At 70.4% G+C, this 91,599-nt stretch carries 100 protein-coding genes, 3 pseudogenes and 1 riboswitch (1 of these 104 only partly in view); of the genes and pseudogenes, 53 read left to right on the forward strand and 50 right to left on the reverse strand.

Annotated features, from left to right (window positions below; translation table 11 throughout):
* Together F6W97_RS15395 and F6W97_RS15400 are read left to right on the forward strand one after the other, a co-directional pair.
* A protein-coding gene (locus tag F6W97_RS15395; RefSeq protein WP_230686697.1) for an SPW repeat protein crosses the window boundary here: on the forward strand, nucleotides 1-591 show its 3' portion. It extends 102 nt beyond the left edge of the window; 591 of the gene's 693 nt are visible here — the last part of the coding sequence; its start codon lies beyond the left edge, outside the window; its stop codon occupies nucleotides 589-591.
* Nucleotides 592-906: 315 nt separating this feature from the next.
* Nucleotides 907-1,398 carry a DUF3253 domain-containing protein gene (locus tag F6W97_RS15400; protein WP_155371015.1) on the forward strand — a complete coding sequence of 164 codons (492 nt, stop codon included), beginning with the start codon at nucleotides 907-909 and terminating at the stop codon, nucleotides 1,396-1,398.
* Nucleotides 1,399-1,578: 180 nt separating this feature from the next.
* On the opposite strand, the gene F6W97_RS15405 is transcribed toward F6W97_RS15400, so the two are convergent.
* Nucleotides 1,579-2,214 (reverse strand): carbonic anhydrase, encoded by a 636-nt coding sequence (locus F6W97_RS15405; RefSeq protein ID WP_196279163.1) that lies wholly within the window; start codon nucleotides 2,212-2,214, stop codon nucleotides 1,579-1,581.
* Between the two features lie 98 nt (nucleotides 2,215-2,312).
* Here F6W97_RS15405 and F6W97_RS15410 point away from each other — a divergent pair, with 98 nt between their 5' ends.
* The 7 genes from F6W97_RS15410 to F6W97_RS15440 all read left to right on the forward strand — a co-directional run bounded on the left by F6W97_RS15410 (nucleotide 2,313) and on the right by F6W97_RS15440 (nucleotide 8,498).
* Entirely contained in the window at nucleotides 2,313-2,594 is a 282-nt protein-coding gene (locus F6W97_RS15410) for a hypothetical protein (protein ID WP_155371017.1), read from the forward strand.
* 240 nt (nucleotides 2,595-2,834) lie between these two features.
* Nucleotides 2,835-3,977: a GAF and ANTAR domain-containing protein gene (locus tag F6W97_RS40720; RefSeq protein WP_230686698.1), complete on the forward strand. Its 1,143-nt coding sequence runs from the start codon at nucleotides 2,835-2,837 to the stop codon at nucleotides 3,975-3,977.
* A gap of 298 nt (nucleotides 3,978-4,275) precedes the next feature.
* Nucleotides 4,276-4,938, forward strand: a complete 663-nt coding sequence (trhA, locus tag F6W97_RS15420) for a PAQR family membrane homeostasis protein TrhA (RefSeq protein ID WP_230686699.1) — start codon at nucleotides 4,276-4,278, stop codon at nucleotides 4,936-4,938.
* Nucleotides 4,939-5,400: 462 nt separating this feature from the next.
* Nucleotides 5,401-5,628 carry a DUF6458 family protein gene (locus tag F6W97_RS15425; RefSeq protein WP_155371018.1) on the forward strand — a complete coding sequence of 76 codons (228 nt, stop codon included), beginning with the start codon at nucleotides 5,401-5,403 and terminating at the stop codon, nucleotides 5,626-5,628.
* A gap of 70 nt (nucleotides 5,629-5,698) precedes the next feature.
* Complete coding sequence (locus F6W97_RS15430) at nucleotides 5,699-5,953, forward strand: hypothetical protein (protein WP_155371019.1); 255 nt, start codon at nucleotides 5,699-5,701, stop codon at nucleotides 5,951-5,953.
* Nucleotides 5,954-6,003: 50 nt separating this feature from the next.
* Nucleotides 6,004-6,336: a hypothetical protein gene (locus tag F6W97_RS15435; RefSeq protein WP_155371020.1), complete on the forward strand. Its 333-nt coding sequence runs from the start codon at nucleotides 6,004-6,006 to the stop codon at nucleotides 6,334-6,336.
* Nucleotides 6,333-8,498: a bifunctional polysaccharide deacetylase/glycosyltransferase family 2 protein gene (locus F6W97_RS15440; RefSeq protein ID WP_155371021.1), complete on the forward strand. Its 2,166-nt coding sequence runs from the start codon at nucleotides 6,333-6,335 to the stop codon at nucleotides 8,496-8,498. The genes F6W97_RS15435 and F6W97_RS15440 overlap by 4 nt, the downstream gene beginning before the upstream one ends.
* Before the next feature lie 80 nt (nucleotides 8,499-8,578).
* Here the strand turns inward: F6W97_RS15440 and F6W97_RS15445 are convergent, their stop codons facing one another.
* Both F6W97_RS15445 and F6W97_RS15450 read right to left on the reverse strand, forming a co-directional pair.
* Complete coding sequence (locus F6W97_RS15445) at nucleotides 8,579-8,998, reverse strand: YihY/virulence factor BrkB family protein (protein WP_407924578.1); 420 nt, start codon at nucleotides 8,996-8,998, stop codon at nucleotides 8,579-8,581.
* A gap of 283 nt (nucleotides 8,999-9,281) precedes the next feature.
* Nucleotides 9,282-9,752 carry an SRPBCC family protein gene (locus tag F6W97_RS15450; RefSeq protein ID WP_155371023.1) on the reverse strand — a complete coding sequence of 157 codons (471 nt, stop codon included), beginning with the start codon at nucleotides 9,750-9,752 and terminating at the stop codon, nucleotides 9,282-9,284.
* A 90-nt stretch (nucleotides 9,753-9,842) separates the two neighbouring features.
* On the opposite strand from F6W97_RS15450, the gene F6W97_RS41400 reads away from it, so the two are divergent.
* Both F6W97_RS41400 and F6W97_RS15460 read left to right on the forward strand, forming a co-directional pair.
* On the forward strand, nucleotides 9,843-10,379 hold the full coding sequence (locus F6W97_RS41400) for a DUF6766 family protein (protein WP_330164974.1): 537 nt from the start codon (nucleotides 9,843-9,845) through the stop codon (nucleotides 10,377-10,379).
* 131 nt (nucleotides 10,380-10,510) lie between these two features.
* The gene (locus F6W97_RS15460; RefSeq protein ID WP_196279174.1) at nucleotides 10,511-11,302 is read left to right on the forward strand and encodes a glucose 1-dehydrogenase; all 792 of its coding nucleotides are present in this window, start codon (nucleotides 10,511-10,513) and stop codon (nucleotides 11,300-11,302) included.
* A 106-nt stretch (nucleotides 11,303-11,408) separates the two neighbouring features.
* On the opposite strand, the gene F6W97_RS15465 is transcribed toward F6W97_RS15460, so the two are convergent.
* Complete coding sequence (locus tag F6W97_RS15465) at nucleotides 11,409-12,632, reverse strand: PP2C family protein-serine/threonine phosphatase (RefSeq protein WP_155371026.1); 1,224 nt, start codon at nucleotides 12,630-12,632, stop codon at nucleotides 11,409-11,411.
* A 17-nt stretch (nucleotides 12,633-12,649) separates the two neighbouring features.
* Entirely contained in the window at nucleotides 12,650-13,453 is an 804-nt protein-coding gene (locus F6W97_RS15470; protein WP_155371027.1) for an alpha/beta fold hydrolase, read from the reverse strand.
* Between the two features lie 419 nt (nucleotides 13,454-13,872).
* Here F6W97_RS15470 and F6W97_RS15475 point away from each other — a divergent pair, with 419 nt between their 5' ends.
* Both F6W97_RS15475 and F6W97_RS15480 read left to right on the forward strand, forming a co-directional pair.
* Nucleotides 13,873-14,142, forward strand: coding sequence for a GlsB/YeaQ/YmgE family stress response membrane protein (locus F6W97_RS15475; RefSeq protein WP_155371028.1), 270 nt, complete (start codon nucleotides 13,873-13,875; stop codon nucleotides 14,140-14,142).
* A gap of 360 nt (nucleotides 14,143-14,502) precedes the next feature.
* The gene (locus F6W97_RS15480) at nucleotides 14,503-14,910 is read left to right on the forward strand and encodes an ATP-binding protein (protein ID WP_155371029.1); all 408 of its coding nucleotides are present in this window, start codon (nucleotides 14,503-14,505) and stop codon (nucleotides 14,908-14,910) included.
* Between the two features lie 121 nt (nucleotides 14,911-15,031).
* Here the strand turns inward: F6W97_RS15480 and F6W97_RS15485 are convergent, their stop codons facing one another.
* Nucleotides 15,032-15,217, reverse strand: coding sequence for a hypothetical protein (locus F6W97_RS15485; protein ID WP_155371030.1), 186 nt, complete (start codon nucleotides 15,215-15,217; stop codon nucleotides 15,032-15,034).
* A gap of 423 nt (nucleotides 15,218-15,640) precedes the next feature.
* On the opposite strand from F6W97_RS15485, the gene F6W97_RS41530 reads away from it, so the two are divergent.
* The 5 genes from F6W97_RS41530 to F6W97_RS15510 all read left to right on the forward strand — a co-directional run bounded on the left by F6W97_RS41530 (nucleotide 15,641) and on the right by F6W97_RS15510 (nucleotide 17,926).
* A complete protein-coding gene (locus F6W97_RS41530) occupies nucleotides 15,641-15,745 on the forward strand; it encodes a DUF4235 domain-containing protein (protein ID WP_407924579.1) in 105 nt (34 codons plus the stop codon).
* Between the two features lie 121 nt (nucleotides 15,746-15,866).
* Nucleotides 15,867-16,271: a hypothetical protein gene (locus F6W97_RS15495; RefSeq protein WP_155371031.1), complete on the forward strand. Its 405-nt coding sequence runs from the start codon at nucleotides 15,867-15,869 to the stop codon at nucleotides 16,269-16,271.
* A gap of 257 nt (nucleotides 16,272-16,528) precedes the next feature.
* On the forward strand, nucleotides 16,529-16,855 hold the full coding sequence (locus F6W97_RS15500) for an STAS domain-containing protein (protein WP_230686700.1): 327 nt from the start codon (nucleotides 16,529-16,531) through the stop codon (nucleotides 16,853-16,855).
* A 158-nt stretch (nucleotides 16,856-17,013) separates the two neighbouring features.
* A complete protein-coding gene (locus F6W97_RS15505; RefSeq protein WP_230686701.1) occupies nucleotides 17,014-17,415 on the forward strand; it encodes a response regulator in 402 nt (133 codons plus the stop codon).
* A gap of 142 nt (nucleotides 17,416-17,557) precedes the next feature.
* Nucleotides 17,558-17,926, forward strand: a complete 369-nt coding sequence (locus F6W97_RS15510) for a DUF3040 domain-containing protein (RefSeq protein ID WP_196279164.1) — start codon at nucleotides 17,558-17,560, stop codon at nucleotides 17,924-17,926.
* Nucleotides 17,927-17,967: 41 nt separating this feature from the next.
* Here F6W97_RS15510 and F6W97_RS15515 read toward each other — a convergent pair whose 3' ends face one another.
* Nucleotides 17,968-19,428, reverse strand: a complete 1,461-nt coding sequence (locus F6W97_RS15515; RefSeq protein ID WP_230686702.1) for a cryptochrome/photolyase family protein — start codon at nucleotides 19,426-19,428, stop codon at nucleotides 17,968-17,970.
* A gap of 189 nt (nucleotides 19,429-19,617) precedes the next feature.
* Nucleotides 19,618-19,839: a DUF2188 domain-containing protein gene (locus tag F6W97_RS15520; protein ID WP_155371035.1), complete on the reverse strand. Its 222-nt coding sequence runs from the start codon at nucleotides 19,837-19,839 to the stop codon at nucleotides 19,618-19,620.
* A 201-nt stretch (nucleotides 19,840-20,040) separates the two neighbouring features.
* Between F6W97_RS15520 and F6W97_RS15525 the strand changes: the two genes are divergently transcribed.
* Both F6W97_RS15525 and F6W97_RS15530 read left to right on the forward strand, forming a co-directional pair.
* A complete protein-coding gene (locus tag F6W97_RS15525) occupies nucleotides 20,041-20,928 on the forward strand; it encodes a mechanosensitive ion channel family protein (RefSeq protein ID WP_155371036.1) in 888 nt (295 codons plus the stop codon).
* Nucleotides 20,929-21,006: 78 nt separating this feature from the next.
* The gene (locus tag F6W97_RS15530; RefSeq protein ID WP_155371037.1) at nucleotides 21,007-21,360 is read left to right on the forward strand and encodes a hypothetical protein; all 354 of its coding nucleotides are present in this window, start codon (nucleotides 21,007-21,009) and stop codon (nucleotides 21,358-21,360) included.
* 560 nt (nucleotides 21,361-21,920) lie between these two features.
* On the opposite strand, the gene F6W97_RS15535 is transcribed toward F6W97_RS15530, so the two are convergent.
* Nucleotides 21,921-22,259 carry a hypothetical protein gene (locus F6W97_RS15535; protein ID WP_155371038.1) on the reverse strand — a complete coding sequence of 113 codons (339 nt, stop codon included), beginning with the start codon at nucleotides 22,257-22,259 and terminating at the stop codon, nucleotides 21,921-21,923.
* A gap of 128 nt (nucleotides 22,260-22,387) precedes the next feature.
* On the opposite strand from F6W97_RS15535, the gene F6W97_RS15540 reads away from it, so the two are divergent.
* From F6W97_RS15540 to F6W97_RS15550, 3 genes are all read left to right on the forward strand, one after another.
* Nucleotides 22,388-23,434 carry an SDR family oxidoreductase gene (locus F6W97_RS15540; RefSeq protein ID WP_155371039.1) on the forward strand — a complete coding sequence of 349 codons (1,047 nt, stop codon included), beginning with the start codon at nucleotides 22,388-22,390 and terminating at the stop codon, nucleotides 23,432-23,434.
* Between the two features lie 82 nt (nucleotides 23,435-23,516).
* Nucleotides 23,517-23,954, forward strand: a complete 438-nt coding sequence (locus F6W97_RS15545) for an SRPBCC family protein (protein WP_155371040.1) — start codon at nucleotides 23,517-23,519, stop codon at nucleotides 23,952-23,954.
* Nucleotides 23,951-25,552: a phytoene desaturase family protein gene (locus tag F6W97_RS15550; RefSeq protein WP_155371041.1), complete on the forward strand. Its 1,602-nt coding sequence runs from the start codon at nucleotides 23,951-23,953 to the stop codon at nucleotides 25,550-25,552. Before F6W97_RS15545 ends, F6W97_RS15550 begins: the two co-directional genes overlap by 4 nt.
* Nucleotides 25,553-25,567: 15 nt before the next feature.
* On the opposite strand, the gene F6W97_RS15555 is transcribed toward F6W97_RS15550, so the two are convergent.
* Nucleotides 25,568-25,981, reverse strand: coding sequence for an ATP-binding protein (locus tag F6W97_RS15555; RefSeq protein ID WP_196279165.1), 414 nt, complete (start codon nucleotides 25,979-25,981; stop codon nucleotides 25,568-25,570).
* A gap of 252 nt (nucleotides 25,982-26,233) precedes the next feature.
* Here F6W97_RS15555 and F6W97_RS15560 point away from each other — a divergent pair, with 252 nt between their 5' ends.
* A complete protein-coding gene (locus tag F6W97_RS15560) occupies nucleotides 26,234-27,415 on the forward strand; it encodes a zinc-dependent alcohol dehydrogenase (RefSeq protein ID WP_155371043.1) in 1,182 nt (393 codons plus the stop codon).
* Nucleotides 27,416-27,634: 219 nt separating this feature from the next.
* Nucleotides 27,635-28,006: a TraR/DksA family transcriptional regulator gene (locus tag F6W97_RS15565; protein WP_155371044.1), complete on the forward strand. Its 372-nt coding sequence runs from the start codon at nucleotides 27,635-27,637 to the stop codon at nucleotides 28,004-28,006.
* 49 nt (nucleotides 28,007-28,055) lie between these two features.
* Here F6W97_RS15565 and F6W97_RS15570 read toward each other — a convergent pair whose 3' ends face one another.
* Nucleotides 28,056-29,207, reverse strand: a complete 1,152-nt coding sequence (locus tag F6W97_RS15570; RefSeq protein WP_230686703.1) for a glycosyltransferase family 4 protein — start codon at nucleotides 29,205-29,207, stop codon at nucleotides 28,056-28,058.
* Between the two features lie 136 nt (nucleotides 29,208-29,343).
* On the opposite strand from F6W97_RS15570, the gene F6W97_RS15575 reads away from it, so the two are divergent.
* Nucleotides 29,344-29,709, forward strand: coding sequence for a low affinity iron permease family protein (locus tag F6W97_RS15575; protein ID WP_155371045.1), 366 nt, complete (start codon nucleotides 29,344-29,346; stop codon nucleotides 29,707-29,709).
* Nucleotides 29,710-29,780: 71 nt separating this feature from the next.
* On the opposite strand, the gene F6W97_RS15580 is transcribed toward F6W97_RS15575, so the two are convergent.
* Together F6W97_RS15580 and F6W97_RS15585 are read right to left on the reverse strand one after the other, a co-directional pair.
* Nucleotides 29,781-30,677, reverse strand: coding sequence for an STM3941 family protein (locus F6W97_RS15580; RefSeq protein WP_155371046.1), 897 nt, complete (start codon nucleotides 30,675-30,677; stop codon nucleotides 29,781-29,783).
* Between the two features lie 122 nt (nucleotides 30,678-30,799).
* Nucleotides 30,800-31,795: pseudogene (locus tag F6W97_RS15585) on the reverse strand (MFS transporter); the annotation flags it as partial.
* A 183-nt stretch (nucleotides 31,796-31,978) separates the two neighbouring features.
* Between F6W97_RS15585 and F6W97_RS15590 the strand changes: the two are divergent.
* Nucleotides 31,979-33,595 carry a serine/threonine-protein kinase gene (locus F6W97_RS15590; protein WP_155371047.1) on the forward strand — a complete coding sequence of 539 codons (1,617 nt, stop codon included), beginning with the start codon at nucleotides 31,979-31,981 and terminating at the stop codon, nucleotides 33,593-33,595.
* Between the two features lie 657 nt (nucleotides 33,596-34,252).
* Nucleotides 34,253-35,491: a GGDEF domain-containing protein gene (locus F6W97_RS15595; protein WP_196279166.1), complete on the forward strand. Its 1,239-nt coding sequence runs from the start codon at nucleotides 34,253-34,255 to the stop codon at nucleotides 35,489-35,491.
* Between the two features lie 61 nt (nucleotides 35,492-35,552).
* On the opposite strand, the gene F6W97_RS15600 is transcribed toward F6W97_RS15595, so the two are convergent.
* Together F6W97_RS15600 and F6W97_RS15605 are read right to left on the reverse strand one after the other, a co-directional pair.
* Nucleotides 35,553-36,422: a hypothetical protein gene (locus tag F6W97_RS15600; protein WP_155371049.1), complete on the reverse strand. Its 870-nt coding sequence runs from the start codon at nucleotides 36,420-36,422 to the stop codon at nucleotides 35,553-35,555.
* A gap of 65 nt (nucleotides 36,423-36,487) precedes the next feature.
* On the reverse strand, nucleotides 36,488-37,240 hold the full coding sequence (locus F6W97_RS15605) for a GntR family transcriptional regulator (protein WP_155371050.1): 753 nt from the start codon (nucleotides 37,238-37,240) through the stop codon (nucleotides 36,488-36,490).
* Between the two features lie 398 nt (nucleotides 37,241-37,638).
* On the opposite strand from F6W97_RS15605, the gene F6W97_RS15610 reads away from it, so the two are divergent.
* Nucleotides 37,639-37,854: a hypothetical protein gene (locus F6W97_RS15610; protein ID WP_155371051.1), complete on the forward strand. Its 216-nt coding sequence runs from the start codon at nucleotides 37,639-37,641 to the stop codon at nucleotides 37,852-37,854.
* A 23-nt stretch (nucleotides 37,855-37,877) separates the two neighbouring features.
* On the opposite strand, the gene F6W97_RS15615 is transcribed toward F6W97_RS15610, so the two are convergent.
* From F6W97_RS15615 to F6W97_RS15640, 6 genes are all read right to left on the reverse strand, one after another.
* Nucleotides 37,878-38,300, reverse strand: coding sequence for a hypothetical protein (locus tag F6W97_RS15615; RefSeq protein ID WP_155371052.1), 423 nt, complete (start codon nucleotides 38,298-38,300; stop codon nucleotides 37,878-37,880).
* A gap of 10 nt (nucleotides 38,301-38,310) precedes the next feature.
* Nucleotides 38,311-38,898: a hypothetical protein gene (locus F6W97_RS15620; protein ID WP_155371053.1), complete on the reverse strand. Its 588-nt coding sequence runs from the start codon at nucleotides 38,896-38,898 to the stop codon at nucleotides 38,311-38,313.
* Nucleotides 38,898-39,242: a PEP-utilizing enzyme gene (locus F6W97_RS15625; RefSeq protein WP_155371054.1), complete on the reverse strand. Its 345-nt coding sequence runs from the start codon at nucleotides 39,240-39,242 to the stop codon at nucleotides 38,898-38,900. Before F6W97_RS15625 ends, F6W97_RS15620 begins: the two co-directional genes overlap by 1 nt.
* On the reverse strand, nucleotides 39,239-39,625 hold the full coding sequence (locus F6W97_RS15630; protein WP_155371055.1) for a hypothetical protein: 387 nt from the start codon (nucleotides 39,623-39,625) through the stop codon (nucleotides 39,239-39,241). Before F6W97_RS15630 ends, F6W97_RS15625 begins: the two co-directional genes overlap by 4 nt.
* Nucleotides 39,626-39,674: 49 nt before the next feature.
* Nucleotides 39,675-41,198: a catalase gene (locus tag F6W97_RS15635; RefSeq protein ID WP_155371056.1), complete on the reverse strand. Its 1,524-nt coding sequence runs from the start codon at nucleotides 41,196-41,198 to the stop codon at nucleotides 39,675-39,677.
* Nucleotides 41,199-41,347: 149 nt separating this feature from the next.
* A complete protein-coding gene (locus F6W97_RS15640; protein WP_155371057.1) occupies nucleotides 41,348-41,944 on the reverse strand; it encodes a LysE/ArgO family amino acid transporter in 597 nt (198 codons plus the stop codon).
* 77 nt (nucleotides 41,945-42,021) lie between these two features.
* Here F6W97_RS15640 and F6W97_RS15645 point away from each other — a divergent pair, with 77 nt between their 5' ends.
* Together F6W97_RS15645 and F6W97_RS15650 are read left to right on the forward strand one after the other, a co-directional pair.
* Entirely contained in the window at nucleotides 42,022-42,903 is an 882-nt protein-coding gene (locus F6W97_RS15645; RefSeq protein ID WP_155371115.1) for a LysR family transcriptional regulator ArgP, read from the forward strand.
* 34 nt (nucleotides 42,904-42,937) lie between these two features.
* Entirely contained in the window at nucleotides 42,938-43,123 is a 186-nt protein-coding gene (locus F6W97_RS15650; RefSeq protein WP_155371058.1) for an SIMPL domain-containing protein, read from the forward strand.
* An 18-nt stretch (nucleotides 43,124-43,141) separates the two neighbouring features.
* On the opposite strand, the gene F6W97_RS15655 is transcribed toward F6W97_RS15650, so the two are convergent.
* Complete coding sequence (locus F6W97_RS15655) at nucleotides 43,142-43,432, reverse strand: hypothetical protein (protein WP_155371059.1); 291 nt, start codon at nucleotides 43,430-43,432, stop codon at nucleotides 43,142-43,144.
* Between the two features lie 21 nt (nucleotides 43,433-43,453).
* A complete protein-coding gene (locus tag F6W97_RS15660; protein WP_155371060.1) occupies nucleotides 43,454-44,488 on the reverse strand; it encodes an LLM class flavin-dependent oxidoreductase in 1,035 nt (344 codons plus the stop codon).
* Nucleotides 44,489-44,700: 212 nt separating this feature from the next.
* On the opposite strand from F6W97_RS15660, the gene F6W97_RS15665 reads away from it, so the two are divergent.
* Nucleotides 44,701-45,249, forward strand: a complete 549-nt coding sequence (locus F6W97_RS15665; RefSeq protein ID WP_155371061.1) for a dihydrofolate reductase family protein — start codon at nucleotides 44,701-44,703, stop codon at nucleotides 45,247-45,249.
* 94 nt (nucleotides 45,250-45,343) lie between these two features.
* Here F6W97_RS15665 and F6W97_RS15670 read toward each other — a convergent pair whose 3' ends face one another.
* Entirely contained in the window at nucleotides 45,344-46,414 is a 1,071-nt protein-coding gene (locus tag F6W97_RS15670) for a glycoside hydrolase family 19 protein (protein ID WP_155371062.1), read from the reverse strand.
* Between the two features lie 268 nt (nucleotides 46,415-46,682).
* Here F6W97_RS15670 and F6W97_RS41535 point away from each other — a divergent pair.
* Nucleotides 46,683-47,039, forward strand: a pseudogene (locus tag F6W97_RS41535) (AfsR/SARP family transcriptional regulator); the annotation flags it as partial.
* A gap of 63 nt (nucleotides 47,040-47,102) precedes the next feature.
* On the opposite strand, the gene F6W97_RS40120 reads toward F6W97_RS41535, so the two are convergent.
* The 4 genes from F6W97_RS40120 to F6W97_RS15690 all read right to left on the reverse strand — a co-directional run bounded on the left by F6W97_RS40120 (nucleotide 47,103) and on the right by F6W97_RS15690 (nucleotide 51,355).
* A complete protein-coding gene (locus F6W97_RS40120; protein WP_196279177.1) occupies nucleotides 47,103-47,450 on the reverse strand; it encodes an SH3 domain-containing protein in 348 nt (115 codons plus the stop codon).
* Nucleotides 47,451-47,633: 183 nt separating this feature from the next.
* Nucleotides 47,634-48,866: an ROK family transcriptional regulator gene (locus F6W97_RS15680; protein WP_155371064.1), complete on the reverse strand. Its 1,233-nt coding sequence runs from the start codon at nucleotides 48,864-48,866 to the stop codon at nucleotides 47,634-47,636.
* Between the two features lie 91 nt (nucleotides 48,867-48,957).
* Nucleotides 48,958-49,554, reverse strand: a complete 597-nt coding sequence (locus F6W97_RS15685) for a TetR/AcrR family transcriptional regulator (protein WP_155371065.1) — start codon at nucleotides 49,552-49,554, stop codon at nucleotides 48,958-48,960.
* The gene (locus F6W97_RS15690; RefSeq protein WP_155371066.1) at nucleotides 49,541-51,355 is read right to left on the reverse strand and encodes an acyl-CoA dehydrogenase; all 1,815 of its coding nucleotides are present in this window, start codon (nucleotides 51,353-51,355) and stop codon (nucleotides 49,541-49,543) included. The genes F6W97_RS15685 and F6W97_RS15690 overlap by 14 nt, the downstream gene beginning before the upstream one ends.
* A 196-nt stretch (nucleotides 51,356-51,551) precedes the next feature.
* On the opposite strand from F6W97_RS15690, the gene F6W97_RS15695 reads away from it, so the two are divergent.
* From F6W97_RS15695 to F6W97_RS15705, 3 genes are all read left to right on the forward strand, one after another.
* A complete protein-coding gene (locus F6W97_RS15695) occupies nucleotides 51,552-52,322 on the forward strand; it encodes an SDR family oxidoreductase (protein ID WP_155371067.1) in 771 nt (256 codons plus the stop codon).
* Nucleotides 52,323-52,446: 124 nt separating this feature from the next.
* Nucleotides 52,447-53,010 (forward strand): MBL fold metallo-hydrolase, encoded by a 564-nt coding sequence (locus tag F6W97_RS15700; protein ID WP_155371068.1) that lies wholly within the window; start codon nucleotides 52,447-52,449, stop codon nucleotides 53,008-53,010.
* Nucleotides 53,011-53,164: 154 nt separating this feature from the next.
* Entirely contained in the window at nucleotides 53,165-54,391 is a 1,227-nt protein-coding gene (locus F6W97_RS15705) for an MFS transporter (protein ID WP_155371069.1), read from the forward strand.
* 7 nt (nucleotides 54,392-54,398) lie between these two features.
* On the opposite strand, the gene F6W97_RS15710 is transcribed toward F6W97_RS15705, so the two are convergent.
* From F6W97_RS15710 to sthA, 7 genes are all read right to left on the reverse strand, one after another.
* On the reverse strand, nucleotides 54,399-55,172 hold the full coding sequence (locus F6W97_RS15710; RefSeq protein ID WP_196279167.1) for an inositol monophosphatase family protein: 774 nt from the start codon (nucleotides 55,170-55,172) through the stop codon (nucleotides 54,399-54,401).
* A 29-nt stretch (nucleotides 55,173-55,201) separates the two neighbouring features.
* Nucleotides 55,202-55,513, reverse strand: a complete 312-nt coding sequence (locus F6W97_RS40125; RefSeq protein WP_196279168.1) for a hypothetical protein — start codon at nucleotides 55,511-55,513, stop codon at nucleotides 55,202-55,204.
* Nucleotides 55,514-55,515: 2 nt separating this feature from the next.
* A complete protein-coding gene (locus tag F6W97_RS15715) occupies nucleotides 55,516-57,102 on the reverse strand; it encodes a glycosyltransferase 87 family protein (RefSeq protein ID WP_155371071.1) in 1,587 nt (528 codons plus the stop codon).
* Between the two features lie 132 nt (nucleotides 57,103-57,234).
* Nucleotides 57,235-58,524, reverse strand: coding sequence for a hemolysin family protein (locus F6W97_RS15720; RefSeq protein ID WP_155371072.1), 1,290 nt, complete (start codon nucleotides 58,522-58,524; stop codon nucleotides 57,235-57,237).
* A 138-nt stretch (nucleotides 58,525-58,662) separates the two neighbouring features.
* Nucleotides 58,663-60,090, reverse strand: coding sequence for an NADP-dependent phosphogluconate dehydrogenase (gene gndA, locus F6W97_RS15725; protein ID WP_155371073.1), 1,428 nt, complete (start codon nucleotides 60,088-60,090; stop codon nucleotides 58,663-58,665).
* Between the two features lie 210 nt (nucleotides 60,091-60,300).
* Nucleotides 60,301-61,311 carry an endonuclease/exonuclease/phosphatase family protein gene (locus F6W97_RS15730; RefSeq protein WP_230686705.1) on the reverse strand — a complete coding sequence of 337 codons (1,011 nt, stop codon included), beginning with the start codon at nucleotides 61,309-61,311 and terminating at the stop codon, nucleotides 60,301-60,303.
* Nucleotides 61,312-61,316: 5 nt separating this feature from the next.
* Nucleotides 61,317-62,720, reverse strand: a complete 1,404-nt coding sequence (sthA, locus tag F6W97_RS15735; RefSeq protein WP_155371074.1) for a Si-specific NAD(P)(+) transhydrogenase — start codon at nucleotides 62,718-62,720, stop codon at nucleotides 61,317-61,319.
* A 120-nt stretch (nucleotides 62,721-62,840) separates the two neighbouring features.
* Between sthA and F6W97_RS15740 the strand changes: the two genes are divergently transcribed.
* The 5 genes from F6W97_RS15740 to F6W97_RS15760 all read left to right on the forward strand — a co-directional run bounded on the left by F6W97_RS15740 (nucleotide 62,841) and on the right by F6W97_RS15760 (nucleotide 67,653).
* Nucleotides 62,841-64,196 (forward strand): TrkH family potassium uptake protein, encoded by a 1,356-nt coding sequence (locus tag F6W97_RS15740; RefSeq protein WP_230686706.1) that lies wholly within the window; start codon nucleotides 62,841-62,843, stop codon nucleotides 64,194-64,196.
* The gene (locus F6W97_RS15745; RefSeq protein ID WP_230686707.1) at nucleotides 64,186-64,851 is read left to right on the forward strand and encodes a potassium channel family protein; all 666 of its coding nucleotides are present in this window, start codon (nucleotides 64,186-64,188) and stop codon (nucleotides 64,849-64,851) included. Before F6W97_RS15740 ends, F6W97_RS15745 begins: the two co-directional genes overlap by 11 nt.
* A 93-nt stretch (nucleotides 64,852-64,944) precedes the next feature.
* The gene (locus F6W97_RS15750; RefSeq protein WP_155371075.1) at nucleotides 64,945-66,339 is read left to right on the forward strand and encodes an APC family permease; all 1,395 of its coding nucleotides are present in this window, start codon (nucleotides 64,945-64,947) and stop codon (nucleotides 66,337-66,339) included.
* A gap of 126 nt (nucleotides 66,340-66,465) precedes the next feature.
* The gene (locus tag F6W97_RS15755) at nucleotides 66,466-67,125 is read left to right on the forward strand and encodes a hypothetical protein (RefSeq protein WP_155371076.1); all 660 of its coding nucleotides are present in this window, start codon (nucleotides 66,466-66,468) and stop codon (nucleotides 67,123-67,125) included.
* 75 nt (nucleotides 67,126-67,200) lie between these two features.
* Nucleotides 67,201-67,653 carry a hypothetical protein gene (locus tag F6W97_RS15760; protein WP_155371077.1) on the forward strand — a complete coding sequence of 151 codons (453 nt, stop codon included), beginning with the start codon at nucleotides 67,201-67,203 and terminating at the stop codon, nucleotides 67,651-67,653.
* Between the two features lie 40 nt (nucleotides 67,654-67,693).
* Here F6W97_RS15760 and F6W97_RS15765 read toward each other — a convergent pair whose 3' ends face one another.
* On the reverse strand, nucleotides 67,694-68,251 hold the full coding sequence (locus F6W97_RS15765; RefSeq protein WP_155371078.1) for a phosphotransferase family protein: 558 nt from the start codon (nucleotides 68,249-68,251) through the stop codon (nucleotides 67,694-67,696).
* Between the two features lie 98 nt (nucleotides 68,252-68,349).
* On the opposite strand from F6W97_RS15765, the gene F6W97_RS15770 reads away from it, so the two are divergent.
* From F6W97_RS15770 to F6W97_RS15795, 6 genes are all read left to right on the forward strand, one after another.
* Complete coding sequence (locus F6W97_RS15770; RefSeq protein WP_155371079.1) at nucleotides 68,350-68,979, forward strand: VOC family protein; 630 nt, start codon at nucleotides 68,350-68,352, stop codon at nucleotides 68,977-68,979.
* Between the two features lie 115 nt (nucleotides 68,980-69,094).
* Nucleotides 69,095-69,979 carry an aminoglycoside phosphotransferase family protein gene (locus F6W97_RS15775; RefSeq protein WP_196279169.1) on the forward strand — a complete coding sequence of 295 codons (885 nt, stop codon included), beginning with the start codon at nucleotides 69,095-69,097 and terminating at the stop codon, nucleotides 69,977-69,979.
* Between the two features lie 203 nt (nucleotides 69,980-70,182).
* The gene (locus tag F6W97_RS15780) at nucleotides 70,183-70,515 is read left to right on the forward strand and encodes a YciI family protein (protein WP_155371081.1); all 333 of its coding nucleotides are present in this window, start codon (nucleotides 70,183-70,185) and stop codon (nucleotides 70,513-70,515) included.
* Nucleotides 70,512-71,732, forward strand: a complete 1,221-nt coding sequence (locus F6W97_RS15785; RefSeq protein WP_155371082.1) for an RNA polymerase sigma factor — start codon at nucleotides 70,512-70,514, stop codon at nucleotides 71,730-71,732. The genes F6W97_RS15780 and F6W97_RS15785 overlap by 4 nt, the downstream gene beginning before the upstream one ends.
* An 81-nt stretch (nucleotides 71,733-71,813) precedes the next feature.
* Nucleotides 71,814-72,188, forward strand: a complete 375-nt coding sequence (locus tag F6W97_RS15790; protein WP_155371083.1) for a hypothetical protein — start codon at nucleotides 71,814-71,816, stop codon at nucleotides 72,186-72,188.
* Between the two features lie 35 nt (nucleotides 72,189-72,223).
* The gene (locus tag F6W97_RS15795) at nucleotides 72,224-73,177 is read left to right on the forward strand and encodes a TAXI family TRAP transporter solute-binding subunit (protein ID WP_155371084.1); all 954 of its coding nucleotides are present in this window, start codon (nucleotides 72,224-72,226) and stop codon (nucleotides 73,175-73,177) included.
* A gap of 20 nt (nucleotides 73,178-73,197) precedes the next feature.
* Here F6W97_RS15795 and F6W97_RS15800 read toward each other — a convergent pair whose 3' ends face one another.
* Nucleotides 73,198-74,580 carry a sensor histidine kinase gene (locus tag F6W97_RS15800; protein WP_155371085.1) on the reverse strand — a complete coding sequence of 461 codons (1,383 nt, stop codon included), beginning with the start codon at nucleotides 74,578-74,580 and terminating at the stop codon, nucleotides 73,198-73,200.
* A 5-nt stretch (nucleotides 74,581-74,585) separates the two neighbouring features.
* Nucleotides 74,586-75,242: a response regulator transcription factor gene (locus F6W97_RS15805; protein ID WP_155371086.1), complete on the reverse strand. Its 657-nt coding sequence runs from the start codon at nucleotides 75,240-75,242 to the stop codon at nucleotides 74,586-74,588.
* 423 nt (nucleotides 75,243-75,665) lie between these two features.
* On the opposite strand from F6W97_RS15805, the gene F6W97_RS15810 reads away from it, so the two are divergent.
* Nucleotides 75,666-76,745 (forward strand): Gfo/Idh/MocA family protein, encoded by a 1,080-nt coding sequence (locus tag F6W97_RS15810; protein ID WP_155371087.1) that lies wholly within the window; start codon nucleotides 75,666-75,668, stop codon nucleotides 76,743-76,745.
* Nucleotides 76,746-76,847: 102 nt separating this feature from the next.
* Here F6W97_RS15810 and F6W97_RS15815 read toward each other — a convergent pair whose 3' ends face one another.
* On the reverse strand, nucleotides 76,848-77,618 hold the full coding sequence (locus F6W97_RS15815; protein WP_155371088.1) for an SDR family NAD(P)-dependent oxidoreductase: 771 nt from the start codon (nucleotides 77,616-77,618) through the stop codon (nucleotides 76,848-76,850).
* A 242-nt stretch (nucleotides 77,619-77,860) separates the two neighbouring features.
* Here F6W97_RS15815 and F6W97_RS15820 point away from each other — a divergent pair, with 242 nt between their 5' ends.
* Nucleotides 77,861-78,514, forward strand: coding sequence for an FMN-dependent NADH-azoreductase (locus F6W97_RS15820; RefSeq protein WP_155371089.1), 654 nt, complete (start codon nucleotides 77,861-77,863; stop codon nucleotides 78,512-78,514).
* 157 nt (nucleotides 78,515-78,671) lie between these two features.
* Here the strand turns inward: F6W97_RS15820 and F6W97_RS15825 are convergent, their stop codons facing one another.
* Both F6W97_RS15825 and F6W97_RS15830 read right to left on the reverse strand, forming a co-directional pair.
* On the reverse strand, nucleotides 78,672-79,880 hold the full coding sequence (locus F6W97_RS15825; protein WP_155371090.1) for a GNAT family N-acetyltransferase: 1,209 nt from the start codon (nucleotides 79,878-79,880) through the stop codon (nucleotides 78,672-78,674).
* Between the two features lie 156 nt (nucleotides 79,881-80,036).
* Nucleotides 80,037-81,770, reverse strand: a complete 1,734-nt coding sequence (locus tag F6W97_RS15830) for a glycoside hydrolase domain-containing protein (protein WP_155371091.1) — start codon at nucleotides 81,768-81,770, stop codon at nucleotides 80,037-80,039.
* A gap of 147 nt (nucleotides 81,771-81,917) precedes the next feature.
* Nucleotides 81,918-81,991, forward strand: a riboswitch (ZMP/ZTP riboswitch).
* A gap of 22 nt (nucleotides 81,992-82,013) precedes the next feature.
* On the opposite strand from F6W97_RS15830, the gene F6W97_RS15835 reads away from it, so the two are divergent.
* Together F6W97_RS15835 and F6W97_RS15840 are read left to right on the forward strand one after the other, a co-directional pair.
* Nucleotides 82,014-82,874, forward strand: coding sequence for a metallophosphoesterase (locus F6W97_RS15835; protein ID WP_155371092.1), 861 nt, complete (start codon nucleotides 82,014-82,016; stop codon nucleotides 82,872-82,874).
* Nucleotides 82,875-82,966: 92 nt separating this feature from the next.
* Nucleotides 82,967-83,755, forward strand: coding sequence for an ArsR/SmtB family transcription factor (locus F6W97_RS15840; RefSeq protein WP_155371093.1), 789 nt, complete (start codon nucleotides 82,967-82,969; stop codon nucleotides 83,753-83,755).
* On the opposite strand, the gene F6W97_RS15845 is transcribed toward F6W97_RS15840, so the two are convergent.
* Entirely contained in the window at nucleotides 83,752-84,675 is a 924-nt protein-coding gene (locus F6W97_RS15845; protein ID WP_155371094.1) for an alpha/beta hydrolase, read from the reverse strand. The genes F6W97_RS15840 and F6W97_RS15845 overlap by 4 nt on opposite strands.
* Before the next feature lie 257 nt (nucleotides 84,676-84,932).
* Between F6W97_RS15845 and F6W97_RS15850 the strand changes: the two genes are divergently transcribed.
* Nucleotides 84,933-85,742: a hypothetical protein gene (locus tag F6W97_RS15850; RefSeq protein ID WP_155371095.1), complete on the forward strand. Its 810-nt coding sequence runs from the start codon at nucleotides 84,933-84,935 to the stop codon at nucleotides 85,740-85,742.
* Between the two features lie 16 nt (nucleotides 85,743-85,758).
* Here the strand turns inward: F6W97_RS15850 and F6W97_RS15855 are convergent, their stop codons facing one another.
* The 3 genes from F6W97_RS15855 to F6W97_RS15865 all read right to left on the reverse strand — a co-directional run bounded on the left by F6W97_RS15855 (nucleotide 85,759) and on the right by F6W97_RS15865 (nucleotide 87,442).
* Entirely contained in the window at nucleotides 85,759-86,148 is a 390-nt protein-coding gene (locus F6W97_RS15855) for a barstar family protein (protein WP_155371096.1), read from the reverse strand.
* A gap of 20 nt (nucleotides 86,149-86,168) precedes the next feature.
* Complete coding sequence (locus tag F6W97_RS15860) at nucleotides 86,169-86,525, reverse strand: ribonuclease domain-containing protein (RefSeq protein WP_155371118.1); 357 nt, start codon at nucleotides 86,523-86,525, stop codon at nucleotides 86,169-86,171.
* A 161-nt stretch (nucleotides 86,526-86,686) separates the two neighbouring features.
* A complete protein-coding gene (locus F6W97_RS15865; protein ID WP_155371097.1) occupies nucleotides 86,687-87,442 on the reverse strand; it encodes an SGNH/GDSL hydrolase family protein in 756 nt (251 codons plus the stop codon).
* Nucleotides 87,443-87,609: 167 nt separating this feature from the next.
* Between F6W97_RS15865 and F6W97_RS15870 the strand changes: the two genes are divergently transcribed.
* Nucleotides 87,610-88,620: a fibronectin type III domain-containing protein gene (locus F6W97_RS15870; RefSeq protein ID WP_196279170.1), complete on the forward strand. Its 1,011-nt coding sequence runs from the start codon at nucleotides 87,610-87,612 to the stop codon at nucleotides 88,618-88,620.
* 22 nt (nucleotides 88,621-88,642) lie between these two features.
* On the opposite strand, the gene F6W97_RS40725 is transcribed toward F6W97_RS15870, so the two are convergent.
* From F6W97_RS40725 to F6W97_RS15890, 5 genes and pseudogenes are all read right to left on the reverse strand, one after another.
* Entirely contained in the window at nucleotides 88,643-88,819 is a 177-nt protein-coding gene (locus F6W97_RS40725; RefSeq protein WP_230686708.1) for a hypothetical protein, read from the reverse strand.
* Nucleotides 88,820-88,899: 80 nt separating this feature from the next.
* Nucleotides 88,900-89,073: pseudogene (locus F6W97_RS41540) on the reverse strand (winged helix-turn-helix transcriptional regulator); the annotation flags it as partial.
* A 16-nt stretch (nucleotides 89,074-89,089) separates the two neighbouring features.
* On the reverse strand, nucleotides 89,090-89,686 hold the full coding sequence (locus F6W97_RS15880) for a hypothetical protein (protein ID WP_155371099.1): 597 nt from the start codon (nucleotides 89,684-89,686) through the stop codon (nucleotides 89,090-89,092).
* Nucleotides 89,687-89,698: 12 nt separating this feature from the next.
* Nucleotides 89,699-90,343, reverse strand: a complete 645-nt coding sequence (locus F6W97_RS15885; RefSeq protein ID WP_155371100.1) for a class I SAM-dependent DNA methyltransferase — start codon at nucleotides 90,341-90,343, stop codon at nucleotides 89,699-89,701.
* 181 nt (nucleotides 90,344-90,524) lie between these two features.
* On the reverse strand, nucleotides 90,525-91,599 hold a 1,075-nt coding region (locus F6W97_RS15890; RefSeq protein WP_155371101.1), incomplete at its 5' end, for a CBM96 family carbohydrate-binding protein.

A 91,599-nucleotide genomic window follows, 5' to 3' on the forward strand; every position in this document is an offset into this window, starting at 1 on the left:
GACGGCGGGCACGTGTCGAAGCAAGCTGGCGGCGCTCGTAATGGGCGTAAAATCAACCCGAACGGGGCTGAAGAACGCCTGTTTGATGCCCCTGATCGGAGGGTGGCTACCATGACTGTTCGAACTCCTCCCATCGAAGATCATCCAGACCTTGCCGAGCTTCGGCTGCGGTACGAGGAAGCCGCCGAAACGCCGACAGCGCAAGTCGTCGAGGGCCTGACCTTCCTCGCGGGTCTCTACCTGGCGATCTCACCCTGGGTGGTGGGCTTCACCGGTCAGTCCAGCCTGACGGTGAGCAACGTATTCTGTGGTGTCGCACTGGCGGTGCTGGCCCTGTGCTACGCGACCATGTACGGGCGTTCGCACCGGATCGCCTGGGTCGCCCCAATCATCAGCGCATGGGTGATCGTCGCTCCCTGGCTTGTCAGCGGACCCGTACCGAACGTGGGCGCCATCGTCAGCAACGTCATCGTCGGCCTGGTCGGCCTGGTGTGCACCATCGCGATGATGTCCGTAGGCAGGCGAAAGGCCAGCGGTCTGACGAGCATCCGGACGCCGGCGGAACCTCTCCGTGAAGGGCGGCGACCGTAGAACGCGCCTCAGCGCGGGAACGCAGCCGTCGCTGCCGGCCGGTCCCATCGACACACATCACCACTCGGTGTAGCGACGATGTAGATGCGGCCCGGTAGGGGACGGGGAGCTCGCCAACGCGGGGCCACACCGAGGTTTAGCCGAGTCGGTCGGTGCCGCGCTCCCGGGGGTGTCATCGTCGGCAGATACAGGGGTCGAAGGACGGGTCGCCCGTCTTCCGACCCCTTCTTGCGTGGGTCGGGTCGCGGTCGTGCCCACTTTGCTTCCACCCGGTGGGAGGCGGCACCAGCGGGGCCTTGCAGGAACAATGGACCCATGGACCCAGCCGAGGACGGCACGACGACGGCGGACGGCCGGTACCTGATCGTGTCCGGTCGGCGATGGCGGACCACCGACCCGGCCATCCCCGAGACACTGCGCCAGGAATTGGTGGACGAGCTGATGACAGCTCGCCGGCTCGTCCGCAGCGACCCGCAATCGGCTCGTCCGCGGGTGCAGGACGCCAAAGTGGCATTGGGTGAACGAGGCGACCCGTGGTGGGAGCCTACGCCCGATGGCCGGCGTGAGCGGCTGGCTGCGACCATACGTGCCCTGTTGAGGCATCGTCGCCCGGATGCCACCGTCTGTCCCAGCGAGGCGGCCCGAGCGGCCGGCGGCGAGGCGTGGCGTGGCCTGATGGACATGGCACGTGAGGTGGCCGGTGAACTGTCGCGGCAGGGGGTCGTCGCCATTCGCCAGCACGGCGCCGACGTCGATGTGGCTGCCGCGTCGGGGCCCATTCGCCTTGCTCGCGGCCCTCGGTGGTGACACGGTCGAGGCCGGATGTCGACGGCGCCGCGGCCGCGTCCTCAAACAGACGTGACGCCGAGTTCGTCAGCCGAACGGCGAGCGTCGCGATCGAGTCGCCCGCCGCGCTGCTGCGGGGGTAGTTATGGTGGCGAAGAAAGGCCGTCAGCCGAGATCGGGCCGATTTCTGTCAGCTACGGCTCATCGCACAGCGGTCGTGACGTCGAGGCCCTTTGCTTTCACCACCTGTGCGCTGCCGTCGGCCAGCCGGTAACACAGCCCCACAACTGCGGTCCGGCCCGCTTCTACCCGCTCTGCCAGTACGCGAGAGCGGTCCAGAAGCAGATCGACCGTGTGCCTGACGTGTTCGGTCAGGATCTCGTCCGGTTCGACCAGCCCGGCCGCCCGTGCTGCGAGCACGCTGGGCGTCACCCGCTCGACGACATCGCGAACGTATCCGGCCGGAGGCATCCCACTCTCCAGCGCAGCGCACGCTGCGGCCACCGCGCCGCACGAGTCATGGCCGAGAACCAGCACCAGCGGGCAGTCGAGCACGTCTGCCCCATACTCGATGCTGCCCAGCACCTCAGAGCCCATCACGTGTCCTGCTGTGCGCACCACGAACATGTCGCCCAGGCCACGATCGAAGATGATCTCCGCTGCGAGCCGGGAGTCGGAGCAGCCGAACACCACGGCGAACGGGCGCTGGCCGGGTGCGATCTCAGCACGGCGGGCGGCGTCCTGATTGGGATGCTCCGGCGTGCCGGCAATGAAGCGTTGGTTGCCTGCCAGCAGCAGCTGGAAGGCTTGCTCGGGAGTCGGGGGCTGAAGAACCATGATCGCAGCCTAGTACGGCCGCCTCAGGATGCTCCGGCGATCCGAGCTTTACTCGGGTCAACGTTACTGCGGTACCAGGCGGATGCGGGTGCAGTCACGTGGGGCGATCCGCCAACCACGGGGGCGGCGCCCTGCTGGTCCGCACCCGGCTCCGAGTATCCGCTGGGGCGGAGACTCGGGCCGGTGCGGCGGGCCGGTGCGACGCCTCCCATGAGCTGCGCACGCCGCTGGCGCTGCAGCACACCTTGGCGGAGGTTGCCCTGGCCGATCCGCGGGCCGATGCCGAGGCGATGCGGGGAGTGCTGCAGCGGATGCTCGCCGAACACCATGCCCGTGAGCTGCGCTGGCTGCATTCGCTCAGCGCGGACCTGGGGCGGTGATCACCTGCTCGAACAGCGGCGGGCGATCAACACAAGTTGATGTGAGATGCGAAGCCCTCTGAGCGCCTTTCATCGCGGTTTTAATGTGGGTACGCAGGGTACGTCGAGGCAAGGACGGGCGAAGCAGCCGGTCCGGCTACCCCAGTCCCCGGTGGCACGCAGTGCTTGCGAGAGGAAGCCATGCCCGCCACCGGACGCCCCATCGTGCGCCGCTTGTCGCAGTGCCGACACGGAGCCCTCGTGACGGCCGGCCCGGGCCGGTTCAGGCAGGTGGAAACGCTCGTCGCAGGCGAACCCCGCGTCGGCGACCGCAGCGCTGACGCGGCCGACGGGCTGCGACACCGGTGCGGTGCCGCCTCTCGTGTGCCGTCCGCATGCGGGGTTGGTCTGACCGACGTCGCGGCAGACGGCGTACGGACGGTGTTCGCGTTCCCATCGTGGATCGGCGCCGCCCGCCCGGGCCTGCTCGCCGTGTTCCGCCCCGCCGTCGGCAAGCTCACCCCCGACGAGGTCACCCGCGCACTCACCACCGCCCAGGTGACCGTCACGACAGTGCCCGACCGGCAACACGGCCGCCGACCGCGCCACCACCTGGCTGGACAACCCGCTGGTCTCACGCTCAACGCCTATAGAGGGACGAAGGCTGCCATGACCACTACCACCGTCTCCCCCCAGCGGCTCGCACGGGTGTTCGTCGAGGTCGCCGACACCCTTGTCGCCGACTTCGATCTCATCGAATTCCTGCAACTGCTCGCCAGCCGCACCGCCGACCTCCTCGACGCCTCGCCAGTCGGCTTGCTCCTGGCCGACCCGACCGGGCGGCTGGAATTCATGGCCGCCTCCGACGAGACCGTCAAACACCTCGAACTGTTCCAGGTCCAAAACCAGGAAGGCCCGTGCCTGGACGCGTTCCGCACCGGCGCCGCCGTCGTCAATGCCGACCTGCAGGACGCCGCCGATCGCTGGCCGCTGTTCGCTCCCCGCGCCGTCGCCGCCGGCCTGCTGTCGGTGCACGCCTTCCCGCTGCGGTTGCGCAGCGACTGCATCGGCGTGATGAACGTTTTCAGCAGCCACGTGGGTGGACACCTCCCCGACACCGACGTCCATATCGTCCAAGCCCTCGCCGACGTCGCCTCCATCGCTCTGCTCCAGGAACGCGCCATCAAACGCGGCGAACGGCTCACCGAACAACTCCGAGGCACCCTCAACAGCCGGATTGCCATCGAACAGGCCAAAGGCGCTCTCGCCCACATCCACGGCATCACCGTCGACGAAGCGTTCATCCGCATCCGCGCACATGCCCGCCGCACCAACCAGCGACTCGGCGATGTCGCCCAAGCCGTCCTCGCCGACCCCCGTGCAGTGGTCGAGTTGTTCATATGAGCCGGCCATCTGCAGGCCGGGAACCAGCCGAGCCGGCGGTGGGCGGCGGACAGGCCGCGCGACTGGGCAACGCGCGCCGACCGGCGGCACCTGCCAGCAGTTCGTCTTGGTTCAGGGCGAACCGTTCCGTGGCCAGGACGGTATGACCAGCATCGCCTCTTCCGACGGCCGGGGGCCTGCCCAGGCCGGTCACGGATCCGCCCGGTCAGAGCCCTACGCATCCGCGCAGCCGCACCGCACGCGTGGACCGCTCGCCGCCGGGGATGCGACCGGGACGACCGCCATCATCGCCGTCACGGTGAGACGGCCCGCCCTCGCCGACTTCGGCCATCCACGGCTACGCGGACAACTACACGCCTATGCCTCGATCGTCGCGGTGGTCTGCGGCATCGTCCTGGTCAGCGTGGCCGCCACCCGGCCCGGGGTCGCCCCTGTGACCAGCGCGGCCGTGTACAGCGTGACGGTGTGCGCGCTGTTCGCGGTCAGCGCCCTGTTCCACCGGACTGTGTGGAGCGTCCGCGGCTACCGGATCATGCGCCAGCTCGACCACGCGATGATCTTCGTGTTCATCGCCGGCACCTACACACCCATCTGCGCGCTGCTTCTCCACCCGGCAAAAGCCGCCATCATCCTGACCATCGTGTGGGCCGGCGCCGCCGTCGGAGTCGCGACCTCGGTCATCTGGCCACGCGCACCACGCTGGGTCAGCGCGTCGCTCTATCTCGGCCTCGGCTGGATCGCCGTGATCGTCCTGCCGGACATCCTGCGCACCGGAGGGCTGATCGACCTGATCATGCTCGCTGCCGGTGGCCTCATCTACAGCGCGGGCGCGGTCCTGTACGCGCTACGCAAACCCAACCCATGGCCCCGGACCTTCGGCCACCACGAGTTCTTCCACGCCTGCACCCTGGTGGCAGCCGCCTGCCACCACATCATGATCTACCTCGCCCTGTTCGCCTGAGCACACCGTCAGCGGGCGCAGTCCCCACGGCGCCGGCCAGCGTTCGCTGGGGCCAGCGGCGGCTCGCGTTCGCGGCCGTCGCGCACGGAACCGGCTCACCACCTCCCAGATTTCAAGAGGTGTGTGAAGCCGTTTCCTGTCCTGGAGAAGATGATCACGCTGGCTCAAGTTTTCCAGGCGTTGGGGTGCGAATTGCGTGGATATGCACGTCCAGCGCATCCAGCCAGTGAGCCGTTGTGGTGCCTGTGCATCGGCGCGGCGAACCAGCCGAATCGGCAATAGCGTCGTAGGGCTGCAGAGTGTCACTGCTTTGTGACAAGCCCAACTCACCCGAGCCCATCGTCCACTGTTTTCCCTGTTCACGGCCTTGCTGTCAGATCCACGCCGGTTTCTTGGCCGGCTCGGGGGGTACCCGTCGCGCTGTAGCCGCAACGTCAGCGGCAGCCTTGAAGGAGACGACCCATGGGTATCGGCGCAAGCATCTTCATGATCGTGCTCGGTGCGATCCTCACGTTCGCACTCGACTTCGACGTCGCGGGTATCGACATCGACGTGATCGGCTGGATCTTCATGATCGGCGGTGTGATCGGCCTGCTGTTCACCGCGCTCATCTGGGGTCCGCGCAACCGGGCCAGGATCGTCAGCGAGCCGGCCGAGTACCGCCGGGTCGACGAGCGCACCGAGATCTGACAGGCCGCACGGTTCCCCGCCGGGCCGCTCATCCCGGCGGGGAACCCTCTGCGGCACAGGAGGTGTGATCGTGCGACGTTTCGAGGTGGTCGCCAACCACGACGTGTGGGACGTGCTCGACGGCGACAGGGTGGTCGGCATACATCAGCGCAAGCCTGACGCCGTATGGCAGGCAGCCGCCGCAGCTCTGGCAAACGCCCCCAGCCGCCTGGCCGTGATCGCCGCCGACGGGCGCGTGGAGAACACGACCGACTTCAACCTCAACGGCACCGCTGTGCCTTCGGCCGACAGCGACGGCGTCACATCTGGGGGCACCGCCGCCTGATCGGTCACCGGACAACCCCGCGTCCACACCCCTTTCGGAGAGTCGCTGCCATGGAAGTCAGCAAGCCTGTCGGACGAGCAAGAGTTCTGAGGCACATCGGCCGCGCCCGCCCCGCCGCACCCGACACGTTCGCCCCAACCGGCGCGGCCGTGCTCGACGACGCCACCCGGCGTATGCCCGGTCCGGCATCCGCAGTACCGGTGTTCGTAGACGACACCGGCCGCCGGCGAGGCCGTATCCGCATCCTGATCTTCGCTGCGGCAGCGCTGCTGGCTATGGCGGCTGCCGCGGTGTGGCTGAGCGTTTCGCTCGCGCCCGTGCGTCCAGACCCGGCCCCGAGCGACATCTGCCCGAGCGCGGCGGCAAAGGGATGTGTGCGATGACCGTCGACACCGCCGCCGGCGGTCAGCATGTGCATGACCAACTCGCGGTGACCAGCCGCCTGAGTGGCCGCCGACCGGTGGGAAGATGGCTACGCAGGCTGACCGCGCTGACCCTGGCCGCGGTGTTCGTTACGCTGCTGCTGGTCCAGGCCTACACCAATGCCTCGTTCGCGCCCGACAGCACAGCGCCATCAGGCCGTGCCGACACAGCCGTGCCGGTCCAGGTACGCGACGGCGGTCCGGCCATCACCATCGGCGCGCAACGGCCACGTACAGCCCAACCCGCCCGTGACCGCATCGCGTTGACATTCGACGACGGCCCCGACCCCACCTGGACGCCCAGGATCCTGGACCTGCTGGCCCGCCACCGCGTGCAGGCCACGTTCTTCGTCGTCGGATCGCAGGCCGCTCGTCATCCCGACCTGGTCCGGCGGATCGTGGCCGAGGGCCACGAGATCGGCGTGCACACATTCACCCACCCCGACCTGACCGCGATCGGGTCATGGCGTCGCGACCTGGAGTACTCGCTGACCCAGCTCGCGATCGCCCACGCGACCGGGGTGAAGACGACATTGTTCCGGCCGCCGTACTCGTCCTCACCGGACGCGGTGCACGACGCCGACTGGCGGGTCCTGCAGGACGCCGGCCGGCAGGGCTACCTGACGGTGCTGGAGAACGCCGACAGCCGCGACTGGGCCAGGCCCGGCGAGGCGGTGATCGCCGCCAACTCCACCCCGCGTAGCGGCGGCGCGATCGTGCTGCTGCACGACGCCGGCGGCGACCGCGCCCAGACACTTTCGGCGCTGCAGCGCTACATCCCCGCAATGCGTGAGCGCGGCTACCGGTTCACCACCGTGTCCCAGTCGCTGGCCACCCCTCCCGCCGCTGCGGCCCATCAGCGGGCCGGGGTCGCCGACCGGTGGCGTGGCCACGTCCTGGTCTGGACCATCGCCGCATCCGACGCGATGATGAGCGGCCTGTGGTGGATCCTCATCGTCATCGGGGTGCTGACCCTGGCCCGTACGCTGTTGATGTTCGCCGTTGCCGCCCGGGCCGGCCGCAGGCCGTCGTGGAAGCCAGGCCCGCCGGTCACCGACCCGGTGTCGATCATCGTGCCGGCCTACAACGAGTGCGACACCATCGCCGCGACCATAGCCACCCTGGCCAAGTCCGCCTATCCGCAGCTGGAGATCATCGTCGTTGACGACGGGTCCACCGATGCCACGGCAGCGGTGGTGCAGGCCATGGAGATGGACAACGTCCGGCTCGTGCGGGTGCCCAACGCGGGCAAGGCCCTGGCACTCAACACGGGTCTGGCGATGGCGCGCTACGACCTGATCGTCATGGTCGACGCCGACACCATCGTCGAACCCGACGCGATAGCACGGGTGGTCGAGCCGTTCGCCGATCCCGCTGTGGGCGCTGTCGCGGGCAACGTCAAGGTAGGCAATCGCCGCCGGCTGCTCCCGCGTTGGCAGCACATCGAGTACGTCATCGGGTTCAACCTCGACCGGCGGCTCTACGACGCCCTGGGCTGCATCCCCACCATCCCCGGAGCGCTGGGCGCGTTCCGGCGTTCCGCGCTGGCCGACGCCGGTGGGCTGTCGGTCGACACGCTGGCTGAGGACACCGATCTGACCATGGCGATCCTGCGCCAGGGCTGGCGGGTGGTGTACCAGCGCCACGCCCGCTGCCATACCGAAGCACCCACCACACTGCGGCAGCTGTTGATGCAGCGCTACCGGTGGAGCTACGGCACCATGCAGTCGATGTGGAAGCACCGCCGCAGCCTTGCCGAGCGCGGCGCGTCCGGCCGGTTCGGCCGCCGCGGCCTGCCCCTGATCGCCGCGTTCAGCGTCGTCCTGCCGCTGTTCGGGCCGATCCTGGACCTGCTGACCGTCTACGGCTGGTTCTTCCTCGACCGCACCAGCACCGTCATCGGCTGGCTCGCGATCCTCGCCGTCCAGATCGCTACCGCGATCCTGGCGTTCCGCCTCGACAAGGAGCCGCTGCGGCCCCTGTGGGCATTACCTCTGCAGCAACTGGTCTACCGGCAGCTGATGTACGCGGTCCTGCTGCGCTCGGCCACCACCGCAATCGCCGGACGGCGCCTGCGCTGGCAGAAGCTGCACCGCACCGCAGAAGTCGCCGCCCGCGCTTGATCCCGGCCCAACCAGGAGGAGAACGTCATGAGCAGCCCGGCTGCGACACCGTGGCAGGCGGGCACTCTGCTCGACGAGCGCTATCGCCTGACAGAACCAGCCGGGCGCGGCGGCAGCGCCACCGTCTGGCACGCACGCGACGAACGGGGGTTGCTCAGCCACAGCCAGATCAGGAACACCACCACGCCGCCGAGGACACCGTAGGTGGCCGTGTAGGAACCGAAGTTGGCAGCGTAGAAACCAAACGCCACGGACACGATGATCCACAAGACGACGGCGAGCAGGCCGCCGGGACTGACCCAGCGGAAGCCGCCCTGTCGGGCGTTGGGAGACGCCCAGTACAGGACTGCGAACAGCAGAGCGATCAGTACGACCAGCACCGGCCACTTGGCGATACTCCACACGCCGACCGCTTGATCGGGGACGCCGAGGGCGTTGCCTAGGGCTTCGGCGAGTCTGCCGCTGAGCACTACGATCAGCGTGCTGGCCACCAAAAGCATTCCGGTGAGCATCCGGCGGCGGGGCGCCACTCGTGTCCGGGGTCTTGTTGTCGGCCATGGCTGCTGCGTACCGCTGTCAAATCCAGCGCAAACCCGCTCACGCGCGAGGTCGCGGCGTGTGCCGCAGGCGGGGTAGACCGGTGAGGCGGTTCGCGGACAGCTCAGTCGCACCACGGCCCAGCGGTGGTGCGACTGTTCATCGTCGCGCCGGGACGCACGTGGCACCGCGCGGGCTACCCACCGCCGGCTGCGGCACCATGGTTCACCTCCACGGCGCTGTTACTCACGCACGCTTTTCCGGGATGTCGACTTCTCCACGCCACTCGCCGGTTTCGGTGCCGCGCTCTTCGATGAACTCCTTGAACCGCTGCGCATCGGCCTTGACCTGGCGACTGTCTGCGCCGATCGCGCTGCCGACGTTCTCCACGAACCCTTCCGGTTCCCAGTCCAGCTGCACCGTTACCCGTGTGTCGGATTCGCCGAGGCGGTGGAAAGTGACCACACCGGCGTGTTCGGTCTCACCGCTCGTGCTCTTCCAGGCGATCCGCTCATCCGGGTGCTGCTCGGTGATCTCCGTGTCGAACTCCCGCTTGGCCCCGGCCACGTCGACGACCCAATGACTGTGAATGTCATCGATCTGGCGGACCGATTCCACGCCCTTCATGAAGTGCGGGAAAGACTCGAACTGGGTCCACTGGTTGTATGCCGTGCGAACCGGTACGTGGACATCTACTGACTCAGTCACCGTGCTCATCGAACTCCTCCTCGAAAACTTCGATCAAGATCGCGACATGGGCCGTCTTGGCTTACCCGATTCGTCCAGGTTCAAACCAGCGGGCCTGGGCTGACCAGCGGTAGGCGAGCTCGGACAACGGGAACCGGTCGCGCATCCAGGTGCTCAGCTCAGCGAACCGTTGCTCGACACGACCCTCGCCGGGCTCATAGACCTCGGTCGGCGGAGTCGAAGAAGCCCGACGAGATAGACCGGCCCGAGGACTATCCAGAAAACGCCGGACCGGACGCACCGTCACCCTCGCGACGCAACGGCCTGGTGCAGCTGCTATACCGCAACAGCCTGGCCGTCGTGCTGCTCGGATTCTTCCTGCTGTCGTTCGTCAGCCATGTGCTCGGCGGGACGGCGGACTACAACGAGCAGCAAGCCCTGAGCGGACAGCCGTCGCTCAGCGCCGGTAAGGGGCGAGAGGTCGTGGGTTTGGCCCTTCGCGTCGTTGAACGGTCAACCGGAAACCTCGTTGCCACAACGCGCCCTGGCAGCAAGCGTCAACTGCTCCTGTCGTATGAGGCACCACACCCCGCCTTAGCCGGCCCAAGCGTCGTGCAGATCGCGGGCGTTTGCGCTCGACCGTTTAGGGAATTTTGACACCAGTCAGCGCCGCGCCGGGCCACGATGGTCTGGGCAGTCCGCGCAGCGCGGCACGACATGTCGGTGTTCGAAGAGGAGACGGAACTGTGTCCGAGCCACAGCAGCAGCCGCCAGGGACCCTGGCGGCCATGCGCCGCAAACCCGACCACGGCGAGGACTCATACCGCGGTTCAGGCCGGCTGGCTGGCAAGAAGGCCGTGATCACCGGCGGTGACAGCGGCATCGGCCGCGCGGTGGCCATCGCGTTCGCCCGCGAGGGCGCCGACGTGCTCATCTCCTACCTCAGTGAGCACGAAGACGCCGAAGACACCGCCAAGCTGGTCGAGGAAGCCGGCCGCAAGGCCGTGCTGGTCGCCGGTGATCTTGCCGTCCGGGCGCATTGCCAGGCGGTCGTCGACAAGGCCGTCGAGGAGTTCGAAACCATCGACATCCTGGTCAACAACGCCGCATATCAGATGACCCACGAAACAGTCGAAGAGATCAGCGATGACGAGTGGCTGCACACCTTCGATGTGAACATCACCGCGATGTTCCGTCTTGTCCAGGCCGCCCTTCCGCACCTGGGCGACAAGGCGTCGATCATCAACACCAGTTCCATCAACGCAGACAAGCCCCGCCCGACGCTGCTGCCTTACGCCACGACCAAGGGCGCGATCGCGAACTTCACGGCCGGACTGGCCCAACTACTCGGCGAACGGGGCATCCGCGTCAACGCCGTCGCTCCCGGCCCGATCTGGACCCCGCTGATTCCCTCCACGATGCCACCTGAGCAGGTCGAAAAGTTCGGCAAGGACACCCCGTTGGGACGAGCCGGCGAGCCCAGAGAAGTCGCGCCCGCGTATGTGCTGCTCGCCTCCGACGAGGCCAGCTACATCTCCGGCGCGCTCATCCCGGTAACCGGTGGCAAACCCATCCTGTGACGCGCCGCGACCGGCCAAGGACAGCGTCAAGAAGCGTCCGCTGATTGCCGTCGCAGCGAACGCGGGCTCGTGCTCTTCGTTGACCGACCTGCACGAGGGCCGGCAGTCAGGGCTGCTGCACGCCGGATACGCCGAGTGCCATCAGAGCGACGTCGTCGTCGACACTGTCGCCGAGGTCAGCCAGAACGCTGATGAGGGCAGCGATGACGCCGGGCGCGTTCGCGGTGGCGGCGGTGCTGACGGCTTCCCGTAGCGCGTCCTGGCCGAACATGGTTTCGGGTCCGCCGCTTCGGGCTTCGATTATCCCGTCGGAGTACAGCAGCAGGGTATCGCCCGGATGCAGAGTCAGCGAGGTGGCGGTGAAGGCGGCTGCTGGAAGGATCCCGACGATGGGCCCGGTGGTGGTGTCCTGGTAGCTGGTGCCGCCGTCGGAGCGTGTCAGCAGCGCGGCAGGGTGGCCACCGCCGGCGATGTGGGCCGTGCGGGTGCCGTCGGCCGCGGGGCTGGAAAGAACCCCGAACACGACGGTGCAGTAGCGGTGGCCGCTCGTGCGGTACTCCTGGTAGAGCACCGTGTTGAGGTTGCTGATCACAGCAACTGGGTCTGCGTCGTATACGGAGGCGGCCCGCAGCGTGTACCGGGCCAGGGCGGTGACGGCGGCGGCCTCGACGCCCTTGCCGCAGACGTCGCCGAGGAAGAATCCCCACCGGTCGCCGTCGAGCGGGTAAAGGTCGTAGAAGTCGCCGCCGACCTGGTCCGGCGAGGCCATATGGTAATGCGCCGCGGTGGTCATCGCTGGCGGCGTGGGCAGGGAGTGCGGGAGCAGGCTGGCCTGCAGGGCGGAGACCAGGTTCTGTAGACGTTCGCGGTCCTGCTCGGCGGCCTGGCGGGCGCGCAGCAGCTCCAGCTCGTAAGCGCGCCGGTCACGGGCGTCGAAGACCACGGTGCGGATCAGCTGCGGCTCGCCGTCGCCGCCGGTTTTGACGGTGGAGGAGACCAGCACCGGTAGCCGGCTTCCGTCTTTGGCCCGTAGCTCCAGGGCGATCCCGGCGATCTCGCCTTGGAGTGCCAGCAATGGTGCGTAGTGCGTTTCGTGGTAGAGCTTGCCGCCGACGGTGAGCAGGTCGGCGAAGCGGCGAATCCCGACGACTTCGTCGCGGGTGTAGCCGAGCCACTGCAGCAGGGTCGCATTGATTTTCGCGACGGTGCCGTCGAGCAGGGTGGACAGGTTCCCGCACGGCGCGTTGTCGTAGAGGTCGTCGATGTTGTCCTCCAGTATCGCCGCAAACGGGGTGTCGGCCGTCTGCTGTCGGACTGGTTTGCTGTTCATTCGGACTGGTTTGCTGTTCATGTGGACCGGGCGAGAAATCGGCCGATTGCCGAAGCGGTGGCTTCAGGCGCGCTGAGTTGTGGGCAGTGCCCGGTCGCGGGCAGGGTGACCAGCTGGCTGTCCCGGATGCGCTCGTGGACGTAGGCGCCCACTTCCGGTGGTGCGATGGCGTCGTGGGTGCACTGCAAAATGAGTGTCGGCACCGAGACTTCTGCCAGATCCGCGCGGTTGTCGGACAGAAATGTGGCTCGGGCGAATATCGCGGCCATGGCGGGGTCGGTGCGGCAGAAGCTGTTGGTCAGCTCGTCGCCCAACTCGGGCCGGTCGGCATTACCCATGATCACTGGTGCCATGGTGGCTGACCAGCCAAGGTAGTTGCTGTCCAGCGAGGCCAGGAGTTCGTCGATATCATCGCGGGTGAACCCGCCGTGGTACATGCCGTTGTCGAGGTAACACGGCGAAGGTGTCACCAGCACCAGCGCGGAGAACAGGCTCGGGTTCCTGTTGGCGGCCAGAACTCCGATCATCGCGCTGACCGAGTGGCCGACGAACGTCACCGCCTGCAGGTTCAAGCCATCGAGGAGTTGCAGTACGTCGTCGGCATAGCCGTCCAGGGAGGCGTACCGCGATTCGTCCCACGCGGCAGGGTCGGATCGGCCGGAGCCGACGTGGTCGAACAGCACTATGCGGTTAGTGCGCGACAGCTCCGGCACGATGTGCCGCCACATGTTCTGGTCGCAGCCGAACCCGTGTGACAACACGACCATGGGCGCGTCCTGCGGCCCGCTGAAGGTGACGTGGTTTCGCGTACGGACATTCACTTGGCGATTGTCTCACCCGTCCTGCCTGATCGAAAACTTATGCGCACCCCGCCTGAGCTGCACTGACTGACATATACACGAATATGATCTTCGTTGTCCGGCCCCATGCGAGCGTGACGCATGGTATGTGGGCGACTCGCATCTCGGATACAGCGCGGCCACTGCGGGCGAAGCCGGTGACGGGACGCGGCCCCACCGGCGAAGATCACGCGCTGATCAATTCCTGCCGGCGGGCCTACCGCACGTTGAGCAAGTGCGTCGAATGACTGCACTGGTCAACGTGGACGATGACCGGCTGCTTCGCAAGGTGAACGCGGGGCGATGTCGTGCGTGCGGCGGGTTCGGTTGCCAGATGCGTTTGCCGCGGCGATGCAGGGGCAGATGGACGGCATAAGAACTTCACGGGTAAGGAGAAGGTCATGACTGTCGCCGGAATCATCTCGGCCCTCATCGTCGGTCTGGTCATCGGCGCGCTCGGCCGGCTCGTGCTGCCCGGCCGCCAGAGCCTGCCGATCTGGCTGACCATCGTCGTGGGCATCGTCGCCGCGCTGATCGGCACCGCGATCGCGCAGGCTGTGGGCGTGGCCGTCACCGACGGCATCGACTGGATCGAACTCGTCTTCCAGGTCGGCCTCGCCGCGCTCGGCGTCGCGCTGCTGTCCGGTTTCCGCGGACGCAGCACCGTCTGAGCGACGCCATGAATGGTGCGGGGCCCGAACTCGAGTTCGGGCCCCGCACCATTCGTTTCTGCGTGATCGACCCGGATCGGTTCGCCGGTGTGATGCACCCGCAGGATCGCCGAATATGAGTCATAGTCGACGAACTGCCACAGGTTGAGCAGGTAAGACGCAGGCTATCGACAAGCCGCAGTTACGCAGTGAGTGGCGCGCCGAGTTTGCAGGTCATCCGTTCGGGTAGGTGACTGATAGGACCTTCCGGTCGTTTTCGGAAAGCGCCGTGTCATGGTCTATCGCCGACGGCGCTGTGCCTGAGCCGGGTGGGTAAGAACTTCGTGCTACGGCGATGATGTCTCGGAGGGCGGAGGAGCCATGCATCTGACCGCAACTCCCATGGGCTCGCCGCCTCCGGTAGCGGCCATGGATTTTCACTCTGTCGAAGACCTGGCCGCGGTCAGAGAGTTCGTGTGCTCCCAAGCTCAGCAGGTAGGCCTGTCCGATGACCGGATCCCGGCGCTTCGGCTGGCCGTCTGCGAGGTCGCGACCAACACCCTGCAGCACACCTCGTCGGGGGGTATCGCACGCGTGTGGTCCGAGGACTGCAAAGTGATCACCGAGGTGACCGACTTCGGCAGCCTGCCCAGCCGGAAAACACGCCGGACGGATCAAACCGAGGTACCCGGTGGCTGGGGCCTGCGCATAGCCACCGAGATCTGCGATGCCTTCCACTGCTTCAGCCAACCGGGACAAACCGTCTGGCGTCTTGTGCTCAACAGATGACGCCGAGCGGGCAGATCGCCGATGCGGCCACTCCGGCGGTGCCAGAGGGCCATGACCAACCTCGTCGGCATAGCCCCCAAGCAGCCGAGGCGACATGTGCTGCAAGCTGAGTTCGCAGCCGTCAATGGGTAAGCTGAACCCGTACCCTGTCCACGGCTCTGTCCGTCAAAGTGGTCTTGCCGGGCTCGCTGCTAGGCTGAGCGATCACGGCGGGCTCCCCGTCCTGGGTCACCAGCTGGGCAACATATGCCTGCACGTCGTCGGCGGTGACGTCCAACTCGCGTGCCAGTTCATCGATCGTCTGCATCGGGGCCTCCCATTGTCGATGATCCTTCTATGCCCTGATCTGCGGAGGCCAAATCCAGCCGGGCTGGGAAGCAGTCCACGGTCCCTGCCTGCACGCTGCTCAACTGCCGCGGTCGGCGGCCACGAACCGCCGGCGCGACGGGCGTGCTGACGCGGGAGGATCCGGGGTCATCGGCTGCGGGAGCCTGTCCATCGGCTGCCAGAAATCCCTTGCCGCTGGCTGGTGGGAATGAATTACCAGGTCACGGGTAGCTCCTTGCCATGATTACGCAGAAAATCGTCTACAAGCCGATCGGGATGGCCGGCGGCGTGCTAGCCGGCGCGGTCGCCGGCGCGGCGTTCAAGCAGATATGGCGACTCGCCTCGGGGGGCGCGTCAAGCGCCGCACGCTACCGATCCGGCCAAGGGATGGCCCGAGATCCTCATGGCGGCGGCGATTCAGGGAGCAGTCTTCGGCCTGGTCAAGGCAACCGTCGATCGTGGGGGCGCGCACGCGGTCAAGTCGTTGACGGGTCGCTGGCCGGACTGAACGCCCATCGATAACGACCTACCCGGCCTGGTCGTGAGAGGGCTTGACGTCGGCCGGGTCGGATTAGCGCAGGAAAAGCCGGGTACCGGAGTCCTACGCCCGACCCGGAAGGACCTGGCTGATGCCTACGAAGAACGACGTCGTTTCGACCACCGTCGACCTGGCAACGAGCAGCACTACGACGGCAGGGCAGTTGTTCACCGACCGTGCCGAAGAGGCCGGGCATGCCCTTGCCCACGCCGGCCGAGTGGCAACGGACAAGGCGGCGGACGTCGCCCAGGACGCCGGCGCTCAGGCCGGCGCAGCCAAGGACACGGCGCTGGAGGCAGCTGCTGCGATCAAGGATCGTGCCGCCGCCACCTTCAACGCCGTGGCCGAGCAGATGCCGCAGACGCCGCAGCAGTGGCGTGCCGCCGGTCAGCAGCTCACCGACCGTGTGCGCAGCAACCCCCGGCCTTGGCTGATCGGCACTGGTGCGGTACTGCTCGTATGGTGGCTGGGACGGCGCTCCGCCCGATCAAAGTAAAGCCTGCGTAGTGGTTGCCCGGCGATTCGCCGAGCAACCACTACGTACCGGCCAATCGTCGACCGCCGCGACACCCAGTCAGAACGGCAAGACATCAGGCTCGTCTGACGCGCCCCGGACGACATCCGGTGAACCTGGTGCCCAGCTCGTGGCCGGGGCGGTCGCGGCAGTCGAACAGAGGACGGCGCAGCGTCATCAGATGGAGCGTCGGGTGGATACAGCACGGTGCGTCCCCGGAGAACAGGCAGTTGACAAGGATGATGAACACCGAAGGCTCTGCATTCAGCATCGAGCGGCAGCTCGACGCGACGCGGCTCAGCGTGGTGGTCCACGGCGATCTCGATCTTGCAACGGCTGACCTGCTGCGAGCTGAACTGTGCGATGCGGTCAAGCAGTCGCCCGAGGTCGCCGTCGATTTCAGCCGCGTGACGTTCCTCGACTCGACTGGCATCCGCGCACTGGTCGAGGGATTTGCAGCCGCGAAGGAACTCGGCCACGTGATCTACGTGGAGGGGGCTACGGGCTGGGTCGATCGTGTCATGGAGGTGACCGGGATGCGGACCCTGCTCGCCAGGCCGGCCTGACTGATATGTCGCGGTCGGCGAGGCCGCCCGCTAGTCACGCAGTAAGCTCGCGCCTGCTACCACCTGGTTGATAAGGTTCGGCGACGACTTGCCCCTACCGAGTCGCTACGGCTTGGAGGCAACCGTTGTCACAGCGCTCCCCATTGCTGATCTTGCTGGTGGAAGATGACGCCGGCGACGCCCTGCTGGTCGCCGACGCACTCGAAACCGCCGGCATGACCCAGGCGGTCCTCCACGTTGGGGACGGCGACCAGGCGCTCACGTTTCTGCAGGACCCCGCCTCGCCTCGCCCCGACCTGGTGCTGCTCGATCTGAACATGCCCCGCGTCAGCGGGCACGAGGTCCTGTCCGTGGTGAAGAACGATCTGCACCTGGCGACCATCCCCGTCGTCGTGTTCAGCACCTCCCGCAACCCCGACGACGTGCAGGCCAGCTACGGTTCGCACGCCAACGCCTACGTGATCAAACCGCAGGACATCGACGGGTACGACCAGGTCGTCGGGGCGATCTATCGCTTCTTCGACGAGATCGCCGTACGCAGCCCGGCACTGGCCGCCTGAGCACCGACCCTGATCCGTACCACCGATTGCGCTGCGGGCTGCCCGCCGCCGGGCCGGTCACGGCGCGGGGCTCCAGCAAGCAGGCGCGGAAGGTCCGGGGCTGAATCGCTCGTGGCGGTGTCCATACTTCCCGCCATCCCGGGTGAAAGAGCACGTCTGCTGCGGGGAGCTGCTGGAAACGATCCAGTCCGTGCTTGATCAATGCGGTATTTCAGCAGGTGGGGTGAGGAAGGCGGTCGTGGCACTGACTCCCCAGGAGCGCCGGCGGCTGCGCGAGATCGAACAGCAGCTGACGCGCGACGATCCAGAGTTCGTGGCGTCGATGGGCGACCACGACCACCCGCGTGCCTCGGGACCGAGCCCTCGGTCTTCGTTCTGGTGGGTGCTGGCCGCGGTGGCGATCTCGGTGGCCGTGGCCTTGCCGGCGGGAATCTCCTACGCGGCGATCCTGATGCTGTTCATGATCGCCGCGAGCGCGTTTATGAAGGTGGGCTCGCGGGGCCGGTGGTGATGGAGGGACCGCTCGATCGGCGACCCAACCGCCGGGCGGTCTCACGGGGCGCGGGAGCCCCGGTGACGCTCCTGCTCGACGACAGCGTCCAGGTCGGCCAGCCGGTCGAGCTGGCGCAGCGGCTGCGTGAGCCGGATGTTGCCGTGCAGCCGCTGCCGGTTGCGGTGCAGAAAGGCCCAGTAGCCCGCGGTGTAGGGGCAGGCGTCGTCGCCCAGGCGGTGGCGCGGATCGTACGGGCAGCCGCCGCAGTAGTCGCTCATCCGGTTGAGGTAGGCGCCACCGGCCGCGTAGGGCTTGGTGGTGATGACACCCGCGTCGGCGTACTGGCTCATACCGACGACGTTGGCGGTCATCACCCACTCGTAACCGTCGACGAAGTTGCGGTGGAACCAGTCTGCGAGCTGCGCAGGCTGCCAGCCGCGCTGCAGGGCGTAGTTGCCCAGCACCATCAGCCGCGGGATGTGGTGGACCCAGCCGCGGTCACGTACCCCGGCGAGTACGTCGGACAGGCAGCGGGCTTGGACGGCGTCGGCGTCGAGGTCGGCGAACCAGCGGGGCAGGGCCCGGCGGGCGGCGAGCTTGTTGCTGGCGGGGTAGTGCTCGCCGAGGTGCCAGTACAGGTGCCAGATGTAGTCGCGCCAGCCGATGATCTGCCGGATGAACCCTTCGGCGCTGGCCAGCGGGGCCCGGCCGGCCCGGTAGGCGGCCTCGGCCCGGTGGACGGCGTCGATCGGGTCGAGCAGGCCGAGGTTGAGCGGTGCCGACAGCATGCTGTGGGCCAGCCATGGGTCGCCGGCGAGCATGGCGTCCTCGTACGGGCCGAACACGGGCAGTCGGTGGGTGACGAAATGCCGCAGCCGAGCGGCGGCCTCAGCGTGGGTGACGGGGAACAGCCGTGGCCCGTCGCGTCCGGTGAAGGTGATGCCTTCGTCCTGCCACCGGTCGAGGTCGGCGCGGACCTGGGCGTCGATGTCGTCCTCGACGGGTATCGGCGGCTCGGCGACGTCGAGGCGGCCGGCGGCCGGTGGCGGCTCGCGGTTGTCGGTGTCGAGGTTCCATCGGCCGCCCGCGGGTTCGTCGCCGTCCATGAGCACGTCGTGCAGTACGCGGCAGTGGCGGTAGAAGTCCTCCAGGCGGAGCCTTCGCCTGCCGTCGGCCCAGGCGGTGAACTGGGTCGGGGTGGTGACGAAGCCGCGAGGGTCGTGCACGGTGACGTCCGTGGTGCTCAGCAGCCGCCGGGCGGCACGCGACGTGGGGTGGCAGGCGTCGAGTGGCTCGCGCACCTGGGTCAGCGCTTCGCGGTAGGTCTCGGTGCGCAGATGCAGCGCCTGGTCACCCAGTTCGGCGGCGCGGTGGCGAAGCGCGGACAGGACCAGGTGCGCTTTCTGGCGGTGGAAGGCACGGCGGCGGAACACCGCCTTGGACTCCACGAGCAGCACCGGCTGGTCGGTGGAGTCGAGAAAATGCGGTCCCAGTTGATCGGCGAAAAGCCAGCGGCGCACATCGCCATTGTCGGGCAGGTCGAGGCCGTGATCAGGGATTCACACGATCATTTTCTGGGTGGCGTGCAATGTCCGCCACCGGCGGTTTGGGCAGCTGTTGCATGTCTTGCGCGCCTGCCCGCGCACCGGCCGGCGGATGTCACCCCCGGCCGGTGCCTTCGTCGGACCGTGACCGACGAGCGCGAGCGCTCAGCCGGCAGGCGGGAACGGGTCGTCCTGGTAGGTCGACTCGTCCTCGATCCGCCCCTCACCGTCGTGGATCACCAACTGGCTCGGCCGGTGGTCACGAGCGGTCTGGCGCGCGGTGTGGACGAGGTCCTCCTTGCGGTCGTGGGAGGCGACCACCTGGTCGCCCTCGTGCAACTCCCACTTCTGCCCGGCGGGTATCACCCGATACGTGGTGCGCTGCATGACAGCCTCCTTCTCTCGGTTACCGCTACGCCCTACGGATCACCGCTGGCCGCGTCCGCAAACCAGTAACACGAATCGGATGTCATAAGTCCTGGTCATGGCGCTGAAACGGAATCTGCCGGAGGCTGCGGCCCAGCTGGTTCGTTTTCGAGGGGTGGCGATGGGCATCGGGGTTGTGACTGACACTGCGAAGGAGTTCCCATGGATCTCGAAAGCGTGCTGACCGACACCGCTCGGTCGATCGCGCTGTTCCTGCCCAAAGCACTGGCCTTCATCGCCATCCTGGTGGTTGCCTGGCTGGCGGCCGGGGCGCTGAGGACGCTCACTGACAAGATCCTTGAACGGGTCGGGTTCGACCGGCTCGCCGAGCGCGGCGGCGTCGCCGCCTGGCTGGCCCGCGGCCGCTACGACGCCTCGGACCTGGTCGCACGGCTGGTCTACTACGCGGTGCTGCTGTTCGGTCTGCAGCTGGCGTTCGGGATCTGGGGACCCAACCCGGTCTCCGACCTGATCAACGCGGTTGTGGCATGGCTGCCGCAGGCGTTCGTCGCGATCCTGATCATCGTCGTCGCCACCGCCATCGCGTCCTGGGTGAAGGACATCGTCACCGCCGCACTGGGCGGACTGTCGTACGGCCGTACGCTGGGCCGTGTCGCCTCGGTGTTCATCATCGGCCTGGGCGTCATCGCGGCGCTCAACCAGATCGGCGTGGCCACGACCGTCACCACCCCGATCCTGATCGCCGCGCTGGCGACCGTCGCCGGCATCCTCATCGTCGGTGTCGGCGGCGGCCTGATCCGGCCCATGCAGTCCCGCTGGGACTCGTGGCTCGACCGTGCGGGCAGCGAGTACGTCCGCGTCGCCGACCACGCCCGCGCCTACGCAGCCGGACAGGCCGACGCCACGCAGATCGTCGGCGAACGCACCTCCACGGTGTATCAGTCGGCCGAGGCGCCCGCGGCGCAGCAGGCTGCGATCGTCGCCCCGACCCCGCCTGCGGGCCAGCGTGACGACCGCGACGTGCCGGCCGAGGACGACATGACGCAGGTCCTGCCCGGTCCGCGACCGGCGGCCGGGCGCGACGCCTGACCCTGTGGCGGGTGCGGCAATGGGTGCCGCACCCGCCATGTCCGAGCGTTGATGACACGACATGTGGAGGTGGACAGCATGCACCTGCGATGCCGCAGCAGTATCGCGTTGACGTCCGACGTGTACGACTTCCTCGCCGCCCTGCCGGACGGGCAGTACCAACTGCCCCGGCACGTGGGCTGCGACCTGCAGGACGAACACGACCGCGACCACACCGGCTTCCTGCAGAGCGTAGGCGAGGCGGAGGAGACGGCGTGGTGGCTGGCATGGGACGACGTCGCCGGAACCCACGCGCTCGTCCAGGTGCCGTACTGCTGCGACGACTGTGTGTCCGTCGACGCCTGCCTGCTGCCTGAGGGCCACCCGGGCCGCCACAGCTCGGAGTTGACCACCGTGCTCACGCTGCCTGCGGATCGCGTCCTGGTCGGTTAGAGGCCGCGCCCCGGTCCCACGAGCAACGTGCGCTTCGGTCACCCGATGGGCTTACCGGCCTCGGGAAAGCTGTCCGACTGCTCGCCATCGGCGAGCGGTTGTCAGGGCAGCCCGACTGGCAGCACCGGCTCGGGTACGGCGTCGAGGCGGCGGCCGGTCACGCTGGGTAGTTCTGCGAGGTGTCGATATCGCGGGGCCGAGCCGGCGAGTTCATCCCAGCACCTCCATCGCCACCTGCTCCGCACGCTCGGGCCACCGCCTCGCCGCCGACCCGCACGGCGGTGCGGTCCAGCAGCCGGGTGGCCCGGCGAGCACGCGTCGCCGGGACAGGCCGCGTTCCTTCAGGTTTCTCACCGGCGTCGCAGGCACCGCCACCGGCTGCAACCTGACGACCCAGTGCACTTTCGCCCTCATCCAGACCCGGCTCGCGGACGGCGGAGTTCCGGCGACCATCTACACGGCGGCAGTCGGCAAGGGACGCCACTCCATGTGGCCCGGCCACGCACACTTGTGCCATCGTCTCGCCGGCAAGAGCGCCGCGCCGTAAGACCGCGGCCGGGCTAGGGGCCGGTGGTCGCCCGCAGCACGACCTCGTCGATCGTCGACACCGGCGGGCGCGCACGCGAAGAGTCGTTGTTCGGTGCGGCGTCGCAGATCTGGCGTGCCATGGCCGACACCGACAGGACCCGGACGACGGCGTGCCCGTCGCCGTCCAAGCCGCAGCCCAGGTGGACGAGCCGTCCGTCGGCCAGCGCCACCAGTGAGTCGTGGATCTGTTCGCGGCTCATTCCGAGCGCGGCGGCATAGGCAGCCACGTCGACCTGGCCGACCTCGCATTGCGCGTCTGCGACCAGGTGCACCAGTACCTTGCGGTGCTGGGTCTCCCACTTCGTCTGCATGAGGATAACAACGCATTTGTGGTGTTTTAGATGCTGAAGGGGTGGTTCATTCTCCTGCTTGGCTCTACTACTGGTCAATAACGCCCAGTTCCGGCGTAGACGCTGCTCAGCGCGGGTACTGACCTCGGATGGCATTGACGAGATCGCTGAACGAGTCCACTGTCGTGATCACCGGTGCGTCCAGCGGGATCGGAGCCGCGACCGCACTGACCCTGGCAGGCCGGGGAACCCGGCTCGTGCTGGCCGCGCGAAGCGAGCGCGGGCTGGCCGAGATAGCCGAGCAGTGCCGTCGGCTGGGCGCGACGGTGCTGGAGGCGCCGACCGACACCGCCGATCAGGAGGCCGTCGAGCGGCTGGCTGCCGCCGCCGAGGAGAAGTTCGGCCGCATCGACGCGTGGGTGAACAATGCCGGCGTCGCCGTCTACGGCAGGTTGCTCGACCTGCCGATGGAGCAGGTGCGCCGCACCGTCGAGGTGGACGTATTCGGCTACCTGTACGGCGTGCGGGCGGCGGTGCCGCGCCTGCGTGCTGCCGGGGGAGGGGTGCTGATCATGGTCGGGTCGGTGCTGTCGGAGACGTCGATTCCGTACCTGGGCGCGTACAGCATGGCCAAGCACGCGGTGCAGGGCATGGCCGATGCGCTGCGCCAGGAACTTCAAGCCGACGGGGTGGACGAGGTGTCGGTCTGCACCGTTCTGCCGGCGTCGGTGGACACGCCGCTGTTCGCCTGGGCGGCAAACTACATGGGGCGTGAGGTGATCCCGCCGCGGCCCATGAGCTCGCCGCAGCGGGTGGCCGACCGGATCGTGCGGCTGCTGGAGCATCCGCGGCGGCAGAGCCTGGTCGGAACCGCCGGGGCGAGTGTGGTGTGGTCGTGGCGGCTGGCGCCCGCGCTGGCCGAGCGGCTGATGGTCTGGTATGGCCAGACCGCCCAGTTCGGCCGGGTGGTGCAGTCGTCGGAGGGCAATCTGTTCACGCCGGTGGAGCAGCCCCGCCGGGTCGACGGCGGGCGGCGCCTGCCCGTGGTCGCGCTGGCGGGTATTCCGGTGGCGGTGCTGGCACAGGTCGGCCGACGCCTGCTCCGCGCGTGGCCGTCGACCGGGCACGGTCCGGACCGCACGGCGCCCCGGAGCACGAGCCGTGCGGTGGGCGAGCGGGTGCCCTCGACCAGGTGAACGCCATGCCGGAGGTGGTGCTGTCCTAGTTCTTTCATCCTTGCCCGGCGCCGATTCGGGCCCGCCCGAGATGAGGCTGACCATGTCAAGAACCGAACTCACCGTCAACGCGCCGCTGGAAAAGGTGTTCGACGTGCTCTCCGACGGCTGGAGCTACGCCAACTGGGTCGTGGGCACCGCCCACATCCGCGACGTCGATCGCGAGTGGCCTGCGGCCGGCAGCAAGCTCCACCACACGGTCGGCATCTGGCCACTGACCCGTGACCACGAAACCGAGGTCCTGGACTGCCAACCGCCGGTGCGGCTGGCCATGAAACCGAAGCTGTGGCCCTTCGGTGAGCTCACGGCCGTGTTCACCCTCGCCGAGCAGTCGTCGTCGGCGACCCGGGTGGTGCTGGTCGAGGAGTTCAGCGACGGGCCCGCCCTCGCCCTCCGCAACAAGATCAATGACGTGCTGATGCACGCGCGCAACCGCGAGGCGCTGCGGCGCCTGGCCGACCTGGCCGAGCACCGCCCGTGAGCACCCCGGTCGCCGACGCCGTGGTTATCGGCGCCGGGCCCAACGGGCTGGTCGCCGCCAACCTGCTCGCCGACGCGGGCTGGGACGTCGTGCTCCTGGAGGCCGCGACCACGCCGGGCGGCGCGGTACGCAGTGCCGACATCGCCGCACCGGGCTTTCGCGCCGACCTGTGCAGCGCGTTCTACCCGTTCGCAGCCGCCTCACCCGTGATCTCCGGGCTGCAGCTGACCGACTACGGCCTGCGCTGGCTGCGCGCCGACGCGGTGCTCGCGCACGCGCTGCCCGACGGACGGGCCGCACTAATGTGGGGCGACCCCGAGCGCACCGCCGAGTCGGTCGCCTCGTTCCACTCCCGCGACGGCAGACGTTGGCTGGCCGCATACCGAAGCTGGCTTGCCGCCGAGAAGGACCTCGTAGCGGCCATGTTCACTCCGTTCCCGCCGGTGCGGGCCGCCACCCGGCTGCTGGGCCGCAGCGGTGTCGGGGGCAGCCTGCGGGCCGCCAGACAGGCCGGGTTGTCGATCCGGGACCTGGCCGAGGAGTCCTTCGCCGGCGAGGGCGCGCGGCTGCTGCTGTACGGCTGCGCCCTGCACGCCGATGTCGGCCCGGAAAGCGCGGGCTCCGGCGCGTACGGCTGGCTGCTGGCAATGCTCGGCCAGCACCACGGCTTCCCCGCCGCCGAAGGCGGAGCACAGTCGCTGACCGACGCCATGGTGCGGCGGCTGACCGCCCGCGGAGGAGTGCTGTGCTGCCAGGCCAACGCCGACCGGATCATCGTCGGCGGAGGGCGCGCGCTCGGCGTCGTCTGCGCCGACGGGCGTGCCTGGCGCGCCCGACGCGCCGTGCTCGCCGACGTCGACGCCCCCTACCTCTACCGTCACCTGGTCGGCCCGGGTCACCTGCCCGGCCAGCTGCTGACCGACCTGCGCCGCTTCCGCTACGACCGGCCCACCGTGAAGGTGGACTGGGCGCTACGCGAGCCGGTGCCCTGGACCAACCCCGACGTACGGCTCGCCGGAACGGTGCACCTGGGCGGCGACACCGCCCAGCTGTCGCGGACCGCGGCGGCCGTAGCGGGCGGCGACGACCCGCCCGTGCCTTTCGTGCTGATGGGGCAGATGAGCCGCGCCGACCCCACGAGATCACCGGCCGGGACGGAGACCGCGTGGGCATACACCCACCTGCCCTACCGCTACGCCAGCCGCGGGAGCGACGACGCCGGAATCCGGGCGTACGTGGACCGCATCGAAGAGATGATCGACAAATTGGCGCCCGGGTTCGGGGAACTGGTGGTCGGCCGCCGCGTGCAAGGCCCGCAAGACCTGGTCAACGAGAACGCCAACATGAGCGGCGGCGCGCTGGGCGGCGGCACGGCGGCGATCACCCAGCAACTGGTGCTGCGGCCGACCCCGGGACTCGGCCGCGCCGACACCGTGATCGACCGGCTCTTCCTGGCCAGCGCCTCAGCTCACCCCGGCCCGGGTGTGCACGGGGGACCTGGCGCCAACGCCGCTCGCGCCGCGCTGCATCGCGACCGGGCCGTCACCGGCGCAATGTACCGGGCGGCAGTCGCGGCCGCGTACCGGCTGATCTATTGAGAACCAGGTCGGTGGTCAACCGACGTTCAAGCTGATCACCAGCCGCCACACGGTCCTGCCTGGACAGCTGTAGAGATCGAACCGGTCGCAGACCTCGTCCGCGATCCGCAGGCCCCACCCGCCCGCCGAGCCCGGTTCCGCCGGACAGTCGCTGCTGTCGAAGGTTCCGCTGTCGGTGAGCTCGCTGATCACCGTGTCCAGGTCCGCCCACACCCGCACGGTGCCGCCTGAACAGGTATGGCGCAACGTGTTCGTGGCGACCTCGCTGATCGCCACGCTCAGCCCTGCCAGACGATCGGCGGGCAGGCCCACGGCTCGCGCGCACTCACACACGAACTCGCGCACCGCCGCCAGGTCGGTCGGACTGTCGAAGGACAGAACCGGCACGCCACGAGGACACGGTTCGAAGGGTGCGGTCAGCTGACGCACGGCCCGCCTCCCTCCCGCGCCCAGAGGGAGCCTGAGTCGGCAGTAGATGTCAGTCGTACCCCTGTGGGGGTCGGTGAAACCTGCACGCCTGCTGCCCGTGCCGGATGTGGACGCGCAGCACATGTCGACGCCCTGCCTGGGCCGCCGTGTCTGCACGTTTGCCGAGGCAGGAACAGGGAACAGACAAATATGACAAAATGCTGCTCGCAGGGTGGCGGCAGCTCGACCGGTGAGCAGAAGGGCGGCGCCCTCATGAAGGCAGTGGTGTGGCACGGCAAGCGCGACGTACGCGTGGACACGGTCGCTGATCCCGTGATCCAGGAACCCACCGACGCGGTCATCAAGGTGACCTCTACCGGCATCTGCGGCTCCGACCTGCATCTATACGAGGTCCTGGCGCCGTTCATGACCGCCGGTGACATCATCGGTCACGAGCCGATGGGCATCGTGGAAGAAGTCGGCTCCGCGGTGACCCGGCTCAAGCCCGGCGACCGGGTGGTGGTTCCGTTCCAGATCGCCTGCGGCTCCTGCTTCATGTGCGACCAGAACCTGCAGACCCAGTGCGAGACGACCCAGGTGCGCTCCGAAGGGATGGGCGCTGCCCTGTTCGGCTACACACGCCTGTACGGGCAGGTCCCCGGCGGGCAGGCAGAGTACCTGCGGGTGCCGCAGGCCCAGTACGGCCCGATCACTGTGCCGGCCGGGCCGCCCGACGACCGGTTCGTGTACCTGTCCGACGTGCTGCCCACCTCGTGGCAGGCCGTCGAGTACGCGGCGGTGCCACCGGGCGGCACGCTGCTGGTACTGGGCCTCGGCCCGATCGGCGACATGTCGTGCCGGATCGCGCTGCACCACGGCGCAGGCAGGGTTATCGGCGTCGACCCGGTCGCCGAGCGGCGCGACCGGGCCATGGCCCGCGGTGTGGAGGTCCTCGACCTGGATGACCAGGACGCACTGGTCGCCCGGATCCGGGACATGACCGGCGGCCGCGGACCCGACTCGGTCATCGACGCGGTCGGCATGGAGGCGCACGGCTCGCCGATCGCCAAGGCGATGCAGCAGATGACCGGCGTCCTGCCGGACGCCTGGGCCGCCAAGCTCATGGAGACCGCCGGCATCGACCGCCTCGCCGCGCTGAACCTCGCCATCGAGGCCGTCCGCCGCGGCGGCACCATCTCGATCATCGGCGTGTACGGCGGCATGACCGACCCGCTGCCCATGATGACCCTGTTCGACAAGCAGATCCAGATCCGGATGGGTCAGGCCAACGTACGCCGCTGGGTCGACGACATCCTGCCCCTGCTCACCGACGCCGACCCGCTCGGCGTGGCCGGCTTCGCCAGCCACCGGCTGCCACTGGCCGACGCGCCCGCGGCATACCAGCAGTTCCAGGAGAAGAAGGACGGCTTCATCAAGGTACTGCTGCAACCGTGACACCACTGCGGGACTTCACGCACGACACGCTCCGGGCAGTACGAGATCCCCGTAGCAGTGCAGCGCCATGGATCATGGCAGGAGCACTCACCATGAGCGCGGTAGCCTTCCTGGTCCGCCAACCGTGAGCCTGACGGGCCGGCTTCCGGACGACGTCGGGTTTAGACGACCGCGCTGCGGGAAGAAGGGGCGCGACGGTGACTGCGTAGGAGGAACACCATGACCGCTGTAGCGGAGAGTGTAGACACGGCTTCGATCGGCCGGCTGCTTCAGCAGCGTCACGACGAGGCCGCCGAGCAGGTGCGACGCCTGCAGGACCAGACCGAATCGATGCGTGGTTCCCACGACGCCGGCGCGGGTGACGCCGCAGACGTCGGCACGCTCGCGCTGGAAGCGGCCGAGCAGGCGATGGTGACCATGGCGCTGCAGGAGCAGATGACCCGCCTGCAGGCCGCGCTGAAGCGGCTCGACGACGGCACCCTCGGCGTGTGCCAGCGCTGCAGTACGCAGATCCCGGTGACCCGGCTGCAGGTGATGCCGTGGGCCACGCACTGCGTGCCCTGCCAGAGCATCGTGGACCGCTACCGCTGAACAGCTGCGAAACCGGGGGCGGACGTGTCGTCCGCCCCCGGTTTCGTGTCTACCGCGCGAGATAGGCCGGCAGACTGAACGATGCCAACGCGCGGCGGTAGGCACGCGCGTAACCGAGAGCCATGGCCGTGGCGCTGAAGTTGCGCACCACGTGGGAGCGACAGTCACGCGGGTCGAGTTGGGTCACGTCCTTCAGCGCCTGCGGCAGCTCGCCGGGATCGTCGCAGATCAGCCCGGTGACGCCGTGCCGCAGCACCTCCGGCACCGCCCCGGCGCGCAGCGCCACGACAGGGGTGCCGCAGACCATCGACTCGATCATCACCATCCCGAACGGCTCCTCCCACTGCACCGGGAACAGCAGGCAGCGCGCGTTGCTGAACAGTCGGCGCTTCAGCGTCGCGTCGGCCGGCCCGATCATCTTGTCGTGCGGTCCGAGCAGCGGCTCGACCTGTTCGGCGAAGTAGCGCCGCTCCGGCGGCTCGTTGCACTTGCCGGCCAGGATCAGCGGCAGGCCGGCCTCGCGTGCGGCGAGCACCGCCGTGTGCGCTCCCTTGTCCGGGCTGAACCTGCCCAGGAACAGCGCGTAGTCGCCCTTGGTCGGCTGGAAGGGCCAGTCGGCCGGGTCCAGGCCGTTGTGCACGGTGTCGATCCAGTTCAGTTCCGGAGCCAGTGCGCGCTGCCTGCCGCTGATCGCGATGAGCGGCAGGTCGGCGCCCATGGCGCGGTAGTACTCCCGCAGCTCGCTGTCTGCCGGCCCGTGGACCGTGGCCACGGTGGGCAGGTCCAGCCGCGCGTAGGCAGGGGCGTTGAGGGGGCCGGCGAAGGTGTGGTCGTGGACGATGTCGACCTGGCCTTCGGCGGCGAGCTGCTCGACCACGCGTCGTGCCTGCACGGCATAGATGATCTCGGGCCCCGGTTCGCCCAGCCGCTCCGGGACGGACCTGTCCCACACGGCGCGGAAGCCGGCTCGGGTGCCGTTGCGTCCAGCCGCGACGAGGGTCACCTGATGCCCGGCGCTGACCAGGGCGTTGCTGAGGTCGGCCAGGACGGCTTCGATGCCGCCGTAGCCTGCCGGGGGAATGTCGAAATATGGCGGCGCGACCATCGCGATCTTGAGCTGTCTGGGGTCGCCCGTGGATTCCTCGGGAATGCCCGGTGAGGCGATGGCCGGCCCGGTGCCGCGTATGGCGGTGGTTGTCATGGCGCCCGTATACCCCGTTCGGCTGAACGTTCACTTGCACGCCGCCCGGAGCGTGCGGCGCCGACGTGGGTTCGTGCGCGGCCTGGCGGGGTAGTGGCGTGCAGATACGGGCACCGGCCCGGGTGGAGGAGCGTCAGTGAAACCGAGGACTGGACATACCCGCAACGCGATCTCGAATGCGGCGCGGCAGGTCGTGGACTGGGCCGGTTCGGCGTGGGCGGCCGCGGCGGCGGTCGTGCTGGCGCTGCTGTGGGTGGCCGGCGGCCTGTTCGGCGGCTTCACCGAGCACTGGATCTACGTGCTGCACGCGGTGACCAGCGTGTTCACCTTCATCATGGTGTTCTTCGTGCAGCACACCACGGGTCGGGAGTCGCGGGCGATCCTGCTCAAGCTCGACGAGCTGGTGCGGGCCACCAGCGGCGCGCGTGACGAGCTCATCGCCGCCGAGCAGCGGCCGCTGCACGAGCAGGAACAGATCGAGAGCCAGGTGTCACGGCGGTGACGCGTGCCGGGGGGCGACGGCCCGCCCGGCACGCCTGTCGCAGTGGACGCCGACGCGCAACGGTCGGGCGGCTAGGGGATCGGCTCGAAACACCAGGCCACTCCCTTGTCGCCGGCCTTGCCGTACCAGAACTGGACCTCGGTGGTGGGGTGGGCGGTGCAGGGATCCTGGGCCTGGGCGCCAGCTTGGGTCAGATGGGTGAACTGAGCGATGATCTGGTATTTGGCGTCCGTCGCGTCGCAGCCGACGACCTTGACAGAGTCGCCGTCGTCGCCGGTCATGGTCACGCACGTGCCGACCTCCGCGGTGCTGAGATCACCGGTCGCGCGCAACCAGAGCTGGATGCCCACGACAAGGACGACGACGACGCCGGTCCAGACGGCCACCCGCTTGAGCAGACGCTTCACTCTGCTCGGTCCCGTCGTGGCGTCCGGCAAAGACGTGATCTCCAGCGCCGGGTGGTGGGCACGCATCGCGGTCAGGATCTCGGCGAGCGGATGCTTCCGGCCGAGCGGGGCGATGTTGAGCGGGCTGAACCCCAGGGCCATGTTGGCGCGGGCGGCCAAGGCCGTCGATCGGTTCATGCGGGTGGCGACGGCGACCGATCCGCTGGTGCCGGCGACATAGTCGTCCGGGTCGTGCAGCACCACCTCGATCAGTTCCTTGCGCGTCCCGTGGCTTTCGACGGTGCGGATGCCGACACTGCGAACGTCCGCCCATCGGACCGGCGGCGCGCCGGCCACCTGCAGACCGTCATGGCTGATGATCAGCTCGGGCTCACCCCGAAGCAGACGCTGTACCGTCACCGCGGCGCAAAAGCCGAAGAACAGCACCGACAGCGCACCACCGATGACCTGCTCGACCGTGCCGTGCTCGTAGACCATCACCGCGCCGACGGCGACGAACGCCAGCGAACCCAGCAGGATACTCAGCCAGCGGGTCTTCGCGAACGGGATGACGGTCGGCACGATGGTGCTCCTTGTTTCTGCTGCTCGGCGCGTCGGCGGCAGAAACTAGCAGCGGCCCGGCGACCTGTGCAACCGGCCGTGAGCACCGATCAGGCACAGGCAGGCTGCTCCATCGGGATGGCCTAACCGCGGTCGCGTGGCCGTTCGCGTAGCGCCAGTGCGCACAGCACGCCGACGGCGAGCACGGCCGGCATGATCCAGAGCGCGTGGCGGTAGTCGGTGAGGGTGGGCTGGTCGGGCAGCCAGCGGCTGGGCAGGGCTTGCAGCACGCCGCCGATGATGAAGCAGATCCCGTTGACGACGGCGGAGGCGGTGCCGATGAGGGCGGCGGGCACGGTCTTGCCGGCGATGGTGAAGCCGAGCATGTGGGTGCCGGCGAACAGGCCCACGGCGAGCATGACGACGATGCTGACGCCCGGGGTCTTGGCGGGGCCGTAGATGAACAGGGCGACGGCGACCGTCTGCAGGACGAGGCCGTAGACGGCGGGCCATTTGCGGCTGTGCCAGCGGTTGGACACGACGTTGACCAGCGTTGCTCCCGCTGCTAGGCCGAGCCAGGCCATGGCGGACAGGACGGCAGCGTAGCGGGCGCTGGCCCCGCGGGCCTCCTGCACGCGCGGGCCCCACAGCACGCCGACAGCGAGCATGGTGCCGAACGACGCGCCGGCCAGCAGGGCGGCCAGGACGACCTGGCGGTTGCGGAAGCAGCGGCCCAGGTCGGACAGGATCTCGCCGATGACGTTCCCTCGGTGGGCGGCGGCGGCTTCGGCCTGCTCCTGCGGGGTGCTGACAGGGTTGCGCACGATGAACGCGAACGCGACGGTGAGCAGTACGCCGAAGGCCCCGAAGCCGGCCAGCAGCCGCTTCCAGCTCATGATCGAAAGCATGGCGGAGATGGCGGGCTGGCCGACGGCGGAGCCCAGCGAGGCGAACATCTGCACCAGGCCGAACATGAGCCCGTACTTGGCGGCCTCGAACCATTTGCCGCCGACGTAGCCCGCGCCGACGAACCCGAACGAGGACCCGACGGCGAGCACGATCTGGGCCAGGGCGAGGGTGGCGAAGTTGGTGGTGGCGGAGTAGAGGAAGGCCCCGACGGTGACGAGGGCGACGGCGACGGCGACGGCGACGGCGACGGCGACGGCCCAGCATTGGCCGGGTGCCGAAGCTCGCCTGAGCGCAGGTCACGGCCGCTTTCGGCCACAGCTCGCCGTAGCGCCGACCTGCCCGTGCCGGTTGCGCCACACGCGCGACCTGCACGTACGGGGTTGTGACCGCACCCGGGTGGGTAGGCGTCGATTATGCGCACCCCCGCTGAAGGTTCCTGGCGTTCGGGCACCCTGATCGACGACCGCTACCTGCTGACGACGCCGGTCGGCAGCGGCGGCACGGCGACGGTCTGGCACGCCCGCGACGAACGGCTCGGCCGGATGGTCGCGGTGAAGCTGCTCAGCCCCGCCATGCTCACCGACGACCTGGCAGTGCAGCGCCTGGGGGTGGAGGCGCAGGCGCTGGCCCGGCTGCGGCACCGCCACATCGCCGAGGTGTACGACTACGGCGTGAACCGCCAGGACGGCCAGACCGTGGCGGCATACCTGGTCATGGAGCTGATCGACGGAGCGGCGGTGCGTCAGGCCGTGGCCGAGGGTGGTCGGCTCCCATGGCCGCAGGCCGTCCGGATCGCCGCTCAGACCGCCGACGGGCTCGCTGCCGCGCACGCGCGCGGCATCGTCCACCGCGACATCGCACCGGGCAACGTGCTGCTCACCGCCGACGGCGTGAAGATCATCGACTTCGGGTTGTGCGCCTCGGCCGGCAGCGAAGAGCTCGACGCCGACGGCAACCTGATCGGCACCCCGGCCTACCTCGCCCCCGAGCGCGTCGACAACCAGCCCGTGCAGCCGCCTGCCGACGTGTACGCCGTCGGCGTGCTGCTGTACCGCATGCTCAGCGGCGGGCTGCCCTGGCAGGCCGACACCCCGGTCGGCCTGCTCACCGCGCCGCACCTGCGCCCGCCTGAGCCGCTGCCCGACATCGCCGGCCTGCCCGCGACCGTCGCCGACATCGTCATCGCCTGCCTGGACCTGGATCCCGCCGTGCGGCCGACCGCCGCGCAACTGGCCGACGTACTGGCCGCCGCAGCCGCCGCAGCCGAGGGGGCCGACAGCCCGGCACTGTCTGCCCTGCCGTACCCGGACGCCGGCACCGTGACCCACATCCTGCCCTGGCGGCAACCGCCCGCACCGGCCCGCGCCCGCCGCCCTGCCCCTTCGGTCATCGCGGCAGCGGTGATCGTCGGCGGCGTCGCCGTCAGCGCAGGGTTGTGGGCCTTCGGCGGCGACCCGCAGTCGCCACCGGCTGCCGCCGGACCGGCCGGCAGCATGCAGCCGGCGTGCGCGGCGGTGTTCCAGTTGCAGTCCGACACCGGCGCCCGCTTCGCGGCCACCATCACCGTCACCAACTCCACCACGGACACCCGCAGCCCGGCCCAGGTCTCGTTCGACCTGCCCGGGGATCAGCGGATCGTCACCGGGGCGCACTGGCGGCAGACCGCGCGCACGGTGACCGACACCGGCACCCGGACTCTGGACCCCGGCGCCCGGCTGAGCCTGCCCGTCGCGGGGACCTACCGGGACACCAATCCGCTGCCCACCGCCTTCCGGCTCGACGGTCTGGCATGCGCGGCCACCCTGCTCGGGCCCTCCGGAGCCACCATCTCCCCGCCGCCGGGCACGCCCACGGCATCGGTCGCCGCGACAGGACCGGGCGACCTCACCCCCGGGCCGCAGCAGAGCCCGCCGACCGGTCCCGATCCCGACCCGCCCAGCCCGGACACCAGTCCGAGCAGCGAGCCGAGCCCGCCGCCTGCGGCCTCACCTTCGCCGGCAGCAGCCGACGAGCGACCCGAAGGCGAGTGACCTGGAGACAGGTCCCTCCCACGTCAGGCGGAACAGGTCCGGACCGGCCCGTGTCGCGGCCGGTCCGGATGTCGCCGCCCGTGGGTGCTCACAGTGCGGCCGGCGGTCGCTCACCCCCGTTAGCGACCGCCGGCCTTCACTGTCCGGGTGGACGCCGTCCCCCAACGGCATCTGTCCACCCATCCCCCTGTGCACTTCGCTCGGCGCCGTCAGCCGGAAAACGAGTTCTCCGGCCGGGCCGGCCCGCTGTGACCCCTGGGGCCTTCATCGAGCGTCGCGCCACTTGCCGAAACGCTACGTCGCCTGACCTGCGGCGTCCAGGGTTAGACCAGGATTTTTTCACTCCAAGTAGTCAGGCCTTCTACAAAGAGTGGCAAGAACGGGGCTGGAGTGACCACTGATGCCTGAGCGCAACACCGCCATCCGCCGGCGGGGCAAGCCGACCTCCCCTTGCGGTTAGAGTTGGCGGTGTGCGCCCATGGCGCGCGTCCGGCGCAGGCGCCCGCCGCGCCGGTATCCGGGAGAAAGGTCTGCCGGGTCGCTCGTCGACGCCCGGCGATGATGGGTTTCCGACGCCGTCCCAGCAACGTCCAGCCACCGCAACCGCAGCCGGAGGCCGATCGGGGCCGCCTTGCCCGGGTCGGCACCCGCCTCGCGGTGGCCTTCATCCTGGTCGCGGCACTGCTGCCGCTGATCGGGCTGCTGGCGGAGCGGCACCAGCGGACGGCCGTCGCCCGCGATGCCGACATCCAGGCCCGACGCCTGGCCGGGGTGATCGCACACGAGGTCGGCGCCGAGGTCGAGCAAGGCCGCGCCCTGGACCACGAGCAGCTGCAGCGCCGACTCGATGAGCTGCGCCGCCACATCGGCGGGGACGTGGAGATCCTCGACCTGCGCCGGGACATCGTGGCGAATACCATGCCCGCCGCGTTGGCGCGCCGGGTCGTGACCGATCCGGAAGGCCGGATCGCGGCGACGCTTCGCGACGGAGAGATCCGCACCGTCAATGTCAGCGCGGACGCGGCGGGCGAAGCCATGAGACTGGCCGTGGTGCCCATCCGTACCCCGGAGGGCATCGTCGGGGCACTCCTGCTGGATTACACCGACCTGCACGCGCAGCTGCTCAACTCCAGCGCCCCCATCCGGCGATCCACCCTGGGCGCCGCGATGGCCGGCATGGCGGTGTCACTGGCCCTGGCCTACCTGCTGTCACGCGGCCTCATCCGCGACATCCGGCACCTGACCTTCACCGCCGAACAGCTTGCCGGTGGCGACTACGCCGCTCGGGCCACGGTGACCTCCCGCGGCGAACTGCGGCAGCTGGCCACGGCGTTCAACCAGATGGCTGACCGCATCGCCGAGCGCAGGGCGGAGCTGACGGACCTGGCCGTCACGGATGCGCTGACCGAGCTGCCGAACCGGCGCCACATGCGGTCCAGTCTGACCCGCGAACTGCAACGCGCTCGCCGTGAGGGCCGCCCGCTGGGCCTGGTCATTCTGGATCTCGACCACTTCAAGGCCGTCAACGACGAGTACGGCCACCTCGCCGGCGACGCCGTGCTGCGCCGCGTCGGTGAGGTGCTGAAACGGGAGCTGAGATCGTCGGACGTGGCCGGGCGGCCGGGCGGTGAGGAGTTCGCCGTGCTGCTGCCCGACACGGGACGTGACGCGGCGATGGCCATCGCCGAGCGGCTGCGGGCGGCGCTGGCCAAGGAGACGGTCAGGCACCGGGACCGTACGGTCACGTTCACGGCGAGTTTCGGTGTCGTCAGCTTCCCCGACGACGGCCAGGACGCGGAGGCGCTGGTGCAGCGCGCCGACGACGCCCTCTACGCCGCCAAACGCGCCGGGCGCGACCAGGTGCAGGCCCCGCCGGTCGATCGGCCCGGACTCTGAGCCGGGCCACGGGCGGTCCGGGTGCGGCCGTCGCACACACCCGGACCGTTCCGGCATCGGCTCAGGCCGCGCGGGCCAGCAGCACCTGTGCGGTGGAGTCGGCGGGGGAGTTGTAGTGCTTGACGGTCAGCCAGAACTCGCGCTCGGTGCTGCCGTTGGTGTTGATGCGCTGGAGGTACCACTTGCGCTCGATGCTGAAGTAGCGGCCGTCCTGGTTCGGGTTGAGCGTGACCGTGTGGACGGCGGTGAGCGGGTTGGCGTTGTTCCAGCGCCAGGTCTTGGTGGTCATCGGCGTCATGGTGCCGGTGGACCAGGAGGAGCTGGACGCGACCGGGGCGACCCGCACGGTGACCGAGCAGGTGATGGCTCCGACGTTGGTGACGGTGATCCCGTGGCGGCGCTCGCCCGAGGAGACGACGACCTGCATGTGCTCTATCTCGTACTGGCACGGGTCGGCCGACGTGCCGCCGCTGGGGATGAGCGCGACCGTGATGGCGGTGCTCGCCGGCGCCGGGTCGTAGTAGTACCAGGTGCCGGCGGTTTTGCCGGGTGCCGCGGACAGGGCCGGCATGGCGCCGCTCGTGCTGTTCCAGGCCAGCGTCACGTCGGCGGTGCAGGTGATCGCGCCGACGTTCTTGACGGTGAACCAGAACTCGATCTCGCTGGCCGAGCCGTTGAGGCGCTGGGCGTACCAGTCGCGGACGACCTCGAATTCGCACGTCGAGGCGGCGGTCGCGCCCCGCGGCGACAGGCCGACCTCGTAGGCGTTGCCGGTGCCGGCGTTGTTCCAGCCCCAGGTCTGGGAGCTGCCCGCGGCCATGGAGCCGGTGTTGAACGTGTACTGGCCGGTCGCCGCGTGGGCCGGGCTGGGCAGCATGAGCACGGAGCCCAGCAGGCATAGCGCGGCCAGGCCGCGAAGGAATCGACGCATGGACCTGAGTTAAATAGTAAACATACCTAACTGGCAATGGGCCGAGTGGCCTGTCGCGCCCGGCGCTACTCCACCGGCCAGCGGTACACGAGCTGGTAGCGATCGGCGGCCAGCACGATGTCGGCCGTCTCCACGGCTGTGCCGGCCGCCAGATAGGTGCGCTCGACGACCATCATGAGCGCGCCGCCGGCGGGCAGGCGCAGCAGTGCGATCTCCTCCGGGTGTGCGGCGCGGGCGATGACCGCCTCGACGCACTCGTCGATGTGCACGCCGATGGCGTCCATGCGGGCCACGACCCCGACCGCGGAGCCGTCCTCGGGCAGTTCCACCGGCGTGCCGCGGGTGACCGACAGTGGCTCGTAGCTGGTCGCGAGCTGAACGGGCACCCCGTCGGCCAGGTAGCGGTAGCGGGTGCGCATCACGGCCGCGCCGGGCTCGACGCCCAGCCGTGCGGCGATCGTCTCGGGGCATGCGATTTCGCCGGAGTCGTGCTCCCAGGAGGCCTGCTGCCCGGAGGAGGCGACGTCGCGGGCGAACGGCGATGTCGATCCGGGCTGGGTCCGCTGCCCGCGGCCCTGGGAGTCGCGCACCACCCGGCGCACCTGCCGCACGTACACCCCGGAACCGTGGCGGCCCTCGACGAGTCCCTCGGCCTTGAGCACCGCGACGGCCCGCTTTGTGACCGTATTGGACACACCGAACTGTGCCATCAATCGGCTCTCGCTGGGCAGCTTCGCGCCGGGCGCGAGTTCACCGGAGACGATGCGGCCACGCAGGTCCGCGGCGATCTGCAGGTAGGCGGGGGGCTCGGCGGGCATGGGGGTGCCGTCCTTCCGATGAGTGCGCTACCAGTAGATCACTCATCAGGTTAGGGCACTAGGTTCTTGCGCCCGGAAAGTTGGTGCCCTAACTTGGAGTCGTGGTTGGACGGTCAATGTCGATCGACACGGGAAGGGGATCGCCGACCATGCGAGCCGGCTCGCGGGCGACAGTCCGCAAGTGCCGCGAAGCCCGGCGCCGCAGCGGTGGCGAACCCGTCATGCCAGGCCGCCTGGGGAGGGCGCTGTGCACGGACATGGGGAACGGAGAGCGACCGAGGCGCACGACGAGGTGACCCGCGTGATGCGGCGGGTCCGGGAACTGAACAGGAAGCACCGGTGGGTATGCCCGCCCGAGGTGCTGCGCGTCATCGCCGACCGGCTGCGCGGAGACGGCGATGAAAAGTAGGCCGACCAGCTGGGTCACCGCCGGTGGCGAGGAGGTGTTCGCCGGCGACCACGTCGCGCTGGCCCGCAACCGCGACGCCGTGGGCCGGATCGTCGGCGCGGCCGACGCCGACGAACTGCTGTGCGTCGAGCTGGTGGAAGGCCCCGAGCGGGGCAGGACCGTGCTGGTGGATCCCGCCGAAATGCTGATCAAGGTGTGGCGTTGAACCCGCGCTCGGCGTCGGCGGTGTCACCGCGACTGAACGGACACCCGATAGTTGATCTCGACCAGGTCGTGGGAGTAGACCGCCGTCCGGAAGGTGAGCCGCAGCCAGCGGTGCTCGCCTCCGCGCGGGTCGTCGGCCACCTCGACACGCTCGTCGCAGGCGCCGATGTGCACCGCCCCGGGGTTGCCGGTGCTGCGGAACCGCCGCACGCTCAGCTCCACCGACAGCGCCAGCGGCGGCTGGGGGTACGGCAGGCTGTCGGGCAGGAAGACCGTGATCTCCTGCAGGTCGTCCAGGCGCACCGCGCCCCGGAAGCCCGCCCGGCGCGCCAGGCAGAGGTATCCGCTGTAGACGGTCGAGCGCACCTGCTCGCCGGTGGCCGGATCGACACCGGCGTGGTAGGCGCGCGGGCCGGGCACGACGGCGCGCAGCTCCAGGAAGTCCACGCCCGGAACACTAGCGGGCGACGCCCAGCGACGCGACGAGGTCCTCGTGCAGCTCGAACCAGACGCGGTGGCAGGAGTCGACCTCCACGCCGGTGATCCACGCCGGATCGTCGGCGGCGCGGTCGAGTGCCGCCGCGAAGCGCCGATGGTAGCCGCCGAACCGGGACAGGTGAGCGGTCAGCCGGTGTTCGAGCGGGCGTAGTCGTTGCGCGAGCTGCCTGAGGATGTCTCCGGTCGCCGCAGGGGCGCCGGAGTCGAGCGTCCGGAGCTGCCAGGACGTGAACGACTGGGTCGCCTGGGCGTTGAGCGGCAGGAAGTCGTCGTGGACGGCGGTGACGGCGTCGCGGGCGGCGACGCCGTCGAGCTCGTCGCGCAGTTGGGATTCGTTGTGGCGGCGGCCGGCTTCGGTCAGCGACCAGCCGGTCAGCCCGGCGAAGGCGACCCGGGTGACCCGGCCGTACGCCTCGGCGTCGAGCAGGTCCTCGTGGGTCTGCTCGGGGTCGAGGCCGAAGCGGGCGGCGACGGCGCCGGTCCCGGCGAATCCCGTCAACCGGACGGCGTGTAGCACCAGGAGCTCGGCGGGGGACCGGTGGGCCATCAGCGGCCCGCGTCCGCCGCCGCGGTGACGGTGCCGAGGGCGCCGTCGACGGTGACCGGTGCCCCGTCGTCCAGCCGCGACATCGCGTCGGCCGCGCCGACGACGGCGGGGATCCGGTACTCCCGGGCGACGATCGCCGCGTGGCAGAGCAGCCCGCCGGTCTCGGTGACCACCGCGGCGGCGAGCCGGAACAAGGGTGTCCAGGCAGGATCGGTGGTCCGGCACACGAGCACGTCGCCGGGCCGCATGCGGCCGAAGTCGTCGACGGAGCGCACCACCCTCGCGGGGCCGTATGCCCGGCCGGGGCTGCTCGGCACCCCGGTGACGACGGTGGGCCCGGTCATGCGTCCTCGCCGAGTCGTGCCGTCACCCGGTCGTGGCGCTGCTGTGCCGCCTGGGCGCTGCGCAGGCCCAGCGCGTCGGCGATCTGCGCCCAGGTCAGGCCCTCGGCGCGGGCGGCGAACAGCACGCCCGCTTCGAGCTGGTCCAGCTCGCTGCGCGCCGCGGACAGCAGCGTGACGGTGGCGAGCAGATCGTCGGTCAGCTCCGGCGAGCGCCGTTCGGTGTTGGCCCGCCACAGGGCCTGCCGGACCAGGGTGACCGCGTCGTGCGGCTGGCCGGCGGCCAGCCACGGCAGCCGAGGCAGCTCACCGCCGCGTGCGGTGAGCCGGGCACGTGCCCGGCTCTCGGCCTCGGCTGCCGCGTGGTCGTCCGACGATCCGGTCATGCTGGGAGCATGGCTTTTCAACAAACTGTTTGTCAACAGACTGTTGAAGTCACGCCTTCTGCTGCATGCTCGTCCGGGCGGGATTGGCCTGCTGGGCGGCCTTGGGATCCTTCTCGCCCTGCTTGGCCCGCACACCGGCCTCGATCCGGTCGCCCAGTGACTTGTCGACGTTGTGCCAGTACTGGAACGCCCGCTCCAGCACCGGCTCGCTCACCCCGTTGAGCAGGTGGCCGACGATGTTGTCGACCAGGCGCTGCCGCGCGTCGTCGTCCAGCACCTCACGGACCATCGTGCCGGCCTGTCCCCAGTCGTCGTCGTCGGGACGCAGCGTGTACGCCGCGCGGACCATCTCGCCGTCGGAGTACCACAGGCCGCCGTCGTCGGTCAGCTCCGGACGGGCCTGCGGGCCGCCGTAGGAGTTCGGCGCGTACACCGGGTCGCTGACATTGACGACGCGCATCGCGCCGTCCTTGGAGTAGCTGTGCACCGGCGCCTTGGGCGCGTTGACCGGGATCTGCCTGTAGTTCACCCCGAGCCTGGCCCGGTGCGCGTCGGAGTAGCTGAACCCGCGGGCCAGCAGCATCTTGTCCGGCGACAGCCCGGTCCCGGCGACCAGGTTGTTCGGCTCGAACGCGGCCTGCTCGATCTCGGTGTGGTAGTCGGTGACGTTGCGGTTCAGGGTCATCCGGCCCACCTCGTGCAGCGGGTAGTCGCCGTGCGGCCACACCTTGGTCAGGTCGAACGGGTTGAACCGGTAGGTCTTGGCGTCCTCGAACGGCATGATCTGCACGTGCAGGGTCCAGCTCGGGAACTGCCCGGCCGCGATGTGCTCGTAGAGGTCGCGCTGGTGGTAGTCGGTGTCCGCGGACGCCATCTGGTCGCCCTCGTCCTGGGTGAAGAACTCGATGCCCTGGTCGGTCTTGAAGTGGTACTTGACCCAGCACCGCTCACCCTGCGCGTTGATCCACATGTAGGTGTGGCTGCCGTACCCGTTCATGTGCCGCCAGCTGCGCGGGATGCCCCGGTCGCCCATCAGCCAGGTGACCTGGTGGGCCGACTCCGGCGACAGCGTCCAGAAGTCCCACTGCATGTCGTGGTCGCGCAGGTTGTTGTCCGCCCGGCGCTTCTGCGAGCGGATGAAGTGCTGGAACTTGAGCGGGTCCCGGATGAAGAACACGGGCGTGTTGTTGCCGACGATGTCCAGGTTGCCTTCACCGGTGTAGAACTTGACCGCGAACCCGCGCGGATCACGCCACGTGTCGGGGCTGCCGCGCTCACCGGCCACGGTGGAGAACCGGATCAGCACATCGGTCTTCGCGCCCGGCTGGAACACCGCCGCCCGGGTATGGGCGCTGTGGTCCGCGGTCACCTCGAACGTGCCGAACGCACCGCCGCCCTTGGCGTGCGGCTGGCGCTCCGGGATGCGCTCGCGGTTGAAGTTGGCCATCTGCTCCAGCAGGTAGTGGTCCTGCAGGAGCAGGGGACCGTCCGGGCCGACGGTCAGCGAGTGCTCGTCGCTGGCAACGGGGATACCGGCATCCGTCGTCGTGGGACGGCGGTCCTGTGCAGTCATCGAGAGTTTTCCTTTCCTCGCGGACGCTCGCGTCACCACCTGGGCGCGCAGCTGCTCCGGGGATCTTCCCGACCCTCGTTTACCCATTTTGCCCTAGATGATGCGTCTCCGAAGTCGCACGACGGAGATCGCCGGGCCGGTGCGGCGGATCACCCGATGAGCAGGCCGGCCGCGATCAGCGCCATCGTCACCGCGATCACACCGTCGAGCACCCGCCAGGTCACCGGGCGGGCCAGCACCGGCGCCAGCCGTCGCGCGCCCGCGCCGAGCGCGGTGAACCAGACCACGCTGGCCAGCGCCGCGCCCGCCGCGAACAGCCACCGGCTGGGGTCGCGCACCGCCAGCCCGCCGAGCAGCAGCACCGTGTCGAGGTACACGTGCGGGTTGAGGAACGTGAACGCCAGGCAGGTCAGCAGCGTGGCCCGCAGCGGCGTGGCCACCCCGTCACGCGCGTCGAGGCGACCCGGTCGCAGCGCGCGCCGCGCCGCCAGCACGGCGTATCCGAGCAGGAACGCCGCCCCGCCCCACCGGATCGCCGCCAGCAGGCCGGGCCGGTCGGCCACGAGCGAGCCGAGCCCGCCGACCCCCGCCGCGATCAGCAGCGCATCTGCGGTCGCGCACGTCACCACGACCGGCAGCACGTGCTCGCGGCGCAGCCCCTGGCGCAGCACGAACGCGTTCTGGCTGCCGATGGCGACGATCAGGGCCAGCGACGAGGTGAAACCGGCGAGAACCGAAGTGATCATGTCTGCGACGCTACGGGCGGCGGTGCCGCCACTCCAGCTAATGTTTCTTACCGACCATTAGCATCGCTTACGTGAGCCTGGACTCGGCACAGCTGGAGACGTTCGCCGCCGTCGTCCGCGAGGGCAGCTTCGACGCCGCCGCTCGCGTGCTCAACCTGACCCCGTCCGCGGTCAGCCAGCGCATCAAAGCCCTCGAACAGGCCGCCGGGCAGGTCCTGGTCCGCCGGGCCAAACCGTGCCAGGCCACCGAGGCGGGCGAACCGCTGCTGCGCCTGGCCGCGCAGATCGCACTGCTCGAACGCGAAGCCCTCGACGCCGCCCGCGGCTCCCGCGCCGGAACCTGGACCAGGGCCGCGGTAGTCGTCAACGCCGACTCCCTGGCCACCTGGTTCCTGCCCGCGCTGGCCGCCGTGCCGGCGCGGCTGCGGCTGCTGTTCGACGTGTACACCGACGACCAGGACCACACCGCCGAACTGCTGCGCAGCGGCACCGTGATGGCCGCGGTCACCGCACAGAACGTGCCCGTGCAGGGCTGCCGCGTACAGCGGCTGGGCGCGATGGGCTACCGGGCCGTCGCCGCACCCGCCATGTACGACACCTGGTTCGCCGGCGGCGTCACCCCGCAGGCGCTCGCGGACACGCCGATGCTGGTCCTGAACCGTAAGGACCGGCTGCAGCACCGCTTCCTGCGTACCCTGACCCGCCGGGACCTGCACCCGCCGACGCACTACGTGCCGTCGGTGACCGCGTTCGACGAGGCCATCCGCCTCGGGCTCGGCTGGGGCATGGTGCCTGACCTGGTCGCCGACGCCGACCTGGCCGCGGGTCGCTACCGGGAGCTCGCGCCGGGCACCGGGCTGAGCGTCCCGCTGTACTGGCAGCACTGGCGGCTGGAGGCGCAGGCCCTGACCGCGCTCACCGAAGCGGTGCGGACGGCCGCGGCCGGCGCCCTGCGCTGACCGGGTAGGCGGATGAGGCAAGACGACCTATGCGGTGACATCGGCGAACCTCGACTCGGTGCAGGCGCTGCTCATCGACCTGGTCGGCGCCGGGGCGTCGGAGAACGACGCGGTGGAGTTCGACGTGACCGGCAAGAAGGAACTGCGCGACGAGGCCAGGGAGCGGGCCGTCGAAGCGGAACAGGTTGAGCCGGCCTGGCCTGCCCGACTCCTGCGATGACTGCCAGACGGTGTCAGATCAGCTGTCTCCGGCGCAGGCGGCGTCGAAACGGTCGGCCAGCGCGAGGAACTGTTCACCCCAGCCGCTGGACAGTGCGACCTCCTGGATCGGGCCGGTAGCGGCGAACAGCACCCCCAGTGCGAACGGCGCCCGGCCCTCGGCCCGCACCCGCGCCGTCAGCTCGTCGATCTCGGCCAGCGCCGCGTCGGCATCGAGGAACGACGACCAGGAGTAGTCGCTGTCGGGCCGCGCGAGCAGCTCCCGGACCTCACCCAGCACCGTCACGAGCGCACCCACGTCGACATCCACCCACCGAGTGTGTCCGGCCCGTCAAGCAGCGAGCAGCTCGCGGACGCGGGGGACGACCTGCCCGCCGTACAGGCCGATCGAGGTCATCAGGTGGTCGTGGGGCAGCGTGCCGGCGCTGTACTTCAGTTCGAAGCGGTGCACACCCAGCGTGCGTACCGTGGCGGCGATCTTCTGCGCGACGGTCTCGGGTGAGCCGACGTAGAGCGAGCCCTCGTCGGCCTCGGCCTCGAACCGCTCCCGATTGGTGGGCGGCCAGCCGCGCTCGCGGCCGATCCGGTCGATCATCTTGCGGTAGTGCGGCCACAGCTGCTCGCGGGCGACCGCGTCGGTCTCGGCCAGGTGGCCGGGGGAGTGCACGCCGACGGGCAGCCGCGCCACCTCCATCTGCGCGAGCGCGCGGTGGTACAGGTCGACATAGGGCGCGAAGCGCTCCGGCCGGCCGCCGATGATCGCGAGCATGAGCGGCATCTGGTACGCGGCGGCGCGCACCACCGACTCCGGGCTGCCCCCGACACCGATCCAGGTGCGGATGCGCCCCGACTCGGTCTTCGGATACACGTGCTGGTCGGTCAGCCCGGCCCGCAGGTTGCCCTGCCAGGTCACCGGCCCCTCGCCGAGCAGGTGCGCCAGCAGGTCCAGCTTCTCCTCGAACAGCTCGTTGTACTGCGCCAGGTCGAAGCCGAACAGCGGGAACGACTCGGTGAACGAGCCCCGCCCCAGAATGATCTCGGCCCGCCCGCGGGAGACCGCGTCGAGGGTGGCGAACCGCTCGAACACCCGCACCGGGTCGTCGGAGCTGAGCACGGTCACCGCGGTGCCGAGCCGGATCCGCTCGGTGCGCGACGCGATCGCCGCCAGCACGATCTCCGGCGCGGTGACGGCGAAGTCCTCGCGGTGGTGCTCGCCGATGCCGAACGCGTCCACGCCGAGGCTGTCGGCCAGCACGGCCTGCTCGACCACGTTGCGGATGACCTGCGCGTACGGCACGGTGCCGCCGGTGTCGTCGACGGTGACGTCGCCGAACGTGTCGAGCGCGAACTCCAGCGGTGCGGACATCCCGGCCTCTCCCACTCCACAGGCACCGTCAAGCGTAGTCAGCCATGGTCATCCATGACGGGTCCGGGGTGCCTTGCCACCGGACCCGGCGGCCGAACGGGGGACAGCGTAAGCATGATCGCGTACCCATGATGGCGCGATGACACGAAGGTCACCTTCCGGCGCGACGATGCGCTGGTTGCCGTCCAGCACCGCATGGTGCCTACTCGTCGCTGGCGGGTGTTCACCGCCGCCGGGATCGGCGCCAACATCGGCGCCGGTCTGACTGGCACCTGGTCGACGACGAGGTGCACCACCACTTCAACGCGCTGCTCGCCCCGATGGGCGCGTTCCTGGACGGGCGCGTCACCTACGAGATGATGGCCGACTACTGGCCGACCGCCGACGAGGATCCGGCGAACGCCGGGCCGATGGCGGAGTTCGCCCGCATCTGGCGGGACATGCCGAAGTACGTCTTCTCCCGCACGCTCGACCGTGCGGACTGGAACACCACGGTGCTGCGTGAGGTGGTGCCCGACGACATCCGCAACCTCGTCGAACTGCACGGCGGCGACGTCGCCGTCGGCGGGGCGGAGCTGGCGGCGTCGTTTCTCGAACACGACCTGATCGACGAGATCCGCCTGTACGTGCACCCGGTGGTCCTGGGCCGCGGCCGTCCGCTGTTCCGGCCGTCCGACCGCCGCCACGACCTGCGCCTGGCCCGCACCCGCACGTTCGGCAACGGCGTCGCGCTGCTCCACTACGTGCGCCCGACCCGGTGACGGCGGCGGGCGGCGCCTCGGTCCGCGAGGCGCCGCCCGCCGGCGGTGGTGCGGCGTCGTGCCGGGCATGCCGCCGCCGCGCCACCGGGTCCGGTCAGCAGTACAGGTTGGCGCCGGGCGTGGTGCCCAGGATCGCGACGAACTGCTGGTAGGAGTTGACCCGGCTCTGGACCTGCGCCGGGTTGCCGCCGTTGCACTCGATGGATCCGTTGATGCTGCGGATCGTCTGCCCGAAGCCCGCCCCGTTGACCATGGCGTTGTGCGCGGTCATCGTGCCCGGGCCGTTCTGGGTCATCCAGTACCACAGGCCCGTGCGCCAGGCGACCGACGCGTCGTTCTGCACCAGCCATGGGTTGGTCAGCAGCGGCAGCCCGAGGGCGTCGCCGGCGGCCTTGTAGTTGAAGTTCCAGCTCAGCTGGATCGGACCGCGGCCGTAGTAGGCGGCCTGCCCGGCCGGGCACCCGTAGGGCTGGCCCGCGTCGCAGTAGTGCGGGTAGTTGGCGGTGTTCTGCTCCACGATGTGCACCAGGCCGCCGGTCTCGTGGTTGACGTTGGCCAGGAACGCCGCGGCCTCCTGGCGGCGGACGGTGTCGCTGCCGGTGGTGGCGAACGACGGGTAGGCGGACAGCGCCGCGATCAGGCCCTGGTACGTGTAGAACGAGTTGCGGCCCGGGAACATCTGGTTGAAGGCCGCCTCGGAGACGACGAAGCCGCCCGGGTTGGTCGGCGGGGTCGAGGGGGGCGTGCCGCTGCAGGTGTACGGGTCCCAGTACCAGGTGCTGATCGTCGGGTCGTAGCCCGGGTTGTCGTGCTCGGCGATGTAGTACAGGCCGTTGGTGTAGCGCACGATGGTCCCGGTGGTGTACCAGGTGCCCGCGGCCCAGTTGGGGTGGTTGCAGGTGCCGCCGGGCGGGGGCGTGGTGCCGCCGCAGGTGCCCTGGTCGGTCCAGACCTCGTTGGTGCCGGGCGCCTGGTTCTGGGTCCACCAGCGGGCCAGCCAGTTGTGGCCGTTGTAGGAGGCGGTCATGCCTCCGGTGTAGACGGATGACGACTGCCACGCGGCGACGCAGTTCGCGGCGTTCGCGGAGGCCGAGGGCAGGATGACGGCGAGCGCGGCGACGATCGCCAGCACTGCGGTCAACGCCAGGGAACGTTGTCGGGTCATGGGGACTCCTCTCCGCGGCGCGACGCCCGCGGATCGTCGATGACGGATGAGAGAGCGCTCACTCACGGAGAAGACTATCAATAAATAAAGCTTCCTAACAGTAGGTGTCCTGATTCGGCCCGGTACCATGGGTTTCCGAGGCGTGAGTCGTGAAAGGACGGATGTGGCGCAGCTGCACATCGCCGCACTGGGACCGCTCGGGGTGGCCCTGGCGGGGCGGCCGGTGCGGCTGGGCCCACGGCTGGTGAGGCTGCTGTCCGCGCTCGTCATGCAGGCTGGGCAGCACGTCCCGGCAGGTCGGCTCATCGAGATGCTGTGGGGCGTCGACGCGCCCGACAGCGCCGCCACGACCCTGCGCAGCCACGTGGCGCACCTCCGGCGAGCCCTGTCGGCCGGGACCTCCCATTCCGGCCAGGCCATCGTGACCGTCGGCAGCGCCACCGGCGTCGGCTACCGCCTCGACCTCGACACCGGCCAGCTCGACGTGACGACGTTCGAACAGCTGTCTGCCGAGGGGGCCGGACTGCTGGCCGACAGCCTCGGCCATGCCGAGCAGGCTGCCCGGACCCTGGCCGCCGGCCTTGCGCTGTGGCGCGGACCCGCCTACGCCGACGTGGCCGAGCACGCCTTCGCGCTGCCGCACATCAGCCGCCTCAACGCGCTGCGCTGGTCTGCCCGGCGGCAGGACTCAGCCGTTGCTGCAGTGGATCTGCGATCCGCCGTCGCTGAGGTACCCGTCCCACACCCAGCCGTACTTGGTGGTGGCGGTGCGCAGGTAGGTCCAGGTCTCCCAGTTCGCGTCGTAGACGAAACAGTGGTAGTCCACGGAGTTGTTGATCGTCGCCGTGTCGGTGACGTCGCACTGCCAATCGGGACCATTGCGCAGGCTCACGCTCCGGGTGAACTTCTTGCCGTACGCCGACTGGTCGACGTCCGGGCCGCTGACGCCGCACGGCAGCGCGGCTGCCGGCGAAGACTGGCCGACCACGGCCAGCGTGGCCGCAGCGGTCGTCAGCACCATGCCTCGTGCGATCATTCCTCGCTTCATGTTCGTTCCCTTCCGCAGACTTCCGGCACGTTCGAGGGCGTGGCGCCACGGTCGTGGCTGCGGATCGGCTCGGGGATCGCCGCCGTCCGGCCCCTGGTGCGCAACACTTCCAGCGGAGCGTGGAAACCCCGTGGAAGATCGCCGGCGCCGGGAACGGCGCGGGATGCGGCGTCAGGCCGCCGTGCCCGGCAGGGCGGTCGCCCCGAGCGGGTTGGCCAGCAGGTCGGCGAAGGCCAGCTCGGCCGCGCCGAGCAGGGTCGTGTCGTCGTCGAAGGCCGACACGGACAGCCGCACCCGCTCCCGTGACACGGGCAGCACGTGGTCGGCGATGCGCTTGCGGATCTGCGGCTCCGCGCCCGCGTACACGTCGCGCATCATGCCGCCGAACACCAGCATGCCGGGGTTGAACAGGTTGATCAGGTTCGCGACGCCGATGCCGAGCCAGTCGCCGATCCGCGCGAGGGCCCGCTGCGCGGCGGGGTCGCCGCGCCCGGCGTCGGCGACGACGGCACGCACCGCGTCGCGCCCGAACAACCCGTCCGGGCGGCCCGCCTCGGCCAGCAGCGCCCGCTCGCCTACCTCCGCCTCCAGGCAGCCACGGGCCCCGCACGAGCAGGGCCGCCCACCATGCGGGTTGACCAGCATGTGCCCGACCTCGCAGCCGTAGCCTGCCTCCCCGTCGAGCACCTCGCCGCCGACGATGATGCCGCCGCCCACCCCGACATCGCCGTGCAGGTAGATGAGGTTCTGCACGCCGACGCCCGCGCCGCGGCCGTGTTCGGCCAGCGCGCCCAGGTGGGCCTCGTTGCCGACGGGCACCGGCAGCCCCAGACCGAGCTGCTCGCCGAGTTCGGCCCCGAACGCCTGGTCCACCCAGCCCAGGTACGGGCCGTAGCGGACCATGCCGTCGCCAGGGCGGATCATGCCGCAGTAGGACGCGCCGGCGCCCGCGCAGACCGCACCCGGCGGCGCGTTGCGGTGCAGGTCCCGGCCGAACCCAGCCAGCACGGCGACGACGGCGTCCAGGTCGGGGCCCGAACGTGAGCGCTTCGCAACCCGGCGTTCGAGGATCTCGCCGCCCAGCGCCACGCGGGCGGCGACCAGCCGGTCCACGGCGACGTCGAACGCGAGCACGTACACCCGGTCCGCGGCCGGGGTGACCACCAGCGAGGGCCGCCCGGACCGGCCCGCGGCGGCGGGCTGCCGCTCGCGTACCAGGCCGGCGGCACTGAGCCGGGTGGTCAGCGCCATGATCGTGCTGCGGTTGAGGTTCATCCGCTCGGCCAGCTCGGCGCGCGACAGCGGGCCGGACAGGTGGACGTGCCGCAGCAGCGCGCCGAGGTTCTGCCGCGGGCCTTCGTCCGGTGCGTACTCGGCCCCGGGCGCGGACGAGCTGGTCAGCATGGGCAGAGACCTTGTGGGCTGGGTACGGTTGAGACTTCAACCATACGTGAAACGGTAGGCCCCGCCGCGCTGCGGCCCGGGGCGGGTCCGATCAGGACGCCTTCAAGCCGGCCAGCACGAAGTCGGCGAGTTCGCGGGCGATCGTCTCGGCGGGCTTGGGGCCGTCCGGGCGGAACCAGGTGTGCAGGGAGTTGGTCACCCCGAAGATCGACCAGGAGACCACCTCCGGCGAGGCGACCGGGCTGAACACCCCGTCGCGCTGCGCCTGCCGGATCAGCGCCCGCACCGCCTCCTGGTAGCGCCGCCAGTCGGCCTGCAGCCGCTGGGTGCGCCCGCTGTCCATGGTGGCCAGCTCCCGCGACACGGCCGCCGACTCCTGCCGCATCGCGGCCGTGCCGACCACGATGTCGTCGATGATCGCCCGCAGCGTCCACTCCGGATCGCGGCCCTGGGCCAGGATCGCGTCCAGGGCCGTGAGCCGCTCGCTGAAGATCGCCCGGTACATCTCGACGAGCAGGTCCTCCTTGGCCCCGAAGTAGTGGTACAGGCCGCCCTTGGTGACCCCGGCGCGGTCGACGACCTGCTGCACCGACGTGGCGTCATAGCCCTGCTCGGCGAACAGCCCGGTCGCCGCGGCCAGGATGCGCTCGCGCACCCCGGCCCCGCCGTCGGCTTTAGAACGCCCCATCCGGGATCTCCATCAGCGCGTTGTCGGTGGTCTCCAGCACCCGGCGGCGCGCGGTCAGCTCCGGCAGCACGGTACGCGCGAAGAACCGCGCCACCGCCAGCTTGCCCTGGTAGAAGCCCACGTCGTCGCCGGACGCGCCGTCCAGGGCGGCCAGCGCGACCGCGGCCTGGCGGATCAGCAGCCAGCCGATCAGCAGGTCGCCGACGCTCATCAGCAGCCGGGTGGTGTTCTGGCCGACCTTGTACACCTCGGTGACGTCGTCACCGGCGGCCTTCTGCCAGCCGAACATGGTCGCCACCATGCCGCGCACGTCGGCGATCGCCTCGCGCAGCGACTCGCACTCCAGCTTCAGCCCGTCGGTGGACTCGTTGGCGTCGCAGAACTCCTCCATCTCGCCGACGAGCAGGTCCAGCGCCACCGACCGGTCCCGGACGATCTTGCGGAAGAAGAAGTCCTGGCCCTGGATCGCGGTGGTGCCCTCGTACAGGGTGTCGATCTTCGTGTCCCGGATGTACTGCTCCATCGGGTAGTCCTGCAGGTAACCCGACCCGCCCAGGGTCTGCAGCGACAGGGCCAGCATCTCGTAGGAGCGCTCCGAGCCGACGCCCTTCACGATCGGCAGCAGCAGGTCGTTGACGTTCGCGCCCTGCGGGTGGTCGCGGTCCAGCCAGCCGGCCGTGTACAGGTAGGTGGCGCGCAGGCCCTCGGCGTACGCCTTCTGCAGCATCAGGATGCGCCGCACGTCGGGGTGCCGGTCGATGGTGACCCGCGGCGCGGTCTTGTCCGCCGCCCGGGTCAGGTCCGGGCCCTGCACGCGCTGGCGGGCGTAGTCGAGGGCGTTGAGGTAGCCGGTCGACAGCGTCGCGATCGCCTTCACGCCGACCTGCATCCGCGCCGACTCGATCACCTTGAACATCTGCGCGATGCCGTCGTGCACCTCGCCGACCAGCCAGCCCTTCGCCGGGACACCGTGCTGGCCGAACGTCAGCTCGCAGGTGCTGGACACCTTCAGGCCCATCTTCTTCTCGACGTTGGTGGCGTACACGCCGTTGCGCTCGCCGAGCTGCCCGGACTCGTGGTCGAAGTGGAACTTCGGCACCAGGAACATCGACAGGCCCTTGGTGCCCGGCCCGCCCGCGCCGGGCGTGTCCACCGGCCGGGCCAGCACGAAGTGCATGATGTTCTCGCTCAGGTCGTGCTCGCCCGAGGTGATGAAACGCTTGACGCCCTCCAGATGCCACGAGCCGTCGGCCTGCGGCACCGCCCGGGTGCGGCCCGCGCCGACGTCGGAGCCCGCGTCGGGCTCGGTGAGCACCATGGTCGCGCCCCACTGGCGGTCGATCATGATCTCGGCGATGCGCTGCTGCGGCTCGGTGCCCATGCGGTGCAGCAGGCCGCCGAAGCCGGGGCCGCCACCGTACATGTACACCGGCGCCTGCGCGCCCTGGACCAGCTCGATCAGCGCCCACCACAGCGCCCGCGGGGCGACCACGCCGCCGGCCTCGGCGGGCATGTCCAGCCGCCACCACTCGGCGTCCATCCACGCCTGGTACGACCGTCGGAAGCTCTCGGGCATGGTCACCGAGTGGGTCTGCGGGTCGTAGACGGGCGGGTGACGGTCCACGTCGGCGTACGACGCCGCGATCGGCCCGACCGACAGCCGCTCCACCTCTGCGAGCATGTGCTCGACGGTGTCGGTGTCCAGCTCGGCGAAGCGTCCCGTGCCCAGCTTGTCGCCGAGGCCGAACACCTCGAACAGATTGAACCGCAGGTCACGCAGGTTGCTCCGGTAGTGGCTCATGCCCAGCCTTCCCCCATGGCGCTCCAGCCGAGCGCCGACGTGTCGAGGTGCCCATGACAGCGCGGCGGCGGCCCCGCTGTCAATACCGACCGGTTGGTATGTTGCTTGGCGCCGGGGCCTACCGACCGGTCGGTCTGCTCGCTAAGGTATCCGCACATCGACTGCAACAACAAACGACTGACAAGGGGCGAAAGCTGTGCGCACAGGTCTGGAAGGTCGTACCGCGCTGGTCACCGGCGCGTCCCGCGGCATCGGCAAGGCCACCGCGGCCGCCCTGGCCGCCGAGGGCTGCAACGTCGTGCTGACCTCCCGGCGCCAGGACGCGCTGGACGCGGTCGCCGCGGAGTTCCGCGAGGCGTACCCGAAGGTCGGCTTCCTCGCCAAGGCCGCGCACGTGGGGGAGAAGGACCAGGCCGACGCCTGCGTCGCCGCCGCGGTGGCCGAGTTCGGCTCCGTCGACGTGCTCGTCAACAACGCCGGCACCAACCCGTACTTCGGCCCCATGGTCGACCTCGACGTGTCCCGCGCGGAGAAGACCGTGCAGGTCAACCAGCTGTCCATCGTGCTGTGGACGCAGGCCGCCTGGCACGCCTCGATGGCGGCCAACGGCGGCGCCATCGTCAACATCGCCTCCGTCGGCGGCCTGGCCACCGAGCTGGGCATCGGCTACTACAACGCCACCAAGGCCGCCGTCATCCACCTGACCCGGCAGTTCGCCGCCGAACTGGCCCCGAAGGTGCGGGTCAACGGCATCGCGCCCGGCATCGTACGCACCAAGCTCGCCCAGGCCCTGTGGGAGAACAACGAAGAGGCGATCAACCAGCACACCCCGCTGGGCCGCATCGGCGAACCCGAGGACATCGCCAACGCCGTCGTCTTCCTCGCCGGCCAGACCTCCTCCTGGATGACCGGCCAGACCCTCGTCGTCGACGGCGGCTCCCTCATCCGCCATTCCTTCGCCGCCTGACCCGCGCCCGCCTTGTGCGGCGTCAGTTTCGGGGAAACTGCAGGAATCGCGCTTCCGATTCGCGCAGTTTCCCCGAAAGCGCAGCAGGGCTCCCGCGACGCCTCGCGGTCGGTAGCGTGGGGGCATGGCGGCAGAGTTGTGGGTGCTCAATGCGGGGTATGTCGGTGAGCGGGTAGCGAGCACCGTCGCGCTGCTGCGGGACGGGGACACCACCGTGGTCGTCGACCCGGGGATGGTCGCCGACCGGCAGCAGATCCTCGGGCCGATGGCCGACCTCGGCGTCGACCCGGAGTCCGTCACGGATGTGATCTTCAGTCACCATCACCCCGACCACACGATCAACGCGGCACTGTTCCGCAACGCCCGCTACCACGACCACTGGGCGTACTACGTCGACGACCAGTGGGTCAGCCGCGACGCCGAGGGCTTCGCGCTCTCCGACGCGATCCGGCTGATCCGCACGCCGGGGCACACGGCCGAGGACATCACGACCCTGGTCGACACCGCCGCCGGGCTCGTCGCCCTCACCCACGTCTGGTGGCACGCCGAAGGGCCGCCGAAGGACCCGTTCGCCACCGATGCCGTCGCACTGGCAGCGTCCCGTGCCCGGGTGCTCGCGCTGAACCCGGTCCAGATCGTGCCAGGCCATGGCCCCGCTTTCACGCCGGACCCGACGACCCCTCGCTGACGGTTCGACGTACGCGGCGACGCTGTGGGTAGGCGAAGTGGACCGTCCGCACCCGCTCGGGGCTGCGCACGGACGGCCGGTCCGGGATCATCGGCTGTTGTGATCACCCGTCGGCACGACCGGACGGCGCACCGACGATGGGACGGACCCGCAGATGGCAAGTGAGCGCCGGCGCTGGCAGATGCTGATCGTCGGCACGCTGGCGATGACCGCGGGCAGCACGTTCCAGTACGGGCTGGCCTACCTGATCCCGGCGTTCCGGGACGAGGGCCTGACCCTGGAACAGGCCGGCGCGCTGGTCGCCTGCCCCACCATCGGCGTGGTGCTCACCCTCATCGCCTGGGGCGCCGCGGCCGACCGGTGGGGCGAGCGCGTGGTGCTGTCCACCGGTCTCGGGCTGCAGGGCCTCATCCTGATCGCCGCACAGTGGGCGTCCGGCACCGCGGGCCTCGCCGTGTGCCTGGTGCTGGCCGGTGCGGCAGGCGGCTCGGTGCTGGCCGGCGGCCGGCTCATCCTCGGCTGGTTCGCGCGGCACGAGCGCGCTCTGGCGATGGGCATCAGGCAGAGCGCCGCGCCGCTGGGCCTCGCCCTGGCCGCCCTCACGCTGCCCTCCCTCGCCGACCGCGGCACGGGCGGGCCGCTGCTGTTCCTCGCGGTGCTGTTCCTGGCCGTGGCGACAGCGGCATTCGTGTTCGTACGCGACCCGGCCCCGCAGCCGTCCGACACGAACCGGGAGGCACCGCAACAGAAGCCGACGTCGCCGTACCGCACCTCCGGCTTGTGGCGTATCCACGCCGCCAGCGCGCTGCTGGTCATCCCGCAGTTCACGGTCACCACGTTCGCGCTGGTCTTCCTCGTCGAGGTCCATGGCTGGACGGCGGTCGGCGCCGGGCAGCTGCTGGCCGGAGGGCAGGTGTGCGGCGCCCTGGCCCGTCTCGGAGCGGGCTACTGGTCCGACCGCACGGGCAGCCGGCTCAAGCCCATGCGGATCATCGCGATCTCGACCGGCTTGGGAATGCTGGCGCTGGCCGCGCTCGCCGGAACGAGGCTGGCGGTGCCCGTGCTGCTGTTCATGGCGGTGGTCGCGGTGACCAGCAACGTGCTGTCGTTCACCGCCGTCGCCGAATACGCGGGTTCGGCGTGGGCGGGCCGTGCCCTCGGCATCCAGACCACCGGCCAGAACGCGCTGGCGGCTGCCACACCGCCGGTGATGGCCATGGCGATCGGAGCGGCGGACTTCGCACCGAGTTTCGCCGTGGTGGCCGCGTTTCCGCTGATCGCCGCCGTTATCGTGCCGGTCGCTGCAGAGCGGGCCGCCATCGCCGCCCAGGCAGACCAGACGGTCCCGCCGGTCGCGGCAGCTCAGCGCATCCGTTCCTAGACCGGGCTCACCGCGAGCGGGGCCGCGCCGGGTATTGGAGCACGGTCAGCAGCCGGCTGTGCAGGTCGGCGTTCGAGTACAGGCCACCGCCTCGATCGCCGGCGTTACCTCCGGTCCGGTCGGTGAAACAGCCGCCCGCCTCCTCGACGAGCAGGATCCATGGCGCGTGATCCCAGACGTGGTAGCCCTCGACCAGGAAAGCGTCGGTTTCGCCGCGGACCAGCTCGACGAGCGGGAGCGCGCCGGCCGGTGTGCGGGCCACGCTCGGTGGCAGGCGGGCTCTGGACGCGTCGTCCAGCGCATCGAGCTGAGCCTCGGCCAGCGTCGAAGTGGTGCTGACGGCGAGGCGCCGCGACTCGCCCTGTCCGCGTGGCCAGGACGACTCGAAGGAACCGCCGCCTCGGGTCGCCCACCAGCAGCGTCGCAGCGCGGGCGCGGTGACGACCGCGAGCTCGGTGCGCCCGGCGACCTCCAGCGCGAGGTGGACTCGCCAGTTCGGGTCACCGCGGCTGAAGAACGACGTGCCGTCGATCGGGTCGATGATCCAGACCCGATCGGACTCACCGACCCGGCCAAGTTCCTCGCCGAGGAGCGCATCCTGCGGCCTCGCCGTCGACAGCGTCTCGCGAATCGACCGTTCGACCGCCCGGTCGGCTTCGGTGACCGGTGTGCCGTCCGCCTTCAGCGTCGCCGCAACGCCGGACTCGAAGTAAGCGAGGGCGAGGTCTGCTGCCAGATCCGACGTGTCGAACGCGAGACGCAGGTCATCAGCGCTGTCCACGACCGACGACGCTATCAGCCGACGATCCCTCAGAGACCGAAGGCCTGGTACACCTCGTCGATGCTCTCCCAGTCGGCCTGGCTCGACCGGCGCAGGTCCGCGGGGACCGGCTGCGGGAACACCAGCAGCGAACCCTGTGCCCGGCCGTCGGCGCCGATGTGCAGGTCGGTGGCGGGGGAGAACCACGCCTCTCCGTCGCCCATGGTGCTCCAGTAATCGATTCTGAACACCCGGCCCTGTGCGAGGGCCTCCCGCAGCTCGTCAGTGCTCAACGAATGGCCCGCGACGGGCTGCCCGCCCTCGGCGAGCAGCCCGTCGACCAGGTCCTGGCTCCAGATCACGGTCAGGCCGGGTTCAGGGAGTCGGTGAAGACGGCGAGCACCTCGCCGCCGGGCCCGTACGCGACGAGCCGCCCGGCGGCGATGTTGGCCAGCCGGAACGAGAACGTCCGCTGCCCGGGGAACATCTCCACCAGCGGGATCTCCCGTGGCGGCCCGCCTGGCGCGCTGGTGAACTCCAGCCGCGCGACGCTGCCGTCGACCACGCCGTTGACGCGCACCTTGGTCGGCTCCCGGAACGTGCCGAAGTGGACCGGCCCGCCGGCGGCCGCGTCGGCGCAGCTCTGCGCGGTGCGGCAGTAGAAGAAGTAGCGCGGGTTGACGGTGTCGGCGAGGTCGTACGCCTTGAACGTCGGATCGGCGCCGGCGGGCAGCGGCAGGATCGCGATGCAGGCCAGTGCGGCCGAGGCCGTGGTGGCGGTGCGCAGCCAGACCCGGGCCGAGCCGGGTCGTGCCGAGCGCGCCGTCGCCACGGCCAGTCCGCCGACCCCGGCGAGGCAGACCGCCACGACCCCGAGCGAGCGCGCATTCTCGAACACGAACTGCACGCCGGGCCGCATCGACACTGCGCCGAGCAGGCTGCCCAGCGACAGCACCATGACCACCAGCAGGACTCCGCCGGCGACGCGGCGCGCCACGCCGTTGGCGGCGATCATCAGCATCGCGGCCAGCACGGTCCACAGCTGGTGGTGGGTCCAGGAGACCGGGGAGGCGGCGACGGTGGCGCAGCCGACGAGCACCGCCGCGCGAACCGGCTCGCCGTCCAGCGCGATGCGCCGCGCCCGCAGCAGGGCGACCCCGCAGATCAGCGCGACCAGGGCCGCCCACAGCAGCGGCAGCGTCTCCGGCGACATCCCGGCTCGCATGAGCATGCCGTGCAGCGACTGGTTGCCCAGCGAGGCCAGATTGCCGATGCGGGAGGTCTGCAGCATGGTGCCGGTCCAGTAGGTCCAGCTGTCGGCGGGCAGGAACGCCGCCCCGGCGAGGGCGCAGGCGGCGAAGGTCGCCACGGCGCGGGCCGCGTCCCGGGGGCGTTTGGCGACCAGCAGGAACACCACGAACAGCAGCGGTGTCAACTTGATCGCCGCGGCCAGGCCGATCAGGACGCCGCGGTGGCGGGCCGGGGTCAGCCCGATCGCGTCGACCAGTGCCAGCAGCACGATGAACACGCTGACCTGGCCGAAGCGCAGGTTGCTCTGCGCCGGTGCGGACAGCAGCAGCGCGCACGCGGCCACCGCCACCAGCAGCGGCCGCCGGTCGGTGACGGTGGTGAACGCGCCCCCGGCCGCCGCCGCGATCGCCGCGATCGCGGCGACGGTCAGCGCGAGCCACAGCAGCCGCAGCGTCGGCTCGGCCAGCAGCGTCATAGGCTGCATCAGCAGCGCGGCGAACGGCGGGTACGTGAACGGGCCGCCGTTCTCGGCGACGTAGCCGTACAGCGGCTGCCCGTGCTGGACGGTCTCGATCGCGCCGTAGTAGATGTGCAGGTCGGACAGCCGGTCGTCCGGGGGCCGCCGCAGCACCAGCACCGAGGAGACCAGGGCGACCGCCCCGAACACCGACCACACCGCACCGACCCGGCGATCAACCATCGACACAGGTTAGCGCCCGCCGCGCGGTGCGGCCGTCCACCCGTCCAAGATTCGTCGACCTGCCCGGCACCTGGGCGTATACGGGTTCAAGATACGCACAGGCGCCGGGCGAGTCCGACGATCACGGAGCGGTCAGGAGGAGTGGCTGCGGTCGTGGTTGCGGACCAGGCGCAGGCGGAGCTGGGTGATGCTGCGGCCGTCGATCTCGGTGACCTCGGCGGTGAAGCCGGGGGCCTTGACCGTCTCACCGGTCTTGGTGGGGATGTGGCCGAGCTTGTCCAGCACCAGGCCGGCGACCGTGGTGTAGTCCATCTCGCCCAGCCGGTTCAGGTCGATGCCCAGGTCCGGCAGGTCGTGCAGCGGGAACGAGCCCGGCACCAGGAACACGTCGTCGGCCTCGCGGACCACCGAGACCACGTCCCGGTCGGTCTCGTCGTAGATCTCGCCGACGACCTCCTCGACGAGGTCCTCCATCGTGATGATGCCGTCGATGGAGCCGTGCTCGTCGACCACCAGGGCGAACTGCTCGCGCTGGTTGCGCAGCTGGCGCATGGCGTCCGACACCGACAGCGTCTCCGGCAGGAAGATCGCGGTGCGGGCGCGCTCGCCGACCGGGCCGCCCGCGCCGAGCAGGTCGCGCAGGTGCACCACGCCGACCACGGAGTCAAGGTCGCCGTCGCCGACGACAGGGGCCCGGCTGTGGCCGGTCTCGGCCAGCATGGCCAGCCCTTCCTCCGCGGACATGTCCGCGGGCAGGGTGACGACCTCGCGGCGGGGGATGAGGATGTCGCGGATGTCGCGCTCGCTGATCTCGAACGCCCCGGAGATGATCTCGCGCTGCTCGGCGGTGAAGCTGCGCTGCGCGACGACCAGGTCGCGGATCTCCTCGGCGGAGATCTCCTCGCGGCCCGCGCGGGGGTCCACCCCGGCGATCCGGACGATCATGTCGGTGGACTTGCCGAGCAGCCACACGAACGGTCGCGACGCGGTGGCCATCCAGTCCAGCGGCCGTGCGGCGACAAGCGCCCAGCCCTCCGCGCGCTGCATGGCGATGCGCTTGGGGGCCAGCTCGCCGACCACCAGCGTGAGGAAGGTCAGCACCAGGGTGACGATGATGATGGCGGCGGGCTCGGCCGCCGAGCCCAGGAAGGCCAGCGCCGGCACCAGCGGCTTGGCCAGCGACGTCGCCGCGAAGGCCGAGGCCAGGAAGCCGGCCAGGGTGATGCCGATCTGGATGGTGGCGAGGAACCGGTTGGGGTCCCGGGACAGGCGGGCCAGCACCCTGCCGCCGGAGGAGGAGCGCTCGAGCCGCTGGATCTGCGACTCGCGCAGCGAGATGAGAGCCATCTCGCTGCCCGACAGCGCTCCGTTGATCAACATCAGGACAAGCACCAGCAGAACCTGGGTGCCGTAGCCGCCCACGGGCGTTCACTCCTCGACATGTTCAAGACAGAACCCACACCGTAGCGGGTCCGCCTGAAGATCCTGCACAGGGCGGCACGGACAAAGCTCCGTTCATGCACCACAGCGGCATGAACGGAGCTTTGTTCGCGAAATGCGTCAGTCCTGCTTGACCTCGGTCTTGTCGCCCGACCACAGCGTGTGGAAGGTGCCGTCGGCGTCCACCCGCTTGTAGGTGTGCGCGCCGAACAGGTCCCGCAGGCCCTGGGTGAGCGCGGCGGGCAGCCGCTCGCGGCGCAGGCCGTCGTAGTACGCCAGGGACGACGAGAACACCGGGGCGGGGATGCCCAGCTGTGCGGCGGTGGCCACCACGCGGCGCCAGGCCGGCACGGCCGCCCCGATCGCCTCGGTGAACGCGGGTGCGAACAGCAGGTTCGCCGGGGGCTCCGAGCCCTGGTACGCGGCGGTGATGTCGCGCAGCAGCGAAGCCCGGATGATGCAGCCCGCCCGCCACAGCGATGCGATCGCCGCCAGGTCCAGGTCCCAGCCGTACTCCTTGGACGCCGACACCAGCATGTCCAGGCCCTGCGCGTAGCTGACCAGCTTGGACGCGTACAGCGCCTGGCGCACGTCCTCGACGAACGTGTCGGGCAGGTCCACCTTGACCTCGTGACCGCCCAGCAGCCCCTGCGCGACCGGGCGCTGCGCCGCCTGCGACGACAGCGCGCGGGCGAACACCGACTCGCCGATGCCGGTGACCGGCGAACCCAGCTCCAGGGCCGCCATCACGGTCCAGCCGCCGGTGCCCTTCATGCCCGCGGCGTCGACGACGACGTCGACGAACGGCTTGCCGGTCTTCGCGTCGACGTGGCCGAGCACCTCGGCGGTGATCTCGATGAGGAACGACGACAGGTCGCCCTTGTTCCACTCGGCGAAGATCTTCGACTGCTCGGCCGGCTCCAGGCCCGCGCCGGAGCGCAGCAGGTCGTACGCCTCGCCGATGACCTGCATGTCGGCGTACTCGATGCCGTTGTGGACCATCTTCACGAAGTGGCCGGCACCGTCGGTGCCGATCCAGGAGCAGCACGGCTCGCCGTCCACGTGCGCGGAGATCTTCTCCAGCATGGGCCCGAGCGACTCGTACGACTTCTTCGACCCGCCCGGCATGATCGACGGGCCCTTGAGCGCGCCCTCCTCGCCGCCGGACACGCCCACGCCCACGAAGTGCAGGCCCTTCTCGGCCAGCGCGGCCTCGCGGCGGCGGGTGTCGGTGAAGTGGGAGTTGCCCGCGTCGATGATGATGTCGTCGGCGTCGAGCAGCGGCACCAGCTCGGCGATCACGTCGTCGACCGGCTTGCCGGCCTTGACCATGATCAGTACGCGGCGCGGCTTCTCCAGCGCGCCGACCAGCTCGGCCATCGTCTCGGTCGCGACGAAGTCGCCGTCGCCACCGTGCTCGGCGATCAGCGCGTCGGTGCGGGCGCGGCTGCGGTTGTGCACCGCCACGGTGTAGCCGTTGCGGGCCAGGTTGCGGGCGAGGTTGGCGCCCATCACCGCCAGCCCGGTGACACCGATCTGTGCTGCCATGGTGTGACTCCTGGTCGTGAAAGCTCGATGTTTGCGGCCGCCCCGGTGCGTCCCTTCCACCTCATACCCCACCACGCCGGGCACGGGTGCGCACGCCCGGGGCGGCGCTGTCCTAGTGATCGAGAAGCTACGTCGGATTCGTGGTCGACTCCAGGTTCCGCGGCCTCCATCCTGCCCCAAGACGCGGCATGGCGAGAGCGCTTCGCAGGGTCAGAACCGGATGCGGGCCGCCACCGGCAGGTGGTCGCTGCCGGTGCGGGGCAGCGACCAGACGCGGGTGACCGTGGCCGCGCGGGCCAGCACGTGGTCGATGCGGGCCAGCGGCGCCTGCGCGGGCCAGCTGAACGCGAAGTCGGACCGGTCCGAGCCCAGCCGCGAGGTGACCGGGTCCAGCCCGCGGTCGTCCAGGGTGCCGTTGAGGTCGCCCAGCAGCAGCACCCGCTGCTGCGGTTCGGCGGCCAGCGCCGCGCCCAGCTTCTCGGCGCTGCCGTCGCGCCGGGTGGAGCCGAAGCCGTCGGTCCAGCCCAGACGCAGCGACGGCAGGTGGGCCACGTACACCGCGACGTCGCCCTGCGGCAGCGCCACGGTGGCGCGCATGCCGCGGCTCCAGTCGTCCACGATGGCGCGCGGCCGGATCTCGACCACCCGCACGTCGGTGACCGGGTATTTGGACCACAGCCCGACCGTGCCCTGCACCGCCGCGTGCGGGTAGAGCGGCGCGAGCGCGGCCGCGTACTCGGCCATGGCCTGCTCGGTGACCTCTTCCAGCGCGACGAGGTCGGGCGACACGGCCAGCAGCGCCCCGATCGTGCCCGCCGGGTCGGGGTTCTCGTCGCTGACGTTGTGCTGCACGACGGTGAGGTCGAACGGCTCGTCGGCGTGCGGGGCCAGCACCCCGGCGAACAGGCCGAACCAGGCGGCCACGGGAAGCGGCAGGGCGATCAGGGCGAGCTTCGAGCGGCGCAGCAGCGCGAGACCGAGCAGCGGCGGGACGCCCAGGCCCAGCCAGGGCAGGAACGACTCCAGCAGGCTGCCCAGGTGCCCGAGCGTGTTCGGCACCGCGGCGTGCAGCACCAGCAGGCCCGCGACGAGCACCGACAGCGCCGCCGTCACCAGCCCCGGCGTCCGCCCGACGGGCACGCGGCCGCCGTCGCTCCGCCGGGGGAACGGCAGCCGTCGCTCGCTCGTGGCGCCCGTAGCCGGCGCCGTCAAGGTGTCCACCAGGTTCAGTCTCGCAGGTTGGCGATGTGCCTCATCTTGTTGGTCGCGTCCAGCGCCGCGACCTTGTACGACTCGGCCAGCGTGGGGTAGTTGAACACCGCCTCGACCAGGTAGTCGACCGTGCCGCCGCAGCCCATCACGGACTGCCCGATGTGGAGCAGCTCGGTCGCGCCGGTGCCGAACACGTGCACGCCGAGCAGCTTGCGGTCCTCCGGCGACACCAGGATCTTCAGCATGCCGTGCGAGTCGCCGATGATCTGGCCGCGGGCCAGCTCGCGGTAGCGGGACACGCCGACCTCGAACGGCACCCGCTGGTCGGTCAGCTCGTCCTCGGTGCGGCCCACGTAGCTGATCTCGGGGATGGTGTAGATCCCGATCGGCTGCAGCGCCGAGATCGGGCCCAGCGGCTGCCCGCAGGCATGGTGGGCGGCCAGCCGGCCCTGCTCCATCGAGGTGGCGGCCAGCGCCGGGAAGCCGATGATGTCGCCGACGGCGTAGATGTGCGGCACGGCGGTGCGGAAGTTCTCGTCCACGGTGATGCGCCCGCGTTCGTCGGCGGCCAGCCCGGCGGCCTCCAGGGCCAGGGCGTCGCCCATGCCCTGCCGCCCGGCCGAGTACATGACCGTGTCAGCGGCGATGGTCTTGCCGCTCTCCAGCACCGCGATGGCGCCCCTGGGGTGCTTCTCGACGGCGGCGACGGCCTCGCTCAACCGGAATGTCACGGCCAGTTCACGCAGGTGGTACTTCAGCGCCTCGACGACCTCCAGGTCGCAGAAGTCCAGCATGCGGCTGCGCCGTTCCACGACGGTGACCTTGGTGCCCAGGGCGGCGAACATCGAGGCGTACTCGATGCCGATCACGCCCGCGCCGACCACCACCATCGAACGCGGCACCCGGTCGAGCTTGAGGATGCCGTCGGAGTCGATGATGGTCAGGTCGTCGAACTCGACGGTGGCCGGTCGCGCCGGACGGCTGCCCGCCGCGATGACGATGTTGTCGGCGGTGATCGAGAAGTCGCGCCCGCGCTCGCCGGTCACGTGCACGGTGTGCGGGTCGGAGAACCGGGCCGTGCCGGCGTGCAGCCGGACCCCGTTGCGGGCGAGCTGCCCGCGTACCACGTCGACCTCGCGGCTGATCACGTGTTCGGTGCGGGCGGTCAGGTCCGCGACGGTGATGTCCTCCTTGAGCCGGTAGCTCTGGCCGTAGAGCTCGCGCTGGCTCAGGCCGGTGAGGTAGACGACGGCTTCGCGCAGGGTCTTCGACGGGATGGTGCCGGTGTTGACGCTGACCCCGCCGATCATGTCGCCGCGTTCCACCATGGCCACCCGGCGGCCCAGCTTGGCGGCCGCGATGGCGGCCTTCTGGCCGCCGGGCCCGGATCCGATGACGAGGACGTCCACATCACGCATGTCGCATACCTTGGCACGGCAACGTTAACGGCGGGCACCCGCCGAACGGCGGTCATCGCGCGCCACCGGCGGCTACGGCAGCGGGCCACCCGAAGATCGGGAGATTGGTATGGTCGCGGCGTGCGCAGGAGCGTGTCGGCGGTCGTGCTCGATCAGTTCCACCACCCGACGCAGGTGATCGTCGGGGGGTTCGCGGCAGCTGCTCTCGTCGGCACGGGGCTGCTGTCGCTGCCGATCGCCACCGAGTCCGGCGAGCCCGCCCGGTTCCTCGACGCGCTGTTCACGGCGACCTCGGCGGTCTGCCTGACCGGCCTGATCCTGGTCGACAGCGAGACCCACTGGTCCGTGGCCGGTGAGCTCATCATCATGGCGCTGATCCAGGCCGGCGGGCTGGGCATCATGACCATGGCGACCCTGTTCGCGGTCGCGCTGTCGGGCCGGATGGGCCTGCGGGCCCGGATGCTCGTGCAGGCCGAGACCAGAGCGCTGCAGATGACCGACCTGCGCCGGGTGGTCCGCAACGTGGTGCTGCTCAGCCTGGGCGTGGAGGCGATCCTCGCGGTGCTGCTCGCGGGCCGGTTCATGCTGGCCTACGGGGAGTCGTTCGGGCGGTCGGTTTACCTGGGCGTGTTCCATTCGATCTCGGCGTTCAACAACGCGGGGTTCGCACTGTGGCCCGACAGCGTGGTCCGGTTCAACACCGACCCGTGGATCTGCCTGACGCTCGCCGTGGGCGTCATCGTCGGCGGGCTGGGCTTCCCGGTGCTGTTCGAGCTGCGCCACTCCTGGCGCCGGCCGAGCCGCTGGTCGGTGCTGACCCGGCTCACCCTCACCCTCAGCGCGGTGCTGCTGGTCGGGGGCACGGTCCTGCTGCTGGCCACCGAAGGCCGCAACCCGAGCACGCTGGGCGACATGTCGGGTGCGGACCAGCTGCTCAACGCGTTCTTCGGCGCGGTGATGCCGCGCAGCGGCGGATTCAACTCGATCGACATCGCGGCGATGTACCCGTCGAGCTGGCTCGCGTACGACGTGCTCATGTTCATCGGCGGCGGCAGCGCGGGCACCGCCGGCGGCATCAAGGTCACCACGTTCGGGCTGCTGGCCTACGTGATCTGGGCGGAGCTGCGCGGGGAGCCGTCGGTCAACGTCGGCCGCCGCCGGATCCCCGAGCAGCTGCACCGGCAGGCGCTCACCATCGCGCTGGTCGGCGTCGGCATCGTGGCGGGCTCGACGTACCTGCTGCTGGTGCTCAACCCGCACCCCTTGGACCAGGTGCTGTTCGAGGTCATCTCGGCGTTCGCGACCGTCGGGGTGTCCACCGGCATCACCGCCGAGCTCGACGCGGCCAGCCACGGCCTGCTCGCGATCCTGATGTTCGTGGGCCGGGTCGGGCCGCTGACCCTGGGCACCGCGCTGGCGCTGCGCGCCAGGACCCGCCACTACGAGCTTCCCGAGGAGCGTCCCCTTGTCGGCTGAGAACGGCAACGACCCGGTCGTCGTCATCGGACTGGGCAGGTTCGGCAGCTCGCTGGCCCTGGAGCTGATGCGTCGCGGCACCGAGGTGCTGGCCATCGACCACCGGCCCAAGGTCGTGCAGAGCCTGGCGGGGGAGCTCACCCACGTGGTGACCGCCGACGCCACCGACCTGGAGGCGCTGCGCCAGCTCGGCGTCGCCGAGTTCGGCCGGGCGGTGGTGGCCATCGGCTCCGACCTGGAGGCCAGCATCCTGGCCACGTCGCTGCTGGTGGAACTGGAGGTCGCCGACATCTGGGCGAAGGCGGTCAGCCGCCAGCACGGCCGCATCCTGGAGCGCATCGGGGCGGGCCACATCGTGCTGCCCGAGCACGACATGGGCGAGCGGGTGGCGCACCTGGTGTCGGGCCGGATGCTCGACTACATGGAGATCGACTCGAACTTCGCGCTGGTCAAGACCCGGCCCCCGCACGAGTACGTGGGCGTGCCGCTGGGCGAGACCCGGCTGCGGCGCAAGCACGGCGTCACCATCGTCTGCGTGAAGACGCCCGGCAACGAGTTCACCTACGCCGACGCGACGACCGTGCTGCAGTACGGCGACATCATCGTGGTCGCCGGGCCGGTGGACCGGGTGGAGCGCTTCGCCGAACTGCCCTGAGCGCCGCACCGCGTTTTGATCATTCGGGGACCGGGAACGGAGGAGGATGAAGAAAGCGGGCGCCGGTGCCCGCTCGGTCCCGGGAGGCAGCCCATGACCGCCGACGTCTCGGCCCCAGCACCGCAGCCGCAGCGCGACGACCCGCACGAGCTGCGCCGGGTGATCACCCGGCCGATGCTGATCTTCTTCATCCTGGGCGACATCCTCGGGGCCGGCATCTACTCGCTGACCGGTCAAGTCGGCGCGGAGGTAGGCGGGGCGATCTGGGCGTCGTTCCTGGTCGCGTTCGTGCTCGCGTTCCTGACCGCGTTCGCGTACATGGAGCTGGTCACGAAATACCCGCAGGCCGCCGGCGGCGCGCTGTACTGCGACCGGGCGTACCAGATCAAGTTCTTGAGCTTCCTGGTCACCTTCGCGATCATGGCGTCCGGCGTGACCTCGGCGAGCTTCGCCGCCACCCGGGTCGGCGGGCGCTACTTCAGCGGCCTGACCGGGGTGGAAAACCCGCCCACGATTCTCATCGGCACGCTGGCGATCCTGCTGGTCGCGGCGGTGAACTTCTGGGGCGTGTCCGAGTCCATCAAGGTCAACATTGTGATCACCTGCATCGAGCTGGCCGGGCTGCTGTTCGTCATCGGCGTCGGGGCCAGCGTGCTGGCCAAGGGCTCCGGCGACCCGGCCGCCGCCTTCACCTTCTCCGGGCAGGGCTTCGGCGTCGTCACCGGCATCATGGCCGGTGCCGCCACCGCCTTCTACGCCTTCCTGGGCTTCGAGGACTCGGTGAACCTCGCTGAGGAGACGAAGGAGCCGTCACGCGACTTCCCGCCCGCCATGATCACCGGACTGCTCGGCGCCGTCGTCGTCTACCTGCTCGTCGCCTTCACCGCGGCCATGGTGGTGCCGCTGGACGTGCTCACCACCTCCAGCGGGCCGCTGCTGGAAGTAGTCAAGATCGGCGCGCCCGACCTGCCCGTCTCGGAGATCTTCTCCGCCGTGTCGATGGTCGCCGTCTCCAACACCATGCTGATCAACATGCTGATGGCGTCCCGCCTGCTCTACGGCATGGCCCGGCGCGACGTGCTGCCGCGACCCTTCGCGGTGCTGTCGGTCAAACGCACCCCGTGGATCGCAATCGCGTTCACCACCGCGCTGTCGATCCTGCTCATGGCTACCGTCAACGACCTGACCGACCTGTCCGACACCACCGTGCTGCTGCTGACCGCCGTGTTCCTGCTGGTCAACATCGCCGCCCTGGTGCTGCGCCGCGACCAGGTCCAGCACCGGCACTTCCGCGCCCCCACCGTCATCCCCGTCCTCGGCGCGATCGTGTCCGCGGTGTTCCTGCTGCCCTTCGTCCGCGAGGCCGGCATCTACCTGCTCGCGTTCTGGCTGCTGCTCGGCGGCGTCGCCCTGTGGGCGGTGAACCGCCTGGTCACCCGGCGCATGCCGCCCCGCGACGGCTCAGCCGCCGCCCCGCCGTCGAGGTGACCCTCCGCCAACCGACGGTTGCGCAAGTTTTCCTCAAGGCTGCCGCAGGGATGTTCCGCGCGGGCGCGTGCGCCCGTCACTGTGGGTACACCATCCGCACCACGACGTCGACGACGGGAGCTCACCATGCGGTCCACCCTCGAGCTGCTGCCCGCCGCCGCGGTGGGCGAGCCGGTCGCCCGGCTCGACCGCTCCCGGCTGACGGACGCGTTCGAGCTGGCCTGTCTGGTGCGGGCGACGTCGCTGACGCCCGACGGGGGAGTGCGGGTGGGTCATCCCCGCCGCCCGGCCACACCGGCCGGGACGGTCGAGTTCAGCGCCGAGCACGCCGCCCGCCGGATGGGGCAGCTGATGCGGGCACTGGAGCTGCCGTACACGCACCAGACCGCCGAGGCGGGTCTGCGCCGCCGCTACCTGCTGCACCGGGTCAGCGTGCCCGGCGAGCACCACGCCGCATACCTGGAGATCAGCGACGGAGCCTGGCGGCAGGGCCGGGCGGCCGTGCTGAGCACGGCGTTCGTCGGCGGTTCGGCTCCCGCGCACGCCGACCGGCTGCGGCTGGCCGGTTCCGCCTGGCGCGGCGTGCTCCTGGCCGCCGGCCGCCACATGCGCAAACACATCCTGGGCGTACGCGTCACCGACCAGGACCTCGCCGCGATCCTGGTCCGGGGCGCACACCTGCTCGGGGCACAGGCCACCCTCGCCCGCCAGGCCGGCAGCCTGCTCGTCAGCGTCCCCGCCGGCACCGCGCACCGCGTCCTGCACGGTGCAGGGATCCCGCACTGACGGTGGTCGCGCTTTCGTGAACGGCGCAACTGGGCGGGCTGGCCTCTGCGGCACCTATGGCTCAGACTGCTGCCTGTGGAGATCATCCCTGGCGTCGGCGTCGAACCTGCCAAGATCGGTGACCGCCGGGAGGCGGTCGAGCAACGGCTCGGCCCGCCGGTTCATCAGGACCTGAGCCGCCATGCCGTCTACGCGTCGGACCCGATGCTATCCGTCACCTACGACCTCGACGGCATCGTGGAACTCGTCGACGCCGCCTACAGCGGTCACCACGGCGGCGAGGAGCTGTTCCTTCGCGGCGTGCAACTGACCTATCGGTTCATGGACGACGTGGTCGCCGACCTTGCGGCGATGGGGCTGATCGGCGTCCCGTACGACATCGGGGTCGACTACGAGGCGGACGGCTTCGCCGTCTACTCCAACTCGTCGCTGTCGGCACAAGAACTGGACCCCGACGCCGATGTCAATGATGAGCGCCGGATCGTCGAGGGCGTGTCGATCGCACCCCGCGCCAACCTGGAGCGGTGACCACCGGGCCGCGCATCGTGCGGATCGACGACCGGTGCGATCAGCACGGACCGACACCCAGTGTGCCGAGCCGTGCGGTCAGGTCGTCGGTCCACTCAGCGGGCATACGGCCGTCCGGCAGCGGGACACCTGCCGCACACCGCCATAGCGCGTCGCTCAGCACGCTGCGCACGTGCCACGCCATCACCCGCGCGAGGTCGACCTCGCGGCCCGACTCGCGCTCGTAGTGCGCAGCGGTCGCGCGCAGCAGCTCGACGCCCGAGCCGATGCCCGGTAGCAGCCGCAGGTCGTACTCGGGCTGGGCCCACCCGGCGGTCTCGAAGTCGACCACCAGTCGTAGGTCACCGCCGGACCACACCTGATTGTCACCGTGCAGGTCGCTGTGGCAGAGCACCGGCACCACCCGCCGAGCGGCCGGCTCGGACCACGCGAACTTCACGACGTACGCGTCGCCCAGCAACGCGCTCGACGCCTGCCACAGCGGCTCGTCCCGGCCATCGACCTCGCGGAGCGACAACGGCAGGCCGTGGGTGTCGAGGCCGGCCGCGCGCACCGCTTCACGCACCGCGGCCGGCGAAGGTTCGGGCAACCAGCGCATGACGGCCATCAGACCACACCGACCACTGGATGCCGTCAGGGTCGCCGGGCAGGCCCGGTCGTTCATCAGCTCGTGCGGGCGGTGTTAGCTTCGCCGGCATGACTGAGCAGATCACGGCCGGGCAGTTCCACGCGGGCGCCGATGTCGAGGACTGGCGCTGCCTGTACCACCTGGTCTCGGCCCATTTCCGGACCGGCTCGCTGGCTGAGGGCATCGCGCTCGTCGACGAGATCGGCCGGCTCGCCGACGGCGCCGAGCAGCAGTACCTCAACGTCGACCTGCGTCACACCGGCGTGACGGTGAGCCTGAAGGTAAGAGACGTCGCCCTGGCCCGGCGGATCTCGGCAGCCGCCAGGCGACTGGGCATCCCGGCCGACCCGACCGCCGTGCAGCTCGTCAACGTCACCCTCGACGCGCTCGTCGACGCGGACGTGCTGCCGTTCTGGCGCGCGCTGCTCGGTTACCGCCAGATCGGTGACGACTACCTGTCCGACCCGGCCGGCCGCGGCCCCGGCTTCGGGCTGCAGCAGCTGAATGCCCCACGCCCCCAGCGCAACCGCATGCACCTCGATGTCGCCGTTCCCCATGATCAGGCCGAGGCCCGCATCGCCGCCGCCCTGGCTGCGGGCGGACGCCTGGTGTCGGACGCGCACGCCCCGAAGTGGTGGGTCCTGGCCGACGCCGAGGGCAATGAGGCATGCGTCGCCACCTGGGTCGGCCGCGAATAGGGTCCGCGGGTCGGGTCATCCATCACTTGCTCGCGGCGGCGGCCACCACCGGCGACCCTCCGGCGTGGTCCGAATTCGATTGACGGGATCGTCGAGCGGGTTCTACGGTCGCGCGATGCGTCCCGGAGAGATCATCGTTGCTGTTGAGCAGGTGCGCGACCTGATCGACGAGCAGTTCCCCGAGTGGGCGGACCTGCCGATCGTCGCGCAGTTGCTGAACGGCACCGACAACGCGCTGTTCCGGCTGGGCGATTCCCTGACGGCGCGGCTGCCGCGGGCGCAGTGGGCGGTCGACCAGGTGGCGACCGACGCGACCTGGCTGCCGCGGCTGGCACCGCACCTGCCGGTGCCGGTGCCGGTGCCGATCGCGGTCGGCCGGCCGGGCGGGGACTATCCGTGGCCGTGGACGGTCGTCCCGTGGCTGGACGGGCGTAATCCGGAGGCCGGGCAGGATCTCGTCGACCTCGCCGTCGACGTCGCCGGTTTCGTGCGGGCGATGATCGCGATCGACCCGATGGACGGGCCCGTCAAGGAGGGCATCCAGCGCGGCGTGCCTCTGGTGCAGCGGGACGAACTGACCCGCCGGTCGATCGCGGAGCTGGGCGACCGGATCGACGGGCGGGCGGTGACCGCGGCGTGGGACGAGGCGATGGCGGTCGACGAGTGGCCCGGACCGCCGGTTTGGCTGCACGGTGACCTCCTGGAAGGCAACCTGCTGGTCGACCGGGGCAGGCTCACCGGGGTGATCGATTTCGGCGGTCTGGGCCGCGGCGATCCGGCGGTCGAGGTGCGGCCGGGCTGGAGCCTGTTCGACGCCCGCGCACGGGCCGCCTACCAGGAGGCCCTCGGGTTCGACGAGGCGACCTGGGTACGCGGGTGGGCCTGGCAGCTGTCGGGCTCGCTCTACTGGCTGGCGGACCTGTGGGACTCGATCGGCGAGGCGGACCGCGATGACACGATCCGCTACCTCGACTACATCGTGCGTCATCGCCACGACTGACCATTAGGCAGGTGGGCCGCCAGAACCTGTCCTCCTCTTCGGCTGTGCCCGTGTCCGCGCGTCCGAGCCCCGGCTGCTGCCGTGGCGTAGGAAACTCGTCGCAGAAATCTCGGCGGACCGTGTCGGTCCGTGGCGGCGGCGTTCGTAGCAGGGGTGATAGGCGGCTCCAGGGAGCAGCCACACGACGACAGGAGATGACCCCGATGGCGCAGTACCTGATTTCGGTGCTCCACGACTCGACCGAACTGGCCACCGACGAGGAGATGGCCGCGATCGATGTCTTCAACGAACGGCTCCAGGCGCAGGGCCACTGGGTCTTCGCCGGGGGCCTGGCCTCGCCCGAATCGGCCACCGTCGTCGACGGCAGGCACGGCGAGCCGATCTTCACCGACGGTCCCTATCTGGAGTCGAAGGAGTACATCGTCGGTTTCTGGATCATCGAGGCCGCCGACCTCGATGTGGCGCTCAGGCTCGCCGCGGACGGTTCGAAGCACTGCAACCGCAGGGTCGAGCTGAAGCCGTTCCTGAGCGAATGATCGACGTCGGCGACGTGATCGCCCGGGTCCACCGCGCGGAGTGGGCCCGGGTGGTCGCCGCCCTGGCCAGGCGCTTCGGCGACCTCGACGTCGCCGAGGAGATGGCCGCCGAGGCGTTCGCGGCCGCCGTCGAGCGCTGGCCGGTCGACGGCGTGCCACCCAATCCCGGCGGGTGGATCACCACGACCGCCTACCGCAGAGCCGTCGACCGGCTCAGGCGTGAGGTCAGGCGCGAGGAGAAGCACAGGGAGGCGCTGATGCTGGCCGACACCCCGGAGCCGCTGGGCGCCATCGACGACGACCGGCTCCGCCTCGTCTTCACCTGCTGCCATCCCGCGCTGGCCATGGAGGCGCGGGTCGCGCTGACCCTGCGGATGGTCGGCGGGCTCACCGTGCCCGAGATCGCGCGTGCGTTCCTGGTCCAGGTGCCCGCCCTGGGCCAGCGGATCACCCGCGCGAAGATGAAGATCAAGGCAGCCCGGATCCCGTATCGCGTACCGGACCGCGAAGACCTCCCCGCCCGGGTCACCGGCGTGCTCGCCGTCCTTTACCTGATCTTCAACGAGGGCTATCTGGCCTCGGACCCCGAGCAGGAGTCGGTCCGCGGCGACCTGACCGCCGAGGCGATCCGGCTGACCCGGCTGGTCCGTGACCTGATGCCGGCAGACGGCGAGGTCGTCGGTCTCCTGGCGCTGATGCTGCTGACGGAGGCCCGCCGGACCGCGCGGGTGTCGGCGAGCGGTGAGCTCGTCACCCTCGGCGAGCAGGACCGCGGCGCGTGGGACCGTGAGCTGATCGCCGAGGGCCATGCCCTGGTCCGCGCACGACTGGCCGCCCGGCAAGCGCCGGGGCGCTACCAGATCCTTGCCGCGATCAACGCCGTGCACACCGACGCGCCCGACATCCGCGACACCGACTGGTCGCAGGTCGTCGCGTTGTACGACCAGCTGGTCCGCCTGGACCCGTCGCCGATCGTGCGGCTCAACCGGGCGATCGCGGTCGCCGAGCTCGACGGCCCGCAGGTCGCGCTGGCGGAGGTCGACGGTCTGCCGCTGGAGGGCTACCACGCCTTCCACGCGACCCGCGCCGACCTGCTGCGTCGGATGGGCCGCAGCGAGCAGGCGCGGGCGGCGTACGACCGGGCCATCGGGCTGGCCGGCAACGCCGCCGAGACGTTGTACCTCACCCGGCGCCGTGACCAGCTGACCGGCCCGTGACAGCCCCGGATCCACCGGCTTCGTGCTCTGCCGTCGGCGTAAAGCGCGCTGATCGCACGATTGTCAGGCTAGCCTGACGGGATGACCACCCCTGACGCGCTCGAACGCGAACACACCCTCCAGACGGCCGTCACCCGCTACAACGACCTGCGTATGCGAGAAGCGCTCGGCGAGGCCGGCCTCAGCGCCGAGGAGTCCCTCCAGCTGCTGGCCCTCGGCGAGCTGATCATCCGGAAGGCGGGCTACGGCCGGCAGCTGTCGGTGCGCGGCGCTCGCAGCTCCGGGGCGTCGTGGGCGCAGATCGGCGCGGCGCTGGGCATGACCCGCCAGTCGGCCTGGGAGGCCCACACCCGCTGGATCAACGACCAGGCCGAGCAGTTCCGCAGCACCGGCATCTCCGGCTTCGACGCCGAGCAGGAGGCGAAAGCCCGGGACCTGGCCGGCGACAGCGACTGACCCAGGCAGCGCACGCGGACGAGCGGCCGGGCAGGATGCGGCAACCGTCGGGTAGGTTCTGCGCCGTGGTCCGTCTGCGAGTGCCGTCGGCTGCCGCGCTGGTCGTGGCGGTCCTGCTCGGCATGGCCGCCTGCACCGAACCCGCACCCGAGCCGGTACGCCTGGACATCGCGACCGGCAGCCCCACCGGGGTCTACTACGTCTTCGGGCAGGCGTACGCGGCGATCGTCAACCGCGAGCTGCCGCACGTGCACGCCGAGGCGCTGGTGACGACGGCGTCGGCGGAGAACGTGCGGCTCGTGGGCGAGGGGCGGGTGCAGCTCGGCTTCACCCAGGCCGACATCCTGCCCACCACCGGCAACCAGGTGCGTGCCGTGGCCCGCGTCTACGACGACCTGCTGCACCTGGTGGTACGCGCCGACGGCCCCGTGCGCCGCCTCGCCGACCTGCGCGGGCGCACCGTGTCGGTCGGCGCGCCCGGCTCGGGCACCGCGATCACCGCGAACCGGCTGCTCGACGTCGCCGAACTGTCCGGCACGCAGGTCAAGGTCAGCCAGCTCGGGTTGGACGCGTCGGCGGCAGCCCTGAGCAAGGGCGAGATCGACGCGTTCTTCTTCTCCGGCGGACCGCCGGTGAAGGCCGTCGAGCAGCTCGTCGACGCGATGCCGATCCGGCTGGTCGAACTCGGCGAGTGGACCGAGCCGCTGCGGTTGCGCTACAGCGAGGTCTACGTCAGCCGCGACATCCCGTCCTCGGTGTACGGGCTCGACCCGATCAGCACCGTCGCCGACCCCAACTACCTAGTCGTCGGCGAGAACATGCCCGAGGACCTGGTCTACGAACTCACCCGCCTGCTCATGCAGTACCGCGACGAGCTCGGTGTCGCGCACCCCGCAGCGGGACGGCTGAACCCGCAGTCGGCCATCGCGACCGCGCCGCTGCCCCTGCACCCCGGCGCGGCCCGCTACTACCAGTCGATCAAGCCGTAGCGTCGGGGCGCCCACTCCGGTCAGGCCGGGGTGTCCAGGCCGCGGAGCCAGACGCGGGCGTCGAGGCCGCGCTGACCGGCGTGGGTCATCGCCAGCCGGCCGCCGGACGCGTCGACGAGGACCGCCGCGATGGTCAGGCCCAGGCCTGAGCCGTCGATGTTCTGGGCGTCCGGCGCCCGCCAGAACCGTTCGGTGGCCTGGTCGAGCTGGGCGTCGGTCATGCCGGGGCCGTCGTCGCGCACGTGCACCGCGATCCCGTCCTCGGCGGCGCGCACCTCGACCTCGACCCGCCCGCCCGGCCCGCTGAACTTCACCGCGTTGTCGATCAGCGCGTCCAGCGTCTGGTCGAGGGCGGTCGGCACGACGTGCACCAGCGCCACCGGCAGCCCGACGGCCAGCGTCAGCTCGGTGCCGTGGTGGCGGGCCAGCGGCTCCCACGCCGCGACCCGGGATTCGGCCACCGCCACGGCGTCGATGGTGACCAGCTGGTGGTGGCCGCGTTCGGCACGGGCCAGGGTGAGCAGCCCGTCGAGGACCGTGGCCAGGCGGTCGGTCTCCTCCAGGGCGAGCCGGTGCTCGCTGCGGCCGTCGTCGTCGGCCAGGCTCGGCCCGAGTTCCTCGACGCGCAGCCGCAGTGCCGTGAGCGGGTTGCGCAGCTGGTGGCTGGCGTGGGCGACGAAGGCGCGCTGGCGTTCCATGGCGTCGGCGACGGCGTACGCCATGTCGTTGAAGCTGCGGGTGAGCCGGCGCAGCTCGGGCGGCCCGGCCTGGTCGGAGATGCGGGTGTTGCCGTCGCCGGCGGCGACCTCGTGCGTCATCGCGTCGAGCACGGTGACCGGGCGCAGCACCCAGTTGGCCAGGCTGCGGGCGGTGAGCACGCAGGCGAGCGCGGCGAGCAGGCCGATGCCGCCCAGGGCCAGCCACCAGTACGTCACCGCGCCGCGGACCCGGTCGGCCGGGGACACGATGATCACCATGCCGAGCACCTCGCCGTTGTCGTTGACCGGCACGGCGACCACGATCGGCTCGCCGGTCCACGGCAGGACCGACTCGGCGGAGCTGTACTGCTGCCCGGCCAGCGCGGCGCGCACGGCCGCCTCGCCGCGGGCGGGTTCGAGGTGGTAGCTGACCGAGCGGACGAAGGTGTGCCGGTCGCGGTCGAGCACGGCCGCGCCGATGCCGTACAGCTCGTCGTAGCGGGCGAGTTCGTCGCGCACCGTGCCGATGGTGTCGGTGCGCAGGCCGGGGCGGGCCAGCGCGGCGAAGCGGGTCGCGTCGGCGAGCCGGTCGGCGCGGACCAGGTCGGACTCCCGGCTGGCCAGGGTGAGGGCGAGCGGGATCTCCAGGGCCAGCAGGACCAGTGTCATCAGCAGCAGGTAGCTGGCGGCCAGGCGTCGGCGCACGGCTGCTACTCGCTGCGCAGCCGGTAGCCGACGCCGCGGACCGACTCGATGAGCCGCGGGTCGCCGAGCTTGCCGCGCAGGGAGCCGACGTGCACCTCGACGGTGTGCCGGGCGACCCAGGTGGTCTGCCAGGCGTCGAGCAGGATGCGGTCGCGGGTGATGACCAGCCCGGGGTGGCGGGCCAGCGACAGCAGGATGTCGAACTCCTTGCGGGTCAGCGCGACGTCGTTGCCGTCGACGGTGACGGCGCGGGCGGGCACGTCGATGCGCACCCGCCCGGCCACGATCACCATCAGCTCGGGGGAGGCGTACGAGGCGCGGCGCAGCACCGCCTCGATGCGCGCCTGCAGCTCGACCATGGAGAACGGCTTGACCACGTAGTCGTCCGCGCCGACGCGCAGCCCGACGACCCGGTCGCGTTCCTCGCCGCGCGCGGTGACCGCGATGATGCCCAGCTGGGGGCTGCGGGCGCGCAGCGTGCGGCACACGTCGAGGCCGTCGCCGTCGGGCAGGGACAGGTCGAGCAGCACCAGGTCACAGGGGGCCGCCGACAGGGCCGCGGCGGCGGTGGCGGCGTGCTCGATGTCGTAGCCGCGGCGGGTCAGCGCGGCGCTCATCGCCGTGGCGACCCGCAGATCGTCCTCGACCAGCAGGATCCGCAAATCTGACCTCCCTCCGCGCCCGTGTGGCCTTCGATGATGCGTTACGGCCGCACCTGCGCGCCAACGGGGCCGGGGTGCATCGAGTGATGCCTTGACTTGGATCGGTGGCGGTGGTTGACTCGAACCGTCTTTAAGAAAGTTTATTAACGATTGATCCGCTGGCTTCGCCGCCGCAGGGCGAACGCTGGCGGACGAGACGCGCGCCCGTCCGGCCGGGGGAGAAGGCCGTGGGCGCGCCAGGCTGTCGTCGGTGCCCGTCGGTGGGGCGCCTCGACGGCCGTCCCCGAGGTCGTCGCGCGCCGTGCCGCCGTGACGACACCGGGTGTGCCGGGCGCCTGGGCGGAGCATGGTGTGTCATGCGCCCAGGAGCCCGGCACACTGAGCCCCCGCGCGAGGTCGACCGCGGCGGGCTACCGTTTGCCGGTGACACACAACCCGATCAGGTACGCGGTCGTCGGGCGCGGCTGGCGTGCGCAGTTCTTCTTCAAGCTGGCCGAGCTGATGCCCGACCGGTTCACGGTGACCGGTGTGATGACCCGCTCCGTCGAGGCCGCCGCCGAGGTGGCCGGCCGCTGGCGGCTGCCCGTCACCCAGGACCTCGGCGAGCTGCTGCGCACCGGCGACCCCGAGTACGTCATCACCTCCGTGCCGTGGGGTGTGAATCCCGGCCTGGTCGAGGCGCTGGTGGAGCGCGGCCTGCCGGTGCTGTCCGAGACCCCGCCCGCCCCCGACCTCGACGGGCTGCGCCGGCTCTGGGGCCAGGTCGGCAAGGCGGAGAAGGTCCAGGTCGCCGAGCAGTACCTGCTGCTGCCCGACCACGCGGCCCGGCTGGCGGTGCTGCGCTCCGGGGTCGTCGGCGAGCGCACCTCGGCGCAGGTGTCGTCCACGCACGGCTACCACGCGGTGTCGATGCTGCGCGGACTGCTCGGCGTCGGCATGGGTCCGGCGAGCGTCCACGCCCGCACCTTCACCGCGCCGCTGGCCGACCCGATGAGCCCGGCCGGCTGGCGCGACGACGCGACCCCGAAGCTCGCCGTGAACACCCTGGCCACCATCGACTTCGGCGGCCGCAGCGGACTGTACGACTTCACCGACAACCAGTGGTGGAACCAGCTGCGCACCCGGCGGCTCGTGGTCCGGGGCAGCCTCGGCGAGCTGGTCGACGACCGGGTGGTGCGGCTGCAGGGCACCCGCACGCTGATCGAGTCGGAGCTGCGCCGCCGCCAGACCGGCCGCGACCTCAACCTCGAAGGCTTCGACCTGGACCACATCAGTTTCGACGGTTCCGTGGTCTACACCAACCCCTATGCGGGCGTACGGCTGTCCGACGAGGAGATCGCCATCGCGACGATCCTGGAGTCGACCGGCCGCTGGGCGCGCGGGGACGGCGAGCCCCCGTACCCCCTGGCCCAGGCCTGCCAGGACCACCTGATCAGCCTCGCCATCGACGAGTCCGCCCGCACCGGCCAGACCGTCGACGTCGGCGCCGAACCCTGGCAGTGATCGTCCTTCGCCCAGCTTTCTGCAGTTTCGGGGAAACCGCACGAACCCGTGGCGGCGAAGGTGCAGTTTCCCCGAAACTGCAGGAACTACTGGGCCTGCGGCTCAGGCGGGAAACTTCTCGCCGGTGAGCTGGGCGCAGGCTGCGAGCAGGCGGTCCTGGGCGGCGATGTCGTAGGCGGCGGCGTTGGCGCGCAGGTCCTGTCGGCGCTTGAGGTAGTGGCCGCTGAAACCGACCTCGGCCTGGTCGGCGGTGGCCAGCCACACCTGGGTCTCGGCCCCGTCGGCGAGTTCGTCGGTGGCGTTGGGGCCGCCCATCCGGGTCTTGATCCAGCCCGGGTCGACGGCGTTGCTCAGCACCGCCGGGAACAGGCGCGCCACCGCGAACGCGAGCAGCACGTCGTGCAGCTTCGAGTCGCTGTAGGCCTGCATCCCGTTCCAGGCCTTGTGCTCGAACTGCAGGTCGTCGAAGTCGGCGCGACCGCCCGCCTCCAGCCCCGAGGTCAGGTACACCAGTCGCTGTGGCAGCGGCATCAGCGCCGTCAGCAGGTACGGCGTGAGCACGTTGACGGCGAAGATGCGCTCGATGCCGTCCTCGGTGACCTCCCGGCGGGCCGCCGAGCCCACCCCGACGTTGTGGACGACCGCATCGTAGGGCCCGTGCTCGTTGGCCGCCGCGGCCAGTGACCGGGTCTGCGCCAGTGACGACACGTCGCCGACGAGCACCGCGGCGGCGTCAGGCAGGGTGTCGCGGGTCTGTGCGGCGCGCTGCTCGTTGCGGGCGTGCAGCACCACCCGGTGCCCGAGCGCCAGCAGCTCGCGCGCCGTCTGCAGGCCGATGCCGTCCGCGGAACCGGTGACCAGGACGCTGCTCATGTCGGCACCTCTCGATAGTGGATCTCCAGACAACCCTACGCCGGACGGGCCACGGCGGCGAATCGCACCCCTTGCGCCGGAGGTCGCGATCGTGTGTGTCCGGATCGGATGAGAATGGTAACGAAGGTAATTCGCATTGGTCCGCGACAGTCACCCGAATGATTGCCAACTTCCGACACATCAGCAACGTTCCCGCTGGCCGTCGCTAGATTGTCCTTCACTTCCAATGTTGAGGGAACGCCATGCGCATTCTGCACATCATCGCCACGCCCCGTGGTTCGGAATCCCATTCGCTTCGGGTTTCCGAAGCGTTTCTGAAAGGCGTGTGCGAGCAGTCCGACGACGTCACCGTCGACGTCGTCGATCTGTACAATCACGACCTGCCGGCGATGGCGGGTGACAACATAGAGACGAAGTACACGCTGATGGTGGGCCGCCCGATCGACCGCGGCCACGAGGAGTCGTGGCGGCAGGTCGAGTCGCTGATCGAGCACTTCGTCTCCGCGGACGCCTACCTGATCACCGCGCCGATGTGGAACTTCGGCGTCCCGTACGCGCTGAAGTACTACATCGACTGCGTCGTGCAGCCCGGATACCTGTTCCGCTACGACGAGACGGGGCAGGTCGTGCCCATGGTCAACGGCAAGCGCATGGTGTGCGTGACCTCCCGCGGCGCCGACTACTCCGCCGGCACGTACCTGCACCCCTACGACTTCCAGGAGCCGTACCTGCGGGCGATCTTCGGCTTCGTCGGCATCACGGACCTGCAGTTCATCCACGCCCAGCCGATGGACATCACCCCGCACCAGCGCGAGGCCGCCCTGACCGGCGCCGTCGCGCAGGCCCGCGACCTGGGCAAGGGCTTCCTGGCGCCCGCCGTCGGCGCGGCGGCCTGAGCCCCGCCGTCCGGCACCCCGGGGACCCGTGCTCGCGGCCGGGTCCCCGGGGTGCCGGAGCGAGCAGCGCCGTGGTTCTCATGCTGCCCGACCGGCGGGCCGGGTGCGGCGCGCGTCTCACGCTGCCCGACCGGCGAGCCGGGTGCGGCGCGCGTGGTCAGAACCAGTGCAGGCAGTGCGGCGGGCGCTCGGCGCGGAAGAGCGCGTCGGCGCGGGCGGCCGCAGCCGGGTGGTGGGCCCGGATGTGTCCGGCGCGCACGAGCGTGCTCGGGGCGGTGCCGCCGAGGTAGACCGAGCCCAGGTCGCTGACGTCCAGGGACAGGTCGGGCGCCCGGTCCGTCGGGACGCAGTCGGCCTTGCCGTCCCGGACGGTCAGCAGGTAGCGGCCGTGCTCGCCGAGGAACGGGTCGTCGACGTCGAGGACGAGTTCGCCGTCGGTGAACCAGCCGCGCGCGGTCAGCGCACGCGGCACGTCCAGCAGCCGCACCCAGAGCCAGTCGGTGTCGCGGCCCACCTGGCCGGCGCGGTAGTCCGCGAGCTGCCAGCGCAGCGGGTGACCGGGCGGGATGTGCTTGAACACGACCTGGGTGACCAGGTCGTGCCCGAGCACGAACCGGTCCAGGGCCGAGTGGGCGTCGTCGTCGGTGGCGATGGTCTCGTCGACCGTCAGAGTGCCGTTTTCGATCGTGTAGCTGGCGTAGCCGTCCGGGACACCGTCGGCGTCGCGGTGCACGGCGACGTAGCGCGGCTTCGCGGAGATCGGGGGCTGCCCCGCACCCAGGGCCCACCAGCGGTGTGGCCGGGACAGCGCACCGGGCTGCGCCCGGCGGTAGCGGTCGTAGACCTCTTCCAGGAGGTCGCCGCACTCGGCACGACGCAGCAGCTCGACCGAGCCGGTGTCTGCCGTTCCGTGCGCTCGGGGGGCGGTGAAGGCGGCCTGGTGGCGCTGCACGGTCAACCGGTGCGTGTAGGTCGCCGGTCCGTAGCCGAACCTGCGGTAGATCAGGGACTCGGAGGCCAGCAGCACGGAGAGGAACTCTCCGCGGGTCCGTAACCCGGTGAGCTGATGGCGCATCATCGCGCTGAGCACACCCTGGCGACGGTGCGAGGGCAGGACGCCGACGCAGGTCACCCCGGCGGCCGGAGCGAGGACCGCACCGGGCAGGGTGAGCTCGAAGGTGTACGCACCGGCGGTGCCGACGGGCCGCCCGTCCGGTGTCGAGGCGAGCAGGTTGCGGTCCATTTCGAGCGCCGACCACCAGACCCCGCCGCCCGCGGTCGGGGTCTCCGGGAACCACCCGAACGCGGCGTGGAGTGTGTCGACGAAGACGTCGCGGTCCTGGTCGGTCGTAGGGCGGATCTCCATTGCTGCTGCTGCCTCCCCGGATGCCGCACCACGACGCGTGGTGTCCCGCCACCATGCAGGGTCGACCCGTGGCGTGGTCAAGCGATTTACGGCTGGTCCGCACAGCACCGCCTGGCCCTTCGCTCGGAAGTGAAGGGCCAGGCGGTGGCAGGTGCGCTAGACCCGGGTGAAACGCACCGCGTCGGCGATGACGTAGCCGGTGCCTGTGGTCCACCGGCTCACCCCGACCTTGTCGCCGTCACCGGCGGCCAGCGTGAACACGCCCAGCGAGAGCCACTGCCCGCCGTTGACCCGCTGGTTGACGGTCACCGTCTGGTTGCCGCCGACGGCGGCCACGATGAACGGGGTCGCGTCGTTGTAGCCCGCGTTGGCCGGGTACCAGACCGAGATCTCGTACGACGCGGTCGCCGGGATGTTCACCCGGTACCAGGCCGGGTCGCTGGCCGCGACCGGGTCGGCGAACCGGTAGTCGGCGCCGTGGCGCTGCGCGGAGAAGGCCGACGAACCCCAGTTCGCGCTGGCGGTGAACCCGCCGGCGGTGGTGTTGTCGACGACGGCGCTCCACGACGTCGGCGGCGGCTCCGTGACGCTGGTCGACACGTCGAGGTAGTTGCGGTCGATGTTGATCTGCACCCCGCCCCAGGTCTCCAGCACGTCCCCGGAGTACTGGTGCAACCGCTGGTGGTTGGCGTAGTAGGTCGCGTTGCAGTACTGCCCGGCGTCGGTGTTGGCCACGCCGTTCCACCAGGCGATCCACAGGTGGTCCAGGCGGGTGTACGTGGGGTCGTTGTAGGCGCTGCACACGTCGGTCACGCCGGACGAGCCGCTGGAGTACATGCCGGACAGGTAGCCGCGCACGTGCAGCTGCTGCGTCCACCCCGACAGGAACGACAGCACGGCGGCCTTGCACGACGCGTTCGACGGGTACTGCTCGATGTCGTTGTAGATCGCGCTGCCGGCGGGGATGCCCAGCGCCTGCGCGGCGCTGACCGCGCTGTTCGCTGCCGTCACGCCCTGCGAGCGCGCCGTGGTGGCGTCGGCGGACATCTTCGGCAGCCGGGTGCCGCACGGGGCCTGGCGGCCCAGCTCGATCGGGATCAGCCGCCAGCCGTTGGCGGTCTGGTTGGTCACCCAGTTCGCGGTCAGGTTCGGCTGCGAGCACGAGCGGCTCGCGCCGCTGATGTAGATGCCGACGGCCCGGTACGGCGAGCTGTTGCGCCACGTGTTCATGGTCGACTGGGAAGGCGCGGCGCAGGTGTCAAAGCCCTTGCCGGTGTATACGCCCGGCTGCGGCCCGGCCGCCGCCAGCGGCGCGGCGGCGGTGGCCGTCCGGGTGGCGGCCGCGCTGGTGAGCAGGCCGTCGGCGGACGGCCTGGCGTCGCGGCCCAGCGTCGCGGAGGCGAGGATCCGGCGCACGTCGGCCTCGGTGTCGGGGGTGTGCGCGGCGGTGACCAGCACACCGGCGTCGCGTACGGCGACCTGGACCATGTCGTCGCGGGACACCGCGCTCGCCGCGACGGCCGCGCCGGGCGGGGTCACGGCGGCCTGCGTGGTGAGGCGACCGGTGGAGACGGCGTCGAGCGGCTCGATGACCAGTGCCGCGGTGCGGCCGACGAGGTCGGCGGGGCACGTGGACTGGTCGCCCGGGTGTCCGAGGTAGACCGTCGGCCGGTCGAACCGGACACACGCCCGCGGCTCGGCGTTCAGGTCCACGACCTGCCACGAGGTGGGCACGGCCACGCGATACCCGTGGTAGGCGACGATCCGGCCGGCCTGCGCGACGGCGTCCGCGGGCCTCGCCCACGTCGGCGCGGCCGCCAGAGACGAACCGGCGACCGCGATGGTTATCGCGGCCGCCAGCACGGCTGGACCTGCTAAGACCCTTCTCATGGGAGCCTCCGGGGGTGTGAAGGAATTTTCAACACAGACATCAATGTGTGGAGAATTCCTACCACGTATTCATAACAGCCGCTAGGCTTGCGACCGGTGGATCATTGCGCGGGCGATTGCCGGGAGATCCTCGTCGGACGTAGGGTGTGGACACACGACTGGCGCGGGTGGGCGACCACCGGGGAGTGAAAGTCGGGGCGTCGACCGCCTGGGTGCCCTCGTCTGAGACGAGGAGACGCGCCCGTGACCTTCCGCCACCGCATCCTGCACCTGTCCGACACCCACCTGAACAGTCCTGCCGTCAACGCCCCGGCAGCCCTCGCACGAATCCTCCACGACGCGCGCCACGTGCCGGACCTGGATCTGGTCGTCGTCAGCGGCGACATCGCCGACGACGGCTCTGTCCAAGCCTGCGTCGACGTGCGTGAGCAGGTGGGCCGGTTCTGTGCGGAACGCGGCATCCCGCATGTCTACTGCACAGGCAACCACGACACCCGTGAAGCGTTCGCTTCGGCGCTCGGGTCCGGCCACCTGGCGGCCGACGGCGCCGACATCGGTGCGGCCATGTCGGGCGCGTCCGGCGAGCGTGCCGCTGTCAGCAGCGTCAACGGCCTGCGTGTGATCACTTTGGACAGCCTCGTGCCCGGCCAGGTGCATGGACATCTCAGCCCGGTCCAGCTCTCGTGGCTGCGGGACGTACTGGCGGAGCCCGCCCCGGCGGGCACGATCGTGGTCTTGCACCACCCGCCGATCGCTGTGCCGACCTCGCCGATCATGGACATCGTGAATCTGCGCAACGGTGCTGACCTCGCGGACGCGGTGGAGGGCACCGACGTCCGGGCGATTCTGTGCGGCCACTTCCATCTGCAGCTGTCCGGCCTGCTGCGCGGTATACCGGTGTGGGTGACGCCCGGCGTGGTCACCCGCATCGACTTCACCGAGCGGCCGCAGTGGGAACGGGCGGTACTGGGGGCCGGGGCCACTGTGGTCGATCTCGGCGGCCCGGCGTCCCCGCTCTTCCACGTGCTGCACGCCCGCGACCCCCGGGCCGGCGAGCAGGTGTACCTAGTCGACGCGGCCTCGGGCGCGGACGTGAGCCCGTAAGCGCAGGTCGTGCCGCGGGCAGAATTGACATGCAGCCTTCTGGCTGCCTATCGTGAAGACATGCAGCCGAACGGCTGCATGTGGGGGCGGCGATGGACGACGTGTTCAAGGCGCTGGCGGATCCGAGCCGCCGCGCCCTGCTGGACAGCCTCAACACCCGCAACGGGCAGACCCTGCGCGAACTGTGCGCGGGGCTGGAGATGGCGCGGCAGTCGGTGAGCAAGCACCTCGCGGTGCTGGAGGACGCCAACCTGGTCACCACGGTGTGGCGGGGCAGGGAGAAACTGCACTTCCTCAACGCTGAGCCGATCAACGCCATCGCCGACCGCTGGATCGACCGCTACCACCGCGGGCGGGTGCACGTCCTCGCGGACCTCAAGACGGCATTGGAGCAGCAGACCATGGACGAGTTCGTCTACACGACCTACATCCGGACCACGCCGCAGCAGCTGTGGCAGGCCATCACCGACCCGGCCTTCACCACGCGGTACTGGCAGGTCACCTTCGAGACGGACTGGCAGGTCGGCTCGGCCATGACCTGGGAGCGTCTCGGCGTGGTCATGGCCGACCCGGCGCAGGTCGTGCTGGAGGCCGAGCCCTACCGGCGGCTGTCCTACACCTGGCACACCTTCACGCCCGAATTCGCCAAGTCCGTCGACCTCGACGAGGACCTGCGCCGGAAGCTCGCCGCCGAGCAGCGCTCGAAGGTCAGCTTCGATCTGGAGCAGGACGGCGACCTGGTCAAGCTCACCGTCGTGCACGACGGGTTCGCGCCCGGCAGCGCCCTGCCGGGCATGGTCAGCCAGGGCTGGCCGCACCTGCTGTCGGACCTGAAGACCCTGCTGGAGACCGGCCGCACGATGGCCGAGGCGGCAGCCTAGGCCGGGGCCAGGTACTTGTCGAAGAACGCGTCGAGGCGCTCCACGGCCGGGGTCACGTACTCGGGCTTGTCGTAGAGGTCGATGTGCGTCGCCCCGTCGATCAGGTACAGCTCCTTGGGCTCCTTGGCCTGGGCGTACGCCTGCTCGCTGAAGTACTTCGTGTCCGCCATGGTGCCCGCGATCATCAGCAGCGGCCGGGGCGAGATCAGGTCCACATGGTCGTAGGAGTCGAATGCCATGATCCGGTCGAGGCCGGCCACGACGTACCAGTTCTTCGCATTCGGGTGCTGGGCGCGGGGTGTGCGGTAGTAGTCGGTGCCCTCGGCGTACAGCGCCGGGGTGTCCTCGGTGACCTCGGCCGGGGTGTCCGGCACGATGTGCTCCAGGCGGGCCGGCTTGCCGTGCGCCTGGTCGGTGCGGTCCTGCGCGGCGGCCTCCAGCAGCCCGTCGCGCAGCTCCGCGTCGCCGTTCCCGCCGAGCCCGTCGCGGAACAGCGAACCCATGTCGGCGGCGCTGACCGTGGCGACCGCCTTGATGCGGTGGTCGGTGGCCGCCGTGTAGGGCACGTAGCCGCCCGACGCGCAGATGCCCAGCGCGCCGATGCGTGCCGGGTCGACCTCGTCCGCGGTGGTCAGGTAGCTGACGGCGCTGCGGATGTCCTCGGCCCGCGCGAACGGGTCCTCCAGGAAACGCGGCTCGCCCGCGCTCTCGCCCTGGTACGAGGCGTCGAAGGCGAGGGTGACGTTGCCCTTCATGCACAGCTTCTGCGCGTACAGGCCGGCGGTCTGCTCCTTGACCCCGCCGAACGGGTGGCTGACCACGATTGCCGGCAGCTTCTGCCCGGCCTGGTAGTCGTCGGGGACGTAGAGGTCGCCCTTGATGTCGAGCCCGTTGCTCTGGAACGTGACGCTCTTCTTCACGCGCCCTCTCCTCAGCTGACGAGGGGGTGAACGACCCGATTTTACCGAGTCCGCGGGCCGTCCGACCGCCGAAGACCGGACAGCGGCGCTCGTACGCCTGGACTACTGTGCGGGCCGTGATCGACACCCCACTCGTCGCCGTCCGCCGGGCCTCGCTGTCGGGCCGGGACCGCCGGAGCGTGATCGAGCAGGCTGCGCAGGGCCGACCGCACCCAGATCCGGCGGTGGCCGCGGCGGCCGTGGCGCAGGTGCGCCGCATGAACAGCCGCGACCGGATGGTGTCGCACCTGCTCCTGGGCGTGTCCGGGGTCGCGTTCTTCGGGACCGGTCTCGCGATCCTGATAGTGGGCGGGGAGATCCATGACGGGCCGTGGTGGCTGGTGGTGCAATTCGCCTTCATGGCGCCCGGAGCCGTCATCCTGACCGCGGATTGGGTGCCGCGGACAGGCCGGCGCGGACTGCAGCCCCACGTCGAGCTGCCGAACCTGCGTCTGCTGCTCGACCGTGCCGCCTCGCTGCCCGCCTTGCCGGTGACCCTCGCTCCCGCCCGCGGGCCGCGACCCTGGTGGGTGGCGGCGATGGTGCTCGCCACGGCCGCGCTCGCCTGGTTCACCTGGCGCAACCTGCATATGCCGGCCGATCCGCTGGAGGCCTTGCGGCACATCGCGTTCAGCCTGCTCGTCTGGGCGGTCTTCCTGCTGTGGAGAGCAGGCGTCTCGCTCGTGCGACGGTGGCGGCGCCAGCCTGCACCGGACGCTACGACTGCAGACGCGGCCGTGTCACTGATCGGCGGGCCGCTGCCGATGACCGTGAATGCGGCCGGTCTGCGCTGCGGATCGCCGCCGGTGGCCGTCGGCTGGTCCGAGGTGAGCGCGGTCGACCTGCTCGGGCCGACGCCCGCAGAGCCTGAGACGGCCATGGCGGTGCGCTGGTCGCTGCGGGGCCGCGCCCCGATCGTCGTCGAGGCGGACGACATGGCGCAGCCGCCGGAGACCGCCATCCGTGCGACGTGGGCCTACCGTCCGGACCTGCGATGGCGTCCCGTGGATGAGGGCCGGCCCAGGTGAGCGTGGCGGCCCGCCGTCAGCGGTCCGGCAGTAGTGCCGCAGTGACGGCGGTGAGCCGGCTGAGGCCGTCGGCTGGCACGTGGAGAGTGAGCGTCACGCCGGCCGTGCTGGTGTCGATCACCTCCAACAGGACGGCAGCCAGCTCGGGTGCCCCGGTCAGGAGGTCTTCGGCGTGGCTGACGGTCACCGTCGATGCGGAGACGGCGGCGACGTCGCGCAGGCAGTCGGCGAGCGCGTCCCAGTTGTGTCCGAAGTGGTCGGGGAACCGCAGCGCGCGGGCGAACTCGGCGAACAGGCCGCTCCTGGTGCGGCAGGCCCGCCCGTCGATCGCCGCGGCGTCGTCGGGTGCCGCAGCCGCGGTCACGGTCAGCCACCCGGGCAGGGGGCCGGCGGCGCGGTGCGGCATCGCCGCCCCCTGCGTCGGTGTCACAGCCGGTAGAAGTCGGTGTAGTGGTTGGGCGAGAACCAGGTCACGCCGGTGCTGCGGTTGACCACGATGCGGTAGGCGTCGCGGGCCGCGCCCCGGGCGCGGGGATACACGTCGTACTCGTAGTAGGTCGCGCCGGAGGGCAGCTGACCCTCGCGGTTGTAGAACCGGCCGCCGGTGTAGTTGTAGAGGCCGTTGCTCCAGGAGTACCAGCCCGCGGTGGTCGGGAAGCCCTTGGCGGACCAGCCGGAGCGGGCCGCGCGGGCGTCGGCGCAGCGGGACATGGTGCAGGTGCTGTAGACCGCGGCTTCGGCGGGCGCGGCGGCCGCGGGCACGAACAGCGCGCCGCCGAGCATGGCGACGACGAGGGCGAGGCGCAGCAGCCATACCGGCCGGACTGCGGAACGGGAAGCGATGGACACGGAAGACCTCCACTGCCGGGGACGACGCGACCATCGTCAGGTCCACACGGCAATGCATGGAAGTCTGTGGATGTAAATTTATCTACAATGGTGGATTAACGAGGTGAGGTTCGCAGCCAGTCGCCGATCAGGTCGGCGATGACCGCGGCGGCCTTGTCGTTGAGGTGGATGTGGTCGGTGAGCAGGGTCAGCCCGTTGGCCGCCGAGATGTCGTCCCAGGAGCGGCGCAGCACCAGGTGCTGGAACGTCGTCCGCAGCGCCAGGCCGAGCCTGCCCTCGTACGGCGGCGGCCGGTGTCCCGGCGGCAGCAGCGCGGTCAGCTTCTCGTACAGCGGCAGGCACGGCACCCCGCGCCCCTCCGCGACCGCGCGCAGCTCCGCGTTGTACTCCCGCACCCGCTGGTTCATCGTGCTCGACAGATCCTCGCCCAGTGGCGGCAGGTCCAGCACGGCCAGCCGCGCCGACGTGCCGTTGCGCAGCCGGTCCAGGATCGCCTCGACGTTCTCCAGGTACCACTCCAGGCTCGGCACGGCCGGCAGGCGCTGCTGGCGGCGGTGGTGCCGGGCCCACCGCGCGTCGTACGTGGCGTTGACGTCGTTCGTGCCGACGAGCAGGGTGACCGCGTCCGGGCGGCAGGCGATGACCTCGTCGAGGCGCCGCAGCACGTTCCAGGCGAGGTTGCCGTCGACCCCGGCGTTGACGAACCGGTAACCGGCCGGGCCGAGCCGGTCGTGCAGCAGGCTCACGTAGTTCGCGCTGGCCAGACCGCGGGTGATGCTGTCGCCCGCGCACACGACTTCCTTCGCCGGGCCGACCGCGCCGCGCCGCTTCCCCCAGGACGTGACACCCACGGCGGCCTGCTTCCTCGTGGCTGCCGGGCCGGTCCCGGCGGTGGTCCATGAACGTTAACAAGGCCGCCGGCCGGGCACGGGGCGGTCGCGCCGATTCATTGACAGAGCCACATGCGACAGCTAGCGTTCGGCGCTACTGGCAGCAAACCTTACAGTTTGGAGAGACCGTGCGCCGCCTCCTCCTGCTGGCCGTGCTGGCCTGCGCAGCGGTCTTCGTCCCCGCAGGCGGCGCGGCCGCCGCCACAATCAACCTGGTCGCCAACCCCGGCTTCGAGGACGCCCTGCACGGCGACCACGCCACGGCGTGGGCCTGGGACTGCGAGCCCGGAGCGAGCCAGCTCGGCGCCGCGCACACCGGCTCCCGCGCGCTGGCCGCCGCACCCACCGCCACCGGCGCCGGCCGCTGCGCGCAGACGATCCCGGTCCAGCCCGGCGGTGTCTACACGCTGTCCGCGTGGGTGCGCGGCGGATACGCCTTCCTCGGCCACGACCAGGGCGTGGCGTGGACCCCGCCGAGCGCGGCGTGGACCCGGCTCACCACCGGCTTCACCGCCACCTCCGACACCGTCACCGTCTACCTGCACGGCTGGTACGCCCAGGACGCCTTCACCGCCGACGACGTCGTGCTGACCGGCCCGGACAGCGCCGTGCGCACTCCCGCCGCGCCGGCCGCGCCCACCGCCGGCGAGACCACCAGCCGATCGGTGAAGCTGGCCTGGATCGCCGTGCCCGGGGCGACCGGCTACCGGATCCACCGCAACGGGGTGTTCGTGCGTTCGGCGACCACCACCTCGGCGGTGGTGGACGGGCTCACCCCGGGTACGGCGTACACCTTCCACGTCACCGCGGTGAACACCGCCGGTGAGTCCGCGTCGGGCCCGGCAGTGTCGGCGAACACCGCCGCGCCGTACGCCCAGGTGCCCCCGCCGACCCGGATGGTCGTCGGCACACCGCAGGCCTACCGGGTGTTCCTGGCCTGGGAGGCGGTCATGGCAGCCACCGACGGCTACCACGTCTACCGCGACGGCGTCCTGATCGGCTGGTCCTACGGGCCCGCGTTCACCGCCACCGGGCTCCAGCACGGCACGGTCTACACCTTCGAGGTCACCGCGCTCAACTCCGCGGGCGAATCCGCGAAGTCCACGCCCGTCCAGGTCATGACCTGGCAGGTGCCGTAGCGGCCGACCGCGCCGGAGCAGGTCAGGACGGCTCCGCCCCGGCCCGCCCGCCCGCCGCGGCCGCGTCGGCCAGCCGGTCGCGGAACGGCTCCGTCGCGGCGGACCCGGCGACGAAGCCGATGTCCAGGTCGGACAGCGCCGCGCCGGTGGCCCGGTCCACCAGGACCGGCTCCACCTCACGGCCGGTCGCCCGGTCCACCAGGACCAGGCTGCGGTCGGCGGGAGCCAGGTCCTGGTTTCCCCACGCGTACAGGGCCAGGATGACCGGCGCAGTGCGCGCCCGGCCGCCGTGAGCACGTACTCGTGGCGCGGTGGGCGCTCCTGGTAACGCCGGCGCTCCAGGAGGCCGGCGTCGACCAGGGATTTCAGACGACGGGTCAGCATGGTCGGGGCGATGGCGAGGCTGCGCTCGAACTCGTCGAACCGCGTGAAGCCGTCGAACGCGACCCGCATGATCAGATGGGTCGCGCTACCTCGCGGCGCGCTGCGCGTTCAGCTCGGCCAGCAGCTGATCCGGGTCAGCGCCCACGATCGGCGTGAACAGGCTCGTGCCCAGCCTGCGCACGGTGCGCTGGTAGCCCACGATGCGCCAGAAGCCGTAGAAGCGCCCGGTAGTCTCCCGCTCCTGGGCGCGCTTGTCCTCGCCCGGGTCGCGCGGCGTGACGCACAGCATCCACACGCCGCCCGACCGCCGCACCGACAGGTCCTTCACCTGCGGCCAGGGCAGGTGCAGCGCGGCCAGCACATAGCCGTTGGGGCGCAGGAACAGACCGTGATCGTCCGCGCCGAGCAGCGGCGAGCGCGCCCTGCCGGACTCGTCGAGACACGTCACCACGTAGTGCAACGCGACCACGCCCAGCAGGATCACGGTCAGCCGCCAGGACCGGATCGCGATCAGGGACAGTACGAAGGCGACCGGCAGGTACACGGTCAGCAGCCTGCGCCGGGTCAGCTGCAGGGCGTACGCGAGCCGGTTGCTGCGCAGCAGGACAGGAAGGTCATCTGGTACGCGCACGTGCAGGCTCGGCGTGTGCAGCGTGCCGTGGCGATCGGTCGAGGAGCTCATCAGCGCGCGACGCTAGCAGGCACGTGCCAGCAGCATGCCGCGCGGCGTCTGCTCGCCGGTCTGCGCCTTGCGGCTGGCCTGCGCGAACACGTCGAAACCGGCCTCGGTGACGAACTCGGCCATGCGGTCGACCGAGCGGAAGTGATAGTTCAGCGTGAACGTGTGCCCGAAAGCCTCGGTGCGCAGACGCTGCTCGTCGAGGTTCTGGAAGATCAGCAGCAGGTGACCGCCGTCGGCGAGCGCGCGCCGGAACCCCGCGAGCACCGCAGGCAGCTCGCCGTCCGGGATGTGGATCACGGAGTACTGCGCGCTGATCCCCGCGAGCGAGCCGTCGGCCACGTCCAGGGCGGTCATCGTGCCCTCGTCGAAACGCACCTGCGGAAACCGGCTGCGGGCCAGCGCGAGCATGCCGGGGGACAGGTCGATGCCGCGTACCTCCAGGCCGAGGCCGGCCAGGTGGGCCGTGCCCGGCCCGGTGCCGCAGCCGACGTCCAGGGTCGGCCCGCCGCCACCGGCAAGCACGAGATCGGCGTACGCGGCCAGCATCGCCCGCTCGATCGGGATGCCCGCCAGCTCGTCGTGGAACTGCTCGGCGTACTCCGCGGCGAAGGTGTCGTACGCGGCGCGGGTGTCGTGGAGGAAGGTCGGCTCGGTCATGGTCGCCAACCTTAGGCGGCTGGCTTCGAGACTCGACGCTCGTGTCCGGACCGTAGCGGAGTGGGTGAATACCTGCTGGGTGGTGCGCCGGTGGCTGAAGGGCCGCTGACACGCCGCGCCCGGCCGGGTGGTCGGAGACCCGGCCGGGCGCGGCCGTCGACGCGGCTGACGGTGGGGGATGTCAGCCGGTGACGATCTCGAGGAACGCCGGGCGCGTGGTGTTGGTCCGGCTGTTGAGCTGCGTGGCCCGGCCGAGCGCGGCCTGCCAGAGCGCGATGGTCGCGGTCTTGTTCCCGGCGTATTCGGCCTGGACGAACGAGGTGACGTCGAGCGGGATCCAGTCGGCGACCTGGCACAGCGGCGCGGTGGACAGTGGTGCGCCGAGTGCGGGTGCGGTGTTCCAGGTGAGGCCGGTTTCGGTCCAGGTGTCGGCGGTGACGGCGTACGCGCTGATGGTGGTGTGGGTGCCCAGGGAGTCGGCGGTGTTGCCGCTGACCCAGAGGACTGCCCGTTTCGGGGCGGCGGTCAGTGCGGTGAGGTCGAACTTGAGGTACGCCCTGCGGGCGTAGCCCACGGCGTCGTTCTTCACGACGAGCGTGGTTTCGGTGCCGTAGTTGGCCCCGGCGTAGCTCGCGCCGTCGCGCACGTAGGCGTCGGCGGTGGGGGCCAGGGCCAGGTGCTGGCCGCCGGTGACGGTGCTGCCGGTGCCGAAGGTGATGGTCCGGGAGCTGCCGAGCGCACCGCCGACCTCGGCGACCAGCTTGATCGGGTTGAGGCCGGTGACGGTGATGCGGCCGTCGCCGGTGGCGGTGCTGTAGCCGCTGCGGGCGATCGTGACGGTGATCGTGGTGGCGGCCCGGGTCGGGTCGGCGACGGTGACTTTGAGCTGGCCGCCGGATTCGCGCATGAGCACCGAGCAGGGTGCGCTGACCGTGATCGGGCCCGCGGTGCCCGCGGCGAAGAAGTTCGCGGCCGTCACGCCCGTGGCGGTGTCGGTGATCGCCTGCACGCCGGATGTATTGGCGAGCACGGTCACGGTCGGGGCGGCGGCCCGGTTCGCGGTCCTGGTGGTGTCCGCGCCCGGCAGCAGGTGGTAGCTGTACGAGCCGGTGGTCGGGTTGACACCGTGGTCGATGTACAGGGTGAGGTATCTGCGGGTCAGGACCTCGGTGGTGCCGCCGGTGTTGATCTGCGACCAGCTGCCGGAGCGGGCTTCGCGCAGCGCTTTGACGGTCGCGCCGCCGGGGAACACGATT

Source organism: Catellatospora vulcania (genome assembly GCF_009720385.1).
Taxonomy (GTDB): domain Bacteria; phylum Actinomycetota; class Actinomycetes; order Mycobacteriales; family Micromonosporaceae; genus Catellatospora; species Catellatospora vulcania.

Excerpts from the sequence above, each read along its gene's own strand:
- F6W97_RS15400 (WP_155371015.1), top strand. The coding sequence starts at position 907 with ATGGACCCAGCCGAGGACGGCACGACGACGGCGGACGGCCGGTACCTG.
- F6W97_RS15405 (WP_196279163.1), bottom strand. The coding sequence starts at position 2,214 with ATGGTTCTTCAGCCCCCGACTCCCGAGCAAGCCTTCCAGCTGCTGCTG.
- F6W97_RS15425 (WP_155371018.1), top strand. The coding sequence starts at position 5,401 with ATGGGTATCGGCGCAAGCATCTTCATGATCGTGCTCGGTGCGATCCTC.
- F6W97_RS15435 (WP_155371020.1), top strand. The coding sequence starts at position 6,004 with ATGGAAGTCAGCAAGCCTGTCGGACGAGCAAGAGTTCTGAGGCACATC.
- F6W97_RS15440 (WP_155371021.1), top strand. The coding sequence starts at position 6,333 with ATGACCGTCGACACCGCCGCCGGCGGTCAGCATGTGCATGACCAACTC.
- F6W97_RS15445 (WP_407924578.1), bottom strand. The coding sequence starts at position 8,998 with ATGCTTTTGGTGGCCAGCACGCTGATCGTAGTGCTCAGCGGCAGACTC.
- F6W97_RS15450 (WP_155371023.1), bottom strand. The coding sequence starts at position 9,752 with ATGAGCACGGTGACTGAGTCAGTAGATGTCCACGTACCGGTTCGCACG.
- F6W97_RS15460 (WP_196279174.1), top strand. The coding sequence starts at position 10,511 with ATGCGCCGCAAACCCGACCACGGCGAGGACTCATACCGCGGTTCAGGC.
- F6W97_RS15465 (WP_155371026.1), bottom strand. The coding sequence starts at position 12,632 with ATGAACAGCAAACCAGTCCGACAGCAGACGGCCGACACCCCGTTTGCG.
- F6W97_RS15475 (WP_155371028.1), top strand. The coding sequence starts at position 13,873 with ATGACTGTCGCCGGAATCATCTCGGCCCTCATCGTCGGTCTGGTCATC.
- F6W97_RS15480 (WP_155371029.1), top strand. The coding sequence starts at position 14,503 with ATGCATCTGACCGCAACTCCCATGGGCTCGCCGCCTCCGGTAGCGGCC.
- F6W97_RS15485 (WP_155371030.1), bottom strand. The coding sequence starts at position 15,217 with ATGCAGACGATCGATGAACTGGCACGCGAGTTGGACGTCACCGCCGAC.
- F6W97_RS41530 (WP_407924579.1), top strand. The coding sequence starts at position 15,641 with ATGGCGGCGGCGATTCAGGGAGCAGTCTTCGGCCTGGTCAAGGCAACC.
- F6W97_RS15495 (WP_155371031.1), top strand. The coding sequence starts at position 15,867 with ATGCCTACGAAGAACGACGTCGTTTCGACCACCGTCGACCTGGCAACG.
- F6W97_RS15500 (WP_230686700.1), top strand. The coding sequence starts at position 16,529 with ATGATGAACACCGAAGGCTCTGCATTCAGCATCGAGCGGCAGCTCGAC.
- F6W97_RS15520 (WP_155371035.1), bottom strand. The coding sequence starts at position 19,839 with ATGCAGCGCACCACGTATCGGGTGATACCCGCCGGGCAGAAGTGGGAG.
- F6W97_RS15525 (WP_155371036.1), top strand. The coding sequence starts at position 20,041 with ATGGATCTCGAAAGCGTGCTGACCGACACCGCTCGGTCGATCGCGCTG.
- F6W97_RS15530 (WP_155371037.1), top strand. The coding sequence starts at position 21,007 with ATGCACCTGCGATGCCGCAGCAGTATCGCGTTGACGTCCGACGTGTAC.
- F6W97_RS15535 (WP_155371038.1), bottom strand. The coding sequence starts at position 22,259 with ATGCAGACGAAGTGGGAGACCCAGCACCGCAAGGTACTGGTGCACCTG.
- F6W97_RS15540 (WP_155371039.1), top strand. The coding sequence starts at position 22,388 with ATGGCATTGACGAGATCGCTGAACGAGTCCACTGTCGTGATCACCGGT.
- F6W97_RS15545 (WP_155371040.1), top strand. The coding sequence starts at position 23,517 with ATGTCAAGAACCGAACTCACCGTCAACGCGCCGCTGGAAAAGGTGTTC.
- F6W97_RS15560 (WP_155371043.1), top strand. The coding sequence starts at position 26,234 with ATGAAGGCAGTGGTGTGGCACGGCAAGCGCGACGTACGCGTGGACACG.
- F6W97_RS15565 (WP_155371044.1), top strand. The coding sequence starts at position 27,635 with ATGACCGCTGTAGCGGAGAGTGTAGACACGGCTTCGATCGGCCGGCTG.
- F6W97_RS15570 (WP_230686703.1), bottom strand. The coding sequence starts at position 29,207 with ATGACAACCACCGCCATACGCGGCACCGGGCCGGCCATCGCCTCACCG.
- F6W97_RS15590 (WP_155371047.1), top strand. The coding sequence starts at position 31,979 with ATGCGCACCCCCGCTGAAGGTTCCTGGCGTTCGGGCACCCTGATCGAC.
- F6W97_RS15600 (WP_155371049.1), bottom strand. The coding sequence starts at position 36,422 with ATGCGTCGATTCCTTCGCGGCCTGGCCGCGCTATGCCTGCTGGGCTCC.
- F6W97_RS15605 (WP_155371050.1), bottom strand. The coding sequence starts at position 37,240 with ATGCCCGCCGAGCCCCCCGCCTACCTGCAGATCGCCGCGGACCTGCGT.
- F6W97_RS15610 (WP_155371051.1), top strand. The coding sequence starts at position 37,639 with ATGAAAAGTAGGCCGACCAGCTGGGTCACCGCCGGTGGCGAGGAGGTG.
- F6W97_RS15620 (WP_155371053.1), bottom strand. The coding sequence starts at position 38,898 with ATGGCCCACCGGTCCCCCGCCGAGCTCCTGGTGCTACACGCCGTCCGG.
- F6W97_RS15625 (WP_155371054.1), bottom strand. The coding sequence starts at position 39,242 with ATGACCGGGCCCACCGTCGTCACCGGGGTGCCGAGCAGCCCCGGCCGG.
- F6W97_RS15630 (WP_155371055.1), bottom strand. The coding sequence starts at position 39,625 with ATGACCGGATCGTCGGACGACCACGCGGCAGCCGAGGCCGAGAGCCGG.
- F6W97_RS15635 (WP_155371056.1), bottom strand. The coding sequence starts at position 41,198 with ATGACTGCACAGGACCGCCGTCCCACGACGACGGATGCCGGTATCCCC.
- F6W97_RS15640 (WP_155371057.1), bottom strand. The coding sequence starts at position 41,944 with ATGATCACTTCGGTTCTCGCCGGTTTCACCTCGTCGCTGGCCCTGATC.
- F6W97_RS15660 (WP_155371060.1), bottom strand. The coding sequence starts at position 44,488 with ATGTCCGCACCGCTGGAGTTCGCGCTCGACACGTTCGGCGACGTCACC.
- F6W97_RS15670 (WP_155371062.1), bottom strand. The coding sequence starts at position 46,414 with ATGACCCGACAACGTTCCCTGGCGTTGACCGCAGTGCTGGCGATCGTC.
- F6W97_RS40120 (WP_196279177.1), bottom strand. The coding sequence starts at position 47,450 with ATGATCGCACGAGGCATGGTGCTGACGACCGCTGCGGCCACGCTGGCC.
- F6W97_RS15680 (WP_155371064.1), bottom strand. The coding sequence starts at position 48,866 with ATGCTGACCAGCTCGTCCGCGCCCGGGGCCGAGTACGCACCGGACGAA.
- F6W97_RS15685 (WP_155371065.1), bottom strand. The coding sequence starts at position 49,554 with ATGGGGCGTTCTAAAGCCGACGGCGGGGCCGGGGTGCGCGAGCGCATC.
- F6W97_RS15690 (WP_155371066.1), bottom strand. The coding sequence starts at position 51,355 with ATGAGCCACTACCGGAGCAACCTGCGTGACCTGCGGTTCAATCTGTTC.
- F6W97_RS15700 (WP_155371068.1), top strand. The coding sequence starts at position 52,447 with ATGGCGGCAGAGTTGTGGGTGCTCAATGCGGGGTATGTCGGTGAGCGG.
- F6W97_RS15705 (WP_155371069.1), top strand. The coding sequence starts at position 53,165 with ATGGCAAGTGAGCGCCGGCGCTGGCAGATGCTGATCGTCGGCACGCTG.
- F6W97_RS15715 (WP_155371071.1), bottom strand. The coding sequence starts at position 57,102 with ATGGTTGATCGCCGGGTCGGTGCGGTGTGGTCGGTGTTCGGGGCGGTC.
- gndA (WP_155371073.1), bottom strand. The coding sequence starts at position 60,090 with ATGGCAGCACAGATCGGTGTCACCGGGCTGGCGGTGATGGGCGCCAAC.
- sthA (WP_155371074.1), bottom strand. The coding sequence starts at position 62,720 with ATGCGTGATGTGGACGTCCTCGTCATCGGATCCGGGCCCGGCGGCCAG.
- F6W97_RS15750 (WP_155371075.1), top strand. The coding sequence starts at position 64,945 with ATGACCGCCGACGTCTCGGCCCCAGCACCGCAGCCGCAGCGCGACGAC.
- F6W97_RS15755 (WP_155371076.1), top strand. The coding sequence starts at position 66,466 with ATGCGGTCCACCCTCGAGCTGCTGCCCGCCGCCGCGGTGGGCGAGCCG.
- F6W97_RS15765 (WP_155371078.1), bottom strand. The coding sequence starts at position 68,251 with ATGCGCTGGTTGCCCGAACCTTCGCCGGCCGCGGTGCGTGAAGCGGTG.
- F6W97_RS15770 (WP_155371079.1), top strand. The coding sequence starts at position 68,350 with ATGACTGAGCAGATCACGGCCGGGCAGTTCCACGCGGGCGCCGATGTC.
- F6W97_RS15775 (WP_196279169.1), top strand. The coding sequence starts at position 69,095 with ATGCGTCCCGGAGAGATCATCGTTGCTGTTGAGCAGGTGCGCGACCTG.
- F6W97_RS15780 (WP_155371081.1), top strand. The coding sequence starts at position 70,183 with ATGGCGCAGTACCTGATTTCGGTGCTCCACGACTCGACCGAACTGGCC.
- F6W97_RS15785 (WP_155371082.1), top strand. The coding sequence starts at position 70,512 with ATGATCGACGTCGGCGACGTGATCGCCCGGGTCCACCGCGCGGAGTGG.
- F6W97_RS15790 (WP_155371083.1), top strand. The coding sequence starts at position 71,814 with ATGACCACCCCTGACGCGCTCGAACGCGAACACACCCTCCAGACGGCC.
- F6W97_RS15795 (WP_155371084.1), top strand. The coding sequence starts at position 72,224 with ATGCGGCAACCGTCGGGTAGGTTCTGCGCCGTGGTCCGTCTGCGAGTG.
- F6W97_RS15815 (WP_155371088.1), bottom strand. The coding sequence starts at position 77,618 with ATGAGCAGCGTCCTGGTCACCGGTTCCGCGGACGGCATCGGCCTGCAG.
- F6W97_RS15820 (WP_155371089.1), top strand. The coding sequence starts at position 77,861 with ATGCGCATTCTGCACATCATCGCCACGCCCCGTGGTTCGGAATCCCAT.
- F6W97_RS15825 (WP_155371090.1), bottom strand. The coding sequence starts at position 79,880 with ATGGAGATCCGCCCTACGACCGACCAGGACCGCGACGTCTTCGTCGAC.
- F6W97_RS15830 (WP_155371091.1), bottom strand. The coding sequence starts at position 81,770 with ATGAGAAGGGTCTTAGCAGGTCCAGCCGTGCTGGCGGCCGCGATAACC.
- F6W97_RS15840 (WP_155371093.1), top strand. The coding sequence starts at position 82,967 with ATGGACGACGTGTTCAAGGCGCTGGCGGATCCGAGCCGCCGCGCCCTG.
- F6W97_RS15850 (WP_155371095.1), top strand. The coding sequence starts at position 84,933 with ATGAACAGCCGCGACCGGATGGTGTCGCACCTGCTCCTGGGCGTGTCC.
- F6W97_RS15855 (WP_155371096.1), bottom strand. The coding sequence starts at position 86,148 with ATGCCGCACCGCGCCGCCGGCCCCCTGCCCGGGTGGCTGACCGTGACC.
- F6W97_RS15860 (WP_155371118.1), bottom strand. The coding sequence starts at position 86,525 with ATGCTCGGCGGCGCGCTGTTCGTGCCCGCGGCCGCCGCGCCCGCCGAA.
- F6W97_RS15880 (WP_155371099.1), bottom strand. The coding sequence starts at position 89,686 with ATGAGCTCCTCGACCGATCGCCACGGCACGCTGCACACGCCGAGCCTG.
- F6W97_RS15885 (WP_155371100.1), bottom strand. The coding sequence starts at position 90,343 with ATGACCGAGCCGACCTTCCTCCACGACACCCGCGCCGCGTACGACACC.